We start from the raw sequence: 115,343 nt of genomic DNA, 5'->3' as shown, positions 1-115,343 counted from the left end.
CCTATCAAGGCATAACCGGTAATATCGGTACACGCTTTGATAGGGTGGTTAGCAAAGATTTTTGCGGCTGCGCTGTTGAGCATTTTCATACTTTGTGTTGATGCATCAATGCTAGATTCAGACGCTTTATTTCGTTTTGCTGCAGTTGAAATAATGCCGGTTCCGATTGGTTTGGTAAGAACAAGAACATCGCCCGCTTCAACATTACCTTTGGTTTGCACTTTTGATGGGTGAATAATCCCCATCACAGAGAGTCCAAATTTAGGTTCCGAATCTTCAACGGTATGTCCACCTACCAACACCGCACCCGCTTCTCTGACTTTATCTGCACCGCCTTTTAAGATTTGCTCCACAATGTCTTGGGGTAAATCAGGTGGGACACAGAAGATATTCATTGCCAATGTGGCTTGACCACCCATGGCGTAAACATCACTAAGAGAGTTGGCTGCTGCAATTGCACCAAAGTCGTATGGGTCATCTACAATGGGAGTAAAGAAATCCAAGGTTTGAATCACCGCAACATCATCGTTTACTTTGTAAACGGCGGCATCATCACTGCCTGCTAAACCAACCATCAAATTCGGATAATCAGCTTCAGGAAATAGAGGGGTAATAGTGCGCAAAACTTGCGCCATGGCCTTAGGGCCAATTTTAGCGGCTCAGCCTGCTTTTTTAGTCATTTGCGTTAAACGCACTTTATCGCTCATCTTCGACTCCTAGTGTTTGAAATTGGGCGAGAGTATTCCCGCCCCCCTTACAACGTAATATGTTACAAGTACTCTGCTGCTTTAAGGTGCGCTGTCGCTTTCTCTTTATCTTCATTAGCAATCAAGATAATTGGTCCAGTACAACCCATGCCTGTACTTGCATAGATTCCAACAGCCCATAGAGATTGACACGCATCCTCAATTTCCAGAATATCGATGCCACTAATATCAGCATCAGTGATTTTTTCTGGTGGCGCAGTCACTTCAGGTTTCTCTTCTACTGGCGCTTTTGGTTTTTTCAAACCCGTCAGTATCTGATCAAGGCCCGCTTTGTTGGCTTGTTTCATCTCTTCACTGCAGATGTCCAATACACGCCCTTTCGCCGCATCAGCACATAAGCGCATCGCACCAGCAATTACAGGAGCACCAGAAGCTCTGGAGATGATAGTGACCAGTTTGTCACTGCCTTCACCTAAACCTGGTCCGTAACCATAACCAAACGCTTCGTAGCTGCCGCCAGTGGTAAATGATGAGAAGACTTTCATCATGATATTACCGGTTAAGCTGTCCGTTACCATGACGTCTGGTGTACCTTTAAGCAGGTCATTACCACGCATCGTCACGCCGCCATCGGCACGTGAAGATTCAGTAAAACGGATGCCGTAGCCTTGCTCTTGAAGCTTTCTAAGGTGGCGCTCTACTTGAGAGGCCCCATCGATGTTCAAGATACCAACGGTTGGTTCTGCAATCCCAGTTGACTTAGCTAATGCAATACCGTTAATGGCATTTTTAACCATAGCGGCGATACGATTGGTGTCAGTCGTGCCTGTGGTGGATGCGATGATCATATCGCGCCCAGTCGCAGGAGTGCTGACCTTACCAAAGGTACTGATACCAAATGGGAAGGTGTAATGCAGTGTTACACAGCCTTGGATTTCTCCTTCAGCAAGAAGACGCTCCATGATCTCATGGCTCTGAAGCTGATCGTCTGCTTGATGCAGTTCAAAATCAGTCTCCATCTGCTGGCCAATCAGTACAGGTTCAATGTCGCTGTATTGAGCAACAACAAGCTGTGCAGCACGGTGCAGCTCTTCAGGACCAAGTTCACTGCCGATGAGAGTCAGACCAATTCGTGTTTTACCACCGAATTGTCCACTTAGCATGCCATCTGCCATGTCATTGAAGGCTTTGGAAAGCTGTTTATTGATGTTTTCCATATCCGCTCTCCTGATTACTTAGACTCAGACTCGTCAAGTTCCAACATGGTTGTAGCGACATCTTTCATTGCTTGAGCGATCAACTGTTTAGCGCGATCTTCATTGAAGCCACTGTCCGTTTCCAGCCCAGGGTTTTTCTCAACAACAAAACTCAAACCATCAAACAAGTTGGTCATGCGGCCTAAGAACAGGCTGCCTTTGCCCACTGCCATGAAGTTTTCAATCTCGCCATTCAAAATCATATCGCGACCAAAGCCAACGAATGGAACACCTGATGGGATATGTCCTTGAGTCGGAGCCCAGCCAACCATGCCGTGTTTGGCAACAAATGCTGGTAGCTCTTTACGCTCAATCAACCCTTCTTTAACTGCCAGTGCTGCAATCATCTTGTAGTTGGACTCAGGAACGTTGCCTGCGCCAGCTGGTTTAGTGATTTCAGGGTTATGCATCTCAACAGAGTACTTATCGATTTTGGTCATATCGCGACCGTTATCAACCAGTGGTTTGTGGATTAAGCTTGTGATGACGGCTTGTGGAGAAGAGCCAGTTCCGATTGTGTGACGGCCGATGACATCCGTATTGATGATTGGGTTTACACCATCATTTTCACTGACTAGACATGCAAAGCCTGCAAGTACGTCTTCGAGAATTGGCATCTCTTTGGCTACATGGTCTTTACCGTTCATGCCCAGTTTTGCTACTGCGCCACCAGCAACCACTAAGACGTTTTTAAATACGCCGGCTTTAACAAGTGCTGCTGCAGTCGTAAAGGCGTGTGCGGGTGCTGCACAGAATCCACGGAGGTCAGATCCTGTTGCATTAGTACAACCAATCACTTCACCGATGGCTTTTGCAAAGTTGCCGCCACCACGTTGGTTAACGTCACCACACGCTTCTTCTGAACACTCAATGATGTAATCAATAGACTCAAGGTCAACACCTTGTAGTTCCAAGTTTTGCGCAGCGATAGCACCTGATGCTTTGGCACATAGGTTTTCAAGCATAATGTGAGCAGAGAGGTTCTCATCTTCATCATGTGCTTGTTTAACACAACCTACTAGCTCACCATTTAACATGAGTGGCTCAGCTTGGTGCTTATCAATTTGAGCCTGCATATCTTGTGCAGACTCAGTAAATGCTTCTTTTAATAAATTCAGTTTACCCAATACTGGGTGATCGTCTGTGGTTCCTTGAAAGGCTTCAACAAACTCAGGAGTCAGAGAAACTAATTGGAAAACATCAACATGCTGTAATAATGCGTAAAACTCTTCTTGGCGGATAATATCGCCAAACTTACCTAAACGTTCTGCTTTTTCAGTACGTTTGTACCAAGGAAGCTCAATAGTATCTAACTCATCTGGAGTGATATTACCGATATAACACTGGTTCGCAGGGTAAGAAACAACTTCATCATACGGACGTAAGAAATCGGTTATATTTTGTAAATAAGCGTCTTGCGGATTTAACTTACGAGTCGCAGCTTGAACTGCGCCGTGTTGAATCAATATATCTGGCGTGTGAGCCAGAATATAGCTGATGCGGTTTATTACTGCATATCCCATTTGATGCTCCTAACAATCAAGAGACGAGTCCGGGGGGTTTCCGGACTCGTTTATTACTGTGCTATGGTATTAAAGGTATTTACCAAATTGTTTGCGGTAAGAACTTACCTCTTCAACAATCTCGTCTACTTCTAGTACCATTTCCATCATGCCAATCTGCTCGTCATAGACGTCTGGATCAACTAGACTTTTTAATTCCGACTCAACCATGTGGTAACAAGAAAGTCCTAACTGGACTCCTGCTAGTGGACCTGCAAAAGTTGGATCACCGCTGGTAACGGTTTCACAAGCTAGGCCAGAAGCTTCAGCTTCTGCGCCGCCTAGAACAACAACCACGTTTTGTGGTCCGTGCTCTTCAGCTAGTGATTTGATTCGCTTTTGGTTTTCTAGGTCCATAGCACCTGCGCTGGTTCAGACGAAGCATTCTGTGGTCGAAAAGAGAACAGGAATTCCAGCAGATTGCATGCAAGCTTCAATAGCTTGGCCTGGTATTCCGTCTCTATCTCCCAAGATCACGACTTTTTTGTCTGTGAACATTTTCATCTCCAAGGGGTTATAGATAGTTTTTAATGGTGGAAGTGATATCTTCAACTTCCAATTCTTCTCCAGAGAGGTGTTCTAATCTCTCTCCGTTTTTGTAGAAGACGATAGAAGGAAGTCCCATCACTTTTTGTGCCATTGCTAAGCGGCGACTTCCTTTAATATTCAGTTTGCAAAATTTAATCTGCTCACCATACTCTTCAGATAACTTGATCACGTCAGGCATGATTTCGATGCAACGTTCGCAACTTTCGCTCCAGTAATCGACCATGACAACACCGTCGATATTGACTTCTTCTTCAAAGTTATCTTTTGTTAATTCAATCATTTAACTTTCTCCTTAAAAGAGTGTATCTAAATCTTGTGTGGTATTAACCGCAACACGTTTTACCTCTTTACCCGCTTCGAAACGGATAACAACAGGCAGTTCTTCAACGTTGAAGCGATTAGAAATAATCTGACTCTTGTAGGTATCGATTGTCACAATGCGCGTCTCTTCACCTTCACGGCAACGTGCTTCTAATGCACTGATTGTTTCGATACTTTTCTCATTCGTTGGGGTCCAAAACGCCACCATCACCGTACCATCGTAATGTGACACTTTTTCTAACCAGTTCTCTTCTTCTTCGATGTAACGGTCAGCAGCAACAGCAGCAACAGCACCGTCACTCGCAGCCGTAATTACTTGGCGTAAGTAAGTATCGGTCACGTCACCGACAGCAAAGATGCCCGGAATGCTGGTCTCTTGCTTGCTATTTACTTTGATGTAGCCTTGTGGACTTAAATCGATCAGCTCTTTTACAAAGTCTGTTCTTGGCACTGTGCCAACAAACATGAATACGCCGTCACAAGCTAAATCTCTTTTCTCGCCTGTTTTCAAATGCTTCAGTGTGACGCCATTTACAAGGTCATCACCGTTGATTTCATCAACCACTGAGTTCCAAACAAAGTTAATTTTTTCATTACTGAACGCTTGCTCTTGCGCGGTTCTATCTGCATCTAAGATACCTTCATCGTGCAGTACGATCATGGTCACTTTATTCACAAACTTGGTCAAAAATACAGACTCTTCAACCGCTGTATTACCACTACCAACTACAACAACATCTAAATCTTCGTAGAAATCGGCATCACACGTGGCGCAGTACGATACACCTTGACCACGAAACTCACCTTCACCAGGAATGCCGAGTATTCTTGGCGCAGCCCCTGTACCTATGATGACGCTTTTCGCTTTTAAAATTTCGCCTTTAGTGGTGGTGATTGTTTTGAAGAACCCATCGTCAGAAACGTCAATTTTTTCAACCACCCCTTTCATGAACTCAACACCGAACTTCTCACAGTGAGCTCTGAATTGATCCATCAACGCTGGACCTGTTGTTTCTAGGATGCCAGGCCAATTCTCAATTTCGTTAGTCGTCGCCGCTTGGCCACCCACTTTACGTTTCTCTTCAAGAATTAATGTTTTCATTTTACCGCGAGCAGCGTAAACACCCGCTGACATACCGCCAGCTCCAGCACCAATGATGATGACGTCATACAGATCAGACATAATATTTCCCATCTCTTTGAAACAGTTGAAATAACAAAGTATTAAAGTAAATGCCGCCACCAGATGATTGCACAAATTTGCACAATGCTTGGGGCCACACAGCAAAAAATGACATGACGATGACGCCAACATAAGTGGCGAAATCTGCAAATAAAGAAACTAAATTGAAAGGAGTAAACTTGACGGCTGAAGTGATGACTTCAGCAGAATCATTTAAAGAAATGACATTTTGACTTAGCTCAACCGTACAGGCGAGAGAAGTAAGAACTCAGCGATGTGGCTTAGTGATAAATGTCATAATAAAGGTCTTCTTCGTTAAACAATCTTGATGTGAGAGATTGTAAATAATTAACGATAAATTTATGTGATTTAACGCTGGTTTTTATGCGTTTTATTCCTCGATTTCGATGCTTTGTTACCATAGTGCAACTCAGATCACCTTGTTAAAATCATTTAACAAAACTAATCCCATTCCTTGTTTATAAATCATCAAGGTCAATTGAATCAATGCTATTAGATAATATACAATAATCCATTCATTAGCTTTGCTAATGAATGGATTAGTTTTTTTTAGTTTGGATTAACCCACTGTTCATTGGTTAAAGAAGTAAGCACATGGTCCTGCCATTTATCGTCAATAAAGAGGTAGTTTTTAGCGTAGCCCTCCTTCTCAAAACCCAAGCTTGATAGCACATTACCACTTCGATTATTCGTCGGAATATAGGCAGCCATCACTCGATGAATGTCTTGATGGTCAAATAGCCACTGATTAGTCTGTTGTAACGCTCTTCGCATCACCCCCTTCCCCTGCGCAGACTCTGCCAGTGAATAACCCACATGACAGGCATAAAATGGAAATTTGACGATATTACTGTAACTGATGGTGCCAATCACCTCGTCACTCCCTCTCCACTGAATAACAAAGTAATAGGCTAGGTTATGTTTATGCAGTTCATTCAGCTGGATAAGCCGCTTAGCCCAACCTTGAGCAGTAAAGAACGCCTCATCTCTTTTGGGCTCCCAAGGTTTTAAGTGCTGTCGGTTATCGATAAAGTATTGGCTTAGGCGTTTATCATCCTCTGGAGTAGCAGCTCTAATAACAAGTTCGTCAATATTCAGGCTGTGTTTCACATCACTCATTGTTGCATTTATCCTCTCATCGCTTGGTAATACCATACTCACGTAATTTATTGGCAATGGCAGTATGCGAGACCTCCAGTCGCTTAGCGAGCTTTCTGGTCGACGGGTGCTCTTGATATAAACTCTCTAAAATTCCAGCTTCATAACGCTTCATTATTTCATCCAGTGAGCCATTAACATCAATATCGTTAGTGATCGTCGGTGTTTCCGCTCTTGGGAGGTCTAACAACTTCACTTCAATCGAACTTCCCTCTAACTGAGTCATCACTCTAAGGGCCGTGTTTTTTAACTGTCTAACGTTTCCTGGCCAGATATATTTGGTCAGCTTATCCAATGTGGGTTGTGACACGTTCGGTTTTGGTATTTTTAACTCTTGTGAAAATTGAGCGATAAACAGATCAAACAGGACCGCTATGTCGCTGGTTCTCTCTCTCAGTGGCGGAATATCTAAAGTCAGTACATTCATCCGGTAATAAAGATCTTCTCTAAACTCGCCGCTGTGAAGCAGATCCGCAAGTTGCTTTTTGCTCGCACCAATCACGCGAACATCGACATGTACCTCTTGCTCTTCACCTACTCGTCTGAATGTGCCATCTTGCAAGAACCTCAATACTTTAATCTGTAAATGGCTACTCATTTCGCCAATTTCATCAAAAAAGACCGTACCGCCATCTGCTTGCTCGAAAATTCCTCGTTTCCCAGCTTCATCCTTTTTAAAAGCACCCGGTGCATAACCAAACAGTTCAGTTTCCACTACATCATCTGGCATAGAGGCACAATTAACCACTAAGAAAGGTTCTCCACTGCGGTGTGATCGATTGTGACAAGCGAGGGCTAGCATCTCTTTCCCCGTGCCTGTCTCACCAATGATCAACAGAGGCTGCTCTAACATAGACAGTTTTTTGGCTTGGGTAATTAGCAATTTATGTTTGGTTGAGTTACCCACGTAATGTTCGAAACCAATATTGGATTCTGCAGGTAACACCGGTGCTAAAGCTTTGGCTTCAGACACCGATTTTAAGATCACTACGGCACTGGCGAGAATCGACGAATTACTGTCATCAGTAATGTACACGGGCATCACTTCCATCTGGTAATCGAGGCCACTGATCACGACGCTGAGTTTCTGTCGTGACGTGTTTTTCTCAAGCCAGTGGGAGAAGTTTAGCTGTGGAAGAAACGCATGAGACGGCTCACCAATAATGTCACTGCTGTCTCGGTTGAGTAGAGAAATAGCGGCATTATTGACCATCTCTATAGTGCCATTTAAATTTAGAGAAAAGACGGGATCTGGCAGTGTACTTAAAAGGGAGCGAAGCTCGGTGTGCTCTCGTTCACTGGGCATAAACTGAATTTTTCGAACGTCAGTCACGCCGGGAATACGTCGAATTTGAGCCATCAACTGGCTAAATTGCTCAAATTCAATTTCAGGGCAGTTTAAATAAATGATCCCTGCTTTATCAATTTCGATGTCTCTGAGATCGATATTCTGAGTAGCAAGGATATCAAGTAGCTCTCTTGTTAAACCTAAGCGGTCTTCACAGGTTACTTCTAAACGCACGACATCTTCCTTAAATTATGACTTCAATTTCACAATGAATAAGTGTCAGGAATAGTTGACACTTTGTTAGTGTGCGTTAGTCGTCATAGCCAGTCAAGAATTGACGCTAATTAAGGGGGGAATTAAGTGTGTCTGGGTGTGTTAGTTATCTATCTTAATGCTGCGTGCGATTAATAGTTGTTCGGCAACAGCGTAGGGTACTGGTTTGTTGAAGTAATAGCCCTGAGCAAAATGACACCCTGTTGATCTCAGTAATGTTAGCTGTTCCACTTTTTCTATTCCCTCTGCCAGTACTTGTAATCCAAATAACTCCCCTAATTTGACAATATGTTTAATAAATTCCAACTCAGTCTCATTGGTTTCTATATTCATAATAAGCGCTCTATCAATTTTCAACTTACTGAATGAGGGGTGAAATTCACGAATCAAGTTCAGTGACGAATAGCCTGTACCAAAATCGTCCACAGCGATGCTGATACCCAAATCACTAAGATTACAAATATTGGTTCTAAACTGAGAAATATTGCTGATAGAGCCTGTTTCCGTCATCTCAATCTCAATCAGGTGCAGTGGGAAATCAAACTCTGACAACAACGATTGTAGTCTCGGAATAAAACTGTCCATTTCCAACGATTTCAATGACACATTTACTGCTATTTTGACAGGAATAATAGCGTGACTTAACCAGCTAGAAATTTGCGTGCAGACTTGAGAAAACACCCAAAAATCAAAATCATAATGCAGCCCAATTTTTTCAGCGATACCGACGAAAAGATCTGGTGCAATCGGGCCTAACTCAGGTAGTGCCCATCGTGACAGGGCTTCGAAAGCAGTTAACTCACCACTTTCTATGTCATATTGAGGTTGATAAAAAATTTGGATAGAGTTAGTTTCAATCGCTTTAGGAAGCTCTTCGATAATAAGCTTCTCATTCACCATCTGCACACTTGCTTCAGACTTTGAGTAAACAATTGAGGTATTGCACACTTTTTTAGCTTCAAGCATCGCCGTTTCAGCGGCTAGTTCCATTTCGTGATAACTGCCATATCGGCTTAATGGTTGGCTCACTCCAATGCTGAAGTGCTTTTGAACAGTGACCCCATCTCCCACATCAATAGCTCTCTTCGATGCTTTAATAATAAGGTCGCTGACATATTTAATCCGTTGATAAAATATCTCTTCAGTGATCTCATTATCAGCCTCAATAAGCACACCATATTTAGCGTTACTGAATCTAACAGCAAAACCATGATATGAAATCGATTGTTGTAAAACGGCCCCTACTCGTTCAAGGTAATGATCCCCTGCCTTAAAGCTATATCGATAGTTCAGTGATGAGAAGTTATCAATATCGATCACCAGTAATGCGATATTATTCATCTTCTTTTTAATTGGCGCATCCGCTAACAAATAGTCAACTCGAGATCGCAATGCCCAGCCATTAGGCATATTAGCGATGACATCATGCGATTTGTTATTAATCAGATGAAAACCGACTAAAAGATCGTGCGGGTTTTCTGCCGATTTTACTTGAATTTTAACGGGAAGTGAAAAGTGGTTATAATCAAAGATCTTGGTTGATGCTGTATTATTGGTTATGTGTAATTGTAAGAGAAACTCTTCCACATTTTCCAGTTCAGAAAATAGATTTTCTGCAGCACAGCCTATCAGTTCGTCTTTGTTATAACCTGTCATCTCAAGAAATGCAGGATTACAATAAAAGATATGCTGATCTTTTATAATAAGCTGTGGGAATAAAGATTGACTCAATTCACTGTTGTACAATACTTTTGCATCCTCAAAAGTGACGTGTAGGCCTATATGTATCAATAATAGACTTTATCTCTGACTCGATCACTCTTTTTTAGGACCTAGCTGTAATAGCAGGTTTTTTCTTAATTCACTCAATTTTGGAGCATCACCTTCTCTCCATGGTAGTGGCCGCATCAACGCCATCGCTTTGAGTCCCAATCTCGCCGTTAATAAGCCTACTCCGACACCTTGTGCTGCCCGCGTAGACAGCCTTGCAGTAAGATCCATGGATAACACATCCATGCCCACATCAGCCACAACCTCAGAGGCTCCTACAATCGCCATATTAGTGATAACCAGCTTAAACAGTTTAATACGAGAAAAATATCCCAGCTCCACACCATAAATTCGTGATACTTTTTCGACAAGCGTAAAGCTCCTCCATGCCACCAATAGCATATCAACAACCGCTAACGGACTGACGGCAACCATCAGTGCCGCTTCACTGGCGTATTTAGAGACTAATTTTTTCGCCTGTTTATCTTGCTGGGATACCACCATATTGTCGTACAACTGCAAAACTTCCGCATCATTGTGTGTTGCTGCGAGTGCATTTAGCCAACTATCATAACCACTGTTTTCACTCGTAATATTGCTGCTGTTCGCTAACGCAGTACAAAACTGACGCCCTTTGCCTATTCCATTAGCTTCAATCAATTGGCTTGCCACTTGCTGTTCAGTCATACGGTTCTTTAACTTGCGCAAAATCAACCACTCTCTACCGAGGGCGGAAATACCTAGGCTTGCGACCAACACCAACAACCCAGACCAACCCAACGCCAGCCAATCTTGAGTCACCCACGCTTGATAAACTTGATCGATGGATTGCCATGCTGTTAAACCAATAAAGCCTCCAATCAGCGTTTTAATGCCTTTACTGCTTTTTTTTGATGTGGCCGCAAGCGCTTCGCTTAAGCTTTTTTCTGCATCACTTTCAGGTTCTGCCACACTCTCTTTGGGTAAAAAAACCTCTTTCTCATCAAACAACCGTTGAGGATTAAGCGCCTCTTTGGGTTGTTCTTCTTCCAAATACTCTGACTCAATGGCTTGTTCTGAAAACACCTTTTTCTTTTTCAACTCACTCATTGAAACTTGTCTCCCAATAAAAATTCAAGTGCTTTATCCATCCTGATATGGGGCAGTGGTACATCGGCTTCATTAGGTAGAGGCCTAAAGTTAACAAAGTCAAAATGACCTTCTTGCCAAAAATCTCCTGTCGGCAGGCGCTTAGGCACCTCTCCGGGGAACATGGTCATACTTTGGCCATTAACATCATGTCCCGTTAACGCTGGTACGCTCTCCCCATCGGAAGAGACAAAACCAGGTGTAGTGGCTTGAATGGAAGCGATACTCATGCACTCCATCGCTACCCCTTCATACGCAGCCGATTGCCATGCTTCATGAATAAGCTGCTGCAGTAGAGACACCATATTAGGGTGTTGTTCTGGGGTAACATGATCCGCTTTGGTCGCCGCGAACAGAACTCGGTCAATATGTGGAGCAAACAGACGCTTCAACATAGAGTTACTGCCATATTTAAAGCTCTGCATTAACTGCTCGACTGCTTGTCGCATATCATTAAAGGATTCCGGCCCCGCGTTTAATGGTTGCAAGCAGTCGATAAGAACGATTTGACGATCAAATTTTGAAAAGTGCTCTTTGAAGAACTTCTTAACCACATGCTGTTGATAATACTCATAGCGCTTTTGCAACATTGCTATGTTTGAATCGGGGCGGGCTTTTTTAAGATCCTCTTCACTGTATTTCTCAAACCACATAAAGGGGAAGAATTGCAGAACCGGTGCCCCTGCCAATTCACCAGGTAGTACAAATCGTCCTGGTTGTACCCAGTGGAGTCCTTGTTGCTCTTTGCATTGGTGCAAAAAATCAGTAAATTTGTTGGCTATTTTCGCTAATTGATTCTCATCAGCCAGAGCAAACGGGTCAAACTCTTCAGCAAGAGCCATCCACTCTTTCGCTAATTGCTCTCTTTTACCATGAATCATCTTAGTCTGCTGTCGTGACCAACTGAGATAGTCGAGCTCAAGCAGAGGCAAATCAAGCAACCACTCTCCTGGGTAATCGACAATATCTAGGTAAGTGGTCGCCGACTCTTTCAGTAATCGTAACGGCCCTTTTTTCTGCTTATGGCGCAGTGCTAAACGAATAACACTGACATCTTCGGTAGGCTCCGGCCATTGAGGTGGAGTTGAAAGCAATGATGACATGCCATCATCATAGGCAAACCTTGGGATTGATAAATTGGTTTGAGGGACACGTTTTGCACCATACAAACGCCCATCCCTCACCACAGAGAGCAATGGCAATCTAGGGTTGGTTGCAGAGTGAAGCAGTTGATTCACCAATGAGGTAATAAACGCAGTTTTACCAGCACGCGATAGACCAGTAACCGCCAATCGTATATGACGGTCCATTCCTCGGTGGACCCACTTATTTACTTCACTCTTAATATCGCTCATAGACTTCCTATTACTTGTTTTTTAACTCTTTATTATACGTAAAGCGTAGCTTATGGCTCACTGTTTGTATTAAAGGTTCTTAAACTCTCGATTCACCTTAAATGAACTTGAGGTGACATACGCCTCCATCTTTCTCAATTTTGACTCCATCTGATCAAACTCATTATTTAATTGTTTGGTCAAGTTGCTCGGTGATTGCCCTGCTTGCCAGGGTTTGTTTTTCACTTTATGGTCACTAAAATGATGCTGGCTTCTCTTCTCGTAGGGCATTTTATCTAAAAAGAGATACGCGGCCATATAAGCCATCACAACCAATAACCCACCACCTAATAAAAAGGCTGATACGACGAGAATTCTCACCACCCATATTTCAGCACCAAAAAAGGTGGCAATTCCGGCACAAACACCACCGATTTTTCCGTTGTCAGGATCTCGATACAGTTCTCTGCTCATTTAAGACCGCCTCCAATCTGGAGCTTCTGCATCGAGAATTCTTTCTAATGTTTCTACTCTCGACTGCATCTGCTCTGCTTTATTTGCCAACGCTTGTAAACGTTCAATATCTTCGCTATTTAAACCTTGACCTGTTTGACGCTTACTTCGGTAATGAAGAAATAACCAAAGCGGAGCCACTAACCCCATAAATATGATCAGTGGAATGCCAATGAATACTGTGCCCATTTAGGACTCCTTTTATCAATCAGTTATTGAGGTTTGTTGTCCATAGACTGCTTCATTTTCTCAAGCTCTTGCTCAATTTCATCTTGCGCTTTAAGTTCAGCAAACTCTTGATCTAAGCTTTTTGATTTCCCAACAGAGAAGCTGTCTGCTTTGGCGTCCAGTTCATCAATGCGGCGCTCATATTGTTCAAATTTTGCTAACGCTTCTTCTGTTTTCCCTGAGTGCAGCTGACGCTGAACATCATGACGATTACCCGCCGCCTGACGACGGATCACCAGCGCTTGTTGACGAGCTCTAGTTTCATTTAATTTAGTTTCTAATTCCGTGACCTCGGTAGTCAATTTCTCAATGGTATCATCTACTAAGGTATACTCAGCATTTAGGCTACCCAAAACATCCGTTAATTTTTGCTTCTCTATCAATGCTGATCGAGCCAAGTCTTCACGCTGTTTAGTTAGGGCTAAACTGGCTTTCTGTTGCCAATCTTCACACTGTGACTGCATCGCATTAATTCTACGAGCAAGCTCTTTTTTGTCTGCAATCGCTTTGGCAGATGATGTTCTCACTTCAACCAATGTATCTTCCATCTCTTGAATGATTAGGCGAATCATTTTTTCTGGATCTTCTGCTTTGTCTAACAGTGAAGTGACGTTTGCGTTAACGATATCTGCAAATCTTGAAAATATACCCATAATAAGTCCTGCCTCTATTACTTACACCTGAATGATGTAATTCTTATTGTGTCTATTACACCTTTCATGCCAACTTTTTCATTGTTAAAATTCAACAAGTTAGATATACATGAGCAAAATCATTAATTGTGATATGATATATTTCACTAACTATTGGCGAAAATTACCAACTGCAGAGAGTGACATCAATGAGAAAACCAGAAGCACTAATTGGCGAATCAGAATCATTTCTTTCTGTATTAGATCAAACCTCGCGATTGGCTGCAATTGACCGTCCTATCTTAATCTTAGGGGAGCGCGGTACAGGTAAAGAGCTTATCGCAAAACGTTTACACTATCTGTCAAAAAGATGGAATCAGTCGCTGATTTCTCTTAATTGTGCCGCACTGGGTGAAGGGGTCATTGATTCCGAACTGTTTGGTCATGAGTCCGGGTCATTTACCGGCGCCAAGAATAGGCACCAAGGCCGCTTTGAACGTGCTGAAGGTGGAACGCTATTTTTGGACGAGTTAGCCACTGCCCCCGTCGGCGTTCAAGAAAAACTGCTTCGAGTTATTGAGTATGGTGAGTATGAACGAGTGGGTGGCTCTAAAACTCAAACGTCTGATGTTCGCTTGATTTGCGCCACAAATACCGACCTCCACCAGCTGATTGAACAAGGTAAATTCAGAGCCGATCTATTGGATCGCCTCGCGTTTGATGTGATTCATCTTCCTCCACTCCGTCATCGAGAGGGAGATATCCTGCTACTGGCAGAGCACTACGCTATCAAAATGTGTCAAGAGATCGGTTTAACGTACTTTCCCGGTTTTTCTGTGCATGCAAAAGCGGTGTTAGCCAGTTACGCTTGGCCAGGTAACATCCGTGAGTTAAAAAATGTCATTGAACGTTCTGTATTTCATCATGGTGTTGAAGATATGGAAGTAGATACTATTTATCTTGACCCTTTTGCCACAGCTTGGACTGATACGCCAAAAGAAGAGAAAGACGAACAAATCAGTAATAAAACTGAACTTCCTACCCTACCGATGAATTTCAAAACTTGGCAACATGAGCAGGAGAAATCTTTGTTGGAATTAGCAATGAAAACGTCGCAATTTAACCAGAGAAAAGCCGCAGACTCACTCGGGTTAAGTTACCACCAACTGCGCGGCATGCTGCGTAAACATGCCTTTGAGGGTGACTTAGAAAAGTGATAGTGGTAGCAATTGAGGAATAGTGTTAAAATTAAAAGACTTGTTTTCATTCATAAGCCACTGTTATGCATACTATGACACGTTTACTTGCTATCTTTTTTAGCATTTTAACTCTCTTCGGTTGCAATGACACAGTAGAGAACGCCCAAGTAAAACAGCACGGTTTTATTTATTGCGGTTTAGGTAGTCCAACCTCTTTTAATCCCCAGCTTAGTCAAGGTGGTTTGATTGTGGATACCATTGGTCCACAAATTTTCGATCGCCTGCTTGAATTCGATCCATTAGTCCATGTGCCCAGACCTAGCTTGGTTCGACGTTGGTCTGTAGATAAAGAGGGCACCACGTTTACCTTTACTCTACGTCCCAACATCGCCTTTCAGACCACAGAATGGTTCACACCAACACGGACTTTGAACGCTGACGATGTGGCGTTTAGTTTTCAACGATTGATTGATCCCAACCACCCTTACCACCAAGTCAACAATGGTTACTACCCGTGGTTTACCGGCATCAACTTTTTTAACTTGGTCAAATCAGTCACTGCAATCTCCGAGATGGAGGTTGAATTTAAGCTCTATCACTCAGACATCACTTTTCTATCCTCTTTAGCGACCGGTTTTTCCGTTATTCACTCCGCCGAATATGGTCAACAACTCCTCGACAATAACACCCCTGAGCTCATTGATTCTCAGCCTGTAGGCACGGGCGCTTTTTATCTTGATGATTATCAACCAGATGATCTTATTCGATTGAAAAAGCACACTGCCTATTGGAAAGGCGAACCAAAAATGGACCAAGTGGTGTTTGATATATCAGCACGAGGTACAGGATCGCTCGCGAAGCTTCTGCGCGATGAGTGTGATGTAATGTCCTCTCCAGCCGCCAGTCAAATTCCAGCGTTAACTCAAGCGAAACACATTACTTTGCATGTTCAAACTGCCATGAACATCTCCTATATAGCAGTCAATCACTCCAATCCTTCTCTGGCAGATTTGCGTGTTCGTCAAGCCATTAACTTTGCTATTGATCGTAACAATATTCTGCATACCGTCTATTACAAAACGGGCGTTGAAGCAAAAACCATTCTGCCGCCAACCTCATGGGCATACAGTGAAGAGAGTATCCAGATAGCGTTCAATCGCCAGCAAGCACAATCGCTGTTAAATGATGCTGGGTATCAAGATGGATTGAGCTTGACGTTATGGGTGCCATCCATTTCAAAACCGTATAACCCTAGTCCAAGAAAAACCGCTGAGCTAATTCAAAGTGATCTTGCCAAAATAGGAATTAAGGTTCAATTGGTTACTGCTGAGACCTATGCACGTCTAGGGGTACAACAAACCAAAGCCATTGACCTATTTCTAACTGGCTGGGTGGCGAATACTGGCGACCCCGATAGCTTTTTACGCCCAATTTTATCTTGTGATGCCAAACAAGCCGCATTGAATTCGGCTATGTGGTGTAACCCTGAATTTGATAAATTGCTTGATCTTGCGAGGGAAGCGAATAACATGCGAAACCGAAAAGAGATCTATACTGAAGCTCAGCAGTTGCTTAACGATATCATGCCCATTGTCCCAATTGCCCATAGTGCACAATATCAAGCCAATGATCACTCACTGCAGGGGTTTACTATTAGCCCATTTGGCTCAAATTCATTCTACCAAGTATCTAGGACTGAATAGCGGATGTTTATATATACTATTCGAAGGCTCAATCTATTTATCATCACGTTAACCATCTTGACCTTAATTGGTTATGGTTTGGTGCGTTTAGAGCCAACAACGACTTGGGCTCATATGGATTTTTGGTCCGGTTGGTTACAATACCTAGCGCAGATTATTAACGGTAACTTTGGCGTCAATCACCAAGGCTTATCCGTTATTGATGAGGTTGCCAAAGTCTTCCCAGCCACTCTAGAACTCTGTTTTTTCGCTTCTATATTGTCCTTAATAATTGGCATCCCCCTTGGCACTATTGCAGGAATGAAGCGTGGCCGCCCAATTGATACCATCATCTCGTCAACCGCTTTAATGGGTTACTCAATGCCGCTGTTTTGGATTGCGCTACTTTCCATTATGTTCTTCTCTTTACGTTTAGGCTGGTTACCGGTTTCTGGTCAATACAGTTTGTTGTATGAAGTTGAAGCAAAAACAGGCTTTACCATTATCGATACACTTCTACTTAACGATCCTAATCGAGGTTACATCTTAGTCGATGTGGTCAACCACCTTATTTTACCTACCGTAGTGCTTGCGTTAGCACCAATGACTGAAGTCATCAGACAGATGCGAGTTTCAGTGGCAAATGTCATTACTCAGAACTACATCAAAGCAGCACAGACACGAGGATTGTCAAAATATGAGATCATTGTCCGTCATGTGATCAGGAACTCTCTACCTCCTATTATTCCTAAATTAGGTATTCAAATGTCTGGCATGTTAACAGCAGCGATGATGACAGAGTCAATCTTTAACTGGCCAGGAATTGGACGCTGGTTGCTCAATGCCATCGGCAATCAAGATTATGTCTCTATTCAAGCGGGTGTACTTGCCGTGGCGAGCTTTGTATTAACCGCCAATATTATTACTGATTTAATTGGGGCGATCGCAAACCCTCTCGTAAGGAAGCAGTGGAATGCTATCTAATAACGTCTACCAAGAAGAGCATATCCCGACGCCACGAGAGCGCTTTTTAAGCAGCTATCGTGCTAACTCGATCGCTGTTTTTGGTTTTTGGTGCCTCTCCCTCTTATTGTTCGTGACGCTTCTTGCTCCATGGATTGCCCCTTATGATGCACAGTGGAAATCAGGTGTCCTTCTGCAGCCTCCCTCATGGAATAATTTAGGTACCATTGAATACTTTTTAGGTACCGATGACCTTGGTCGAGATATCCTTTCTCGTTTGATTGCGGGCTCTAGACTCACCTTTGGGTATGCCATTGTTGTCGCACTGTTATCCGCGATTATTGGCACCATAATTGGTGTCTTCGCAGGAATGACCAAAGGGCTACTCTCTAGCGTTCTCAATCACCTTTTAGATACCGTCATGTCAATACCATCTATGTTATTGGCTATCATTTTTGTGGCGTTTTTAGGTACTGGTGAATTTAATATCCTTCTGGCTATCTGGTTTTCATTAATCCCCCGTTTTATTCGCTCTGTCTATACGGCAGTGCATAACGAAGTAGAGAAAGATTACATCATTGCTGCCCGATTGGATGGTGAGAATAATTTCTACTTATTGTGGTATTCCATATTACCCAACATCATGGCTGGTATAGTCGCGGAGCTCACCTTAGCTATCTCCGTGGCCATTTTAGATATCACCGCCTTAGGCTTTTTAGGCTTAGGAGCTCAAGCACCAAGCCCTGAGTGGGGAGCGTTACTCGGTGATTCAATAGAACTTATCTACATTGCCCCGTGGACGGTGACACTTCCGGGGTTGTTCATCACGTTTACCGTGGTGGTGGTTAATTTAGTGGGCGATGGAATTCGTCACGCAATCGAAGCTGGAACTGAATAATGCCTTTACTTGATATTCGCCACCTAACGATTGAGTTAGATACCCCTCATGGGATGGTTAAAGCTGTCGATCGTGTCAGTTTGACTCTAAATGAAGGAGAAATACGTGGTTTAGTCGGTGAGTCTGGCTCAGGAAAAAGTCTGATTGCCAAAGCGATTATTGGCATCACCAAAGAGAACTGGCGCATTACAGCTGATAGGATGAGACTCGGTAATATCGATCTGCTCACCCTAACTACACGACAAAGAAGAAAAGTCATCGGCCGTGAGTTAGCCATGGTATTTCAAGAGGCTTCATCCTGTTTAGACCCTTCCGAGGAAGTTGGACACCAACTTGAAGAATCAATTCCATCTGACAGCTTTGAAGGACGTTGGTGGCAGCGAGTTCAATGGCGACGAAAACAGGCGATCGCTTTACTGCATAAAGTGGGTATCAAAAACCATAAAAGCTTTATGAAATGCTACCCGTATGAGTTAACCGACGGCGAATGTCAAAAACTGATGATCGCTATGGCCATCGCTAAAAAGCCAAGGTTATTGATTGCCGATGAACCAACCAACGATCTCGATCCCATTACGCAGTCACAAATATTCCGGTTATTAAGCCGTCTTAATCAGCTCAGTGACACCACCATACTTCTGATCAGTCACGATTTGGTGACTGTCACTCAGTGGGTGGATCGCATCACCGTGATGTACTGCGGTCAATCGGTAGAGTCTGGTAGCCGTACACAGATATTAGAGTCTCCGAAACACCCCTATACCGTGGCTCTACTTCGAGCAATGCCCGACTTTAGCCAAGAGACAATTCCACACAAATCCATCTTAGAGTCGCTTCCTGGTTCGATTCCACCACTGCAGCATCTACCCATAGGTTGTCGCCTCGGACCACGTTGTCCGCAAGCTCAACGTACCTGTGTTCAGATGCCAAAACGTCGCCGTTTGAAAGATCACAAATTTAGCTGCCACTTCCCGCTTAATTACGTTGAGAAGTGTCCATCGGATAAGAAGAAAGGTGAGAAACAACCTAAGCGGTGTGGAGAGGAATTATGAGTGCGCTTTTAGAAGTCACCGACCTACAAAAAGATTACAAATTTAGAACAGGGTTGTTTAAAAAACGGCATATTAAAGCCGTTAAGCCCGTATCTTTCTCACTGGAAGCAGGACAAACACTCGGTTTTATCGGTCAAAATGGTTCTGGGAAATCGACCCTCGCTAGAATGCTTGCAGGGGTAGTGAAGCCGTCCGCCGGAATCATTACGGTCAACGGGGAAGAGCTAAAACACAAAGATTACCAGACACGTAGCGGTCTGATTCGGATGATTTTTCAAGATCCTAACACCTCACTTAACCCTCGCTTACAGATTGGTCGCATTCTTGAGGGGCCGTTAAAGAGAAACACGCACATGAGTCCTCAAGCGCGTGAAAAACGTATCTTCGCCACTCTAAAACGGGTCGGTCTACTTCCAGAGCATGCCTACTTTTACCCTCAAATGCTTGCTACTGGGCAGAAGCAAAGAGTATCACTAGCTCGAGCGTTGATCCTTCAGCCCAGTATTATCGTGGCTGATGAAGCACTCAATGGTTTAGACATGGCGATGCGCTCGCAAATCATTAATCTCTTCTTAGAGCTGCAAGAGGAGATGGCGATCTCATTCATCTACGTGTCGCAACATATTGGCGTAGTCAAACACATCACAGACAAAGTCATGGTAATGCACCATGGTGAAGTGGTTGAGAAAGGGCCGACCCAAGAGGTGTTTGCCAATCCGCAACATAAGATCACTAAAAAACTTATTCAGAGCCACTTTGATGCACCAACCCATGATCGGAAATTGAGATCAAACAGTGTTACTCCAAAACTGGTGGTGTAAAGCTGTAACATACTGGATACTGAGCTGGAAGAGGTCACTTAATCATTGAGAGTTAAGATTACTTGACCTGTCTACAGGTATCGACTTTAGAATGGTTCGCTTTGTATACTTAAGCAAAGAGGCACCTTTCCTTGTATCAGTTACCAGAATTAAGACAATCAACGATATTTCGGCTCTTTGACAACCTACCACCAACAATGAAAGGGATCACTCTTGCCCTTTTATCTACCGCACTGTTTACGATAGTTGGAGTATTTGTTCGACAACTCAGTACTGACTATGACACCTTTCAGATCCTATTTTTTCGTCAGTCAATCTTTATGCTTTTGCTTATCCCTTCTATGAGTAAAAATATGAGTGTGCTACTTAAGCCCAACAAAGTACCCCTTCACTTACTAAGAATTGTAGGGGCTTTTACAGCGCTGTACTTTGGCTTTATAACAGTGAGTAATATTCCTTTTGCTGATGCGACAGCACTCGGTTTCTTACAGGTACTCTTCGTGGCTTTGATCGCACGCTTTGTATTAGCAGAACAGATCACCAACAGTCGCATTTTTACTATTGTAGGTGGATTTATCGGAGTAATGGCTGTGATTCGACCTACTTTCACGGAAAGTCACACTCTGTATGTTTCATCTGGCATGATCGCGGCACTAGGGGCAGCAATAGCTGTCGTATGCGTTAGAAAAGTGGCGCAAAGTGAACCCAAGATCACTTTAATGGCATACCAAGCACTGGCTATTGGCTGCATAGCACTCATACCAACCCTTTACCTATGGCGAACGCCTACCATTGAAGATGTAGTATTACTCTTACTCGTTGGCATCATCTCTTCACTTGCACAGTATGTGGGCATATCTGCTTATAAATGGGCGCAAGCCAACATCATTGCCAACGTTGAGTATGTAAAGATAATCTATTCTCTAATTATTGGGTTCGTTGTCTTTGCCGAAACTCCTGATTTATGGTCAATAGTTGGAGCAATGATTATTCTCACAAGCGCATTGCTTCCATTGTTGTGGTCTTATTATCAAACAACTAAAGAAGGTTGACCTACATGTTGAGCATCAAACAATTTTGTGAGCAGCTTGAAGTGTCTCGTACAACGGTTCTCTATTACGAGCGAAAGGGGTTACTCACTCCAGCAGCTAGAACGTCTAGTGGTTATCGCCAATATGGAGAGCGAGAACTTGAAAAGTTTAAAACTATTCTTGCTTATCGTTCCTATGGCATACCCGTCAGTGAGATTGAGAGTCTACTACAGCAATCACAAGATAAAGATCGAGATAGAGTACTGAGGCAACAGTTTTCTGCCCTCGATTTAGAAATTCAGAAGTTGCGTCAGCAGCAGCACTCCATTATGGCCTTGCTTAAAGAGCCTGAACTGATTAATCAAGGTTTACTCACCAAGGAGCGCTGGACAGAAATATTGAGGGAATCTGGGATGGATGATCAAGATATGATCAATTGGCACAAGCGTTTTGAGCAGATGGAGCCGCTTGGACACCTAAAATTCCTACAATCTTTGCATATTGATGACGATGAAATTGAGCAAATAAGAGAGTGGTCACGAAAGTCTTAGAGTAAACAAAGCTTTTGCCCCAAAGTGAGTTTGTGCAATAAACTAGAGAATAATCTGGTCGGAGAATTTCCCTACTGTTCCTAATGGTATTAGTATCTATTGATACATGACAATAGTGGAGTCACCCGATGAGATCACCATTTCAGGTACTAATATTTCCATATAAATTGGAAATCTCAGAACCCATATTTTTGATTGCTTGCCGAACAGACAATGGGGAATGGCAGGCGATTTCTGGCGGTGGTGAAGATCAAGAGTCGCTGTGCGATGCCGCAAAAAGAGAGCTATATGAAGAGGCGTCGTTAATAGGTAGTGATTGGGTTCAATTAGATTCTATGTGTATGTTACCTAGAGTTTTTTATTCTGGTCACGAAAAATGGGTCGATCATCCTTATGTGATACCAGAATATTCATTCTCAGTGCAAGTTTCGGGAGAACCAAAGTTATCTTCAGAACACACGGAATTTCGTTGGTGTAAGGCTTCTGAAGCGAATGAACTTCTTAAGTATGATTCAAATCGAACAGCTTTATGGGAGTTATGCGAACGACTCAAAGCCCATCACATGTAGATTGAAAATCGAATCTATCCAGAGATGTATCAGCGGGACAATAGCTAGAACGTTTATGCCCCAAGACGAGTTACAATTGTGTATTGTACTAGATTGGTAGTCAGTGATCGTTTCATATCAAGGATATGTAACGGTGTCGTTTTGAATGATTAAGTATTGTTATATGATTATGTTATCTACTTCATTTCTAATAAGTTCAGATGGATTTCAAACTTTATAAGTATATGCCTTTACGGCCAGATTTTTTTACAAATAGATGGCTTCGTGCATCAACTCGTACTGCTTTAAATGATCCATTTGAAATCATCGCAAGTGATGAGTATCTGATTGATATGGTTATGTCTTTATCTATTTTCAAAGAAAAAGGAAGAAGTAAAACTAGGGATGAAGCAATCGAATTTTTGGGAAGTTCTGAGTCTGAAGGGGCGGATGATGTTTTTTTCTTGAATCATGGTGTCATCAGCTTTACAGAGACTAGAGATAACTTATTGATGTGGGCGCACTATGCAGAACAGCACCAAGGTATGGTAATCGAGTTTGATAGCAAGCATGAGTTTTTTTCATCTAAGTATGTTACGAAGAATAACTCTCATGAAGGGCGGTTAAGTAGGGTTTTATATAGAAAGGAGCGTTTAGCATCGGTTAATAATTATTTGATGGAGTTATATCTACATAAGTCTGATGAGTGGGCTTATGAGAAAGAGCATCGATTAATATTAGATTTGGTAACCGCAGATAAGAAACTAATTCACAAGAATAAAGTAGACTCCTTTTCAGTAGTTCTAAATATGGATTTTCAGGCAGAAAAACAGCGACATAGTGACCTCATAGCCATCCCAGAGCATCAAGCTCGAAGCCATTATCTACTACGTCATAAAGACGTATTATGTATGTATGAAGTTCCCAAAGAAGCCATAAAGTCAGTAACCTTTGGATGTAACGCAGATGAATCTCTGATCAATACGGCGCGAGACTATTTATCTGATTATGATATCCAGTTGCAAAAAGCACGGATCGATAGCGTTGACTATCGGCTACGGTTCGAAGATTTGTAACTTTTTTTTTGGTAAGAAACTGACTTGTATATTTAACCGTCTGTTTTGCGTCTAATTCAATTGCAAAAAATAGATAATGAACCTTTTACAAGCACTAATTAGTGCAGTGGTATTTTTCGCTATTAATGATACGAGCAGTTATCTGGTGGTGGGATCTACACCAAATAAGGCTAACTTACTTCTGTCCAAATATGTTTCAGCGTGATCATTGTATTTATTACCGTGGCTCGTTAGTATCGGGGGATATTAACTGAATGATTGAACTCGTGATGGGACCAAATAGATGAGAAATTGGATATTTTTAGTGGCGTGTGTTGCCAGCGCGGTGTGGATGGTCTTCGATTCAGGAAAGTCTGATCAAGTATTGTCGATGTTTCAGGGCATCACATTACCCAATGCCAACGAACTGATGGAGTATGTTGGGCAAGGGTTCTACTATGTGGCATTGCTTATCGGTCTCGTATATTTGGGCCGTAAGTTTAAGAGACAACGCCAAAATAGTGATCAATGAGTTGCTTTTTAGGCTTTGATAGCCATCGATGCGCTTTTATTGGGTCGCCAAATACGGCTTCAGCTTGTGCGGTAAGTCGAGCAGCACGAATTGCCTTTGCGCTTTCATCACAAGTGAGTTGTTCATTCTTGGCAAGTCGATGGCTGAGTGTTCTCGATGCGATGACCCACTGCAGCTCTGCACGAGAAAAACCGTGATCTTGTAATCGTGTTAATACTCTCGGATCAACCCCCTTTCGTGCCAATGTAGAGTAGTCCATCTCGTTCAATACCTCCCAACCAAACCATTGTGTGAGCATTGAACTTACTCGGCTGGAAATAGGTATGTCTGATGGTTTGGTTGTAATGTGCACTACGACAACTCACTATCCAAACTCACCGGATATAACACTGCGCTCTCGCTCTTCATCAATGGTCTCCTGTAGTAGCGTTTGTAGCCAATTAAGGTCTTGTTGCTGCAGGTTATCACTGATGACATAGGCGAAGGCCATGCGTTTAGAGGTAACATTTGCGTAGCGGTAGGTTGACTCTCTGTCGGGTTGCTTTGCTTCATAGCTCAGCGCTTTTCCAGACTCAATTGGACACAGTGCTGACAGAGCGATCATCAACTCAAGTGGTGTACGGGTACTTGCAATACGATACAGATAACCCTGTTCCACCTTCTGCTTTACCCAGTAGCCAAATTGATTGAGATCGAGTAGCTCTCGGGAAAGCAGCTGCGCATCACTTTTAAAAGCCCATTTACTCAGTTTAACTGGGGTGTATTTAAACTCAGGTTGCCCAGAGTTCAGATCGATATTTGGACTAATTAACGCTGAGACTTTGGCACTACTGGCAGTGTTGTCACTCCAATGGATTGGAACAAAAAGCTGATGACGTTTTATCGCTTGAGTGAGATTGACCCTAACCTTAACCTCTCCCAAACGGCTGCTGATAATCACAATATCACCGCTAGATAGCCCATGCTCTGCGGCTAATTGTGGATTCACCTCTACATAGGGTTCTGGCGTATGAGCACCGAGACGGGCGGTAAGACCTGTGCGGGTCATGGTGTGCCAATGGTCGCGCACTCGGCCGCTATTGAGTATCAGAGGGAACGCCTCACAACTCCTGCTTTTAGGTTGTTGATGTGATACCGCGATAAAATTGGCTTTGCCATTAGGGGTATAAAATCGGCCATTACTGAACATTCGTTGATGAGTCACCTGTTTTTGTAGCACTGCTACTGGCCACTGTTGTGGGGTCAGCCTGTTATATCCTTCATCAGACAGATCCGCTAAACCAATCAAATTTAAATCTCGTTGATAGCCATCTCGATTATCTAACGCCGTCATTTTCACATATTCATCAAAAATCTCACCTTCATGAACGTAATCGAATGCCTCTCCAAACCCCATCTTTTGAGCAAGCTGTGAAATGATCCACCAGTCGGGCTTCCCCTCTCCCGGAGTTGGCAGAATGCGTCGCTGCCTTGAAATACGTCGCTCAGAGTTAGTCACCGTTCCCGATTTTTCACTCCACCCTTGCGCGGGCAGCAGTACATTGGCAAGGCGCGTGGTATCCGTATCTGCTATACAATCTGAAACAACCACCAGCGGACATTTGGCGAGGGCTTGTTTTATCTTATTACTGTCAGGCATACTCACCACTGGATTAGTCGCCATGATCCATACCGCTTTTATACTGCCGTCGTTAATGGCATCAAACAGCTCTACCGCCTTCAGACCGGGTTGCTTGGCCAGTGTGGTCGTTTGCCAGTAGTTACTGACCATTTGATGATGAGTTGAGTTACCAAAGTCCATATGTGCGGCCAATGTATTCGCCAGTCCGCCCACCTCACGGCCCCCCATCGCATTGGGCTGTCCCGTGACGGAAAACGGCCCCATCCCTACGCGCCCTATCCTACCCGTCGCTAGATGACAATTGATGATGCTGTTAACTTTATCGGTGCCGTGCGACGATTGGTTCACTCCTTGTGAATAGATGGTTACCACTTTTTCTGTGTGACAAAACGCCTGATAAAACTGTTTAAGCCCCTCCTCCTTGACGCCTAATGTTTCAGCCAACTGCTCATCGTTTTCGGAATCCATCAGAGCTGAATGGAGCGCCTTATCAAACCCTTGGCTGTGCTTCTCAACGTAGGTTGTGTCGATTTGTCCAGACATAGCCAACGCATTGAGTAATCCATTGAACAGAGCGACGTCTGTCCCTGGATGAATGGCCAAGTGCAGGTCCGCGATATCGCAGGTCACGGTTTCACGAGGATCGATCACCACAATAAACAGATTCGGTCTCTTCTCTTTCTCTGCTCGCAATCGCTGCATCAGAACAGGGTGACACCAAGCCAGGTTAGAACCGGTAATCACCACCATATCGGCCATCTCTAGATCTTGATAACAGACCGGCATAGTGTCAGAACCAAATGCACGTTTGTGCCCGGCCACTGTTGATGACATACACAGGCGTGAGTTAGTGTCTATGTTTCCGCTGCCTATAAATCCTTTCATCAGCTTATTGGCAACATAGTAATCTTCCGTTAACAGCTGACCTGACACATAAAAAGCGACCGAATCTGGCCCATGCTTTTCTATCGTATCAATAAACTGTTGAGCGACATGATCCAGCGCTTGATCCCAATTGCTTTCAATGCCCTCTATGGATGGGTGAAGCATGCGCCCTTGGTGAGTCACCGTTTCACCCAGCGCCATGCCTTTCGAGCAGAGTCGTCCATAGTTAGAAGGGTGGTCTTGATCGCCTCGTACATCAAGCTGGCCTTCTGCATTGGGTTTTACTTCAACCCCGCAGCCTACTCCACAATAAGCACACGTGGTTTTTACCCAAGGACTCTTCGTTAACATCATGCTTCCTCATATCAATAGATTGGTTTCTTCAAAACCTGTTTCTCTTAAAACTATTGAGCAAGGAGCACACCAAGATTCAATTTTTTATGTGTACATTTTAGAAAACAATATAAATATCACTAATAAACAAAGTGTTAATGATGAAGTTCTTTTTATTACAACCCTTTTTAAGGCTCATATTCGCAAATTTTGAGTGAAGATATCGACCTCCATGCTTCATTTTGGTGTGTCTCGCACCACAAAAGAACAACTTAACGCGCTTTGAATGCACTTTCTCCATATCGTTTATCGGTCACTCCCTTCAAAAAACAACCATAACCACCTGATTAATAGCAAGTAATTAAATTAATCAACGCCTAATCTCATTAATTGGCATCTTCTTTGCTCTAAGCTCATTAACGCAATGTTTACTGTATTAAGGATTGATTGATGATTTATGAAAAGAGCCACAATGGTGTTATTACCTTTACAGGGACTGATTTCAAATCCGACAATGTTGCTGCTATCACTTATGGTACCGTGCATTTAGTTGGCGCAGGTCCCGGTGACCCCGAGCTGCTGACTATCAAAGCGCTGAATCAAATTCAAAACTCGGACGTGATTATCTATGACAATTTAGTCAGCGAAGAGATCCGCGCTTTGATGCCAAGCTCAGCGGAGTCAATATATGTTGGTAAAGCCAAAGGGTGTCACAGCTCGACACAGGATGAGATAAACCAGCTGATTATTTACAAAGCCAAACAGGGCCTCAGTGTCTGTCGTTTAAAAGGTGGAGATGCCTTTGTCTTTGGCCGTGGCGCCGAAGAGATGTTGGCTTTAAAAAAACAGAATATTGACGTTATGATCACCCCCGGGATCACTGCAGCAGCAGGTTGCAGTAGCTATGCAGGGATCCCCCTCACACATCGTGGGCTGTCACAAGGCTGTACCTTTGTCACAGCCCATGCCGAAAAAGAGCTCGATATTAATTGGCAAGCACTCGCTAATCTTCAGCACACCTTAGTTTTTTACATGGGATTAAGTAAATCCAACATGATAGAGACTCGGTTAATGGCTGAGGGATTGGCTAGCAGTACGCCAGTTGCTCTTATTGAAAATGGTTGCTGTCCACAACAGCGGGTAATCACTGGAACTCTCTCTCAACTATCAAGCTTAGTAAGTCGTCACCAGGTGAAATCACCCGCACTGATCATGGTAGGCGAGGTCGTTTCACTGGCCGACCAACTTCAATGGTTTAGCACCTATTCGGACGCAAACGCTGAACTACTCCCGAAACAGTTTGAAAAGTACATGCAGCTAACTGCCTAAAATAACTATAAATCTAATAAATTATCTATGGAAAGGAAGCCTTAATGAGTAATGCAGCGAAAAACAGAGAACGCATTGTTGTGGTCGGAAATGGTATGGTCGGCCATAAATTTATCGACACCTTAATTAACGATCACAGAGACCAGTATGAAATTATTACTTTTTCAGAAGAGTCCCGTCTCGCCTATGACAGGGTGCAGCTTAGTGGTTACTTTTCCGGAAAATCTGCCGATGACTTAGCACTGACTGATGCCTCTTATTATCAAGAGAATGGCATTCACTTTGTGCTCAATGACAAAGTTACCCAACTAGACCATGTCAATAATCAGGTCGTGACTGCCAGTGGCCGCGTTGAACCCTATGATAAGTTAGTACTTGCTACTGGTTCTTTCCCTTTTGTTCCCCCGATTCCTGGTAACGACAAAGCACACTGCCATGTCTATCGTACTATTGATGATCTTGAGAAAATCACCGCTTCAGGCGCGCAAAGCAGAGTCGGAGTCGTGATTGGTGGTGGTCTGCTTGGACTTGAAGCGGCTAATGCCCTAACCCACTTAGGTTTAGAGACACACGTGGTTGAGTTTGCGCCTCGATTGATGGCGGTACAACTTGATGAAGGTGGCGGTAAATTACTGCGTCGTAAGATAGAAGCGCTCGGCGTTCAGGTACACACTGAGAAGGCAACCACTGAGATTATTGATGGAGAGACGTGTCGATACCGCATGAATTTTGCTGATGGCAGCTTTTTAGAAACAGATACCATCGTTTTCTCAGCAGGCATACGACCTCAAGATGAATTGGCACGACAGTTTGGCCTGACCATCGGTGAACGAGGTGGGATTGTCATCAACAATCAATGCCAAACGAGTGTTGAGAACATCTATGCTATTGGTGAATGTGCACTGTGGGATAATAAGATATTTGGCTTAGTTGCACCTGGGTATCAAATGGCAAAGGTGACAGCATCACACATTAGTGGTGGCGATGCCTGCTTCACTGGTGCTGATATGAGTACTAAATTGAAACTGCTTGGGGTTGATGTGGCCAGTATTGGTGATGTTCACGGTAATACTCCCGGCGCCCAGTCATACACGTATAACGATGAGATAGAGCAAATCTATAAACGTTTGATCGTCTCTGCTGATGGTAAGAAGATTGTCGGCGCAGTGCTTGTGGGTGATGCTGAGGCGTATGGCACGTTACTTCAAACCCTATTGAATGACATGACGCTGCCTGAAAACCCATCCGTACTGATTCTACCTAACCATGGGGATGAAAGTGCCGGCAGCGGCTTAGGCATTGATGCGCTGCCTGATAGCGCCTCTATCTGTTCATGTTTTGATGTGACCAAAGGCGATATTAAGCAAGCCGTCGCGGCGGGTTGCACCACAATGTCTGATCTTAAAACGTCTACAAAAGCTTCTACTGGTTGTGGAGGCTGTTCTGCATTAGCAAAACAGGTACTGGAATCGGAATTGTCCAATTTAGGTTTTGAAGTAAACAATGACCTCTGTGAGCACTTTTCTTATTCACGCCAACAACTGGCCGATATTGTTCGCGTCAAAAAGATCACTCATTTTGATCAGCTCCTTGAGAGTCATGGGCAGGGGTTAGGCTGTGAAATCTGTAAACCTACTGTGGGTTCAATCCTCGCCTCTTATTGGAATGACTATGTGTTGGATGACCAACATATGGAACTGCAAGACACCAACGATATCTACCTAGGGAACATGCAAAAAGATGGAACATATTCTGTAGTTCCAAGAATTGCCGGCGGAGAGATTACCCCAGATAAACTGATTGTATTAGGGCAGGTAGCAAAAGAGTTTGACCTTTATACCAAGATTACCGGCGGACAACGGGTTGATTTATTTGGGGCACAGCTGCACGAGTTACCCATTATCTGGAAAAAGCTTATCGATGCAGGTTTTGAAACTGGCCACGCCTATGGTAAGTCCGTTCGAACCGTCAAGTCTTGTGTCGGCAGTACCTGGTGTCGATATGGCGTTAAAGACAGTGTCGGATTCGCGATCGATATAGAGAATCGCTACAAAGGGTTACGCTCACCACATAAGTTGAAGTTTGCGGTATCTGGTTGCACTCGAGAGTGCGCTGAAGCTCAAACCAAAGATGTCGGTATTATTGCCACTGACAAAGGTTGGAATCTCTATGTGTGCGGTAATGGAGGAATGCGCCCTCGTCACGGTGATCTCTTTGCCACTGATCTTAATGACCAACAGCTGCAGCAAACCATAGACCGTTTTCTAATGTTCTACATCCGTACCGCTGACCGATTGCAACGCACCTCAGTCTGGCTTGAAAATTTGGATGGTGGTTTGGATTACCTGAAATCCGTCATTATTGAAGATAGCCTCGGCATTGCCAGTGAGCTTGAAAACGAAATGGCACACAACGTTAAACAGTATCAATGTGAATGGAAAACCACCATTGAAAATCCAGAAAAACTGAAACGATTCCAGCACTTTATTAATAGTAAAGCCATCGATGATCATTTGGAGTTTACGACTGAACGCGAACAGCGTTTTCCTCACAGTAAATTAAACAATAATCAGATCGACGTTGTCGAACTTACCGAGATATAGGGGAATATTATGAGCCAATGGACTGACATTTGTAAGCAAAGTCACCTTACACCCAACACGGGAATTTGCGCACAATTCAATCAACAACAAGTTGCAATTTTTTTCTGCCAACGACAACAGAGCCTCTACGCCGTATCCAATTATGATCCTATTGGGGATGCCAATGTTATATCCAGAGGCATGATGGGCTCTATAGAGAGTGATCTCTATGTCTCTTCACCACTGTATAAGCAGCATTTCCACCTAGAAACTGGTCTCTGTCTTGAAAATCCAGAACACCGTTTAAAAACCTATTTAGTACGTGTCAGCAACGATATGGTTCAGCTTAGAGAGGCTTCATCTATCTAAACACGTGCAAACAGTGGCATTCACTGCGACACGGTGAATTATAAATTCGATTTTAAGGAAATTCTCATGAGTACACCCTCATTCAATCTTTTTGCTTTTACCGGCAAAATGAAGATTCTTCACCTCAGTTGGATGGCATTTTTTATCACCTTTATGGTGTGGTTCAATTTTGCACCATTACTTCAAGCGGTAAAAGAGACGCTAGGACTGACCACAGAACAAGTAAAAACCTTACTGATTCTTAACGTTGCTATCACCATCCCTGCCCGAGTCATCGTGGGATCACTCACCGATAAATTTGGCCCAAAGCTAGTTTATTCGGCACTATTAATTTTTTGCTCGATCCCTTGTTTTGTTTTCGCCTTTTCTGAAAGCTTCATTCAAGCTGCCATTGCACGTTTTGCCCTTGGTTTTATTGGCGCTGGCTTTGTCATCGGTATTCGACTTGTATCAGAATGGTTTCCACACAATGAACTTGGTACGGCAGAAGGTATCTATGGTGGATGGGGTAACTTTGGCTCAGCGGCAGCAGCATTCACGCTTCCAACCGTTGCTTTGCTATTTGGAGGTGAAGACGGTTGGCGATACGCAATGGCATTAACAGGTCTGTTTAGCTTACTTTTTGGAGTGATCTTCTATTTTAATGTTTCCGATACACCGAAGGGCTCTACCTACTTTAGACCCGCTAATCTCACCGCTATGGAAGTGACGTCAAAAAGCGATTTCTGTTTACTGCTCATTATGAAAGTACCAATGTATGCAGCGCTTGCTCTTCTTGCTTGGAAGCTTTCTCCATCAAATATCGCGATGATTTCTGCCGTGGCAACCTACTCTATTTATGCCAGTTTAGTCGTTCTTTACCTGTACGAGTTTTCACAAGTATGGAAGGTGAATAAATCCATATTTAATCAGCCAGTGGCAGAAATTCACCAATATAAGTTCAAACAAGTTGCTGTTCTAAATGTGCTCTATTTTGCCACCTTTGGCTCTGAGTTGGCGGTGGTCTCTATGTTGCCTCTCTTCTTTTCAGAAACATTTGCATTAACCCCTGTGGTAGCGGGAATGGTCGCTGCATCTTACGCCTTTATGAACCTTATTTCTCGACCAGGAGGGGGCTGGATTTCTGATAAGTTTGGCCGCAAACCAACTCTGCTTATTTTAACGGCAGGTTTGGCTCTGGGTTATCTGCTCATGGCACAAATAACCACAGAGTGGACGTTATGGCTTGCGGTTGCTGCCGCAATGATCTGTTCCTTTTTCGTACAAGCAGGAGAAGGAGCAGTCTTTGCTACGGTCCCGTTAATCAAACGTCGTATGACAGGCCAAATCGCGGGGATGACAGGTGCATATGGCAACGTGGGGGCAGTGGTTTATCTCACCGTGTTGTCATTCGTCAGTTATCAAACCTTTTTCTATGTGATCGCAGCTACTGCATTAGTAGGTTTTGCTACCCTAATCTTAATGGAAGAGCCTCAAGGGCAGATGGCAGAGGTGAACGAAGATGGTAGCGTCACCTTGATTGATGTGGCAAACCAGTAACCTGACAGGGAAGCAAATGACAATGACAACTGAAGCAAGTGATAACCTGATGGTTAAAGTGGGGGGATACTCTGAGGCAGGAATAAGAGAGAGTAATCAAGATGCATTTTCGAGTAAAAATCCAACACTTGCTTCAGAGCTCAAATATAAAGGCATCGTCGCTTGTATTGCTGATGGTGTAAGTTGCAGCAGTAACGCCCAACAAGCTAGCCACACCAGTGTGACCGAGTTTGTTCAAGACTATTATTGTACCCCAGATAGCTGGAGTGTAAAAAAATCTGCAGGACAAGTTCTACACTCGCTCAATCGCTGGCTCTATCAGCATGGCAGTCAACAGGATCTGCGACATAATGGTTCAGTGACTACGTTCAGCTCAGTTATTTTCAAATCCACTGCCGCTTACCTCTTTCATGTGGGTGATAGCCGAATATATCGTCTTCGTGACGGTGAATTAACACAGCTGACGCGTGATCATATTCAAGGACAATATGGCAAGCGCCACTTCTTAGTTCGAGCCCTTGGCATGGATATTAATCTCGACATCGATTATCAAAAAGAGGATCTGCAAAAAGGCGATCTCTTTTTACTCACAAGTGACGGTATTCATGACTGGTTAAGCCATTCGGAACTCACTCAATCACTCCTACCATTAACACACTTAGGTAAATTGAATAGCGCACAATTAGAAGCATCAACACAACAGCTGGCAGACAAGGCTATCACTGCTGGCAGCAACGATAATCTTAGTGCTTTAGCAATCTATATTGATCACGTTCCACAAGAAGATGTCACTGCACTTTTTAAACAATTGACTCAGTTTACCATTCCTCCAGCTTTGGGAGTTGGCAATGAACTTGACCACTACACCATTACCAAAGTGTTATACAGCGGCCCACGTAGCCACATCTATTTAGCAACCAATCAGCATGATAAACAGGACTATGTGTTAAAAGTCCCCTCCTTAAATTTTAGCGAGGATATCGCCTATTTAGAAGGGTTTGCCAAAGAGCAGTGGGTAGGAAGAAAGCTCAAACATCGCGCGATAATGAACGTATTCCCCCGCCCTGAAAATAGCCATTTTCTCTATCATGTTTGTGAGGCCATTGATGGGTACACATTGAGACAGTGGATGTACGATAATCCAGCGCCTTCGTTAGAAAGAGTCCGAGATATCGTCAAAAACATATTGATCGCGGTTAGAGTATTTCAACGCGCTGGGATGGTTCATCGAGATTTAAAGCCTGAAAATATCATGATCACGCAGGACAACCACATTAAAATAATCGATTTCGGAACGGTTCAGATTGATGGTATTGATGAAATCCGCTCACCATTAAACCAACATAATCCTCTTGGTGCAGTGAACTACATTGCACCAGAATATTTACATGGTGAACAAGCAAGTACCAGATCGGATCTGTTTTCAGTCGCTGTCATCACCTATGAAATGCTCACTGGAGAGCTACCTTATAAAACATTAACTACCCAATCCATAACCCAAGCACGTCATATAAAATGGAAATACCGCTCTGCGATAACCTACCGAAATGATCTCCCTCTCTGGATAGACTCCACCCTGAGGAAAGCTTGTCATCCTTTGCCCCAGCGAAGGTATGAAGCTAAGAGTGAGTTTATCGCAGACCTCTACACCCCCAATAATTCATTAATTACTGAAGGTGAAAGTGGTCCACTGATTAGTCGTAACCCAGTACGATTTTGGCAGTACATTACTCTATTTTTTGTCTTTATGGCTCTGGTTGAGTTCTATATTATTTTCAATTTATAACAAAAGAATCAATTAATAAGTACCCATGCATTTTATATGCATATTGTAATAAAGTGACTTGATGCCCATAATAGACTTAACAAAAAATTATCATAATTGAAACAGTGGTGCTCATGAATTTTACTTTTCCGACATTTAATAGCATTCGCTCAAGGCTGAGTATCATTGCTACCGTTCCCATACTGTTAGCAGCACTCTTTTTAAGTACCTTACTTGACCAAGTAAAAAGTGAGTATGACGATACGTTTAGCTCGCAAGAAGCGGTCACTCTATTTTCGTTACTGGATCATGTCGCCCATAATTTTGCGGTAGAAAGAGGGTTAACCGCAGGATTCCTGGCAACAAAAGGGAAAAATGGCAACAGCAAACTTATCGCTCAAAGAGAAAAAGCTGACAGTGCCCAACAAGCCCTTTTATCATTTAGTGCCGAGCACCTTGATTCAACGTTAATCGCAACCCTCATTATCGATATAAAACAACAACTTAAATCAAAAGACACAATACGCCAACAGGTTGACTCGCTTAAACCCGCGCTCTCCCCATTTCAATTTTACACTCACCTTAATCAGCTCTCTTTAGACAGCATTAATATTCTTCTCTCTCAAACTAACTCAAAGCAGCTAAAGCGAGACATGCAAGGATTACACTCACTGTTACAAATGAAAGAGGAAGCCGGGAAAGCTAGGGGGGCTCTTAATGGAGTCTTTGCTGGCAAAAAAGCGTCTCTTGAGAGTTATACAAATATCAATAGCTATATAAACTCTGAAAAAATGGCACTTAGACAAGCGAAACTAACACTTAACCCAACAAGTATTCAATCGCTGAAACGTGCCTCGTCATCAGAAGATTGGAAACTGGTTGAACAGATTCAAAGTGATTTTTTACAACAAAAACAGAGTTTAGGCTCGATCAAAGGCCCTGAATCATCACAATGGTTTCCATTAGCAACCAAACGAATTGGACAAATAAAATCAATCAGTGATGCGTTATCTCTACAGATTACCTCACAGTCTATACAAACGATGGCTAAAGCAAAACAGACTATCTATCTCTATGTGGCTATTGCTCTGTTCCTTATGGTTCCCATCGTGATTATTTCGATATTGAGTGTTCGAGGCATCAATCGTCGAGTCAAACTCTTTAGTATTGATATTGAAAAGATTGCATCCACAAAAGATCTCTCATTAACGCTGTCGGATAATAACAATGATGAATTTAGTGAGATTGCCAAGCATGTTGACCATTTAATCGAGAGCATGGCTAACCCTCTCGCTTCTGCAGTTAAGGCAGCAACCCAAACTCAAGCTGAACTGGTTGAGCTGACCCAATTAATGAACAAAGCTTTTCAGGCCTCTACAGAGAGTTACTCTCGCTGTGACAGTATTGCCACCGCGATGACTGAGATGGCGCAAACCAGCGCAGAAATATCAGGGGTGACTAACCAAGCACAAACTTCAACCGAAACAGCAGGGTCCAACGCCCAAGATTGTCTGCAGCAATCTCACTCATCAGCCGAAGCAACTATTAAGCTGCATACGAGTATCGAAGAGACTTTCACCCAAGTTTCTGAGCTTGACCGCCAAACCCTCAATGTTTCCTCGATCCTAGATACCATTACTGCCGTCTCAGAGCAGACAAACTTACTCGCCCTTAACGCTGCGATTGAAGCCGCTCGAGCTGGGGATCAAGGTCGTGGTTTTGCTGTGGTTGCAGACGAAGTCCGACAATTAGCTCAGCGAAGCCAACAAGCCTCTGAAGATATAAGGATACTGCTCAGTGGCATTCAATCTAATGCCAAAGCCTCTTTTGAACATATGCAAGAGAGTCGAGGTATCAGTGATCAAACTAAAAACTCGGTTTCAGATGCGATTGAATATATCGACTCATTAAACAGTGCCGTTGATGAAATCTCACAATTCAATACCAGTATTGCTGCCGCAACGTTCGAGCAATCAGAAACCGCAAACTCTGTTAACTCAGACCTTGAAAACTTAACCGTCCAGATGAACGATACCAATCAATTAATCACCTCGATGAATGACGAGATCGCGTTAGTACAACGACGTATGATTGAATTAAATCAACAGATCAGTCAATTCACTCTACCTGTATAAAAAAAATGGCCTCTCTCATAGATAGGCCATTAGTCTCTAAGTTATGGGTTGTTTTACCCCACTCTATTTTGCCAATGCTCGTTAAATCGTAGTATTTTTTCTGCTGCTGTTTTCCACTGCGTTGATGATGTTAAATTGAGGTAATTGTAACTGTCTCGCTTCACCAATGCGGCAGCTTTAGGTACGATGCTCACGGACAAATTATCCAATACCTGTTCACTTGAGGCTCGGTTATTACACAACAACAACATATCACAGCCTGCTTCAAGTGCCTGGACTGAACGTTCTGTCGGAGACCCCATGATCGTTGCCCCTTCCATATTAAGATCATCAGAAAAGATAATGCCTTGAAAACCCAACTGCTGACGTAAAATCTGTTTTAACCAATAACTCGAACCACTTGCCGGACAATCATCATAGTGAGGGTAAATCACATGGGCAGGCATCATTGCATCAAGCAGCCCTGCATCAATCTGAGCTTTAAATATTGCCATGTCTAACTCAAATATCGAGTCACGCTCATCATAAGGGGTTTCGAGATGCGAATCCGCAATCACCCCTCCATGCCCTGGAAAATGTTTACCTGTTGTCGCCATGCCCGCTTGCTTCATCCCTTGCATGAATGCCGCACTATAGGTGATGACTTCTTGCATCGTCTCACCAAACGCGCGGCTCCCTATCGCTTTACAATCGAAGCCACTATCAAGAACCGGAGCAAACGTTAAATCAATATCATGAGCGATTAATTCAGCAGCCAGTAACCAGCCCGCCGTTGTCGCCATATCTTTACCATCATTACACATTGCATAAGACTGCGCGGGCGGAATAATCGTGAACTCATCTCTGAAACGTTGTACACGCCCACCTTCTTGATCAACCCCAATCAAAATTGGTCGTTTGGCCGCTTTTCGTATCGCTGCCGTTAAAGCCGCTAGTTGTTTGCTGTCATGAAAATTGCGGGCAAACAGAATCACCCCGCCAGCGGTTGGGTGTTCTAACATCTCGCGCTCTTGCGCATCTAACTCATAACTGTCTACATCTAACCACAACGGACCCATCGTTAACTCCAATTGATTTTGCTTTGGGTCAAATTACCATTTAGCCGCAAGATTTAACATCCATGCATAGAAAAAACAGCGTTTTATGATAATAAATGGCAATATAAGCAAAACAATAGTTCAGAGAAAAGTGATGCAACGTTATATTGGAATTATGTCTGGCACCAGTATGGATGGTATCGATACCGTACTCATTGAAACAGACGGGCAACAGATATCACTGCTACATAGTGACGACTATCCAATGCCGTCAGAGATTAAACAGCAGCTACTCAATGTATGCACTGGCCAAGCCACTACATTGTCTGCTATCGGTGAGTTAGACAACCGACTTGGCTACCTGTTTGCTGATGCCGTTTTGCAGTTAATACAACGTTTTACTATCGATGTCAGCAGTATTACTGCTATTGGTAGTCATGGCCAAACGGTATTTCACTCACCGGATAGCCTCTGCCCTTTCACCATGCAATTAGGTGATGCAAACATTATCGCAGCTCGCACCCAAATCACCACCATAGCCGATTTTAGGCGTAAAGATATGGCCTATGGGGGACAAGGGGCTCCTCTGGTTCCTGCTTTTCACCGCACTTTATTTGGCCAACAAGACTCCAGTTGTGTTGTGCTCAATATAGGTGGCATGGCGAATCTCTCTGTATTGAGAAAAGGTCACCCTGTATTGGGTTACGATACTGGGCCTGGCAACGTTCTGATGGATTTGTGGATCTCAAAGAATCAAAATCAAAGCTATGATAAAAATGCTCAATGGGCAAAATCAGGAAACGTGGATATATCATTATTACAGCATTTACTGCAAGAACCCTATTTGCATCGCTCTGCACCAAAAAGCACTGGGCGCGAGCTATTTAATATCGAATGGCTAGAGCTGATGATCAAAGGCTTCACTTTATCGGCACAAGATATTCAAGCTACACTGCTCGAATTCAGCGCGATAACCATTGCCAATGAAGTCAGTGGCTACGCGCAAGGAGAGCAACCAACACTGCTGTTATGTGGAGGAGGGGCAAAAAACCCGCTACTTCACCAACGTTTATCCGACCTTTTACCACTATGGCAGGTCACAACCACTCAAGAGTATGGCGTGAATACCGATTACATGGAAGCCATGGCTTTTGGTTGGTTGGCCCACCAAGCGATTCATCAACTTCCCAGTAATGTTCCCGAAGTAACAGGAGCATCCAAAGCAGTCAGCCTTGGTGTTATCTACCGCGCTTAAAACCGCCACCCATAAAAAAGGCCAGCACATTCGTGCTGGCCTTTTCTTCAATTAATGCCGGCTTATTTGCGTTTCTGTCTTCTAGAGAAAGCAAAACCAATCAAGCCAAGACCAATAACTGCTAACGAGCTAGGCTCTGGAACAGCGGTAACTTCAGCGCCTTTACCTATACGAGTTGTTTCCTCATATTTTCCCCATAGAGTAGTTCCATCAGAAAAATTGACCGTTAGTAATGAGCCAATATAATCAGCACCATAAACACGATCATTTTGTTCATTTAAGCCAAAGAAATCGGTATCTACACCAAATGTAAATGTTTCACCCGCATCAAAGTGGTCAAAACTGATAGTCAATACACTTTCTCCATCAAGTGAAGTGCTAGTTGGGAAATGATGACCAGTTAAGAATCGATCAATAGTAACAAGTGGATATTTGTAAACTCCAGGTAATACATTTAGTGTATCAAAAAACAAATTTGCTGAAGATAGATCCATAGAGATACTGTCAATTTTTTCTCCACCAGTCGATAGATTTGATAACGAGTAGTAATCTATTTTTGCATAACTATCACTTTCTAGTACATCACCTGTCAAAAGTGGTGTTGCACTGACCTGCGCACTCAACGCTAATACACATGTTGCTACAAGTCCTAAAAACTTAGACTTCATAAATTGTCCCTATCTATCTCAAGTTAAAATATAATCAACTCAGTATATGCAATCAATGTGCCATGAAAATATTTTAAGTTATTACAATGAGTTAGCACTATCATTAGTAGTGAGCGTTTTGAGTTGTAAAGAAATCTGACACGAATGACTCAATTTTTAGAAAGACTATGATAATTAAGAAAGTGTTTCAAAAAGTTCTTCAGCAATTTTACCTTCTCGCCAAGTCAAAGTGTGCTTGCCCATAAAATCGATCTTCTTGAAATTATTCGTCACCATTTTATAGCGAAAAATCAAAACGGATACATTATCATTAATACTTTTAGATACGAAAGTGATGTTGTAGCTTTTAATATCATCAACAAAGACTTTCTGCTTGTTATATGCTTCTTCCTTGGACGAAGCAAAAATAACACCATTGCTGTACATCAACACATTCTCAGCATAGTGTTTTTGGCAAAGGTTTAAAATTTCACCATTTTTATTCATCGTAATAAAATCTTTGACCTGCTCTTCTAGCTCTCTGTTCATATCTACTCAGTCGATCAATTTATGTCCATTACCATTAAGACTAACTCACTCCAGTCATCCACCCACTCCTTAATGTAGAAAAACTGGGGCTACCACCAGTAATGGCACTGTTTCACCAAAGATTGACCACACGCTGTCATATTAATGGAATATTGCGGTTTATTTTGGTAATAAAAAACCCAGAGCATCTGCTCTGGGTCTGAGTTCCAAAGAACCTTGTTACAAAAAACTTATTGATTCCTAAAGCAATCAGTAAGCCAGCTATGCGTAACGCCAAACGATATTGTAGCGCTGAACACTCATTAGATCGGCGACCAAACCAATAATGAGCTCTTGACGCTGTGGATCAGGGCTGCCTAAGTGAAAAGCGTGGCCCGTTCTTATTATAATAAACTGGTTATTATCTATTGATTGCAACTATAGATTGTCTTATAAATCTATAACTTATAATATAACAATAGCTGCATACGTAAATTCATTGTATAAGAGTTTTCTCGAGAATGAAATAACTCCTCATTCTTATTGCCACACCAAACAGAGCCGCCGCTCACATTATAAGCCTTGTTTATTTCGACTTTTTTGCTAACTGTTTCATTTTCTAGGGTAGACTCACATGCTCAAATTTTTTGAAAAACTCACCAACGCTTTTCCTAATGAAGAGCCACAACAGCCACCTCAAGGTATATTCGCCTTCTGTTTGCACTATACAAAAGGGTTTAAAGTACCACTTATTGGTATGTCGATACTCAGCGCGATCATCGCCGTTATTGAAGTCTCTCTGTTTGGTTTCATGGGGCAATTAGTCGACTGGCTCTCTACCCATGAAAAAGAGACGTTTCTGGCTCAAGAAGGGGACAACCTACTGCTAATGGGTGGCGTGGTACTGTTAGGTGTACCAATACTTATACTGGTTCACTCTCTTTTAACCCACCAAACCTTATTAGGCAACTACCCGATGTCCATTCGTTGGAATGCCCATCGATACCTACTAAAACAGAGTGTCTCCTTCTATCAAGATGATTTTGCTGGTCGAATTGCGACAAAAGTAATGCAAACGTCTTTAGCGGTGCGTGAAACCATCATGAAACTGCTCGATGTTCTGGTTTATGTCTCCGTCTATTTCACCGCCATGGTGGTGATGATAGGTCAAGCGGACAGTCGCTTGATGATTCCGCTTCTGTTGTGGTTTATCGCTTATGTTTCGATCCAATTATATTTCGTACCAAAACTGAAAAAAGTGTCTGCTGAGCAGGCTGATGCACGTTCCACGATGACAGGACGCATTGTCGATAGCTACACCAATATTTCAACGGTAAAGCTCTTTTCTCATAGTCAAAGAGAAACCGAGTATGCCGAAGAGGGTATGGAGGGTTTTCTTGATACGGTGCATCGTCAAATGAGGCTAGTGACCGGTATTAATATCTGCGTTGAAATCATTAACTACCTGCTGGTGTTTGCCATTGCAGGCCTCTCCATCTGGTTATGGATCGACTCAGCCATTACTGTGGGGGCGATTGCAATTGCGGTGAGCTTAGCGCTGCGTATTAATGGCATGTCCCATTGGATCATGTGGGAGATCAGTGCACTATTTGAAAATATAGGAACGGTGGTTGATGGTATGAAAACACTATCAAAACCTGTCGACATCACCGATAAAGAAGATGCGCCTGACCTTAAAGTGACTCAAGGTGCCATAAAATTTGAAGATGTCAGCTTCCATTATGGTGAAAACAAAGGGGTGATTGAGAAACTGAACTTAGAGATTAAACCCGGCGAAAAAGTTGGTTTAGTGGGTCGTTCAGGTGCCGGGAAGTCAACGTTAGTTAATTTGTTATTGCGCTTTCATGATGTGGAGTCTGGTCATATCACCATCGATGGCCATAATATCACGGAGGTGACTCAAGAGTCACTGCGAAGTCAGATCGGAATGGTCAGCCAAGATACATCACTGCTGCACCGCTCCATCAGCGAGAATATTAAATATGGCAGACCCGATGCTTCAGATGAAGATCTACTCGCCGCCACCAAACAAGCTCAAGCACATGAGTTCATCGAAACGTTAACCGACTCCTTTGGAAACAAAGCGTATGATGCTCAAGTAGGTGAACGTGGGGTCAAATTATCCGGTGGGCAACGTCAACGTATCGCCATCTCGCGGGTGCTTTTAAAAGATGCACCTCTTCTGATCCTCGATGAAGCAACATCAGCATTGGACTCAGAGGTTGAAGCGGCTATTCAAGAGAGCTTAAATCAATTAATGGAAGGGAAAACGGTCATTGCCATCGCACACCGTCTCTCAACTATTGCAGCAATGGATCGACTCATCGTCTTAGACCAAGGACAGGTGATCGAACAAGGTACACATCAAGAACTGATCCAAAGTGGTGGTATTTACGCTCAACTTTGGAGCCACCAAACTGGGGGGTTCTTGAGCGAACCACAATAACAGCACCAAAAAGTGGCGAACAGAGCTCGCCACTTTTAACTTTTAATTTTTAATTTTACTGCCCCTTACACCCACTCTTTAACAATTAAGAAATCGGTGTAAAGTTTATCCTCTTCTGATCCCGGCTCGGGTTGGTAGTTATAATCCCAGTGGGTCACTGGCGGCAGTGACATCAATATGGACTCCGTTCGTCCCCCACTTTGCAGCCCAAAAATAGTTCCTCTATCGAATACGAGGTTAAACTCAACATAGCGGCCGCGACGATAACATTGAAATTTCCGCTCACGCTCACCGTATTCAGTCTCTTTGCGTTTTTCCAAAATAGGGCAATAAGCAGTAATAAAGTTATCCCCCACCGATTTCATGAACTCAAACGATTTATCAAAATTCAGTTCCATCTCGCCTTCATCATCAAACCACTCATTAAGATCATCAAAAAACAGACCGCCGACCCCTCTTGGTTCATTACGGTGCTTAAGATAAAAGTAGTCATCACACCAACTTTTGTATGCTGAAAAGACTTTGTCTCCAAATGGCTGGCAAAGATCTTTACCCGTTTGATGCCAATAGATAACATCCTCTTCAAAGGCATAATAAGGCGTTAAATCAAAACCACCACCAAACCACCAGACATCTGGCTGCCCCTCTTTATGAGCAACAAAAAACCGTACATTCGCATGGGTAGTCGGTACATAAGGGTTATGTGGATGAATAACCAAAGAGACACCCATGGCTTGAAAACTGCAACCTGCTAACTCAGGTCGCTTACTAGACGCCGCCGCTGGTAAGTTTACTCCTTTAACATGAGAGAAGTTCACACCGCCTTTTTCAATGACTGTTGAGTCCGCAATCACTCTCGTGCGTCCAGTTCCCATCTCACTGGTCCAAGAGTCTTCGACAAACTTTCCTCCATCCTGTTGCTCCAAGGCCGCGCAGATTCTATCTTGTAGATCCAACAAAAACGCTTTTACATCATCAATGTTTTGGTTATTCATTTCACTTCCTGCTCTATGATTACGCAACTGTATATTATCCTGACACTATCGAACGATTGAAACAAGCCGTCCAATCATCAGAAGAGCGACATGCAACAACACGACCGCCAAAAAACACGATATCAGAATAGACAATGCCCCCCACACAACATGCGCAGACCAAGATAGCCATTCACTGTTCAACCCATATATGCCTGCCGTGATTATCGTAATGAAGAGAGCCCCATAAGTAGCGCCTTCCAAATCTGATTTTGACGGAGTAATGTGTGACAATATCGATGCTGTTGCAAATAACCATATAGCATACTTCAGATGATCTTGTTGCCACATTTGCTGATGAAACGACAACATATCGCTCATGGCTCGCGTGTCATAAAGAAGAGGCGGTTTTAAAAGCTGGCTCGTATCAATGGAGGGAAAAAGAAAAACAGTCAGTATTAGTACCGAAGACAACCCTCCAACAACCGGAGCGATGCCGATAAAAAACCGACCACATTGATGATAGAGATTGCGCGAATTGTAGCGATGACCTACATAACCTAAAGTATCGGTGCCATCAAATTGCAACAGCGATATAGACGTGATTTTATGTCCAAATACCAGGCAAAAAAAGGCGTGGCTCAGCTCATGGATAGGGACACCGATAAAGGCCGATAGATAGATCAATCGCGGTGTACCAAACCGTTGCAATTGATTCAGTGTCCCTCTTTTCATCCACTGCAAAACAATAAGTAACACAACCAATACGGCAACCGCGATCAATAGGGTCATAGAGTGTGTAACGATCAACGTTCCAACAGTGCATCAAATGCTTGTAACGTTTCGCTGCACTGCATCACACGCCCATGCCCCTGCCCATTTGTGGTCACTAATACGACTCTATCACCTTCTTGCGCCGCTTTATCTGAGACTAAATAGGGTGAGAACTTATCATCAGGATCATGCACTATGGTGGTCGGTTTCTCTTTCTGTTGTAAACGCTGATAGGGATTAATAGTTTCAATCGGGTATTGATATCGATGCTCAATCTCTCCGACAACCTCTTGAAACAGTTTTACCGAATAACCCGATTTAATCACGCTATGAAATAGATTTTCGGTATAGTTTAAAACCGGAGCAACCAGCAGAAAAGGAACACTTTCCAGTTTGTTATGACGACACTCTAACAGCGAAGCCGTGCCCATACTGTGTGCAACCACGCCAGCAATATCATCGACGCTATCAAGCAGCTCATCCAACACATTCACAAAACCTGGAATATGACCATATTTCCCTTCACTGGCACCGTGTCCTGGGTGATCATAGGCAAGAGCGGTAAAGCCCCGTTGAGCAACGTGCTCCATTAACGGATAAAATTGACTGGAGGTGCCAGACCAACCATGGCTGAAAATCCATACTGGTCCAGAGCCCAATTGATAAGTTTTAATCATCCCTTCACTGGTCGATAAAGCCCCCTCTATCAAACCTTGAGGCTGACTATTTTTCGGTTTAGTACGCACAGGGGTAAGCAGAATTTTACGAGCCACCTTTTTAGCATGCTTAGGCGCTATAGTGTGGTGCAATCGCGTGCCTACGTTGATCAATGTGCGTCTCACACTGAATTTTCCTGCTTTGCTAAAATAGATTTTATCACTCATGGTGAACCTGCTTTACTCTCATCCGACCTCATTGTCAGACGAACAGGTTAGCATAAACTTTACGCTGTCACATCTGTCTCAGCTAACGCCTCATGTAACCACAATTGAATCGGCGGAAATTGCAACATGGTTTGCATATGCCAATAGTTAATTGAGTATCAAAAAGAAGCGTTTATCACGTTCTATTTAGACCTGCTTAAAGATCTTATTACACGTTTCGGTGAGGTACTCCGCCAATATTTTAGTTTGATTCGATTGTTGCTGACCTAGATGCAGTATCAACTCAAGTGGTGCCACCTTAGGTAAACCCTCATTATCCCCTAATACTCGATGGGCTTGGCTCACTAATCGCTCCGGCAGTAGTGATATCCCCATCCCAGCCTCCACTGCACAGCTCACCCCTAATAGGCTGGTGGTAATGTATGCCATCCTCCAGTTCTTACCGAGTAGATCAAAGGCATGCGCCATTTCACTTCGATATAAACCCGTACTGGGTAACCCAACTAATGGAATAGTGCTTTGGAGTAAACTGTCACTCTGTTTACCATCAATCCAACACAGCGGTTCCGGCCAACTCTCTACGCCTTGTGCGCTGCCTAAACGATGTTTTACCAGCGCTAAATCCAAACCACTGTTTTCAAACTGAGACCAGATATCACTGCACATTCCACTTTTTACCTCTAAACGCACATCTGGGAAGGTCTTGGCAAAGCGGTTTAAAGTCGGCATTAACTCATGAGTGGCAAAGTCCTCAGGTACCCCTAGACGAATAGGCCTCTGCTCAGCGCTTAATACCGTCTGTTCGATGGCATCTTCCATCATGGCTAAAATGCGACGCGCGTAAGTCACAATACGCTCGCCTTCAACCGTTGCCGTGGTGTAGCGTTTTTTTCGTAGCAACAATTCACAGCCTAATTGTGCTTCTAATTTACGTATTTGCTGGCTAATGGTCGATTGAGTTAAGTGAGTGCTCTCTGCTGCGCGAGTGAAACTGCCCGTATCAATAACGGCGACCAAACTGCGCAATAAAACGGGATCTAAGGTGTGTTGCATGCCATCGCCTTAACTAGTGGAATATCCACTGATAATAATTTAATTATTTAATTTATCAATCATTAATAATTAGTACATACTGGCTACATAAGAATTTATAAACAATGCACTCCCTATCGAAAAGAAGGATCACAAGATATGGCAGGTAAACACAGCTACTACTCACCTCAAGGCGGACTGCCGCCTCAAACGCAATTGCTTTCAGATCGTGCGGTGCTTACCGACGCATACGCGATTATCCCTAAGCGTGTAATGACCGATATTGTCACCAGCTTCCTGCCTTTTTGGCAAAACATGCGTATGTGGGTGATTGCTCGCCCATTAAGTGGATTTTCGGAAACGTTTTCTCAATACATTGTTGAGTTGGAACCGGAAGGCGGATCAGACAAACCAGAGCTGGATCCTAATGCAGAAGGCGTGCTCTTTGTCGTTGCGGGTGAAATGGATATAACGATTGAGGGACAAGCCCACCATATGACCGAAGGAGGCTATGCCTTTATTCCACCCGGTTGTCATTGGACCGTACATAACAACAGCCAACAAGCCACGCGTTTTCATTGGGTTCGCAAAGCGTATCAATTTGTAGATGGTTTAGAAGTTCCTGAAGCTTTTGTCACTAATGAGAATGATCTCGACCCGATTTCAATGCCCGATACCAATGACGGTTGGGCCACGACACGCTTCGCTGACCCAACGGATATGCGCCACGATATGCATGTTAATATTGTCACCTTTCAACCAGGTACAGTTATTCCTTTTGATGAAACCCACGTAATGGAGCATGGACTGTACGTCTTAGAGGGCAAAGCCGTCTATCACTTAAACCAAGATTGGGTAGAAGTTGAGGCCGGCGACTTTATGTGGTTGCGCGCGTTCTGCCCACAATCATGTTATGCCGGAGGCCCTGGACCATTCCGTTACCTTCTGTATAAAGATGTGAATCGCCACATGCCATTTATTCGTCCAAAGAACTGATTTTAAGGAAAAAAATAACACCACTCATTACGAGTGGTGTTTTTATTTCATCTTCCGATGACTATATCAACAAACTGCTTTGTCTTTTTTCAACATGGCTTGAGCCCACTTCTTCTCAATGACACCGCCGAACGTATTGAGTAGAGTTGCAATGATAATCAAACCTAACCCAAACACTTTCTGCGCTTCTAATACCTCATTAAAGAACAGCTGTTGCCACAAAAAGACAAATAGAAGATTGGTAAAAATCAATGGCGACAACATAGCGCCAGACTCAACCAATTTATACGCTTTCACTCTGAAGATTTGAGTACTGATCGCTGTAATTGAGATACAGAATAGTGAGAGTAATACAACCCAAGTAAACTCTTGATGAAGCAGTGAGCTTAGCTCTGATAAACCGGCACCACCAGATGATAACCAAAATAGTGGCATCGACAAAATGGCGGCAAAAGACATGCACCAGGTATTAATCCCAAGCGCTGAAAGATGGCTTTTGGTTGAACGAAACATGCATACTTGCGCAGAGGCATTACCCAATCCCGCCATAAGACCAATCAACAATTCAGGTCTCCAGTCTATACTCCCCCCTAACCCAGCCTGTATCGCGACCCCAATAAAGGCTAAGCATAACGCCACAACTGTCACTGTTTTTACCTTAGTGCCAAACATCAGTTTTTCTAACAAAGGAATAAACATAGGTCCTGTGCTAAACAGCACCACCGTTTCAACCAGAGATAAAGTCGTGAGAGCGTAGATAAAGCAGAGTTGAGTAAGTGTGATAAACAGTGCTCTCATCATCAAAGCGGGTAAATCTTTCCGTTTTGGCACCTCCCAGCTGGTCATCATCATCAGCCAAACCATCAACATAGCTGGAAGAATAAATCTCAGAAGATTCAATAACTCAGTCGACATGTATCCGGTTAACAGTTTAGCTATTAAGCTGGTTAATGATAAGCTACAGGTGGATGCCAACATGAATCCAACAGGTTTTATAGAGAACGACATACTTGCTCCTTAATTCAGGCTGTAGTCTATTCCTATTGTAAAGAGATAAAAAGCGAGTAATATTGACCAAACCTGTTAGATAAACTTACAGATATTAGTATCTTTATGTCCAAAAGTGCCCCACCATTGAAATCGTTATATACTTTTGTTGCCGTCGCAGACTGTGGAAGTATGACCGCTGCTGCTAAAACGCTGAATGTCAGTCACTCAGCGGTAAGTCAATCCATCAAAACCCTTGAAAGTCAGTTGAACACTCAATTGTTTAAACGCATTGGACGTCAGGTGGAATTAAATCGAGAGGGTCACCAATATTATAAAAAAATCGCTCCTGCTATTGCACAGATTTTACAGGCTTCGGAGGCGCTATCCGCTCCGAAAAATAGTAATAGAATCATGCTGAATATGGTGAACTCGCTCGCCCTTCATTGGTGGATTCCCAAAGTGGACCAATTTCAAAAAGATGCACCACATATTGATATCCGCATTTCAAGTCTACCGTTTGTTTTTGATCTTGATAATGAAGGCATTGATGTCGCACTGATCCATGGCAATAAAGAGGAGTGGAACAACTACTACTTTGAACACCTAGCGGATGATGAACTCATTCTAGTCTGTAGTCCGGCTTTATTAGAACGCGCCAATACCAGAGACCCCTTAAAACTGATAGAGCAGTTTTCAGCCATTTATGTCACCAACCCCCGACGAAAAGATGATTGGGAGATCTGGGCAAAGGCGATGAAAGTAATGCCGCCAAAGAGAAAACCCAACCTCAGCTTTGACGCAACGATACAGTCAATGCAAGCGGCTAGAAATGGCCTAGGTATATTAGTGACCCATAAAGAATTTGCGTTAAACGATTTAAACGCTGGGGTATTAATGCAGATCAGCAGTGAAGTTCTTCACCCTAGCAAGGCATTTTATTTCGCCTGTAATCCAGAACAACTCAACAAAGAATCTGTCATTACATTAAAAGATTGGCTAACCAAGATGTTTAATCACAACCAATAAAAAAACGCGCTGATTAGGCGCGTTTCAATGTACTTATTTTTTCTTCTTCTGCTGTCTTCGCTTCATATCAATGTAGAGACTTTCTACTTTATCTCTTGCCCATTGCGTTTTACGCAGAAACTTCAAGCTTGATTTAATGCTTGGATCACTATTAAAACAGCGAATATCGATTCTTGAACCTAAACCTTCCCAGCCAAAATAGTCGACCATTTCAATCAAAATGTTCTCTAATGTCATGCCATGAAGCGGGTTGTTCTCTTGGGTCATTATCAACTCTCTAACCGTTAAAAAGCTTGTGGTGCGTAACCAGTCATCTCTTTAATTCCAATCTCACGCCCTAATGCAGTCATAGGGTGAACCACAATCAGTCCACGAACCGATTTTTTCAGCTTGCCCATATCGGCTTGTTCTGCTTTCGTTAATACGCGTTTAAACGGCATTTTTAAAACTTCAGAACCTTGATTACCAACATTATGCTGCTGACGACCTTTCATCTTTGAGATTTTCTTGTTGATGGTTTCAATCTCAAATGTAAACTGTTTAACGATCGGTTGATCACCGCGTTTTTTTGCTGCTTCTAGACGATGCTTGCAACGATCTAATCGATTATTCAGCTTCTGAAGTTCTTCTTTTACGTTTTCGCTCATTTTTTTACCTTTCTATCTATTTCTAAGCGCAACGAACCCGACAAACCATCTAGATACTGCGCTAATCTGCAGGTATTATAACGGACTTGAGTCACATCACCACCGATCATTCACCCTTATCGTCTAACAGGTACTTTTACTATGCTTAAAATCTCCAACGGTGTCGAACTAGCTAGCTGGGAAATCGAACTGACGGCGATTCGGGCTCAAGGGGCAGGTGGACAAAACGTTAACAAAGTATCCAGCGCTATCCATCTTAAATTCGATGTAAATCGTTCTACCCTACCGCAATTTTATAAAGACCGATTGTTAAAGCTCTCCGATCACCGCATCACTAAAGATGGCGTGATCATCATTAAAGCACAACAACATAGAACTCAGGAGAAAAATCGTGAAGATGCTTTAGTCAGATTAAAGGAGATGATATTAGCAGCCGTTGTGGTGCAAAAAACCCGGCGAGCAACGAAACCGACAAAAGGCTCTCAGCGCCGAAGAATGGATAAAAAAACGCAGAGAGGTCAAACCAAATCTCTGCGTAATAAAGTGTCACATTAACCCATTATAGGGTTACTTTGATTTTGCCGACTGTTTTTTCAATTCAAAATCAAGCTCTTGTGAAGAGATAATTAAACCCTCTTCATTTTGATCTGGAAAAATAACGACGCCTAAATCATCATCTTCTAATCCATGAGTCCAACGGCTATGCCACTTATTTAGTGATATTGACTCCGCTTCGCACGCTTTCCAATCACCAGTAGCCCAACTCTCAGCGAATTCGCGATTAGGCCATACTGGCACCGCATCTTCCTCTTCAGTGTTAAGCATCACGCAACCATGCTCATCTTTTAGAATCCAAATTTGTCGATTGGCAACGACCTCTTTGACTAAATATTGAAAGCGCTGCTCAGCATCTCTGTTTTGAATGGCGTTGATTGTTGCTTCATCTAATGACACGGTCATACTGTTGTCCTGCAATAACACTACATTTAATTAGCTATAGGATAATGTAAAATCCAAACAAGCGTTAATTTTTTCTGGCTTTATCTGATGTCAAGCTAACCACCGATAACACAACAAGTGCCATACCCACGGCATGAAACAGGGTGAAAGCTTCGTCAAGTAGAATCACCGCAAATCCCGCTGTAATAGCAGGACCTACATTACTGGTTAAACTTAGCGTTGAAGGCGTTAAACGGGCCATAGCTGCCGCAACAAGAAATGAGGGTAACACAGTACAAAACACCGCCATTATCAAGCCGATCGCTACAAACTCAATACTCATGGATACCACCTCTACCTGCTCTGTAAGGGCATGAATCAAAATCACAACAGCAGCACAGCCCATACCAATACAGGTAAACAGTTGACTGCCTAAACGCTGTATCTGTTTTTTACTCAACACCAGGTAACAGGCGAATATCAGTGCTGAGCAAATAGCCAAAGAGGAGCCTAACCAGACTTCAGCTCCAAATTCAGTAAGGTCATGTGCCACAATGAGACCAATCCCCAAATAACCAAGAAAGATAGAAATAAAAGTACTCTTTTGTGGTTTCTGTTTAAGAAAGATCCAACTAATTAATACGACAAAAGAGGGAAACAGAAAGATCAATAAACGTTCAAGTTGGGCTGAAATATAGTTTAGTGACAATATATCAAGGTATGAAGCAAGGTAATAACCCAATACACCGACTAAAGCCGCTTGCCAGCCATAACGAGTTACTTTTTCTCTCGCTTCTTCTTTACGGCAGATCCAGAGCAACATGAACAGGTAAAAAGGGAGAGAAAAAGCGGCTCGTATGGCCATAATCGAAACGGCATCGCCACCAAATTGATAAGCTAATTTGATTAAAATAGGTTTTATCGAAAACATCAACGTTGCGGTTACCGCAAAAGCGATACCACTATTGATATTCTGTTGATGAGTGTTCGTTATTGCAGAAGTTTCAGTCATTATATTATTCTCACAAGGTCAGGGTTAAAGTTGTGAGTTAATACGTATCATGTAACGACTGGCTGCGTATTACTCACAACCAGATAGAAAAAATCTTACCAGTCGAAAGACAGTAATAAGAGGAGGAGCCAAGAGGTGAAACCAATAGTATTCATCCATTAAACCTACGCAATTAACACCTTCTTTACAAGCGCTTTATGGAAACAATTTCACTTTATTTACTCTCCTCATAATATCTTGATTTCATTTTATTAATTTGAGATTCTCATAAACGGAAATGCTATTTTACTAGCAACGGTAACACTTAAGGAGAAACCATGGGGCTGATCATTAGACATTCTGAACTCAAAGACGTCGCTGGGTTACAACAGCTTTATTCGCTGCCTAATGCCTATTCAGGTACCCTACAGCTGCCTAATCCATCTTTGGAATCTTGGCATAAACGTATCTCCGCCATCTCTGAGGGAGTCTATTCCTATGTCGCTGAAGTTGATGATGTTATTGCAGGAAACTTAGGTCTACGAGTAGAAGCCAACCCGAGGCGTCGACATGTCGCATCGCTAGGAATGGCGGTCCATGATGACTTTCTAAGAAAGGGAATTGGTAGTCAACTCTTGTGTACTGCACTGGATCTTGCCGATAACTGGCTGAATATCCATCGCATTGAGCTTACTGTATACATTGATAACGTGAGTGCTATTGCTCTGTACAAAAAGTTTGGCTTCATTCTCGAGGGTCAATCCAAAGACTATGCTTTTCGGGATGGTGAATTTGTAGACGTATACCAAATGAGTCGAATCAAGAGCAAAATCTAACATTAACTATTTGTAATGTTCCATCCACCTTTTGGAAATGGTGAATAGAGTAAAGTTACTTCATCAACGAATCAGAAGGAGAAACACAATGAAACTAACAAAACGTATTTGCACTACTGCCGCAGCTCTAATTACTCTAACCTCTGGCCTTGCAATGGCTAATGATGATTTTTTAAGTGCTCTAGCTCTTGAGCGTGCTCAATTCACACCTCAACAAGCGATAGAAAAAATCAATACCAACTTCACAGGTAATATCGTGGAGTTTGAACTTGATGACCATAAAGGCAAACCAGTCTATGAATTTGAAGTGATTGATTTTTCACAAGAACAGATCAACAAACTTAAGATCAGCTCTGACGATGGCACCATCGTGAAAAATGAGAGTAAATCGATGACGATTTTAGGCGTAAATCGTTTAGATGAAGAGGATCGTCAAGCACTAACAGCCTTAAACGATTCAGAGTTTGATTTGAATAAGAGCATCCTTGAACTTTCAGAAAAATTTAACGCTCAAGTGGTTGAATTTGAACTTGAAAATGAAAAAGGCATCACTTTCTACAAATTCAAATTAATTGGAGATACTGGTACTCAAAAAGTAATTGTCGATGTGCAAACTGGCAAAGTAATTCCTATTATGAAACACAACTAAACCCAACTCGCTCTCTGCTCACGTAGAGGGCGTTTTTTTACTGAGGACTGTTTGTGCGCATTTTAATTGTGGAAGATGATTCCACGACCCGACAATATTTAATAAAAGCCCTTCGTGAGCAAGGCTACGAAGTGGATCACGCAGATAACGGCCAAGACGGGCTATTTCTCGCCTTAGAACATGATTACCAGTTGATCGTTTTGGATAGAATGTTACCCAAGCTTGATGGTTTATCCGTGCTATCAACGCTTAGAAATGCATCAAAACAGACCCCGGTTCTGATTTTAAGTGCCCTAGACAGCGTAACAGAAAGAGTAAAAGGGTTACGAGAAGGTGGCGACGATTATATGATTAAACCGTTTGCTCTCTCCGAACTGTTAATCAGAATTGAAATCTTAATTAATCGAAAAAGTAACCAATCTGAACCACAAACCAGTATGCTGCAAATAGCCGATCTGAAAATGGATCTACTCTCTCATCGAGTATTCCGTGGTGAGACAGAACTAAAATTACAACCTAAAGAATTCAAACTACTTCGTTACTTGATGGAGCATGCTGGTCAGGTTGTTTCTCGCTCTCTATTATTTGAATCAGTATGGGAATATCATTTTGATCCACAAACCAACGTTATTGATGTGCATGTGGCACGTTTACGCAAAAAGGTAGAATTAGATGGACATGCCCCCTTACTTGAAACCGTTCGTGGCGTGGGCTACCGAATGGCGGGGAAATAACCCAACAACCAGTTCAATTTTGCGGATCACTCGCATCTATACAGGCCTATTGCTTTTCGTCGTAGGCATTTTGCTGTGGATGCTCTACCAACTCAGTGTCGGTCAATTCAGTCGCGACCTGACCAACCAAATGAGTGAAAGCCTGAATCAACAAGTGCAATTAGCCAAACAGTTAGACAGTTCCGATTTTGTCCAGCAATTTACCTCCTATGCCGACAGTTCTCGCCAATTCATACTAGCAGCAGCGACAAAAGATCGCGTGTATGGTCAGCTCGGCAGCTTTCCAAAAAACATGCAGCTTTGTCCGTCATTAACACGCTTTCCCATCTGGTTAGAAAAATACAATGAGATCCAACTTGTCTCTGGATGCACCACAGAATCGAGCCAAGGTACTCTGTTAATTGCCACCGATGATGAATCTCTGCATGAATTAAAAGGGAGTTTTACCCGAGCCTCTATTGCCGCTTTAATCGTAACGCTCGCATTCGGTTTGATCACTGGCCATTTCTTTTCGCGTCAAATTTTACGTCGTATCAATACCTTCAACGCCATTGCTCATAAAGTGGAACTGGGAGAGCTGACTGCTCGTGTACCCATCTCAGCGAGAAATGATGAATATGATGATATGGCGCAACACATCAATACCATGTTATCGCAGCTCGAAGACTCCTTTCACGCCATATCAGGGGTGACAGACGCCATTGCTCATGACTTGCGAACCCCTCTCGGCCACTTAAGACAACAGATAGAACACGTCTACTTACACGCCCAACAAGCTCAGGTTGATCCTGAAGACTTAGCCGACATGCTGATAAAGTTAGATGAAATCCTCACCACATTTACTGCTATGCTAGAGTTGACCCGGCTGGAGAACAATCAACTCTCCGTTAATTTTGTTGAGGTTGATCTGCGTATACTCTCCCAGGATGCACTGGAGTTAGTCGAACCCATCGCCGAAGAGAATCATCAACAGTTAATCAATATTGGGGAACTGAATCCGGTCATTTCTGGTGATCCAACCCTTTTATTTAGGGTCATGTATAACCTACTAGAAAACGCCACCAAATACGCCGGAGATTCCGCAAGTATAAGCCTAGAGCTCACTCAAACAGGTTTTATGATTAGTGATAATGGTGTCGGTATTTCAGACCAAGATAAAGAGAAGGTTTTCCAACGCTTATTCCGTGTTGAAAAAAGCCGTAATATCGCAGGCTATGGCATCGGGCTCTCCATTGTCCGAGCCATTGTGCGGCTACATGGTGGAGAAGTAACCCTGCAAGATAATAACCCAGGGCTTAAGGTTATCATTGATTTTAAAGATTAATTTAATTGTATTTACAAAATAAAAGCGCCTACAAAGGCGCTTTATTTTCATATTAAAACAATAACTAAGAGTCAATTGAGTCTTCTAATTCTTCAGCAAATGTTTCTGCGTACTCTCTCACTTTGTCATAGTAAGCATTTTCAGCCACGTCCTGTAATTGTGTTAAATACTGAGCATCTCCAGACAAACCAAGCACTCTACAAACCCACGCATGGTAATCTTGAGACAGTTTAGCTCGGAAAACATATTGGCTCGACCCATCTAAACTCTTACTTAATACTTCTAGCAACGCGGCATTTTTAGGATAGTGTTTATAAATCAATCTAACCGCTTTTGCCTGCAAATTAATATCGTCCGAGGCAACCATTGCATATAGTTGACGCTCTTTCCAGTCAAGATCAATACCTTTAGGTGGCGCTCTATGAATATATACGGCAGTCGCTGCTCTCTCCTTTAAAAACTCAATATTTTTAGAAGCGTATTCTCTCATTTTTTCTGTTTTAGATTCGTTAGACAGCTCTTCCAAATAATCGAGATAATTCATGTTTCCTGAAGAGGCTAGCGCCTTAATAGCCAGCTCTACTTCTCGCTTGCCTTTCTTATCTAATAAAATACTTTTGTTAGCAGTTATTTTTGATTTGATTTGATTGAACAGTCTTTCGCTATTTAACCAATTCTTGGTTATTTCTTTATATGTATCGGTTCGTACATCATATGAATCATTGTTTATTCCTAACAAGAAATCATTAATGATGGCTGTTGGTATATAATCGGAAGACAAAAAGTCTGTATTCATATTACTGGCATAGATCTCATCTACTCTCTTAAACAGATCTTTTTTATATTCAAGTGAGAGGGTATGAACGTTACTATCCGCTTGGTAGCCTGGAGTTTTGCGTTCTACATTTTTAATCAAATGATTAACCACTGATAGTGAATAATTAACATCATGCTCCACATTTTGAGGCGACTGAACATCAGTCATATCACCTTTAAAACTAAAGCTTGCTGTTAAATGTTTTGAATTAAATGTTGCCGCTAATAGAGTATCTTTGTATACCTTAAAATAATAATGAACCCTAGGGTTTGCTAACCGTCCCATAGCAAAAGGGGTATCATCACCAACGTACATTCTACGATAGCTCATCGTAATATCTAATTTAGCAACATTTTTATCTGAAGGCGTTGCCAGTAACCCTCTTTTATCTAAAGAGTATTTAAGATGGTCAGTCATGATCTGTTGCATCTGTTTGGTCGTGAACATCCCAATTCGATTATATCTTTGAACTATATCCAAATTAATATCAGATACCTCATACTTAACACCTTTATCTAATGACGCTTCAAGCACCACTTTAGGTGCCGAAGAGCACCCAAACATTAGAATCGAAGCCAACAACAGCAAAACTGACCTAAACATAATTATCCTTTATTTTTTGGTTATTAATTATTTTGCAAACATATAATCATAAATTAACAGGTATACCCATAGTTGAGACTTTCTTACATTTTGTTTCATTAATAAATGAGATGCATCATGGTTCATTCAACTTAATTAATGAAAATTAATAGGGAGATATACCACTGATAGAACACTTTTCTATATATAAATCTATCAACAGTGTGGAAGGCGGAGGGGGGGGGAGATGAGACTCGTTAAACTGGAACCTAAAGATAACCATAGATTCCAGTATATTGGGGAGCGATTAAAATTTATAATTCAAACCCAGTGACAGTGAGTGTTCACTATTTTCGTAAAACGTTATATTTGATGATTGTTCGCTGATTGAAACAAATGAAATAAGAGATAAGTCATCGTATGAGAATAGGTTTTTATATTCATAGGCAACGAACAGACTCAATAGATCATCGGATCGGGTTTTGTTGAATAATGGATTCAATGCATCATAATCTTCATTTGCGTAACTAGCTGTTACTACAAACTGATGATTATTAAGGATTTTAAATACACTCAGTTCAGCGCCAATAGAGGAGAAAGACATCGCATCACCCTCAGCCGAAACCTCTTTATACAGCAATGAGGGTACTAAAAACGAAGAACGTGAAAGTGCTAGTTTATAACTCGCTTTCGAGTAAACAGTCGTTGCATCACGTTCAAGTACTTTCAGATCAGACCCAGAGTGTTCCTGCTCATACTCACTATCCCCAAAAGCGACATCAATCGAAAGAGCTGAGCCGGCGATCTCTTTAAATTGCAGACGATATGCGTTGCCTTCAACATCTGTTTTCTCACGTTTAGCCCCTGTAAGATATGGATCCTGCCAAGCATCTCCAGAAAGTACCGTTGGTAAATATGAAAACGAAACCACCGTTTCATTCGATAGTTTTTGTCGATACCCCATCTCTAAAGCTAACGTTCCGACCGCCACATCTTCACGGGTTGTACCAATAAATAGCTGTTTATCCAACTGAGTACCAAACGTAAAGGCAAGATTCCCAAGCGGGGCAAGATAGACGTTAGATTCCCCATTACCCCTTTTATCTAACCCGGTTAATATCTCATCACTGTCTGTATTTAGATTAGAATCACTTTCACTGTAACCCGTAACTATCGATACTTCGCCACTAAATCCTGGTTGTTCACTCAAACTAGCCGTCGCGGAAATACTAAAAAACGATGATACAACCGCCGTAGCAATTGCTGTGATTCTAATCCGACACATTTTCATTTGGATATCCCTTATGAATGGCATAATACACGCCAATTTTTCCATCATTAATTCTATGAATCCAAATAAAAGCAAACTAATCGTTCATTCGCAAGGCATTCTTTTTATGAATAGTCATCAAATCTAGTTTTGTACACGAATAGCGCTCAATTTAGCCCGAAATACAAAACGAAAAGATAAAATAAAATTACATACCATGCCCAAAAGAACCCCAGGGACAATAGCCACTATGTGCCAGCTTTCGACCATAATCGTATTCTGAAATGGCCAGTTAGTCATCGGGTTGTCGATACCCATTAGCCACCAATAACATAACCAATTAGGAACAAATCCTATCGATGAAACAACCAAAAAGTGAAACCACTCTTTATAAGCACGATTCTCACTTTTAAAAGTGACTTTTCTATTGATCCACCAACTGGAAGACGCGGCAACCAAAACAGCAATACTTCGTGAAAGAGGTAGTGATAAAAAAAGGGAAAGTAGGCTCATCATCAACACATCAATCGTAAAGGCAATACAACCTGATATTCCAAAAAATCCTATCTTTCGTACTATAGTATTCATCCTTATAGGCCACAATAGACCAAAGTACGTTTTTTAGATTGTCCCACTTCCCGACACTGGGTAAACCAATTTGTCTGATATCTACTGTGATTCTGAGTCTCGTAGACCACATAACTTGGTCGTTGGATCTCCTCAAGGTTTTTTACATCAATAGCCACTCCTTGAGAGTAGTATTGACCAGAGAATGGACGTTTATCTAAATAGAATAAGCTGACATCTTGATAGTTATCCTGCTGCTTCCATATGTTTAATAAGTCTTTTTCCGCTTGTTTACTGGTTAAGCCAAATGACAACAAGATGGCGACTACAGAAATGATCAGACACGTTAGCAGTCCAGCATATTTAACATATTTCTTTGTTCTAACACTTTCAAGGTCGATATTGCACGCTATCAATATTGCCATAGGCGGAATGGCAGGCATAACGTAACTCGGAAGTACATTACCCGCTAAAGTAAATAAAATCAGCGGCGATAACATCCACGACCAAAGGAAGGTTCTAAAGGCACTGTCTCCGACCGAGTTTATTCGAGAATGGATAAATCCTTTTACCGTTTGCCAAATAATTAATGGCGACCATGGGAAAGCAGCCAGCAACCAGAACAACCAAATCGTTCCTCGGGTTTCTTTATGAGCATTACCATAAAGATCGCCTTGCCACCCACTCACAACAAATCGTTTAAAATGCTCACCAACAATAAAATAATCGAGAAAACCTGGTGTTTTCATTTCAGCCATAACATACCAAGGCAAAGTAAATAGAAGAAAAATACCGATTGCCTTACGCCATGGGAAAGCCCGTACTAAGCTCCAACGGCCTGCTAAGGTTAACCATGCAATTAACGACATGCCCACCAAGACTAAGGTTAATGGCCCTTTTGATAACATCCCTAACGCTAAACCTATCGAAAATATCAGCGCCCATTTCGTTGCATTAGTGGATTCAGACTCCACTTTTGAAAATTGCCAAAACCCTAACATGGTTAATGTAATGGAGAATGTTAGAGCGGTATCGGTCATTACGGACCCACCGACAACAATAAATACAGCACTGGTAGCAGTGATAAGCACCGACAGTGCACTAACTGCCTTCACTTTAGTCTCACTGCTTGCTAAATATCCAACCAAAGCGAGCGTCATCAACGCCACAAATAAATGCGGGATCCGAACACTAAACTCACTCAACCCAAACAGGTTAATACCCGTTGCACTCATCCACGTAAACAGCGGTGGTTTTCCCCAAAATGGCACATTATAATCAAACATTGGGGTGACCCAATTCCCTGTTTCGGCCATGATTCTCGCCATTTCACCATAGCGTGCTTCGGTCGTATCCATTAATGGAATAGCAGCTAAGCTAATCAAACGAATGACTAGGATTAACGCCGTAATAACTACAGCAAGAGTAACCCACTCCCTCTCATTAATGGATTGAGTATTGTTCGTTAAATCACGCTTCATGCAACTGCTCTCTTACTCGTTTTTCTGATTCAATTTTTTTCTTTTTTTCATCCATCACTAAATAGAGTGGCCTATTTTTGGTTTCAATAAAGATTCGTCCCACATACTCACCCAGCAACCCTATCGACAATAATTGAACGCCGCCTAACATTAGTAAGGCGCACATCAGCGAAGGATACCCGGCAACCGGATCGCCAAACATAAGCGTTTTTGCCATTAAGATAACCATAAAGGTCAAAGCCACAAAAGAGAGCATGCCCCCTGTAACAGTTGCGAGGCGAAGTGGTTTAGTACTAAAAGACGTAATCCCATCAACGGCAAGATGTATAAGGGAAAAATAATTCCACTTTGTGCTTCCAGCAGCTCGTTCTAAGCGGTCAAACTCAAGCGTTGTTCGTTTAAAGCCAGGCCACGCAAATAAACCTTTCATAAAACGTGTTCGTTCAGGAAGAGCATTAATGTGTTTAACCACTTTGCTATCCAATAATCTAAAATCACCAACATTCTGAGGAATTGGCGTATCAGATAACTGCTTCATGACCTGATAAAACAGTGAAGCAGTAGCTCGCTTTACCCATCCCTCTCCCGCTCTGCTGCTCCTTTTCATATCAACAACGTCATACCCCTTCTTCCATTCCGACACCATTTGGGGAATCAGCTCAGGGGGATCTTGTAGATCGGCATCCAGTAAAATGACCGCTTGTCCTCGAGATTTTTGCAACCCCGCACTCATCGCGGGCTCTTTTCCAAAGTTTCTGGACAACCTTACACACACAACTTCGATGTTTTCATTAGGAGGCGTTAATTCGCAGATTCGTTGCCATGAGCTATCATCACTTCCATCATCGATGTAAATGATCTCAGCAGCTATTCCCATGTTAACAAGGGTTTCGCACACTCTATTGTGGCAACGCTGAATCACTTCTTGTTCATTGAACAGTGGAATTATGAGCGAAATTTCTCGCGCTGAGTTTGGTGGATTCGTGCTATTTCGATGTTCAGATAAAACCGTCAGCATTTCTATCTCACTTATAGAATTATTTAATGCCCAAATTCTATTCCACACCGTGTCAAAAAATTGTTTTCTACGTTTTTTTCACACTCACCTAGGTTATTATGGCGTCATAAGAGGGGGGGAAAATGAAGTTACTATTAATTGAAGATCATAAAGATATTGCTGGGGTTATTTTTGATTTTTTCGAAATTAAAGGCCATACCTTAGATTATGCTAGCGATGGTCTTCAAGGCTATAATCTGGCTCGAGCACAATTCTTTGACCTTATTATTCTTGATATCATGCTCCCAAAAATGGATGGTTTTACTGTTTGTGAAAAGCTTCGTCAAGATGGCGTCACTACCCCTATTTTGATGCTGACAGCTCGGGATACGAAAGAAGATACCCTTTCAGGCTTTAGCCACGGTGCGGATGATTATTTAGTCAAACCTTTTGATTTAGATATTCTCGAAGCACGAATTCTCGCTTTAGTAAAAAGACAAAGTGGATTTCAATCATCGTCAGAGATCCATTATGAACAGCTCTCCTTAGATTTGTCATCCCGAACGTTAACCCGTCAAGGGTTGAAATTTGTACTCAACCCGACTCAATTTTCAATCATTCAACAATTGATGAAAGTCGCCCCTAATATCGTCACTAAACAAGAGATATTGCACCTATTATGGGGAGATAATGAACCAGAATCTGACATATTACGCAGTCATATCTATCAGCTAAGAAACTTAATCGATAAACCATTCCCGCACTCTTACATTAAAACCGTACCCAAGATTGGCTATCAATTAATAAGTGAACAGCATGACGACTAAAAAACGCAGTGCCAAACAACTTACCTTTATCTACTTTTCTATTGTAGCTTGCTCCATCATTCTTATTCATGCCACTGTGTTTAACTCCACCATGGATGGGCTTGAAGAGTTGGTGGCTAACAATCGATTGGATTATGTCAAAGAGAATGCGGTAAAAATGCTGGAGAATAGTGGCCAAAACAGCATAAATTACAGTGACGATATCGATCTTTACTACTATAGCCAGGCGCTCAATGCTCGCATCAAACTTCCAAGTGACGTTCCTCTACATCAGACCTTCGAAGTATACGAGAATAGTAGTTTACTGCTAAAGACAGAAGCATTTATACAAAGAACAATAGACAGCCAAGGACGTGATGTATACATGATCATTGTCGATAGTTCATTTGAACTGAGTGAAAATCAGATGGTGCAAAAACAGACCACTGTTATTTTGTTCTCATTTACACTGTTAATGATCAGCTTTTTCGCAATTTTAAAAATTTCAAGCATCCTCACTGCCCCTTTATCAAAATTGACTAAAGAACTCAATGAACGATCGAGCCATGATATGTCGCTGATCAATAGCGATACACACAGTAACACCTTAGAGATGGATCTGTTGATCAATACCATCAACAACCATTATGAACGTATTGAGCAGTTATTAGCCCGTGAAAGAGATTTTACTCGCTATGCCAGTCATGAACTTCGCTCTCCGTTAATGGTGATTAAAGGCGCGACAAATCTATTAGGGCAATCGGATGATATTGACTTTAACCATCGACAAAAACAGCGTATACGGAAATCAACGGAAGAGATGTCCGACTTTGTTGAAACTCTTCTTTCATTAACCAGAAGTGAAAGCGAAGAGACAAAAATAGCACGCGATATTTGCCAGCAAGAACTCATTAACATTGCTGCCTCTCACGCCCACCTCATAGCAGACCGACCAATACACTGGACAGTAGAAGTTGATCAAGACACCTGCAGTTATATTCCTGAGAAGGTACTCAGTATTTTACTTGGGAATATTATTAAAAATGCTTTCGCCTGCACTGAAGCTGGTGATGTTTTCATTACGGCTGATAACAGAGGGTTTACAGTAAGTGACTCAGGCATTGGTCTTGAAAACCAAACCAGAGGAGTTGAAGGTTACGGATTAGGGTTAGTCATCGTTCGAGATATTTGCCATCGTTATCAAGCGGAATTTACCCTAAAGAACCAAACCGATTCCTCAGGGTGTATTGCTACCATACGTTATCGGCATTGAGAATTGCTTACTTAACCAATAACTCTTTCAGTTCAATCAAAGAAGAGACTTGATAGTGAGGATTGATACCAACGGGTTTATCGCTGCCATCAACGTTAAGCCAGCAGGTATCAATACCCGCATTCAACCCGCCTAATACGTCTGAATGAGGGTTATCACCGACCATCAATACACGATCTTTGTTTGGTGTGCCCATTCTCGCTAATGCGTGTTCAAAAATGCCCACGTCTGGCTTGGCAATGCCTACCTCTTCAGAAATCACAACATGAGAGAAATAATCACTCATCCCAGTTCTTTCAAGGCGAATGGCTTGCAGTTCCGTAAAGCCGTTAGTGATGATGCCCATCTGAGCTTTACCACTGATCGCTTCCATAAGCTCTTTCGCTCCAGGCAGTAAAGTACAAATGTCAGCCATCGCTTCAAGGAAACCACTATTAAGGGCTTGAGTCGTGGTCTCTAGCTTATCTGCCCATGTTTGAAAACGCGTATGCTTCAGCTGAGCAGCGGTAATATCACCATTTTGATAATCGACCCAAAGTGGTTTATTCACGAGCTGATAGTAACTGAAGTCATCTAATGAAAAATTAACTCCTAAGCGAGAAAACATCAGCTGCATCCCTTTAAAAGCATCAAAATGAAACAGGGTTTCGTCAGCATCAAATAAAATCCAATCGTACTTCATCATCTATTCACCTTTATAAAAACGTGCTTAGTGTAACCCTATTTTAAATGATTGCCTAAACAGGTTCAGATGTTTATTCTCTAGCTAGCATTCACACCACACTCTCCACCAGACAGTTAAAGGCGCATTTATGACAGATACACACGCTTACCCTATCGGCACACCCACCAAAGCATGGGGCCAAGCTGAACGCACACAATGGCTAGAAACCATGACCATAAAGCGCTCTTATTTAGATGAAGTTGTGACTAAATTGCAGCAATTAAGCCAACGTTTTGAACTGATTCAGTACGGCGCCCTCTCTTATAATATTGAGAAGTACCCTCTATTTGCTTTAAAATCACACAATTGGGATGCAAATAAACCCACTCTCCTGGTCACTGGTGGTGTTCACGGTTATGAAACCAGCGGTGTTCATGGCGCTATCCAATTTTTAGATACCAAAGCAGAGAGTTACCACGAACATTTCAATATTGTTGTCGCTCCTTGTGTCAGCCCGTGGGGTTATGAAGTGATTAATCGCTGGAACCCTAATGCGGTTGATCCGAATCGCTCTTTTTACGCTGAAAGTCCCTCAGAAGAAGCGGCGTCATTGATGGCATTTATTGATAGCCTCACCTGTCCAATCACAGTTCATATCGACCTTCATGAAACCACCGACACCGATAACAGTGAGTTTCGTCCTGCTCTGGCTGCTCGTGATGGTATCGACATTCCGTTCAGTGAAATACCGGATGGATTCTACCTAGTAGGCGACACCAATAACCCACAACCCGCCTTTCAAAAAGCGATGATAGCCTCGGTGAAAAAAATCACTCACATTGCGTTGCCTGATAGCGATGGAAACATCATTGGTTCGGTATTGGAGCAAGAGGGAGTGATTAACTACCCGATGAAGAAGCTCGGGTTGTGTGGCGGTTTTACCGATTGTGATTACAGCAGCACCACGGAAGTCTATCCAGACAGTCCAAAAGTATCAGAGCAGGAGTGTAATGATGCTCAGGTCGCTGCGATAACTGGAGCGTTAGATTTCTTAATCCAGTAAATAAAAAAGCCACTAGTCTCGCTAGTGGCTCTCTTCTCTATTCACTCTTTTTAATCATTACTTCCAAGCATTCAGTGGTAACCAATCCACTTTTACCCCAGCTTGTTTGAACATATCTTCACTGATTTTTATTTTGTCTCCCCAGCGAGATAAGAAGTCTTGACTCTGCTCGGGACAATGCACTTCGGAAATGCCAGTTTGAATAATCTTAGCGGCACAATTTGGACAAGGAAAATGTGTCACCCAGATATCACAACCGTCTAAATCACGCTTAGCAAAAAGAATCGCGTTCTCTTCGGCGTGTAACGTTTTCAGCAATTTCATGTCTCTGTCATCGGTATCAGCACTGTCAGAAATCCCATGTGGGTAGCCGTTAAAACCCACCGACACGATACGGATATGTTCTGTAATCACAGCACCCACTTGCGTCGAAGGATCTTTACTCCATGAACCGACAAGCTCTGCCATCTGAAAAAAACGTTTTGCCCACTTAGAGTCCATTGTTCATCCTTTTTCAATTTACACAATTACCAGTTAACTGCCTGGTATAATACCCTCTAAGATAGATAAAATTGAACAGTAAAAATAGTTATATTTAAAACAGCTTCAAACCAAAAGCATGTTTAACTTGATTGAGCAGTTGATTGGCCTCTTCTTGAGAACGTTCACTGCCCTCCTTGATGATGGAGATCAACTGCGCTTTATCGTCCATATAGGCGGCTCTTCTCTCTCGAATCGGTTCCAAGAACTGCTGTAAACACGCTTCTAAGATCTTCTTCGTCGCTCCATCCCCTAATCCACCTTGCTGGTAGTGCTGTTTTAACTCCTCAACATACTGTGCATCTGGATGAAAAGCATCCAGATAGGTAAACACCACATTCCCTTCTACTCTACCTGGATCGTTTACATTTATGTGTAAGGGGTCGGTATACATTGCCTTAACTGCTTTTGAAATCTCTTTATCGGTTGCGTTTAAAAGAATGCAGTTACCCATGGATTTAGACATTTTACTTTTACCATCCGGAGCGGGAAGTCTCGAAATTTTACTCAGAAGCGGTTTGCACTCAACCAAAATCTCCTGATCAGCGATATTATTAAGCTTTCTCACTATTTCATTTGTCTGCTCAATCATGGGTAATTGATCATCACCAACAGGCACTAGTGTTGCTTTAAATGCGGTAATATCTGCTGCTTGGCTTATTGGGTAGGTTAAAAATCCAGCCGGAATAGAGGCGCCAAACTTTTTATTCGCTATCTCACTTTTTACCGTCGGGTTTCTCTGTAATCGAGCTACTGAGACTAGGTTAGAGTAGTACATGGTCAATTCAGCTAATGCCGGAATTGCCGATTGCAAACAGATGGTGGTTTTACTCGGATCAATGCCGACAGCCAGATAATCTGCGACTACATTAAGAATGTTCGATGAGACTTTTTGAGGGGTATTACCATTATCGGTTAACCCCTGAAGATCGGCGACGAGAATGGTTTGTTGATATCGATGTTGAAGTTCGACTCGATGCTGCAAAGAACCGATATAGTGGCCGAGGTGAAGTTGTCCAGTTGCACGGTCACCAGTAAGAATTTTTTCGTTGTTCATAATGTTACTCCTAAGTGAGACCACCGGAGACATTATTGCGTTTCTATTCAAAATACTGTCATCCGACGGCTTTTGAATATGTGTGATTCAGCGCCGCTCTATAAAATAGAACGCCACCAACTGTTGCTAATTAATTGAAAAATAATCACTGTTTTCATTTTTTCACCCTATCAAATGTTACCTCACTATTCAAGAGAGCAAATAACGCACGCTACCGACAGTCATAAGGTGATAATTCAGTAGCTACAGGGTAAAATGACCCCAATTCCACTTTGTAGAAACCATTATGCACTCCCAGCCAACCTGTTTTACTCCTTTTAAAAAGTCGATTGATTCCTACTCACTGCCAGAGCGTTTTACGTTTCCTTTTTTCTATCAGCCTCATCCTCTGTGTGAATTGGCTGCGGAAGAGTTACAGCATCACTTAATGCATCAGCAGACTTGGCAGCATGACTTTGGACTCGCTGAGGATAATCGTACTGGCACTGGAAAAATGTTTGGGGTGCTACTGGTACAGACTCAACACGGTGAGATCGGTTATCTTTCTGCATTTTCTGGCAAAGTGGCCGATTCCAATCATTTGCCCGGCTTTGTTCCTCCAGTGTTTGACATGCTCACCAAAGAGGGATTTTTTCGCATTGGCCAAGAGGAGCTAAAACAGTTCTCTAACCGTATTCAAATCCTCAGCGCTAACCCTGAGATTGCACGCTATCAACAGGCGGTAAGTGATACACACGCAAGCAGTCATGTACAGATAGAGAACCATAGAGCCGACATGATCGAGGGACGAAAACGTCGAAAAGTCCTCAGAGCAGAAGCCGAAGCGCATCAAGCGAATAATTCAGAACTCACCGCGTTAATGGCGCAACTGGGTAAAGAGAGCGTCAAAGAGAAGAATCAACTCAAAGCGCTCAAAAGCTATTGGGATGAACAACTGGCTGCTGCTGAAAATAACTTGAAGCCGCTTCTTGATGAGATCAATCAATTAACCATGCAAAGAGCGGCTTTATCAGCCACTTTGCAACAGAAGTTATTTCAACAATATCAGTTTCTAAACAGCCATGGAGAGTTGAAAAGTCTGCAAGCCATTTTTAAAGAGACACCCATGCGAACTCCCCCCGCAGGCTCCGGAGAGTGTGCAGCACCTAAACTGCTGCATTATGCCTTTAACCACCAACTAAAACCTTTGGCATTAGCGGAATTTTGGTGGGGCGTCTCTCCAAAATCGGAAGTGAGACAGCATAAAAACATCTACCCGGCATGCCTAGGTAAATGTCATCCCATTTTAGGTCATATGCTCGTAGGAGTAGAACAGGATGAGAATCCACTACTGAGCAACCCTGCCATCGGAAAGTCCATCGAGGTTCTCTATCAAGATGAGGTGATGTTGGTGATCAATAAACCTGCTGGTTTTCTCTCGGTACCGGGTAAGAGCATAGAGGATTCAGTACAGCACCGCATGGAACAGCTATTTCCTCACGCCAAAGGTTTCCTGATTGTGCATCGACTTGATATGGCGACATCCGGTTTGATGGTGATCGCTTTAAGTAAGCGTGCCCATAAAAGCCTACAGAAGCAGTTTATCTCACGCTCGATCACCAAACGTTACGTGGCCCTTATTGATGGCGAGTTAGAGCAGACACATGGCGAAATCACGCTACCACTACGTGGTGACCTCATTGACCGGCCTCGTCAACTGGTCTGTTTTGAACATGGAAAACCCGCCCACACGAAATGGCAGGTCATTGACGTCAAAAACGGCAGAACGCGCGTCTATCTGTCACCAAAAACTGGACGTACTCACCAACTTCGTGTTCATTGCGCCCATTCGCTTGGGTTTGCTATGCCAATAGTTGGCGATGATCTGTATGGCAAGCCAGCTAAGCGTTTACACCTTCACGCCGAATCCTTAAGCCTGCATCACCCCATCACTCACGAGGAGATGCAGTTTCAAGTTGACCCTGACTTTTAACTCAGCTCTGAGGGTGCTCGTTGCGGTAAAACCAGCGAGCACGAGCATGGTCATACACCCAATTAAACACAATGGCGTAGCCAAAAAAGAACACCAGAAAAACAGCTTCCAAAGCCAATGCCGACAGCAGAGATATCTGCAAGAACCACGCGACCACTGGCACCGTCACAAATATCAACCCCCCTTCAAAACCCACCGTATGTTTAAGACGAGTGTTGAAACTGCGCGTCTCTCTATCGCCGCCAAACTGCTTATCATACCAAAGGTTATAAAAGTAGTTCCATACCACGGTATAAAGGCTCAAACCCACACCGACTACCACCATCGAACTGGCTTCTTTCCCTGTTGCCATTGAAGCTAGCGGAATCACTAAAGCCAAAGCGATCAGCTCAAACAGTACCGCGTGAATAATACGTTCAGTTGTTGTCATCAGTTTCTCTCTTTTATGAAAATGTTTAACTTGTGGCTATTATCATTTCAAACTAAGATAGATAAAAGTTACTTACCATCACAAAAACTGATATGCCATCACTCGACCAACTTTATGCATTTGTCACCACTGTTCAAACAGGTTCATTTTCTGCGGCTGCTCGCCGGTTAGGAAAAGTACAGTCTGCCATCAGTCAAAATATTATGAATATGGAGATAGATACCAATCAAATTCTGTTTGACCGCAGTGGTCGCTACCCGATATTAACAGCGGCAGGAGAGGCTCTGCTCCCACAAGCCGAAGCGGTCATAGCTCAACACCAACGGCTTAACTTCCAGTTAGAAGCGATTAACAATCACGAGACGCTTAAAATCACGCTAGCGATTGATGAAGGAATTCCCTACCTTGGATTAACCGAACTGCTGCCCACTTTGGTGGATCAATACCCCCAATTACAGTTGGAATTTCTCAGTGCATCAAGTCAAGATGTACTGCAATTGGTGAGTGAACAACGTGCTGATACCGGGTTAATATTCAGTGAGCTAAACTACCCTAAAGCGATCGATTTTGAGACGATTGGCGCCATTGCTTTTGATGTGTTCGTCAGTACTCAACACCCACTCGCACAACAACCAACCGCGCACCTCGACATTCTCAAGCTACACCGTCAACTCGTTATTGGATCAAAAGGAGAGTCTCATTCATGGCTTAATCAAGCCCACTCGCCAGACGTGTGGTATTCAGATAACTACTATGTGCTCCTCGAATTGACAAAATCGGGGTTTGGTTGGGCGCTGCTTCCCGAGCACTTGGCACAAGATGCGGTCCTCTCAAAGCAGCTGTGTCATCTGCCATTTGAGCATGAGCAACTGGCCTGGCAGACCAACATTGATCTCATTCATCGAACTGGGATTGAGACAGAGGTCAGTAATCAACTGAGAAAACGATTAAGGTCGTTAATAAAAAAACAGTAAACTTTTAATTGGATATCAACTCTCCAAGTGTAACCTCTGCCGTTACTTTTATTCTATTATCTGCATTTTTCTCGACCAAGAATGCACCGCCTCGTTCAGACAGCTGCCTTACCGACAATATAGGTTTATTCAAAACGTCAAACCAATAGGCGGCCAGTGAACACTGTGCAGACCCTGTTGCGGGGTCTTCATTAATTCCAATCTTTGGCGGAAAGTAGCGCAGAACATAATCGCACTGCTCACCTTTCGCTGTCACGATTAAAGCATGATAATCTTTCATCGTGGTTAACAGAGATAAATCTGGTTGAAATTCCCGTACTTGTTGCTCATCTTTCAGCACCACAACCAAATCTCGAGTTTTAAACATGGATAATGGTTCAATAGCGAGTGATCTAACGATATCGCAATCTGCGGCCACAGCTTGCCCCTGCCAAGAAGGTAATGACAAAGAGAAATCTTTCCCTTTTTTTGCAACGCTCAAATTACCAAATGGGCTGTTAAATACCACCGGCTGATCGCTAAACGGATAGCGCTTAAAAACCAGTGCTGCTGCCGCTAGCGTGCCATGACCACACAGGTTAATCTCAGTGACAAGGGAGAACCAACGAATATGATAGTCATCCCCGTCTTTAACGACAAAAGCGGTGACTGGCTGAGCATATTGTTGGGATATCGCCAACAACTCGTCATCGGCTATCCACGATGACAGTTCCACTGCCGCTGCAGGGTTGCCTCTACTGTGTTGGTCAGTAAATACATTGAAAATCTGTACTTGTCTCATTGAGGTCCCTGTTACTGCTTACTATGAAAATCTAGCAATTTGCACACTTGTTTGTATACAAAATCAATTAAAAGATGCTAAATATTTCATTATCAATTACCCTATACACATTACCTTTATTTATTAATATCAACCAGCTGATTATTAACCAAGCGGAGCGTTCCTCTTATTATGTCTGACAAAAAAAAGATAGGGCAAAAGAAGCCCAAGTCTGTGGCAGTTACTCAGACCCAAGATGATGTGGTTTATGGACACATTTTTGATGCCATTCTAGAACAACGCCTGCCACCAAATACCAAGCTGAATGAAGAAGCTCTTGGTGAGATATTTGGCGTGAGCCGAACTATTATCCGACGCGCCTTACTCCGACTCTCTGTTGAGCAAGTTGTCGATATTCGTCCGAATCGAGGTGCGATTGTTGCGGCACCTAGTGTTGAAGAGGCGAAACAAGTTCTTAAAGCTCGTGAGGTTCTGGAACTCTCTATTACTGAGCTGGCGGTCGAAAATGCCACCGCTGAAAAAATCAAAGAGCTGCGGGAGTTGGTTGCGAAAGAGAACGAAGCTCACGCTCAAGGTGATGTAGGTCGTGGCATCCGTATTTCTGGCGAGTTCCACATTCAACTTGCCCATATGGCGGACAATACCCCTCTTCTCTCTTTCCAACGCAGTATTGTGTCGCAAACCTCTCTGATCATCTCACTGTATGAGACTGGTAATCAGAGCCAGGGTCAGTGCTCACTTGATGAACATACTATTTTGTTAGACGCTATAGAAGCAGGCGACAAGAAAAAAGCAATGAGTTTAATGCAGACCCATTTGGACCACATTAAATCAAAATTATCGCTAGATGATGAAGCGATACAAGAGGATCTGCATCTTGTATTCTCTGATGTGATTAAGAAAAAATTAAAAGTCTGATTCTCTACCTTGTATTGGTCAAAAAGGGGATACTTTATGTAGTACCCCTTTTTTATGTCAAACCGACAACATTGACGATTATGGTCGTTGTAATACCACCAAGTCACTCTCATCAAAATAGTGCTCATCACAATTATTTCCTGGACCTGCTCGATCGACAATCAAATGCTGATCGCTCTCAACCAAAGCAAGTATCGGATGATGCCACACCCCTTTATGATAATTAACCCCTTGCTTACCATTGCTGATAAACGCTTTTAAACTCTCACTTTTGGGGTGTTCTCCCTTCTCGGCAACCACGATTAAGTATGGATTACCCAACAATGGAATAAAGGCTTGTGAGCCTAATGGGTGACGCTCAACCATCTTAATCGTTAGTGGATATTCAAGGGGAGTGGCCTCAAAAATACTGATGATAGTTTTTCCCCCTTGCTCTTCCACATCAACATTTGCCAGTTCATGATAACGGCGTGTGGAGCCATTATTAATCAAAAAGAAATCACTGCCATCTCTTTCAATCACATCACCAAACTGAGAAAACGCTTGGGAAGTAAGTGGCTCAGCGGTGAGGATCAATGTATCAATCTGTCGTTGCATGCTCTCTCCAATAACCTAATCATTATTGCTGATCTCATAGTAAAGATTACAATTAACGCCTTAAGTTGTACACGATAATGAAACGAATAAGTGACAATATTTTCGTCTACTCACTCTTTGGTAAAATTAATATTGCGCGAAAGTCATTCACATTGGTCAATGTTGGGCCAGTAATCAACAAGCTATCAAGCTGTTTAAAAAAGGTATAACCATCATTATTAGCCAGATAGTGTCTTGTGTTCAGGCCCAATGAAAGACTCTGAGCATAATGATTCGGTAGCAACACCGCTCCTGCATTATCTTCAATACCATCTATGCCATCGGTATCTGCCGCAATAGCATGAATTTGCGGATGCCCTTGCAACTCTTGGCATAAACTTAATAAGAACTCACTGTTGCGACCTCCTCGACCATTCCCCTTGACCGTTACTGTGGTTTCACCTCCTGACAAAATCACACAAGGAAGCGTAAATGGTTGTTCTTTATCAGCGATTTGCTTGGCCAGAGCAGCATGCACTTTGGCCACATCACGCGATTCACCTTCAATACAATCACTCAGAATATAACTAGGAATATCCCAATTTAACGCCTCTGCCGCCGCAGCCTCTAATGACGCTTGTGGGCTTGATATAATGTGAAACTCACTGTTCGTTAAGCACTCGTCGCCCGGTTTTACTGTTTCTGACACTGGGTTACTCAACCAGTCACTTACTGAGGTTGGGATCTCAATATCGTAGCGCTGTAGAATCTCTCTTGCTTGATCACTAGTAGTTGGATCAGCCACTGTCGGACCTGATGCTATGACAGTATCTTCATCACCCGGCACATCAGAGATAGCCAACGTAATTAACCTTGCAGGTGCCGTGGCCTTTGCTAATCGACCTCCTTTAATTGCAGAGAGGTGTTTACGAACACAATTAATTTCGTCAATGGCAGCCCCTGACTTTAACAGCGCTCGATTAATCTGCTGTTTATCTTCCAGCGCTATCCCTGGTGCAGGTAGGCTAAGCAGCGCAGAGCCTCCACCGGATAATAAGCAGATCACCACATCCTCTTCATTCAACGATGAGACTAATGAGAAGATTTTCTCTGCTACCTCACGGCCCGCGCTATCAGGCACAGGGTGAGCAGCTTCAATCACCTCTATCCGCTTGCAAGGAGCAGTGTGACCATATCGCGTGACAACCAGTCCGGAAAGCTCACCGCTCCAAACCGTTTCAAGCTCTTGTGCCATTGAAGCAGCTGCTTTCCCTGCACCAATTACCACGGCTTTACCGGAACGATCTTTTGGAAGATAGGGGGCAATATGACCCGCAGGAAGTGCTTGGTTAACCGCTTGATTAAAAAGAGAGGTTAAAAACTGACGTGTATCAATGTTCATATTAATGCCCCCTATCACTTATCCACGAATCTCGTGATTACCCAGATCTTCAATCGCTCGGATCATTGCTGAATGGTCCCAGTTCTCGCCACCCATAGTGACACATTGGTCAAACAGCACTTGAGCCATCACCGTATTTGGTAGGCTCAGACCCAGCTCTTTGGCGCCAGAGATAGCAAGATTCAGATCTTTTTGGTGTAAAGCGATTTTAAATCCAGGGTCGAATGTCCCTTTCACCATACGCTCACCGTGAACTTCAAGAATCTTCGAGTTGGCAAATCCACCCATTAATGCTTGACGTACGCGAGATGGATCCGCCCCCGCTTTTGAAGCGAAGACTAAGGCTTCAGCGACGGCTTCAATGTTCAGTGCAACAATGATCTGGTTGGCTACTTTACAAATTTGGCCCGCACCATTTTCACCCACTAACGTGATGTTCTTACCTAAGACTTCAAACAGTGGCTTGGCTTTCTCAAACGTTGATTCGCTGCCACCAACCATGATAGTCAGTGCTGCGTTGATAGCACCCACTTCACCGCCAGATACTGGTGCATCGAGAAATTCAGCACCACTCTCTTTCACTCTTTCGGCAATTTTTTTGGTTTCGATTGGACAGATAGAGCTCATATCGATCACGGTTTTGCCCGCTTTCAGTGACTGCTCTACCCCATTATCGCCAAACAATACCTCTTCAACTTGTGGGGTATTTGGCACCATAAGAATGATGACGTCTGCGGCAGCCGCTGCCTCTTTTGCGTTCGGATAGGCAACCCCACCTTTAGCAAGAAGGTCAGCTGGTGCGGCACTGCGTGATTCAGAAAAGACCAGTTGATGCCCCGCATTTTGCAGGTTCAACGCCATTGGTTTTCCCATGATACCGGTTCCGATAAATGCAATCGTACTCATTGTTCTCTCCTTAAATTTGGTTAAAATCTTTTAGCCAATGCAAACCCGCTTTAGTAGTTGTCGCTGGTTTGTATTCACAACCAACCCACCCCTCATAACCGATCTCATCGAGATGTTTAAACATAAATTGATAGTTAATCTCACCGGTTCCAGGTTCATGGCGACCTGGGTTATCTGCTAGCTGAACGTGCTGAATCTGCTGTTGATGAGTCGACAACGTTGTAGCGATATCACCTTCCATGATCTGCATGTGATAGATATCGTATTGAAGGCGTAGGTTACTGCTGCCTACTTCTTTGACAATATCAAGCGCTTGCTGAGTAGTGTTCAAGAAAAATCCCGGGATATCGCGCGTATTAATCGCTTCGATGATCAAACTTAGTCCCGCTTTTTCTAACTCTTCCGCTGCGAATGCTAAGTTATCAACAAACGTCTGTTGCGCCTCTTGCTGAGACACGCCTTCAGGCACAATACCCGCCAAACAGTTAAGCTGAGAGCAGTTAAGTGCCTTGGCATACTCTATGGCCAAGTGCACACCCGCACGAAACTCTTCAGTACGTTTTGGGTTAACCGCGATACCGCGATCCCCAGACTCCCAATCACCTGCAGGAAGGTTAAACAGTACTTGTGTTAAGTTGTTTGACTCTAAACGTTGCTTGATCTCTTTCGCATCAAAATCATAAGGGAACAGATATTCCACCCCATGAAATCCGGCGTCTGCCGCCGCTGAAAAGCGATCTAAAAAAGTCTCTTCAGTAAACAACATGGATAGATTTGCCGCTAACTTTGGCATCGTAAACTCCTTTTAACTGGATAAATGTAATTACTGATTAAACGTAATCGCAGTCGGTGCATCCGCTTCATTTTCTGCTAAAGCTTCAAACTCGTTTACACCATCAATTTCAACACCCATTGAGATGTTCGTTACACGTTCAAGGATGATCTCTACTACAACAGGTACTTTATGTTTATTCATTAACACTTTAGCTTGCTCTAAAGCGGCAGCAATATCTTCTGGTTTACGGACACGGATCGCTTTACAGCCTAGTCCTTCAACCACAGCCACATGGTCCACCCCATAGCCTTCTAATTCTGGTGCATTTTGGTTATCAAACGCCAACTGAACACAGTAGTCGATATCAAACTGGCGCTGAGCTTGACGGATTAATCCAAGGTAGGAGTTGTTCACTACAACGTGAATGTAAGGCAAGTTAAATTGCGCACCTACTGCTAACTCTTCAATCATGAACTGGAAGTCGTAGTCTCCTGAAATCGCAACAATTGGGCGTTTCGGATCGGCGGCACGTACGCCCAATGCCGCAGGAATAGTCCATCCCAGAGGGCCAGCTTGACCACAGTTGATCCAGTGGCGTGGTTTGTAAACATGTAGGAATTGAGTGGCGGCAATTTGAGACAGACCGATGGTGCTGACGTAACACGTATCTTCCCCAAACACTTTGTTCATCTCTTCATAAACACGCATTGGTTTAACAGGAACGTCGTCATAATGCGTTTTACGAAGCATGGTCGCTTTACGTTGCTGACATTCAGATACCCAAGCAGAACGATCTGCTAACTCTCCGGCTGCTTTCATCTCTTTCGCGACAGAAACCAGTTCAATCAACGCCTCTTTGGCATCTGAAACAATACCAAGATCTGGGCAAAAAACTCGTCCAATTTGCGTCGGTTCGATATCGATATGAACGAATTTACGTCCTTTGGTATAGACCTCGACAGAACCCGTATGGCGGTTTGCCCAGCGGTTACCAATACCAAAAACAAAATCAGACGCCAACATGTTGGCGTTGCCGTATTTGTGCGACGTTTGCAGTCCAACCATCCCCGCCATTAGTTCATGGTTATCTGGAATTGATCCCCAGCCCATTAGTGTTGGAATCACAGGAATACCGGTAATCTCAGCAAACTGTTGCAACAAGGCATCTGCACCCGCGTTAATGACTCCACCACCGGTAACAATCAGTGGTTTTTCAGACTCATTTAGCATAGAGAGTGCTTTAATGATCTGCGCACGACTCGCGGTTGGTTTATACGCCGCTAATGGCTCATAACTGTCAATATCAAACTCTATTTCTGCCAACTGCACATCAATAGGCAGATCGATCAATACTGGACCAGGTCGACCTGAACGCATCAAGTGGAACGCTTTTTGGAAGGCACGAGGAACTTGAGCGGGTTCTAAAACCGTCGTTGCCCACTTAGTCACAGGCTTAGCGATACTCTCAATGTCTACCGCTTGGAAATCTTCTTTATGCAGGCGCGCACGTGGGGCTTGACCCGTAATACATAAAATTGGAATCGAATCTGCAGAGGCTGAGTATAAGCCGGTGATCATATCCGTGCCCGCTGGTCCTGACGTACCAATACAAACACCAATATTACCAGTATGTGTGCGGGTGTAACCTTCAGCCATGTGGGAAGCTCCCTCAACATGACGCCCTAACACATGGTCAATACCACCAATCTTTTTCATCGCCGCGTACATTGGGTTGATAGCAGCGCCAGGAACACCAAATGCAATGTCTACCCCTTCCAACTTCAATACTTCAATCGCTGCTTCTATTGCTTTCATTTTAGCCATTTCAATCCCCTTATCTATGATTGTATACAATCGAAACTATAATTGTATTCTAAACAGGAATAATTAAAACAATCAAGAAATGTTTTACAAATAAATAACAATTATGGGTGCGCATTCAACAACTGGGATCTTGTAATTACTAGAATTTCAAATAGATAGACGTACAATAAATGTTTTGCATTTATTAGCATTAAAATAAATTCGATTAACAATATGTGGAAAATGGTTTACTAATCGGATACAACTGCGGTATATATAGCTTAAATCCAATACAATCATGTACACAATATACGAGACTTTTGTTTTTATAAAGAGGCTAATATGTTTCAAGAATGCACTTCACACCCTACAAACTTGGCAGAGAGTAAACTGTCCAAGCTTCAGATTTTAGGAAGCTTACAAGAGACAGGCTATCAGGCCATCCTATCTGACGACGCCCTAAGTTTCTTACATCAGCTGGTCGATCAATTTGGTGATCGTCGTAATGAACTGCTCGCACATCGTAAAAATCAACAACAACAATACGATGACGGCGCACTTCCTGACTTCCGCGACGATACACGCTCAATTAGAGAAGATAAAAGTTGGTCCGTTGCGCCTATTCCTGAAGCTCTTCAAGATCGTCGTGTTGAAATTACAGGACCTGTCGATAGAAAAATGGTCATTAATGCACTCAATTCTGGAGCGAAAGTCTTCATGTGCTGCTTTGAAGATGCCACCGCTCCTTCATGGAAGAACATGGTCGAGGGGCAGATCAACTTAAGGGATGCCAACGATCGAACCATTCACTATGTTGATTCACAAAAGAATAAGCAATATCACTTAAATGACGATCCCGCTCTGCTTATCGCTCGTCCTCGTGGGCTACATCTTCCAGAAGATCACATCCACTTTAATGGTCAACCTATTGCCGGTTGTTTAATGGATTTCGCCCTTTACTTCTTCCATAACTATCAAACTCGTGCTGTTCAAGGCCTCGGCGTCTATTACTACATTCCAAAACTGGAATCGATGGAAGAAGCACAGTGGTGGGATGATGTGTTCAGCTTTACTGAAGCTTATTTTAATGTTGATAAAGGCACCATCCGTGCCACCGTGTTGATTGAAACCCTACCGGCTGTTTTTCAAATGGATGAGATGCTCTATGTGATGAAAGATCATATTGTTGCCATGAATTGCGGTCGCTGGGACTATATTTTCAGCTACATCAAAACATTGAAAAATCATCAAGACAAAATATTGCCAGACCGTCATGGCATCAGTATGGATAAGGCGTTTCTAAATGCATACAGTCAACTGTTGATCGATACTTGCCATCAGCGCGGCGCACTCGCAATGGGTGGGATGTCCGCGTTTATACCTGGCAAAAACCCAGAAACCATGAAACAGGTTCACAGCAAGGTCACCGAAGATAAGCAGCGTGAATCAAAAAATGGCCATGATGGTACCTGGGTTGCTCATCCCGGTTTGGTCTCATTAGCCATGGACATCTTTGATAAGCACCTTGATGGCAAAAAGAACCAACTTGATGTTCGCTCAAAGAGCCAAACAGCGATCACTGCCCAGACTCTGCTAACCCCTTGTGACGGTGTAAAAAATGAAGCAGGAGTGAGAAAGAATATTCGAATAGCACTTTACTACATGGAAGCGTGGAGCCGAGGTTATGGTTGTGTACCAATCTACGGGTTAATGGAAGATGCGGCCACCGCAGAGATCTCTCGTGCCAGTATTTGGCAGTGGATACATCACGCTGTTAAGTTAGATGATGGCCAAATCTTTACCGCCACTCTATTTAAAACATGGCTTGCTGAAGAGGTAGATACCATTCGTACAGAAATAGGGGATGAGACATTCTCAAATCGACGATTTGAGCAGACCGCTCAGTTATTCGATGAGATCTCAACCGCCGACGATTTTGCCTCTTTTTTAACGCTTCCTAGTTACCCTCTTTTAACCGAATAGATTTGTTAGACCAACTCAGTACTCTCTAGAATTACAATTTGGTCTGATGTTAAACGACTTGTGCTCATCACCTCACGTTAACGCTGTGTACTACAGAATTAACGTGACGGTTTCGTGCACCCTAAATTTACATTCCAACTATTTTATCGGGAGATAACCATGACGTTAACACTGCAAGATGCACTTAAAATCACTGATGGGGCATTTCAAGCCAGTAACGATCAAAAAGCAGCACCATTGACTATCGCTATTTTAGATACGGGCGGTCGCTTAATCTCACTGCAACGCCAAGATGGTGCCAGCATGATGAGGCCCGACATTGCCATTGCCAAAGCATGGGGAGCATTAGCAATGGGCTGCTCATCCCGAACCTTAGCCACCACCGCTGAACAACGACCCGCTTTTATGTCTGCGGTGACATCACTGGCAGAAGGTAACATCCTGCCCGTACCTGGAGGCGTATTAATCAAAGATCATCAGCAGCAATTAATTGGTGCCGTCGGCATCAGTGGCGATCTCTCAGAAATAGATGAACAGTGTGCGATATTGGGTATCGAAACGGCAAATTTACTCACTGATGCCATCTGATTTTTTCTTGCACTACCCTTGACCCCTTGCGATTAACAACTTCGCAACATATCAGAAAAAAGTCCTTATTACAGTAAACTTAATGAGTCTATGTACGCAACTAATGGATTATAAATACAAATCATTCTTCACCTAACTTACTGATAATAAACATGCGGAGCACAACTTTCCGCGCGATGTTGCGAAGCTGTTAAATAAAAATTGACTCTGGAGTCAAGATCGATAAAAATTGACTAATAAGTCAGGAATAAATTCACACCTAGGAGGTCTCTTGATTACGTTCTTACTCAACCAGGAAGTTAGAGAAGAAACTCAGCTTTCACCCAACATGACAGTATTGAATTATCTTCGTACTACCATCAATAAAACAGGCACCAAAGAGGGATGTGGTTCTGGCGACTGTGGCGCCTGTACTGTCGTGCTTGGAGAGCTGGTCAATGGCCAACTGCAATACCGTTCTGTTAACTCATGCCTTACTTTTGTCTCTGCCCTTCATGGCAAACAGTTAATCACTGTTGAAGACCTACAAGAGAAAGATAAAACGTTACACCCGGTACAAAAAGCCTTGGTTGATTTTCACGCTTCTCAGTGCGGTTACTGCACCCCTGGTTTTATCATGTCGATGTTCGCCTTAAGTAAAAACAAACCTAATGCCAATAAAGAAGAGATATTCGAATCGTTAGCAGGCAACTTGTGCCGCTGTACAGGTTACCGGCCTATCGTTGATGCCGCGATGTCTGTCAGCCAAGAGAAGCCAATCTTGGATCAGTTTGCCACTCTTGAGCAGCAAACCATTGCTAAATTGCAATCCATCAGCGAGCAACCGGGGTCTCTTGAACACAACAATCTAACCAGTTACTCCCCTACTTCGACAGCTCAGCTGGCCCAACTGTTACTGGATAATCCAAAAGCACGTTTGGTGGCTGGCGGAACGGATCTCGCTCTTGAAGTCACTCAATTCCACCGTGAAATTGAAGATTTGATCAGTGTCAATCTGGTCGAAGATATGAAGATTTCAGAAGAGACCGATAACGACATTATTTTAGGCGCTAACCTGCCGATCAGCGACTGCTACACCGCCATCAGCAAGCACTATCCTGATTTTGGCGAGCTACTGCACCGCTTCGCTTCTTTGCAAGTGCGTAACCAAGGAACATTAGGGGGCAACGTTGCTAACGCCTCACCGATCGGAGATGCCCCTCCCTTACTGATTGCCTTAGATGCCAAGGTCACCTTACGCTTAGGCAATGAGACCCGCACTATACCCGTTGAAGAGTACTTCATCAGTTATAAAGTGACAGCTCAGCAACCTTCAGAATTTATTGAAAAAATCATCATCCCTAAACCACAACCGGGCAAAGAGTTCCGTGCTTATAAGCTGTCAAAACGTCTTGATGACGACATTTCAGCAGTGTGTGGTGCGTTTTTAATAGAACTTGAAAAAGGACACGTAACATCCGCGCGTATCGCATTTGGCGGTATGGCTGCAACACCAAAACGAGCCAGCGCTTGTGAGCTAAACTTAGTAGGTAAAGCATGGAACGCCTCCAATATTAAAGAGGCGATGACCGCATTAGAATCTGACTTCGAGCCACTTTCAGACTTCCGTGCCAGTAAAGAGTATCGCAGTCAAACGGCCGCCAATATGCTTTACCGATTCTTTATTGAACAGCAAAACACCAACAATGCAATTACTACAAGGGTAACGTCGTATGTCTAATCACCATGTTAAAATGAGTCACGATGAGATGGTGGCTCTGACAAAAAAAGACCTTACCACTGGCGTAGGGAAGAGCGTTAAACACGATAGTGCAGCTAAGCAGGTTACTGGGGAAGCCATCTATATTGATGATCGTTTAGAGTTTCCGAATCAACTTCATCTATATGCCCGATTAAGCACATTTGCACACGCTAAAATCACCAAAATCGATCTCACTCCCTGTTATCAATTTGAAGGGGTCGCGATTGCAATCACCAGCAAAGACGTACCTGGACAACTGGATATTGGTGCTATTTTACCTGGCGATCCCCTACTGGCTGATGGCGTGGTTGAGTATTATGGGCAACCCGTTATTGCGGTTGCTGCCAATGATTTAGAGACCGCCAGGAAAGCGGCTCACGCTGCGATTATTGAATATGAAGAACTTCCCGCGATTTTAGATGTTAAAGAGGCGTTGGCTAAAAATCATTTTGTGACGGAAAGCCACCAGCAAAAACGTGGCGACTCTGATGCGGCACTTAAACGCGCCAAACACGTACTTAAAGGCGATTTAGAGATTGGAGGTCAAGAGCACTTCTATCTTGAAACTCAGGTCAGTAGCGTTATGCCAACCGAAGATGGCGGTATGATCGTTTATACCTCAACTCAGAACCCAACAGAAGTTCAGAAGTTAGTCTCCGAAGTGCTTGGCGTCTCAATGCACAAAGTAGTGATTGATATGCGCCGCATGGGCGGTGGTTTTGGGGGCAAAGAGACTCAAGCTGCAGGTCCTGCTTGTATGGCTGCCGTGGTCGCACACCTGACCGGCCGACCAACTAAAATGCGTCTGCTGCGAAGTGAAGATATGCAGACCACCGGTAAACGCCACCCATTCTACAACCAATATACGGTTGGATTTAATGACGATGGTCGTATTGAGGGCATCGACATTATCGTTGCGGGTAACTGTGGATACTCTCCCGATCTGTCGAGCTCAATCGTTGACCGTGCCATGTTCCACTCGGACAATGCTTATTACCTTGGAGATGCCACGGTAACTGGGCACCGCTGTAAAACCAATACCGCCTCAAACACTGCTTATCGTGGGTTTGGTGGACCGCAAGGCATGATGACCATTGAACACATCATGGATGAAATCGCGGGGTATTTGAAAAAAGATCCGTTGGAGGTTCGCAAAACAAACTATTACGGTGAAGAGGGACGTGATGTCACTCACTACTACCAAAAAGTCGAAGATAATTTCATTCACGATATTACTCAGCAACTAGAAGAGAGTAGTGAATATCATGCTCGACGCAAAGCGATCACCGAGTTTAACCAAAGCAGTCCTATCCTAAAGAAAGGGATTGCGATCACCCCAGTTAAATTTGGCATCTCCTTTACCGCGACCTTCTTAAACCAAGCTGGGGCACTGATCCACATCTATACCGATGGCAGTATTCACCTAAACCATGGTGGTACAGAGATGGGACAAGGGCTGAACATTAAAGTGGCACAAATTGTGGCCCAAGAGTTTCAAGTTGATATTGACCAAGTTCAGATCACCGCAACCAACACGGATAAAGTGCCTAATACCTCGCCAACTGCCGCTTCATCAGGAGCAGATTTAAACGGTAAGGCAGCACAAAATGCCGCGCAGACCATAAAACGTCGTTTGGTCGACTTCGCCAGTTCCCACTTTAAAGTGAGTGAGGAGGAGGTGATATTCAAAAATGGCATTATTCAAATTCGCGAAAAATACATGCCGTTTGTTGAGTTGGTTCAATTGGCCTACTTCAATCAAGTGTCACTCTCAAGTACTGGATTCTATCGTACGCCGAAGATCTACTATGATCATCAGAAGGCCAGCGGTCGTCCATTCTACTACTACGCTTACGGTGCTTCTTGCTCGGAAGTGGTGATTGATACTTTAACTGGCGAATACAAAATTCTACGTGCAGATATCTTGCATGACGTAGGCGCCTCTCTCAATCCGGCTATTGATATTGGTCAGATAGAGGGTGGATTCATTCAAGGCGTCGGATGGTTAACCACTGAAGAGTTAGTATGGAATGAACAAGGTAAGTTGATGACCAATGGGCCGGCAAGTTACAAAATTCCAGCCATTGCCGATATGCCGATTGATTTTCGCACCCATCTGCTTGAGAACCGCAGTAATCCTGAAGATACGGTATTTAACTCTAAAGCGGTTGGTGAGCCTCCCTTCATGCTAGGCATGTCAGTGTGGAGTGCTATCAAAGATGCAGTTGCTTCAGTCGCGGTCGATGGAGCCATTGCAAAACTGGATACTCCAGCGACACCTGAGCGAGTTCTTTGGGCAGTTAAAAATGTACAGCATGTTGATGTTCCTACTAAGGCAGCAGCCAAGGCAGTGAATGTAGAGAGCTAAACAGAAACCGGCAAGTAAGGTACTTATACGTTTAAGCGCCTTACTTTTTACCTATTTGTAGTCGTAATATGGTAGGAGTTTTACAATGTTCAATGATAATTGGATTCATGAGTTAACCAAACTGGAAGAGCAAGGAAAACCTTGTGTCATGGTAACGGTACTTGAGGATAAGGGGTCAGTCCCACGCGACGCAGGCACAAAAATGCTGGTCACGCGTGACGATCTTATCGCAACTATCGGCGGAGGTCATCTTGAGCACCTCGCGACCAAAATGGCGCGAGAGATGCTTCTAATCGGTGATAAGCACTTAAAAGTTGAACGCTTTAATCTTGGCGCTAGGCTAGGACAGTGCTGTGGTGGTATGGCGACACTCAGTTTCGAACCCATTGGACAGCAGATGAACCACCTCGTGTTATTAGGGGCAGGCCATGTTGCTAAAGCTCTGATTCACATTATTGCTACGCTGCCATTTAAAGTGACTTGGATTGATGAACGTGCCAATGAGTTTCCAGAACAACTACCAACGGGTGTAACCAAACTGGTCAGTGACGATCCAGTTTCAGAAATTAAAAACATGCCCGCTAATAGTTACTATTTGGTCATGACCCACAATCACCAACTCGATTTTGATCTCGCTAAAGCTATTTTGAAGCGTAATGATTCTGCCTACTTTGGCATGATCGGCTCAGAAACCAAACGTAAGAAATTTGATTTTCGTTTAACTGAACGTGGATTTGACCAACAGACGATTGAACGCATGACTTGCCCAATCGGAATAGCGGCAGTTAAAGGCAAGCATCCCGCTGAAATTGCGGTTTCTGTCACCGGTGAGTTGATTGCTCACTATCAAGGTATACCTCTTGAGCAGAAACGCCCAAACAGCACCACCTCTGCGGATGCTTTGCAAACAGTTAACGATCCAGAGCGATAATCACGCTGGCACAACCTAATAAGAAAGGATGTAAAATGACATCACAACTACGCGCATATCGTTCAGCAATTTTACACAGTATTGCTGACCCTAAGGATGTCGGCAACGATGATTCATACCAATACTTTGAAGATGGGATCTTAGTCGTAGACAATGGACACGTGGTTGATGTTGGCCCTGCCGATGAGGTGCTTGCCAGACAACCAAGCACACTGAATATTAAGCAGTATCAAGATAAAATTATCACCTCTGGATTTATCGATACGCATATTCACTACCCGCAAACGGGAATGATAGCCTCTTATGGCGAACAGCTTCTTGATTGGTTAGAGAACTACACCTTTCCTGAAGAGATGCGTTTTAAAAATCCAATCTACGCACAAAAAGTAGCCAAACTGTTTCTTGATGAGCTTGCCAGTAACGGCACCACCACAGCATTAGTGTTTGGCACCGTACACAAAGAGTCCATCGACGTTTTCTTTGAGGAAGCCGATAAGCGTAACCTGAGAATGATTGCAGGCAAGGTATTGATGGACAGAAATGCACCAGATGTACTCACCGACACCCCTCAGTCAGGTTATGATGACTCAAAAGAGTTGATTGAGCGTTGGCACAATAAAGGACGCCTGCTCTACGCAGTAACACCTCGTTTTGCCCCAACTAGCACACCGCAGCAACTAGAGAGCGTGGGTAAGTTATTAAAAGAGTACCCTGATGTCTTTATGCATACTCACCTTTCAGAAAATAAGAAAGAAATTGAGTGGGTCATGGATCTGTTCCCAGAGCGTGATAGCTATCTTGATGTTTATGATCACTTTGGGTTATTGCATAAGCGCTCTGTCTTCGCTCATGGCATTCATTTGTCAGATTGCGAATGCCAGCGTCTCGCTGATACTGACTCCTCCATCGCCTTCTGCCCTACATCAAATCTATTTTTAGGATCGGGATTATTTAACTTACCTAAGATGGAGAAGTTCAACATCAATGTTGGCATGGGAACCGATGTCGGGGCAGGAACCAGCTTTTCTATCTTACAAACCATGAGTGAAGCCTACAAAATTATGCAGCTACAACAAGAGAAGTTGCACCCAGCAAAATCACTGTTCTTAGCGACTTTAGGAGGGGCGAAAAGCCTTCATTTAGACGATAAAATTGGCAATTTAGCCATTGGGAAAGAAGCGGATTTTGTGGTTCTCGACCTGCATGCCACACAATTAATGCGCTTTAGAATGAATCAAACCAAAAACTTAGAAGAGAAGCTGTTTGTTTTGATGAGTTTAGGTGACGACCGAACCGTTTGTGAAACTTACATCTATGGCGAAAAATCTTATGACATCAATGGCGAAGAGCAAAAAATAAAAGCGGCTATGTAATCTTTTATTTTTCCACGCTTTACAGGAGCAGAATGCATCATGACAACAGAAAATAAACCGCAACTTCGTTTAACCACCGTACTGCAACGCATGAGTGAATTGGTTGCTAAAGATGAGAAGTATGTCGATCTCTTTTTAGATCCTTTAGAGACACTGCTTGAAGAGATTAAAGAGAAGCAAGGATTTGGGGTTCAAGGGCAGTTCGACCCTAGAGGAAATGCTACTCAAGGTGATTTTTCGCTCCAACATGTTTCTGGTGTTGACGACGAATGCCCACACGGCGAGTTCACCACTCGAGATTGCGAGCTTCGTATTCAACACGGAGTTTGCGGTGGCTGTGGTCGACAACAAGTGTATCCAAAATAACACTTTCCATAAATAAAAAAGGGGTGCTGATTTTCAGCACCCTTTCTATTCCCTTCACATACCTTTGCACTAACAGCCCAGTCGATTCCAATCTAAACATTTCACCGGACTGATACTAATAAAGCTTGGCGCAGTCAGATCTTCAATCGTAATCGAGTCCGCCAGATTTCCGGTTGCCGTATCAATCACCATGATCTCCCCCATTTTCCGATAAGGCATATATATCGCGCTGCCATCAGGGTGAATAGTCAGCCTCGTATCCTCACCGCTACTGGTGGAGTGTGGTGCTTCGGCAAGCCAGTTCGGCCTTGTCACTAATTGTGCAGTCGAACGGTTAAAACTGAATTTTTCTAACCAACCTTGAGGGTAGTAGTAACCTAGCGTAGAGAATCGAACATAAAGGTCACGTCCATTGGGGCTAAAAGCCAATGACTGAGAGATCAGTGGGTTACTGCCCGCATGCTCTTTATCAATGGGGCCATTGACAATGCCTGCGGTAAATTCCACCTGCGTTAAACCAACCGCATCGTCGAATATGAAGCTGAGAAGATGGTTGCCTGCGATCGCGGCACCACTCGCTGACGACGGATTACACACCACATCTTTTACCACCTCAAGCGTGGTGATCTCTTGCGCAGGATTGGCAATAAACCCAGCTTCATTAAGGGTGAAGCGAGAGAGGTAATATCGATAGGAAAAGTCATGACTGACAACCAGCAAGGTTTCATCATCTGCGCACATCGCCATATCTTTAATTGAACGGTTGGTAAAGTGATACTCACTGATTCGCTTTGAGTTTAACGCACCAAAGACGGAAATATCACTGCTGTCAGATTGAGCGGTCAGCACCATCAACCCATTATCCGTAAACTGAACCATGCTTTTCAGTGGGATCGCATTTACAGCAATCACCTCACCAGAGTTAAGGTTGAGTTTATAGCTCTCCCCCCCAGGTAATTTGGCAAAACCGATATTCCCCCAAGGATGCACATCGATTTTTACACTCTTAAAAGCCGATACCGACTCTTTAAACGGCAAATTGACTTTGGTCCCCCTATCAGTACCCGTCTCTAGATCGACAATCGCCACCTCTTCAGAGCCTTGTTCAGAGACAACCATCCGAGTTAATTGGGATGAACACCCACTCATTAGGATAATAAATACAACAACACTAATACAACGAAATGGAATCATTATAACTCTCCATTAAATCAATAACTTCACTGCAATGGTTTTATTCTTTTTATGTTAATAAGCATAGACCAATTTAACGATTTTCAGAGAATTGCATGGCGTAAATCAGTGTAAAACGTATAATATTTCCTACTCTTGTATTTGGTTGAACTCTATCTGTATGTTAAAAAAACTCACTATCGTTGACATTGCACGCCTCTCTGGCGTGGGTAAATCAACCGTGTCACGAGTGCTCACTAACGATCCTAAAGTAAAACCAGAAACTCGAGAAAAGGTTGAAAAAGTCATTGCTGAAAATGGTTTCGTGCCCTCCAAATCGGCTCAGCTAATGCGTGGCGGGAGTCAAAAAGTGATCGGCGTAATTATTTCACGCTTAGATTCACCGTCTGAAAACAAAGTGGTCGGCAGCATTCTCAATACCCTCTATGCGGCAGGATACGACGTGGTGGTGATGGAGAGCCAATTTAATAAAGAGAAAACCAACGAACATTTAGACGTACTGAAAAAGCGTAACGTTGATGGGGTTATTGTGTTTGGTTTTACGGATTGTGATCTCAAAAAAATTGAAGAGTGGCAGCACAAAGCCATCGTCATCGCGCTCGATACCCAGAATACCTCCTCCATCAATTATGACAACCATGGCATTATTCAACTCGCTTTTGACCATCTGCGACAACAAGGAGTAAACAACATTGCGTATCTTGGTGTTGATCCTAAAGATAAAACCACCGGAGAGATGCGTCTCAATGCCTATTTAATTCAGTGTCAATTGCACGGGGTGACCCCTTGCTATCAAACTGGCCAACTCAATCATGAGAGTGCCTATCAATTGATTGATGAACTAGTCACTCCAGACACTCATGCGATTATCTGTGCCAGTGATACCATTGCTTTTGGTGCCATTAAACGTCTGCAAGAGATCAACCGCGAAGAGATCGCCATTACTGGAGTGGGTGGCAACGCGCTGCTCTCTTTCCTCTTTCCAAATATTTATAGCATTAACCCTGGGTACGCTGAAGCAGGAGAGTCCGCAGCCAAGCAGTTGATCGCTCAACTCAGCGGAGAGTCCACTGTGACACACTTAATTCAAGCGCCATTGCTGTCATCTTAAGCGTCCATGCTCTGTCACACCACGTCTATCTGAAATAAAAAATGCTCACCTTTAAGAAAATACGCACAGTTTCGGTGATGAGATGACTTATCCTTCCTAAGCAGGTTAGAGTACGCCTTACTCAGTCTATTTTGTGATCTCACTCAATTAATGGGACTGTTCCCATTTCATTAAATAATAAAGAGTGCATTATTGGCTTTCGCGATGGGAATGTTCCCATAAATAGTTTAGGGCGCATGGATAGCCCGGCCAAATACTTACACGGCTATTATTCCAATAATATGATGGAGTGAATGATGAGTAAGATAGCAAAAGCTGACGTTGCAACTCTTATCGAACTTGTGGGTGGAAGTGACAACATTGCAACGGTTAGTCACTGCCTCACACGATTGAGATTTGTGTTAAATAACAATGATCTTGCTGATGTAAAAGCATTAGAAGAGCATCCTTTAGTAAAAGGTTGTTTTACTAATGCAGGGCAATTTCAAGTGGTTATTGGAATCGAAGTGGATGATGTATATGCCATTTTAATCAAGATGACAGGCGCAGATGCCTCTTCTAAAGATGATTCGAAACTGGCCGCACGTCAGAACATGAACTTTCTAGAACGTGGCATTTCACATCTTGCTGAGATATTTGTTCCCCTACTGCCTGCGATCATTACTGGCGGCCTAATTTTAGGTTTCCGTAATGTGATTGGTGACATTCGGATGTTTGATGGCCAGACTCTGACAGAAATCAGTCAGTTTTGGGCCACCGTACACTCCTTTTTATGGTTGATCGGCGAAGCTATCTTTTTCTTCCTGCCTGTTGGTGTTTGCTGGTCTACCGTCAAAAAGCTCGGAGGAACGCCAATACTTGGTATCACTTTAGGTATTACCTTGGTCTCACCTCAATTAATGAACGCTTACCTGATTGGGAAAGAAGTTCCGCAGATTTGGGACTTTGGTCTGTTTACCATTGAGAAAGTCGGCTATCAAGCTCAGGTGATTCCGGCAATGTTGGCGGGTATCGCTCTGGCATTTATTGAAACCAACTTGAAACGCATTACCCCCTCATACCTCTATTTAGTTGTCGTTCCTTTTGTTTCGATTATCGTCTCCGTTATCCTCGCACACGCATTTATTGGTCCATTTGGTCGAGTCATTGGTAACGGTGTCGCGTTTGCCGCCAAATCAGCCATGACCGGTGATTTTGCCATTATCGGCTCGATGATTTTTGCTTTTTTCTATGCACCACTTGTGATCACTGGTATTCACCACACAACCAATGCCGTTGATCTTCAGCTAATGCAAGAGTTGGGGGGAACCCCTATCTGGCCATTAATTGCGCTATCCAATATTGCTCAGGCCTCTGCAGTGGTTGGCATTATTATTATTAGCCGCAAACATGGAGAAAGAGACATCTCAGTTCCCGCCGCCATTTCCGCCTATCTAGGGGTAACTGAACCGGCTATGTATGGCATTAACTTGAAATACAAATTCCCTATGCTCAGTGCCATGGTCGGCAGTGCTCTCGCAGCAGCGGTTTGCGGAAGCGCAGGTGTCATGGCGAATGGCATCGGCGTAGGCGGATTACCAGGCATTCTGTCCATCCAGCCGCAATACTGGTCTATATACCTTGTGGCGATGTTGGTTGCCATCGCCGTGCCTATTTTGCTCACCCTGTTTTTCTATAAACGAGCCCAAACGAAAGGCGAGCTAGAAACAGTAAGCGCATAATTTTCACCTGTACCCAAGGAGCAAGTTGATTGCTCCTTTATTCTCTCCTCTTTTTCTCTATGCGAGTTTTACATGACTTCAATTCAATATGACTGGTGGCGCACCGCAACGATCTATCAAATATACCCGAAAAGTTTTTGTGACAGTGGCAACAAAGGTACTGGGGATATTAAAGGTATTATCTCTAAACTTGACTACTTCAAAGCCTTAGGGATTGATGCGTTATGGTTAACACCCATCTATCAATCCCCGATGGTGGATAACGGTTATGACATCTCAGATTACTACGCGGTTAACTCGCAATTTGGCAACATGGATGACTTTGATCAGCTACTGAATCAAGCGCATCAAATGGGCATTCGCATCATCATGGATATTGTAATTAATCACACCTCGACTCAACATCATTGGTTTCAATCTGCCATTAATGATATCAACAGCCCCTACCGCGATTACTACATCTGGCGAGATGCCAACGTAGACTCTAATAACAAACCGCAAGTGCCAAATAACTGGCAATCAAAATTTGGTGGGAGTGCGTGGCAACTTGATGAGGCTTCAGACCAATACTACCTGCACCTGTTTGCTAAAGAGCAGGCTGATCTTAATTGGGAAAACCCAGCTGTGCGTAAAGAGGTGGAGCAAGTTATTCACTTTTGGGCAGAAAAAGGGGTAGATGGTTTTCGCTTAGACGTCATTAATCTAATTTCCAAACAACAAGATTTTCCTGATGATCAGCAAGGAGATGGTCGTCGATTTTATACCGATGGCCCACGTGTTCATGAATATTTACAACAGATCAGTCGTGATGTATTTCAGGCTTATGGCTCAGTAACCGTCGGAGAGATGTCCTCAACGACTCTCGAACATTGTCAGAAATATTCACGACTTGATGGGAAAGAGTTATCCATGGTGTTCAACTTTCATCATTTGAAAGCGGATTACTTAAATGGCGAAAAATGGAGCTTAACCCCTTTTGATTTCATTGGATTAAAGAAAATCTTCAATCATTGGCAAAGTGGACTTAACGGTCAAGGTTGGGGAGCACTGTTCTGGTGTAATCATGACCAACCTCGCATCGTCAGTCGATTGGGCAATGACAAAAAGTTCCGTAATGAATCAGCCAAAATGCTGGCAACGTCTATTCATATGATGCAAGGCACGCCATACATCTATCAAGGAGAAGAGATCGGGATGACCAACCCGAATTTCACTGACATCAATCAGTACCGTGATGTAGAAAGCACCAATATGTATGACATTATGGTCAATCAAGGTGGATTTGAATCAGACAAAATGATGGCCATTTTGGCGCAAAAGTCCCGAGATAATTCTCGTACTCCAATGCAATGGAATGCTGAACCAAACGCTGGATTTACCGCGGGAGAACCATGGATTGATGTTGCTAATAATTATCAAGAGATCAATGCTGAACAAGCTCAAAGCGATAGTCATTCGGTGTTTCATTTCTATAAGCAGCTTATCGCATTGAGAAAACATCTAACGGTAATTACCGATGGTAACTACCTAGATTTACTGCCCGATCACCCTTCTGTATTCGCTTATCAACGCCAGAATAGCCACCAAACGCTCATCTGTCTGAATAACTATTATGGTGAACACGTCGAGATTTCACTCCCATCAGATCTTGATGTAGAGAGTGGCCAGTGCTTACTTAATAACTACTCAAATGAGAGCCAACAAGGTCTCACTCATCAACTGACATTAAAGCCCTATGAAACTAAAGTCATTCTGTTGCAGCGATAACTGTCATTACTACTTTTCATCGGTGAAATAGTCCACCGCATCGTCCATTTTACTGATATGTCGAAACGTTCGATTGCCAGGTTCACCGGACATGGAGAGTACTTTATTAGAATCGGGGTATTCGCAGATATCCACGGGTTCATTGGTACTAAGACAAAAATACTTAAGTTCCTTTTGACTGGTATTAATGATTTGATGCGCCACTTCTCTACCACCGGGTGGGCAAGCGATCACATCTTGAGCTTGGATGGGGTACTCTTGCTCGCCAAATCTCAGTGTTCCCTCCCCTTCAAGGATCAGAAACATCTCTTCATTGACGTGATGGTTATGAAAAGGGCACACCTTCTTGCCCGGTGGCACAATCGTGATGCTATAACCCAGTTTTTGTGCCCCTATTTTATCGCTCACTCCAGCATAGCGCTCTTGAAATGGGCCGTCATCACTGACTTCAAAATCATCAATTTCATTAAGATTTATTATTGGTTTCACTTAGTTATATCCCTATTTTTAAATGATTACTGTCACCTATTTAAGCTCATGACAAGCTCAAGCGCATATGAAGTAAGGGCCATGGCTTATCCATAAATTCAGGTTGATACTGCTCTGTTTTTTCACTTATAAAGCCTAATGACTGATAACAACCCACAGCAGATTGATTATGCTCAAACACAGCTAAAGAGACTGATTTTGCCGCAAAGTGCTCACGGATATAATCAACAGATCGTTGCACTAACTGTTTCCCATATCCTTTACCTCGACTGTTTTTATCCACGACAAGTACTCGGCACAATCGATATTCATCATCTGACACTCTAAATAGCTCAATATAGCCAACCATTGTGTCATCGCGTGTTAGCACCATTGGCCTCACGTCGTCGTTACTGAGAAACGACGAGATCTGCTCAAGGGTCAGTGGATATTGATACTTAGGACCACCCCATAGCAGGTTACATTCGGCACTATCGATCCAATCAATTAATAACGAGTAGTCCTTTGGTTGAAATGTTAAAAATTGCACTGCGTATTGCTCCCTATTTTGCTGTTGCTTATTTGTACCATCTACAAATCGGAGATACAACCGCGAGTAAGTACCATAAAAAAAGCCACACACTTCTTAGTATGTGGCTTTAAGCAACAGTACTTTTTGATTAACTCTGCTCAATCGGTTGCTGAGTCATAACGATAACTCGGCTAGCTTTTTTCTTTAACTGAATATGGCAAGCTTCTAAAATCAAACCAAACATCATCGCAAAATAGACGTATCCTTTATTCACATGAATTGCAAAACCTTCCGCCATTAACAGACCACCAAGTAGAATTAAAAACAATAAAGCAAGTGTCTTAAGCCCTTGGTGCCTGTTTACATAGCGGTTAATCGTTTCGGCGCAGGTGATCATCACCACCGCCGAAGCTAAAATTGCAGCAATCATGATAGGCACTTCATCTGTCATACCGACCGCAGTAATCACTGAATCCATTGAGAACACAGCATCTACCGCAACAATTTGCAGTAATATGAGCGCAATACCTACTCTTACTTTACTTGCTTCGTTATGCTCATCTTCACTTAGCCATACGTATAACTCTTTCGCACTCTTGGCCAATAAGAATGCACCACCACCAATCATGATGAGATCACGCCCGGTAAATGCCACAGACGCCAATGTTATTAGCGGTGCGGTAAGGGACATTAACCATGTGATAGAGAATACTAATCCAATTCGCGCTACGACGGCCAAACAGATACCCATGTTTCGGGCAAATTTCTGCTGTGCTTTTGGCAGGCGTTCACAAAGGACGGAGATAAACACGATGTTATCGATACCTAATACCACCTCTAAAGCAAAGAGAGTCGCAAAGATAATTAACGTTTCAGGTTGAAGAAATAGTTCTAGCATGTCGAACACTCCACGAACATGGAATGAGAAAAGCGGTGTCGACTCAGGGAGTCGTTCATACAGGTATAACCTCTTGTTAGAATGAGATCGCAGTTAACCAATAAACAAGTAGATTATCAAATGAAAAAATATAAAAAATCATAAAAAATGAGGGTGAGGGGGCGCACCTGAAAAGACAGACACTTTACAGTCCCCACTCCTGTGAGAGCACTGACATTTGTACTTTATCAATGAATTTCCCGTCACGAAAACCTGACTCTCTCTTAACACCTTCGTGTTGATAACCTGCCTTTTCGTAAGCTCTTATCGCAGCGGGGTTTATCGCATAGGCAGTAAGTTCAATCCGGTGCAAGCCCAGAGTATTAAAACCATATTCGGTTATGAGTTTTGTCACCTCTGTGCCAATCCCTTTTCCCCAATACGCTTTGTCACCGATAAGGATAAAATACTCACCACAACGATTTAATTGGCTAATAGAGGCAATTCCCGCATACCCAATAAGCTTTCCAGTTTTTTGGCAACAAATGCCAAACGATACGGTTTTAGTTGAATCATTTATTACTAAAAGCCACTTTGAGATATCCGCTTTTGACTGCGGATAAGCGTATGAAGAGAGGCTAAATTGGGTGACTTCTTTATCGCACGACCATGTATAGAATTCAGTAGAGTCTTCAACTTCTAGTGCTCTGATTTTTATCCTATTTGATACCATTGATTGAAGCCCTTTTCATATGTATGAATTTTTCATCTTGCTCTGTGACTGTAAAAGCATGACGCTTGTATAGATAATGTACTTTATTGCCTTGTAAATGACACAACTGAATGGGTTTATTCCCGACTTTTTCAATACAACGTTTAAGTACAGCAGTACCAATGCCTGCACCTTGAAATCTAGGAAGTATAAAAAACCGACCAAAATAATAGTAATCTAAACGAGGTTCCAACAAGTAACTTCCTACTCTTTTCCCCTCAACCTCAATAACAGTTGGCCTTGCCTCATTCCATTCATTTTTGTGTAAACGTTGTTGCAGCAATTCATCCCAGCCAAAAACTCGGCTCACCGCATCATACTCAGAGGCTTTCTTGAGTTCGTACAAAAACTGATAATCATCATCGTTTGCTGTTCGTTCGGTATATTTCATTGGTGTTCACACGTTAAATTATGAGATGCGATATTAACCGCTGATAACCATTTCTTTGGTTTTTAGAGCCTTCTCAAATTGTTCTGAAAATTTTATAGCAACCACGATAACTGGGAAGTCTGAAGGGACAGAGACAGGGATATAGTTTTACCTCTCTCTTTAAGGCCCCCTGTCGCTTCCGGTTGCTCAATCTCAAACGTGGTGCTAACATTTGTACACACAGAATAAATGGAGCATATCATGGATACAAGAATTCAGTTCCGTATTGATGACAAAACTAAACGCTTAGCTCAGCAAATGGCGGAAAGCCAAGGCCGCACACTTAGCGATGCTTGTCGTGAGCTTACTGAGACAATGGCAGAGCAACAACGAAAAGCATTATCACATGGCTCTTGGTTAACGGAACAAGTAAACCTAGCATTTGAGAATCTTGACTCAGGAAAAGTGTCATTTGTTGATCACAACTCAGCAAAAGCACGAATGGCTGAGCGAAAAGCTAAGATTCGTAATCGAGCTTAACTATGATTTTATGGGAAGAAGAATCTCTCAACGATCGTGAAAAAATATTTGAGCTTCTTTACGATTTTAACCCAGATGTCGCTGAGAAAACGGACATAGTTATTGAGGAAAAAGTAGAAAAGCTATTAGAGCAACCGCTCATGGGCGTACAACGCGGTGCTATTCGAGGACGACTTCTTATTATCCCTGAAGTCTCAATGATCGTCTCATACTGGGTAGAAGGCGATACCATTCACATTATGCGTGTACTCCACCAAAAGCAAAAATTCCCCGAGCAAGATGCCTAAGTCGTAGCGTTTTGCGGCTGACGCATGTACCTCAACCTAATCGGCAAACTAACCGCAACATATCTTTGTGCTGTATACCATTTTCAATGATTTTTTCATCGTAGTTATCCAGAAAGAAATCTTTTTTCACTGAATCTACTCTAAAACCATGACGTTGATAGAAGGACAATTGATAACCAAACGTCCCCGTTCCAAGCTCAACGTTATTGTAACCACTGGTTGCAAGCTCTTTTATTGCAAATTGAAGCAGTGTCGAGCCAATGTTTTTTTTCTGATAACTAGGGTATACCGCGATATTGTAAATCTCGGCTGTGGATGCACTCTGTTGTTTGCTCACACAAATACCCGCTAGTTCATTATCCACAAATGCACCGAAGCACTCTGACCCCTTTAAATACCCTTTGATACAATCTTCTGATGGATCCGCTTCAAGTAACAACCTCATTGGCACAGAATCTGGCGATACTTTGTTACACTCAATCAAGTTGTTTTCCTTTTAAATTCCTCTCTAATAGGGCAGCTCAATGATTCGCGATAGCTAATTTACTTTATTACAATGGTGATACATCACTTTCAGTTAAGATTTGACGACAGCTACGAACGGTTAAAATACGAACTTCAAAACCTAAGCTGTAAACAATGCGATAATTACCAAACAAGATTTCGCGATACTGTGTATGGCTCAACTCAGGAACCTTCCTCCCCATTTCAGGTGTAGTTCCGAGTAAGTCAGTTTTATCGAAAACCTCATTCACCCAGTTTTTCGCAGCCACGGGATCATCTAAAGCAATGAATTCGGCTGCATCACCAAGCTTTTCGAGAGCTAATGGAGACCAGACAACGTTCATTACTTGATACGGCCAAGTACTTGAGCACGAGCATCATCATTAGAGACACCTAAATCAGCAGCGATTTGAGCTTCTGCTGTGCGCATCTCTTCAAGTAACTCGATTTTTTCCTGCATTGCTTCATATTCGGCAACATCAAGCACAACCGCAACCCCCTTGCCACGTTGGGTAATAACTAGAGGACGACGAGTCTCATTGATTTGTTTAATAAACGAAGTGACACCTGCACGAAACTCAGAAAGAGGCTGAATATCTTTATCGAAATGAATACGACTCATATTTGAACACCTAATAGTACAAAATAACGTACAAATTATAGTCCAATTTCAATTGTGCTGCAAGATATCATGGTCTCAAGTGTTACGACCCCTGGCTGCGTTCAACTGTGAGGTCATGATTAAAGGAGATGGACTGAAAGGACAGACACTTTTATATACCGTTTTAGGCCAATCACAACTGCCGCAAAACCATCTGACATAGCCCTATCGCATACAAAAAACTATTCGTATAAGTACATATCGTCAAGATCCGTCGTCCAATATTCCGTCAACTCCCATTCAAGTCCTGCACTGTCAAAGAAATTAGCTCGTTTTCTGTATCTCTCTTCTGGTGCGACAATACCCCGCTTATACCCTTTAGAAACCAAACGTTCTTCGACTACTTTGATATCATCAACAACTAAACCAATGTGGTTAATTCCATAGTTTTTATACGTATTCTGAGGATCGCTTGGAGATGTCGAATCTAAGTGAGGTTCTTGCAATGCGAAGTAACATTGCTCATTTCCTACATGTACCCAGCGATGCTTATTCGGTGCCTTTACATCCTTTCGCACTTTGAAGTCTGGAGCGACAACGGACAAAAATTCTAAAGCGGCGTCAACATCTGGTACCGTTATATTAAGGTGTTCAACTCTGGTCATTTTTCGCTCCCTTTTTATAATCAAGCCTTTAGATAAACAGCCTAAAACCTCAACTACAGTTTAGGCCAAGAGAAAAAAGGGGATGGGTAGAAAATAGGGGTGGTTGAGGAATTTATGACCCTGAAGGGACAGTCACTTCAATATGCAATATGTTCACACGTTAAATTGCGAGAGGTGATATTAACCGCTGTTAACCATTTTTTTGATTTTTAACGCCTTCTCAAAATGATCTAACTTGTGGGTCATAATCCACCATTCTGCAGCTTCCATTAGTAGCTCTGGATCATCATTTTTATTGGCGAAGAAAGCATAAAATGACAAGCCAACATTGGTTCCTTTTTTCTCAATTTTATCATCACATACTTTGATGATTTTTAATCTAAGGCTCTCTCTCATACAACTCTTCTATTGTTCCGAAAATATTATGGCAACCACGATAACTGGGAAGCCTGAAAGGACAGACACTTCAATACTCGGAATGCCATTCCAGTGTTTGTTTCCGATTTAAGCGTATTTCCAATTGATCGCTTTAACTTCGTGCTCTTTAATAAAAGCATCTTTATACCGACAATAGAGATCAATATCATTATTGCAAATTGATACACCTTCCCTCTTTATTGAGGCGTATTCTGATGCAATAGTTGGAAACGAAATTAAGTAATCTCTAAAGGCAAGATGCCTTTCTGCTTCCTTCGAGCCCGCTAAGAATGCATGAACCTGATGGCTTCTTTGCACAGTGCCTTTTTGAAAATATCGTCTGCCTGTAATGCCAAATTCACCTTTTACAAGATAACCTAAAGATTCCATGAGGTGACTCTCTTGATCGAGTTTTTTGAGACAATCGACTTCAATAAGGATGTCGATGACAGGTTTAGCACACAGGCCATTTACTGAAGTACTCCCAATATGATGAATTTCAACCACATTACTTGCACTCAAAGCAGACTGGATCGCCTTTTTCTCTTGGCTAAAGTCAACAGCCCATGATTGTCGAAATTCTACGACTTCAATGATTCTTGAACTCAATGCGGTCTCCTTGGATACCTAACGCCTTACACTCACGAATTTGCCACACCGTATCATACATCCCTAGAATAATTAGTGTTTTACAGCAAGCTTACAAATTCCAGTGATAGAAAAAAGATTCAATTGTGACTGCGTAGTTTAAAACAGGGGAGAGTGCGTACTAAAGGAGGAGAAATCGCTCGCCCAGACAGGCGAGCAATGTTGTTACGAGGAGGTGTTTTTACAGCCCTTGACGGTACTGCGCGTTTGTAGAGATTGTCACCAACTGATTAAGTTCTGTTTTTGACGCTTCAACGCCTAACAGCAACGCTTCGAAGTGTTTCACCAGCAAGCTCTTGTCTTGCTCCTCTTTCGAGCCTGCACCAATGTTGGTTAGGTCAATAAAGAACTCATCAAACAGGCCAGAGAAGTCATCCACAGCATCAAAGTTTAGGAACTGCTCATCGTTATAGATGCTCGGGTAGCCGCCTTTCTGTTTATCGACGGCAWACGAGATGCCCTTAACGTTGGTAATGGTGGTCGCTTTTTCACATTTCAGCATACAGCCATCTTCAATACTCGGTTTCTTACAGCCAACGGTTTGTTGGAAGAAACACTGTCTGCTGGTCATCATCAAGATTGGGTGATAGATGCTGTACAACATCTTAAAGTTCTCAGGGCGACGAATGTGTTTGATTTGGCCACGATTGATCTCATTCGAAATAAAGGCACCTGAGCAGTTAAGCTCCTCTTGCATGGTCAATAACGCATGAGAGTTAGTGGTGTTTAAGAATGGTCCCGCAATCCAATCGATATTCAGCTCAAATGCTTTATAAGCAATCCCGGTATTGTTAGTGACAATACGTGCTGGCTTAACTTGTTCAAGGATCTTCACTGCTTCAAGGTAATCTTTGCCAATTAACACAGCAGGGAACCAAGGGATCAGGCGCGGATTGGCCAATAATAGATCGATGTATTTGGTGCAGTTCTTTTTAAAGCTTTCAGGCAGTTTAAAATAGACATCCGCCTCGGTTTCATCACACAGATGCAGATCTTTAAGGTCGGCAATCATGATAGAGAGTTTCGGTTTCTCTTCTACTTTGGCATGTACTGGAAGTTTAGGCACCTCTACATGTTTAACCACTTCAACCGAACCGTTAAGTAAGAAAGCCAACTCATTTTTAATGTTGGTTAGCTCTTTAAACGGCACGGTTAAGTTGTCTTCGTAATGCTCAAAATCAAATCGATCTAACGTAAACTCAGCATTGTTAAAGCCTCTCAGACGCTTCTCAATGGTGTGCTGAGTCATCGCAAGTTCATCAGCTGCCGCTAATAGGGAGCTAGATGTCACGACATGCGTATTGGTTTCACCTTTATTGCTCGTGGTGATGGCAGTTACCGTTAGCGGCTCGCCTACTTTTCCAGATACATCTAAAGTTAAACTGCTTTTGGCGATGCTTAAGAACTTCACTTTGTCTTCTAACGTCGCGCCAATAGCATTTTTGGAGTCATACAGATCTTTTTTCACATCTTCAATCTGCACCACAGAAATCGCATTGTTCTGCTCAAGGGCATAGTTCACACTGTTATCACGTGGATTGTCGATGAACATATCTTTGGTGAGGTTACCTTTCAAAAATGAGTTGGTAAAATCACGGTTAAACACTTTATGCAGGTTTGAGTCGTCTTCTAACAGCTCGCCAGTCTCAACAAATTTATTGATTTGCTTACGCCAGCTATCCACCACGGTATACACGTAGTGCGCGCCTTTAATACGACCTTCGATTTTAAGTGAATCGACTTTAGCGTCCACCAGCTCAGGCAGATCAAAGTAAGCCGAATTATCTTTAAGGTTGAGCGGGAATTTGTTACCTGCTGCGGTGATTTCATACTCATCACGACACGCCTGGCTACAACGACCACGGTTACCTGAATTACCTACACTGACTGAGCTTGAGTAGCATTGACCAGAGAAAGCGATACACAGTGAACCGTGTACAAACACTTCCGTTAATACGTCGTGGTCATGTGCAACCGCCGTTAAGGTTTTAATCTCACCAAGGTTAAGTTCGCGTGACAAGTTAACTCGAGTAGCGCCAATTTTATGCAGGAACTGAATTTGGCCTTCGTTATGAGTCGTTAACTGAGTGGAAGCGTGGATATCCAGCGTTGGGAAATGCTTTTTAACTAGGTTAAAGACACCAAGATCTTGCACGATGATGCCATCAAGACCGCTGTTCACCAGCTTGTTCAGTAATTTAACCAGAGATGGGATCTCTTGTTCTAAAATCACCACGTTCAGCGTGAGAAAAACTTCGCAATCGTATTCATGAGCTAAGCGCAGAATGCCTGTCAGCTCATCAAATGAAAGATTGGATGCTCGGTTTCGGGCATTAAAGATATCTAAGCCACAGTAGACTGCATTCGCGCCAGCAACAATCGCTGCTTTTATCGCTTCTACATCACCACCGGGAGCCAATAATTCAATTTTTCTACTCATAACGACAGAACTCACTTTATGCTTTTTGTGATATTTTTTTGAGGGGGCATTCTACGCGGATCCGCTAAGCATTGCCATTACTACGCCTTTTATTGATGCAGATCATTTCATCTAACTCATACTATCTTGATCCCATTCATTAGCAGCAGAAAACGCAACGGTTTGTTTAGGCGTAAAAAAAGAGAGTAAATGCACTTACTCTCTTCTTGATAGTCAAACGACTATTTTTAGCCTCTTTTAACGCTTCGCCAACTCTGCTTCCATGAGCTTAACAATCTCTGTATACCCTTTATTTTTAGCCCAAGCGATCGCGGAGTCTCCCGCATAGCTCTCTGCTAATGGATCGGCACCAAATTCAAGTAACAACTTAACACTCTCGGTAAAACCATCCTTTGCCGCTCTGATCAACGGAGTGTTTAAGTTTTGATAGTGACGAGAATCCACTTCTGCGCCTTGCTCTAAGAGGTAACGAGCACACTGATGATGATTATTTTTAATCGCACTATAAAGAGGAGAGACATTTCGGCTTCGGAGTGTCATATCTGCACCCGCATCAACAAGCACTTTCAACATTTCACACTGACCATCTTGAGCCGCTTGGTTTAACGCACTCCAGCTTTTGTAGATGGCATTAGGGTCTTCGCCATCAGCCAATAGCGATTTAAGCTTAGCCATATCATTATCATTAACAGCGACAGCAAGTGGTGAGTAATCGTCTAACAAGGTATATTTTGCGTTCTGTTGTTCAATTTTTGCGGTAATCACCTCTCGAAGTTTTTCATTCACCTCTTCTGTTTTCGCCTGATTAATGCTTTTTTTGATTTCGCGAACAATCGCATCAGGATCAGTGGTTAACGTGGTATGCAGGTCTTTAAAATCAGCCATGAACATCTCGTCACCATACTGCTCAAAATATTGATTGAGAAAACGAGATAATTGCTTGGTAATACGTGCCTGATCTTTTTTATATTGAGATAAACCATTCAGATTTTTTTCAGCAACGAGAGTCTTTACTTCATCGGTAAACGCCATCATATCTTCACGAACTTCAATACGACGGGTAAAAAAAGCATTGAAGCGCTCATGTTCAGCGTCAGAGAGGTAGTGATAACTTCTAGCAGACATTGGAATAGGGCCCTTTCTACTCTCCTTTTTCCATCCGACGACTCTTTTCATTAACGCAATGAGATCGCTTTTGGAACTATTGAGAACCAATACCTTGTCCGTCTCATTCACATAAACTTGCTCAGAGATATCCATGATCATTCCCATACTAGACAGCAGCACTTCTGGAGGTGTTCCTATGGTTAACACTCCCCCTGAGTGATGGAGCACTTCCACACGATAGTCATAGTCATCAAAGGCTGAAGTCTCCGAAATTAACATCGCATATTCACTATTTAATGGAACCACTTTCGCTGGGCTGCCAAATATACCTTCTGAAAATCGGTGTGTCTCTGATGAGTAATAGAGCCGAGTTCGATCCACCGTTTCACTATCTTGCTTATAGGCAAACCTAAACTCATGAAGGTAAGGGGGCATTGTAGATTGGAAGCTCTCTGCCAACGATTCACTCATTACCATAGGCAACACTCTTATTGAATCTGATGCCGTTGCACTGCCTGTCATTAAAACTAGGAGGCCAAACAAGCTCGCTTGTATCATTTTTCTCATCAATAATTCCTTTTAATTCTCTGTTGTCGAACTGTGAACATCATTTGCTTCGCTAATGATCAAACGAGTTATTTCATACACTTTCATTTTTTCTTCTAATTCCAGTTCGCAGCTACGTTCAAGTGCTCGCCATAAAATCTCAACATCATGGTAACTCTTTTGAACCCGTGTTTTATCTATCATCGGATTTAGCCCAAACGTTTGAGTCCAATAGAGTTTCCGCGCACTATTTAAAGCAACTAAAGCTGAGTAGCCTAGTTGAACATCACACTGACCAAATGTTCCTTGCTCAGATAGCGCTGACTTTAATAGCGCATAATCCGCATGTTCGGGTTTGATTTTTTTAGAAATAATATTGGGCTGCGTATCAATAAAAATCACTGCGGCATTAGCAAATTCCTCATAGGTACTTCTCAAGCTGCCCAGGACATAGCCATCTGCCGTACTCGCACCATAAGTCACGTGAATGCGGTTCTCATTAATAGCGTGACCCACCATCAAAAAACTGGCTTGAATTTCGGAAATGGAGGACAGAGCAAAAGAACCATCTTTATCAGTTAATACGGGCTCTTCATCACTCTCTACGTAGCTCACTTTTGCTTCTGCAACTGGATTCAAGGTATTGAGGTCGATCACAGTCCCTATCACTGCCGGAGCAAAATAGAAGCGTTGTATCGTAGGGATACAAGCAGTGAGCATTAAAATGGATAGAAATGTGGTAAACGCAAAAAATGGGAACTTGAATTGCTTTATACTCAAAACCATAATCCTTTATTGGCTGGAACAGACCTATAGGCTTAACTATAGGTAATAAACTTGTTTAATGCGTATTTTATCAACTATAAACCTTATCGCATATGCCCCTATTTGGGTATGAGGGTTCCCTTATCGCTCTACTTATTTGAAATGGCGGTGTATATAGCTTCAATATGTTGCTGGTTGGTTCCACAACAGCCCCCTACAATATTCATATTAGGTAAAAGGCTTTTCAAGATCTGGTATTGTTTTGCCAAGGCTTGAGGATCGCCACTGTCTATTTCACAGCAAGCTTCTAGCTCAGTATGGCTCTTAATAGATGCATTTGCTCGAATGGCTTGAATGCGTAACTTCCAGCGCTCTTGCCCCATCAATTGAGAGGTAAAGTGAGTGGGATGGGAGCAGTTTATCATGAAATAACTGGCATACAGATTAGTGGCTGCATCTACGGCAAGTATTGCGTCTTTCAGTGAACTACCCGAAGGCAAATTACCATCTGTTTCTAACGTGAAACCAATCACTATCGGCATGTTCACCTCTTGGGCCGCAAGCACCGCACCAATAGCCTCTTCAATGTATGAAAGTGTGTAGACAGTGATAAGGTCAGCATCGGTATGACTTAATGAAGTGAATTGATGCAGGTGATACGCTTTCGCCTGTTCAACCGTCATGGTTTCATCAATGAGGTAACCATCTCCTTTGGGGCCCGTGCAGCCACTGAGGATAATGGTTGTATCGTGCGGCTTCTGTTCAGTTCTCAACGTATTGATCAACTCAACAGCCTTGTGGTTGATGGTATCAATATCTTGCTTTGAATAGCCAAGCAACTCTCCCCACTTAGCACTCGCTCGCCATGTTGGGCTCTCTAGAATAAACCCCACATTATGGGCATGTGCTATGGATAAATACTGTTGATAATAACTCTTGAGACAGCGACGTCCTGCTTCATCATGCAGTAAAGTAAACGCGGCAAACTGGGGAAGCGTGAATCCATGTTCATAAATAAGTGTTGTCTCTAACCCCCCATCAGAAATGAAAAGGCTACCATCAAACAGTGGCAGGTTATGCCGATATTTAGCCATGCAGTTACCACTCTATTTTGGAGTTCGAGGGCAACCAAGCATCTTCGAAATTGAACGGTTCTTTTTGCGCTTTGAGTTGATATCCTTGCAGTTTAAAAACCGCTGCCACTTTCTGATATTTATCGCTATCTATCTCTGCCGTGGTTAGCATATCAATACAATTTTCAATACTGCTTTTATCACAGAAAGGCAGCAATAACTCAACCATCTCTAGTGAGCCTTGAGTGCAGATATCTCTTAATGCAGAAGGGGCTACTGTGCCTCCTAATGTGCCGAGTAATATGACATTATCTTTATGATCTAATGTAGCAAAGTACTCCAACGCCGTCTGACCAATATTGTTCGTGGCGACTAAATAGTCAGGATCATTTTTCACCATCTCAGCCACTTTGGACTTATCAGTGAGTAATTGTTTATGGATCACTTCATACTTATATTCATCGGCATACTCCATCGCCCCCCCCTTTTTTTAGGTATCATTAAAAAACTCACTATAGCACTCCTTATAAAAAAGGCAGCCTAAGCTGCCTATAGGGTGAATGCGCTTGATGCCTATTACTGTTTAGACAGTTTACAACCCGTCTCACTCTCTGAGTTGATGTAGGTAATGTCCCCTACTACAGGTGTAAATTCATCACCTATAATGTTCCCCTTCTCTTTAAGGTAGCCATACAATACTTCAGCGTCGGAGTAACCACTGTCTACGGGGTTAAGTTTTGGATAGCCATCTCCGCCAGATGCACTGTAGCTTGGTACGGTGAACGTGTAGCTCTCATCTGCATTAAACCCTTTACCATTAATATCATGAATTGCCACTTGCGCCGCTTTACAATCGACGGTCATCTTAATCCCTGACAGTTGCGCGTAACCCCCTGAACCCACCTGCTTGGTTGCTACGACGGACAAATACTCGACAACTTGAGACCCTGTCATGTTGCTCAAGGTGATCATATTGCCAAAAGGTTGTACCGTCAGCACATCACGATACGTTACATCGCCCGCTTCAATTGAGGCGCGAATGCCGCCAGAGTTCATCACGGCAAAATCAGCACCGAGTTTACTGCGATTTGATTGCGCAAGTAGATGACCTAACTTGGTTTGTTCAGTGCTGTCTCCTCTTTCCCATTGAGCATCAGTCACCGCAATTTTTTCATCTAACTTGCCTTCGCCCTTCTCTTTAAACGGTTTTAATGCAGCAAGTACCTCTTGATCAGGCGTGATTGCGCCAGCTACTAACACCCGGTTACCGTCTGCATCTTTGCGCTTTAAATTCACAGGAATAAGTTGGTAGCTCGCTAGATGAAGTTCATCACCATAATATTCAAAATCAGCTCGACCGACGTATTTCCCCCACTCATAGGCTTGCATGATGTAGCTGCCATTTTGTTTATCTGGGACGCACTCACCACCGGGTTTGAACTCTGCATACTGGTTACTGCCAGCTTCCATACAGACTGGATTTTGCGAGTGTCCCCCAAAGATAGCTTGCAGCGACCCTTGTTCTAAACCACGAGCCATCATGACATCACCCGGAGCATTGCTACCACTTTCGCCATCTTGATAGTGTCCCATGTGCGTAGTGGCAAAAATGACATCTGCGCTTTTAGCCGCATTAATTTCTGCGATGACTTTTACCATCTCGGCCGTTGGATCGGTAAAGGTTAAGTCACTGACAATATCTGGGTTACCAATGGTTGCGGTGTCCTCTGTGGTCAACCCTACCACGGCCACTTTTAATCCATTTACATCGAAAATTTTGTAGGGTTCAAAATAGCGCACTAGCTGCTCTGTAGCATCATCAGCTTTTACCGTTTTGTAGATATTCGCGGCTAGCATCGGAAATTCGGCCCATTTTCGCTGCATATCCAATACCGACAGAGGATTATCAAACTCATGATTGCCCACAGCCATAGCATCATAACCCAGCATATTCATGCCAATAAAATCTGGCTCCGCGTCTTGTAAATCCGACTCTGGCACACCGGTATTAATATCACCACCGGAGAGTAGAAGTGTCTGTCCCCCTAACTCTTCAACTTCAGATCGAATTTGATCCACTAACGCTTTACGTGCCGCCATTCCATACTCACCATGGCGGTTCTCCCAAAATCGTCCATGGTTATCATTGGTGTGTAACACGGTGAACTTGGTGCAGTTATCTATGCCGCACTCTGTGTCAATGCTCTGCTCTTCTTTAGTAGCACACCCTGTTAATCCAGCCACAACAGCAGCGGCAACTAATCCAAATCCTATTTTCATTTATTTACTCCTTTAATGCGGTTTCTAAGGCTAATGTCATCATTTGATGAAAACTGTTTTGTCTCTCTTCAGTCGAAATCTTTTGCGCTGAAACGACGTGATCAGAAACGGTCAATATGCTCAGAGCTTGTACTCGATGTTGTGCGGCGATAGTAAACAGTGCTGAAGATTCCATATCCAACGCAAGAATGTTCATTTTAAGCAGCGCTGGCAGCAAGGTATCGGGGTCTTCATAGAAGAAATCATTGGTAAAAATATTGCCGTAACGAACGGGGATCTTTAGCTCTTCTGCAGTTTGCCAACAGCCACGTAGCATCTCGAAATCAGGAATTGCCGCATAATCATACCCCGCAAAACGAGCTCGATTCATAGCGTTCGCAGTGCCTGCACCAGTGGCAACAATGATGTCTCTAAGGCCAATATCTTCCGCAACTCCGCCACAGCTACCCACTCGGATCATTTTTTTAGCGCCAAAATCATTAATCAATTCATTGGCATAAATAGACATGGAAGGGGTTCCCATTCCATGTCCCATCACAGACATTCGTGTTCCTTTGTAGTACCCTGTGTAACCCAACATGTTACGAACATCCGTAATCTGCTCAGCATTGTCGAAATAATTGTCAGCAATAAATTTTGCGCGCAATGGGTCACCAGGCATCAGAACGATCTCTGCAAAGTCACCGCGAGTGGCATTAATGTGTGGAGTCATGGTTATTACCTTTATTATCAGTTTTTCACCATGTTATCGGGCGTGTAGTCATTCATTCAGGACATATGTCAGGCTCACCCCTATATCGATCGCAAATTCTATAAAAGGCAAAAAATGAATAAGATCACTGCATTAGTACAACAAGGTTTTGAACAGTTTTGCCAAGTGATTGCCGAACAACCTTTGAAGACAAAGCAGTTTGCTGCTGGTGATTTTCTGTTGTGCCAGGGCCAAGAAATTCGTGAGCTCTATTGGGTTGAAATGGGGCAATTTTCCATTGAGTATACAGCGAACAATAGTCGCCGATTCAGTCTAGGGCTGAACTTTGTTGATAATCACCTGTTCGGTGAAGATGAGTTTCTAACGGATAGTCCTTGCCAGTTTGACGTCTGTGCCAGTGAACCCATTGAAGCGAAAATCATTCCCGTCTCGCTGATGACTGACATCTTGCAACAAGATGCTCGTATCGCTATCTGGTTGAGTCAATCGATGTCAGAGCGCTATCAAACCGGCATGGCATTAACCATGAATCGCTTCCTTCATCCTCTTATTCATAACGTGGCCTGGGATATTCACCAGCGTTACATTGGCACTAAACCTGCCGTAAACTTTTCACAAGTGTATAAAGAGGCCGCCAGATTTGGCAGCTCAGAGCGTGTCTATCGCCGAGTGGTGAAGCAGTTGGTTGAGATGGGCCTCATTGAAAAGGTCGATAACCAACTGAAGGTTATCGACCTAGATAAACTGTCCGACTTTTTAAGCCTTAAGCCATCACAATCTCAGTAACAACCTCTGTGTTAACTGAGTTCGCAATAAAACACTCTTTGTGAGATTGATGGTGCATCTTCTCTAATTGAGCAAACGTCGGCTGTTTATCCCCTGAGAACACAATATTTGGCCTTAGCGTCACTTTGGTGATCGCTACCCGCCCATCAGCGTCAGCTTCCATGATGCCTACCGCTTTATCTTCATAGCTGTCGATAACATAACGACGCTTGGCAGCAATGGCTAAAAATACCAACATATGGCAACTGGACAGCGCAGCAATAAACGCCTCCTCTGGATCCACATTCGCTTCAACTGAATAGGGCAGTGGCACCACATGAGGTGATGATGAAGCAGGGAGCGTCACACCGCCATCAAACGTCCAGTGATGACCACGACTATATTGATTATCAGAGTAGATTTCGTGTGGTGCACGTTTCCAATGAATAGTCGCGTAATGCTCAGACATAGTATCTCCGTTTGTGATATTTACTCTATGATATTGCTGCTTGAACAGCAGCCAAAGCGTGTATTTCCGTTGTGTCGTACAGAGGTACATCGGTATGTTCATTGTTGACCAATAAGGCAATTTCAGTGCACCCTAGGATCACCGCTTGAGCACCCTGTTCAAATAGCTTTTGGATAATAGCCAGATACTTGTCACGAGACACATCTCGAATCTCACCTAAGCAGAGCTCTTGGTAAATAATATCGTGAACCACCGTGCGATCGTCCTCGTCGGGTACGATGACCTCAATACCAAAACGCTCAGTTAACCGCTGTTTATAAAAGTCTTGCTCCATGGTAAATCGAGTACCCAGCAGACCCACTCGAGTAATCTTATCTTGTTGCAGTTGCTGTGCAGTGGCGTCTGCAATATGTAAGATTGGGATGGAAATATGGGACTCAATATCGGGAGCCACTTTATGCATGGTATTGGTACAAATGAGTAAAAAATCAGCCCCTGCCGCTTCCACTGACTGCGCCGCTTTGGATAAAATGTTGGCGGTTGCCTGCCAATCCCCTTGATGCTGTAACTTCTCTATCTCTTCAAAATTAACACTATAAAGCGCAATTTTTGCTGAATGGAGCCCACCCAGTTGCTGTTTTACTCCTTCGTTGATCGCTTTATAATAACTGGCGGTGGACTCCCAACTCATGCCACCTAACATTCCTACTGTTTTCATCCCTTTCTCCATATTCGGTTAACGTGTCAGATTTGAATGCCCTTTCCACTCGGTTAGATTACACTGAATAACAACAAACCTAAAATTCCAGATCGAATCTGTAACGAGTATTACTATGAAAAGAGTCAAAATCCGTATCTACAATCAACGGGGGAAATTAAGAAAAATCTTCACCCCTAAAAAAATGAGTGACCTCTACTACATGCATGAGATGTTTACGGAAAATCGCAGCTTTGATTTCTCTGAGCAGTTTACAGATTTCATTCGTGCTACCGATAAAAAAGAGAGCAAACAGACTTACTCTCTGTACAACACCTTTGTAAAATTTGGCTCAGTTCATCAAGAACAGGCTGATTTCGTAGTGATAATACGCACAAAATAAGCCCTAGCTATGAGTCAGCTTTAATCGCACTCTGATGCTCTGCTTTCCAAGTTAGGTGCGCTTGAAAGCCGGGCCTATCTCTAATCTGTTGCTCAGTGCTCTCCAGCAACGCTTGGTCTGATAACGTCAAATCGATGTCGAACTTACAAGGTTGATTCACATGCCACGGGGTATCGGTAAAAATCTCCAGACGATTCCCTTCAGGGTCTCGAAAATAGATCGACCATGTTGACCCATGTGAAACTGTTTGAGGCGTCACTTGCGGCGTGCCCAACAAGGCCAGATAGTAACCTCGAAGATCCGATAACGAAGCCACTCGAAATGAGATGTGATCCAGTGGGCTTTCGACTGTTTGGTGAGATTGCCGCGGGTTAAGCACCAGTTGATGGTGCTCATTGGGACTTCGGCTTAAAAAAACCATTCCCGCTTTGCCCTCCCCCCTATCTGTCTCTACAAACCCCAAATGACGGGTATAAAACGCCGACATTTTCGCAATATCTTGAACATACAATTCAAAATGACTCAATTGCATATCAGTAAAGCCTACAGTGTTATTATCATCCATGATTCACTCCGTTTACTCTTTTATTTAAAGATAGTTAAGTCTATCCCCTCTTTATCACACACTGCTACCACGGTTGGGTGCTGTGCCATCTGATGTAGGTAACCCCCCAAATGCGTATAAGAGAGAGGAGAAGGCGTGATCTTCATTGACCACTCCGCCAACATAAACAAAAAGAAATCGCAGGCCGAAATATCATCGCCTAACAGATATTGCTTACCCGCTAATTGATTATCTAAAATGGTTAACGCTTCTGCAATTCTTTGTTCTTGTGCCGCCATCACTTCTGGTATTGCAGCTTGATTCGTTGTATGTCGCTGAGGGTAATAATAAACCATCAACTCTGCTTGAAGGGTATTGTTTAAAAAGGCTAACCATTGATAAAAAGTCGCTCTCTCTGCCGTGCCTGCCTCTGGCATCATTCCACTCTCTGGATGCTGTTCACACAAGTACATACAAATGGCTGGGCTTTCAAACAGCACCAATTCACCATCCACCAGTGTCGGGATCCGTCCAGCAGGATTAAGCGCTAAATACTCATCACTGCGCTGAAAGTTTGACGCTCTATCTACCAGAAGCAGTTCATGTTCTACTTCCATCTCATGAAGCAAAAAATGTGGCGCTAAACTAGCATTATTCGGGTAGTAATAGAGTTGGTACATTTATCGATTCCTTGAACTGTACTGTTGATGAATTTCGGGATGCTCTTCAATAAACGATCTCCATCCCTTCTCTAGCTCCGTAGATGGCGCGATTTCCCCTTTGGCCACTTGGATAAATTGACGTTGCAAAGGGTGAACGGGTTCTAGCTCTCCATTCACTAAAGCAAACACATATTTCCCCATGTTCTCAATAACATACTTAGTGATAGGGTCATACTTATCGCCTAAGTCGACATCGACACCACCTAGATTTAGCACTTGCAAATGCGCTTCAGGGTAGAAGTTATCTACCAGGCCTATTTGCTGCTGAATATAGCTGACCACCTCATCATTGTTAAGCACGCCCGTATGGGTATTATTAAAACCAAACTGCGCACGAGACTGTTGTTGCGCACTCACATGAAGCTGGCTCTCTAAGGTAACAACTCCATCGCTGTTCTCACCAAATTTCAGCGAACTACTGTTTCTATAGGCATAAAGAAGTTGGTGATTCAGGTTTGATGGCAATGGTTTATCGTAAAGATCTCTAATAAAGTCATTGTTCGGATTTAAATCACGCCATGCTGGCAACACAATCAAACCACTCTCCTCCCCCTCAGCGGCAGCTTTATGACCACCAAAAGGAGAAGCAATAGAGACAAACAGTTCGACTCGATTCTCACTCTCTTCATCTTGATAAAGGTTTAAAGCTTTTCGTGCTACCAAACCTCCCATACTGTGAGCGACAATAATTAATGGCTGCTCGGTATGCTCCATCACTTTTCCAGAGAGAAAAATACGATAAAAAAGCTCAGCAGACAGATCTAAATCCCCCCCTGATGGGTAGTAGTAGAACCACGCTTTGTATCGACTGCGATCCATTGAATCAACTATTTTCCTAAAATCTCGCGGGCTCCCATCAATACCGTGTATAAAGATAACTGGTATTTTATAGGAGTATTCCTCTTCCAAGGCGTAAAACATCGTGGGTGCATATTCGGAAAAAGAAGCGGGATCGTACATTCCTAAGGTCACCACTCCGTTATCAAATATTGAGTCATCTAATGATCGTATCGTGCCACCAGGAAAGAAGATCGATTGCTGCAACTCTTCACGTTTTGGCAAACGAATCTCGTCTACCCACTCTACTGTCTCTACTGTCTCTGGTAACCCTAGATCAATATCTACGTGAGTAAGAACCCCATTTGGTGCAGTAGCGCTATTAAGCTCAATCTGAGTTTGTCCTACTACCTCCCCTTTTTCCAAGCGCTCATTTCCATTTAGATCGGCAAACACCAATAACTCATATTGTCCCTCTGGCATTGTTAACCCGTAATGCGTATTCATATTAACGAAATTGATACTATCCACACGTTCATGTTGTTTAAAACGACTCGAATAAGCGACAACACTCAATGACGATTCCGAGCAGTCACAATCCTTCTCAAGTACTGAGCCAACCACATAGAATTTATCAACGTCTATCATATGCTTTAAGTTTAATTGCGCAGGTTCTGCGTTTTGAATTCGTGCGTAGTCAGATTGTACAGAGGCGTATTTAAGGTAAGTGCATGACGATAAACTAAACATAACCAAAGAGGCTAAGAGGTAGGTTTTCAACTTACAACTCCATTTGTTAAATCTCATGTTATTTAAACAGCGATAACAACCGATATAAAAAGCTAGAGGTACTTTGCTTTTGTTTGGCTGGCGGTTTGGGACGGGGGTTATCTAATCTGTCTTGTAAACCGGTAGCAACTAACCGTAAAAACTCTCGAAATTGTTGTTCGTCGGGATAAAGATAATCATGAATTTCAATGAGCTTCTGCTTGGGATTGTTTAATTCTTCATGAATATCATTAATAATTGGCTCTACAAAACGCCTTTTACTTCGGCTAATTTGATTCACAACGTTATTAACAATCTTAAGTGGTTCTTTTTCATATATTAAACTGTAGAGGGGAATAGTAATCGGCATTTGCCATCGATCATGCAACTGCTGCCCTGCTTTTTTTGCGTAACATGCACCACAACCTTCACAAGCATAAAATAAGATATTGCCACTCTCAGCAGGGGTCGTTTCTGTTAGCTCAAGTTTACAACGATAGCAATGTTCCAAATCTCCCTCTCTTACAATCACTCTTCATATGCAATTCATTACAATATCATATGTATTACCGATAATTCATTGCCTTCATCAAATTATCGAAACAACGGCTCTTTGTCTTCATCTATCATCTATTATTATTTTCACTCTCCATCTTCAGTTTAGCTTCCGCTTCGAGCTTTTTACGCTTCTCTAGTTTTTTTAGATCGCTACCAGTAGGTGGAAGGTGTCGAGAGATGACTCTCTTTCTACACTGCTCATAATCGCGCTTAGATTGCTGCCAACACTGGCTATTTTTGACATTTTTTTCAAGATCTAAGCAGCCTTGTAAAGAGAAAACAGCAAGCCGTTCGCACGCCTCAAACTCATTGCTGGTTGGAGATGCAACAACGGAGCCTAGGAAAAACAGTAACGAAACTGTTAAGAAGCGTACGATAGTAGCCACCTTACATTTAAAGAAGTAGGCCTATTACTTAGCAACGAGTGCCGTTCCAAAGTATTGAATCCCGTCCCATCCTAACTCCATAAAATTTCGGATATTTTGGTGATCACTCCCCGCGGGATTTTTCAGTACATCTTCGCGATAAAATCGGCCGAAGCAGGCCAATGTTGACTCAACATCTAGCGAATTCAATTTAGCAAAAGCAAATATTTTACAAGAACCATTATTTGCACCAGCGGCATTCAGTTCAGAGCCATTACGAAACTCTGTTGCCGTAAATTCATAATGGGTATCAATCACTGCCATCGTCTGTTCAAAATCAACGGATGAAGGTTGGGCGGTTACTTGTTGAAGAAATGATGTTACATCCATTTAGTATTACTCTCCATTTATTATTAATAGGGATAAGTCTACTTGAGATGTACTTTTATGGCTAGTAATTAGGGGCTTAAGCGTGCCGCAGTCATTGTGATCGATGAAGCTTCTTTATTGTTACAATATTTATAAACAAATAAAAAGATGAGTTAATCTCTTAATAGCAACATTAATCATTATTAGATATATTACAATCCCAATTAAAAACAGGCGTATCATTATTAAAAACCATGTTCACATAATTATCTAAGACTTTGTCAATGGCACCTTCAAAGATATTCTCATCATTAATACCATCGTAATAAACTCGATACAAACAACCATCCTTCCCATCTCTTTTATTTATATAATAGTCATCCTTACTTTCATGCATACATATACCAACAGGGATATAGCCGTAATTTGACAGTAACCTTGCTGGAAAGTGATTAATGGAAATATGTAAACTCTCATTTAATGAAAGCAATCTCATCTTTATGCCAACCTCTGAAAGGTCGTCATCATGATGAATGGTTAGCACTTTATCCATACATTTATTATATTCTAAAAAATTATACCAATAGCCCGGAATCATCCAACCTCCTTGTGCTAGATATTTTTTCCATAAAAACAATTAATTACTTAAAACCCTGCGTATGGAAATTTCAGTGCACAGCTCGGTTTAATGAGGTAAATACGTACACATATGGAATCAATATAACTATCAATACCCAAAAAAACAAGCCGACATCCATAATTATGTAATACATAAAATGAACAAAAGCATAAGTACACACAATTATTGTCAGGTTATTTTACAACATGACAATTTTATTGTAGGAAGGTTATTTATTATAATAAATTAATCAACCATTTATTAATATGGTTCCAATATTGCATATATGAAACCCTATTGATATTGAGTTCACCATACCATTAACTCTCTATTGATATAATAA

Annotated in this window: 117 protein-coding genes (1 of these 117 running past the window's edge); 46 read left to right on the top strand and 71 right to left on the bottom strand. The window is 42.8% G+C overall.

What is annotated here, in order from left to right; translation table 11 throughout:
- From selD to pspA, 14 genes are all read right to left on the bottom strand, one after another.
- Positions 1-707, bottom strand: partial view of a selenide, water dikinase SelD gene (selD, locus tag L4C32_RS00620; RefSeq protein ID WP_428194908.1) — the 5' portion only. 337 nt of this gene lie to the left of the window's left edge; only the first 707 of its 1,044 coding nucleotides appear in the window; the start codon lies at positions 705-707; the stop codon falls past the left edge of the window.
- A gap of 62 nt (positions 708-769) precedes the next feature.
- Positions 770-1,924, bottom strand: coding sequence for a glycine/sarcosine/betaine reductase complex component C subunit alpha (grdD, locus tag L4C32_RS00615; RefSeq protein WP_428194907.1), 1,155 nt, complete (start codon positions 1,922-1,924; stop codon positions 770-772).
- A gap of 14 nt (positions 1,925-1,938) precedes the next feature.
- Positions 1,939-3,486, bottom strand: coding sequence for a glycine/sarcosine/betaine reductase complex component C subunit beta (gene grdC / locus L4C32_RS00610; RefSeq protein WP_428194906.1), 1,548 nt, complete (start codon positions 3,484-3,486; stop codon positions 1,939-1,941).
- Between the two features lie 69 nt (positions 3,487-3,555).
- Positions 3,556-4,023 carry a glycine/sarcosine/betaine reductase complex selenoprotein A gene (grdA, locus tag L4C32_RS00605; RefSeq protein WP_428194905.1) on the bottom strand — a complete coding sequence of 156 codons (468 nt, stop codon included), beginning with the start codon at positions 4,021-4,023 and terminating at the stop codon, positions 3,556-3,558.
- 16 nt (positions 4,024-4,039) lie between these two features.
- Positions 4,040-4,354: a thioredoxin TrxA gene (gene trxA, locus L4C32_RS00600; protein WP_428194904.1), complete on the bottom strand. Its 315-nt coding sequence runs from the start codon at positions 4,352-4,354 to the stop codon at positions 4,040-4,042.
- 12 nt (positions 4,355-4,366) lie between these two features.
- A complete protein-coding gene (gene trxB / locus L4C32_RS00595) occupies positions 4,367-5,578 on the bottom strand; it encodes a thioredoxin-disulfide reductase (RefSeq protein WP_428194903.1) in 1,212 nt (403 codons plus the stop codon).
- 570 nt (positions 5,579-6,148) lie between these two features.
- Positions 6,149-6,718: a ribosomal protein S5-alanine N-acetyltransferase gene (gene rimJ / locus L4C32_RS00590; protein WP_428194902.1), complete on the bottom strand. Its 570-nt coding sequence runs from the start codon at positions 6,716-6,718 to the stop codon at positions 6,149-6,151.
- Positions 6,719-6,734: 16 nt separating this feature from the next.
- Positions 6,735-8,279: a transcriptional regulator TyrR gene (gene tyrR, locus L4C32_RS00585; RefSeq protein WP_428194901.1), complete on the bottom strand. Its 1,545-nt coding sequence runs from the start codon at positions 8,277-8,279 to the stop codon at positions 6,735-6,737.
- Between the two features lie 141 nt (positions 8,280-8,420).
- Complete coding sequence (locus tag L4C32_RS00580; protein WP_428194900.1) at positions 8,421-10,064, bottom strand: EAL domain-containing protein; 1,644 nt, start codon at positions 10,062-10,064, stop codon at positions 8,421-8,423.
- Between the two features lie 69 nt (positions 10,065-10,133).
- A complete protein-coding gene (locus tag L4C32_RS00575) occupies positions 10,134-11,177 on the bottom strand; it encodes a YcjF family protein (protein WP_428194899.1) in 1,044 nt (347 codons plus the stop codon).
- A complete protein-coding gene (locus L4C32_RS00570; protein ID WP_428194898.1) occupies positions 11,174-12,571 on the bottom strand; it encodes a YcjX family GTP-binding protein in 1,398 nt (465 codons plus the stop codon). The genes L4C32_RS00575 and L4C32_RS00570 overlap by 4 nt, the downstream gene beginning before the upstream one ends.
- 69 nt (positions 12,572-12,640) lie before the next feature.
- The gene (pspC, locus tag L4C32_RS00565) at positions 12,641-13,024 is read right to left on the bottom strand and encodes an envelope stress response membrane protein PspC (RefSeq protein WP_428194897.1); all 384 of its coding nucleotides are present in this window, start codon (positions 13,022-13,024) and stop codon (positions 12,641-12,643) included.
- The gene (pspB, locus tag L4C32_RS00560) at positions 13,025-13,252 is read right to left on the bottom strand and encodes an envelope stress response membrane protein PspB (protein ID WP_428194896.1); all 228 of its coding nucleotides are present in this window, start codon (positions 13,250-13,252) and stop codon (positions 13,025-13,027) included.
- A gap of 23 nt (positions 13,253-13,275) precedes the next feature.
- Complete coding sequence (gene pspA, locus L4C32_RS00555) at positions 13,276-13,944, bottom strand: phage shock protein PspA (RefSeq protein ID WP_428194895.1); 669 nt, start codon at positions 13,942-13,944, stop codon at positions 13,276-13,278.
- A 188-nt stretch (positions 13,945-14,132) separates the two neighbouring features.
- Between pspA and pspF the strand changes: the two genes are divergently transcribed.
- The 11 genes from pspF (at position 14,133) to L4C32_RS00500 (ending at position 24,255) form a co-directional block, all read left to right on the top strand.
- Positions 14,133-15,140 (top strand): phage shock protein operon transcriptional activator, encoded by a 1,008-nt coding sequence (gene pspF / locus L4C32_RS00550; RefSeq protein WP_428194894.1) that lies wholly within the window; start codon positions 14,133-14,135, stop codon positions 15,138-15,140.
- 74 nt (positions 15,141-15,214) lie between these two features.
- Entirely contained in the window at positions 15,215-16,825 is a 1,611-nt protein-coding gene (gene sapA, locus L4C32_RS00545) for an ABC transporter substrate-binding protein SapA (protein WP_428194960.1), read from the top strand.
- Positions 16,826-16,828: 3 nt separating this feature from the next.
- The gene (locus L4C32_RS00540; protein ID WP_428194893.1) at positions 16,829-17,788 is read left to right on the top strand and encodes an ABC transporter permease; all 960 of its coding nucleotides are present in this window, start codon (positions 16,829-16,831) and stop codon (positions 17,786-17,788) included.
- Positions 17,778-18,665 (top strand): putrescine export ABC transporter permease SapC, encoded by an 888-nt coding sequence (sapC, locus tag L4C32_RS00535; RefSeq protein ID WP_428194892.1) that lies wholly within the window; start codon positions 17,778-17,780, stop codon positions 18,663-18,665. The genes L4C32_RS00540 and sapC overlap by 11 nt, the downstream gene beginning before the upstream one ends.
- Positions 18,665-19,717: a peptide ABC transporter ATP-binding protein gene (locus tag L4C32_RS00530; protein ID WP_428194891.1), complete on the top strand. Its 1,053-nt coding sequence runs from the start codon at positions 18,665-18,667 to the stop codon at positions 19,715-19,717. Before sapC ends, L4C32_RS00530 begins: the two co-directional genes overlap by 1 nt.
- On the top strand, positions 19,714-20,538 hold the full coding sequence (locus L4C32_RS00525) for a peptide ABC transporter ATP-binding protein (protein ID WP_428194890.1): 825 nt from the start codon (positions 19,714-19,716) through the stop codon (positions 20,536-20,538). Before L4C32_RS00530 ends, L4C32_RS00525 begins: the two co-directional genes overlap by 4 nt.
- 197 nt (positions 20,539-20,735) lie before the next feature.
- On the top strand, positions 20,736-21,590 hold the full coding sequence (locus L4C32_RS00520; protein WP_428194959.1) for a DMT family transporter: 855 nt from the start codon (positions 20,736-20,738) through the stop codon (positions 21,588-21,590).
- A gap of 5 nt (positions 21,591-21,595) precedes the next feature.
- Complete coding sequence (locus L4C32_RS00515) at positions 21,596-22,120, top strand: MerR family transcriptional regulator (RefSeq protein WP_428194889.1); 525 nt, start codon at positions 21,596-21,598, stop codon at positions 22,118-22,120.
- Between the two features lie 128 nt (positions 22,121-22,248).
- Positions 22,249-22,689 carry an NUDIX hydrolase gene (locus L4C32_RS00510; protein WP_428194888.1) on the top strand — a complete coding sequence of 147 codons (441 nt, stop codon included), beginning with the start codon at positions 22,249-22,251 and terminating at the stop codon, positions 22,687-22,689.
- Positions 22,690-22,889: 200 nt separating this feature from the next.
- Positions 22,890-23,744 (top strand): DUF2971 domain-containing protein, encoded by an 855-nt coding sequence (locus L4C32_RS00505; RefSeq protein ID WP_428194887.1) that lies wholly within the window; start codon positions 22,890-22,892, stop codon positions 23,742-23,744.
- A gap of 283 nt (positions 23,745-24,027) precedes the next feature.
- Entirely contained in the window at positions 24,028-24,255 is a 228-nt protein-coding gene (locus L4C32_RS00500; RefSeq protein ID WP_428194886.1) for a hypothetical protein, read from the top strand.
- Here the strand turns inward: L4C32_RS00500 and L4C32_RS00495 are convergent.
- Complete coding sequence (locus L4C32_RS00495) at positions 24,224-24,607, bottom strand: antitoxin Xre-like helix-turn-helix domain-containing protein (protein ID WP_428194885.1); 384 nt, start codon at positions 24,605-24,607, stop codon at positions 24,224-24,226. The two genes, L4C32_RS00500 and L4C32_RS00495, sit on opposite strands and share 32 nt — an antisense overlap.
- Before the next feature lie 12 nt (positions 24,608-24,619).
- The gene (locus L4C32_RS00490) at positions 24,620-27,115 is read right to left on the bottom strand and encodes a molybdopterin oxidoreductase family protein (RefSeq protein ID WP_428194884.1); all 2,496 of its coding nucleotides are present in this window, start codon (positions 27,113-27,115) and stop codon (positions 24,620-24,622) included.
- Positions 27,116-27,544: 429 nt separating this feature from the next.
- On the opposite strand from L4C32_RS00490, the gene cobA reads away from it, so the two are divergent.
- The 6 genes from cobA to L4C32_RS00460 all read left to right on the top strand — a co-directional run bounded on the left by cobA (position 27,545) and on the right by L4C32_RS00460 (position 36,813).
- Positions 27,545-28,423, top strand: a complete 879-nt coding sequence (gene cobA / locus L4C32_RS00485; RefSeq protein ID WP_428194883.1) for a uroporphyrinogen-III C-methyltransferase — start codon at positions 27,545-27,547, stop codon at positions 28,421-28,423.
- Between the two features lie 44 nt (positions 28,424-28,467).
- Positions 28,468-31,026: a nitrite reductase large subunit NirB gene (gene nirB, locus L4C32_RS00480; protein WP_428194882.1), complete on the top strand. Its 2,559-nt coding sequence runs from the start codon at positions 28,468-28,470 to the stop codon at positions 31,024-31,026.
- A 9-nt stretch (positions 31,027-31,035) separates the two neighbouring features.
- Entirely contained in the window at positions 31,036-31,374 is a 339-nt protein-coding gene (nirD, locus tag L4C32_RS00475) for a nitrite reductase small subunit NirD (RefSeq protein ID WP_428194881.1), read from the top strand.
- Positions 31,375-31,440: 66 nt separating this feature from the next.
- The gene (locus L4C32_RS00470) at positions 31,441-32,913 is read left to right on the top strand and encodes a NarK family nitrate/nitrite MFS transporter (RefSeq protein ID WP_428194880.1); all 1,473 of its coding nucleotides are present in this window, start codon (positions 31,441-31,443) and stop codon (positions 32,911-32,913) included.
- A 16-nt stretch (positions 32,914-32,929) separates the two neighbouring features.
- The gene (locus L4C32_RS00465; RefSeq protein WP_428194879.1) at positions 32,930-34,699 is read left to right on the top strand and encodes a bifunctional protein-serine/threonine kinase/phosphatase; all 1,770 of its coding nucleotides are present in this window, start codon (positions 32,930-32,932) and stop codon (positions 34,697-34,699) included.
- 113 nt (positions 34,700-34,812) lie between these two features.
- Positions 34,813-36,813, top strand: a complete 2,001-nt coding sequence (locus L4C32_RS00460; RefSeq protein ID WP_428194878.1) for a methyl-accepting chemotaxis protein — start codon at positions 34,813-34,815, stop codon at positions 36,811-36,813.
- Between the two features lie 53 nt (positions 36,814-36,866).
- Here L4C32_RS00460 and nagZ read toward each other — a convergent pair whose 3' ends face one another.
- Positions 36,867-37,871, bottom strand: a complete 1,005-nt coding sequence (gene nagZ / locus L4C32_RS00455) for a beta-N-acetylhexosaminidase (RefSeq protein ID WP_428194877.1) — start codon at positions 37,869-37,871, stop codon at positions 36,867-36,869.
- Between the two features lie 133 nt (positions 37,872-38,004).
- On the opposite strand from nagZ, the gene L4C32_RS00450 reads away from it, so the two are divergent.
- The gene (locus tag L4C32_RS00450; RefSeq protein ID WP_428194876.1) at positions 38,005-39,105 is read left to right on the top strand and encodes an anhydro-N-acetylmuramic acid kinase; all 1,101 of its coding nucleotides are present in this window, start codon (positions 38,005-38,007) and stop codon (positions 39,103-39,105) included.
- A gap of 62 nt (positions 39,106-39,167) precedes the next feature.
- Here L4C32_RS00450 and L4C32_RS00445 read toward each other — a convergent pair whose 3' ends face one another.
- Both L4C32_RS00445 and L4C32_RS00440 read right to left on the bottom strand, forming a co-directional pair.
- Entirely contained in the window at positions 39,168-39,773 is a 606-nt protein-coding gene (locus tag L4C32_RS00445) for a PEP-CTERM sorting domain-containing protein (RefSeq protein ID WP_428194875.1), read from the bottom strand.
- Between the two features lie 174 nt (positions 39,774-39,947).
- Entirely contained in the window at positions 39,948-40,301 is a 354-nt protein-coding gene (locus L4C32_RS00440) for a hypothetical protein (RefSeq protein ID WP_428194874.1), read from the bottom strand.
- Between the two features lie 613 nt (positions 40,302-40,914).
- Between L4C32_RS00440 and L4C32_RS00435 the strand changes: the two genes are divergently transcribed.
- Entirely contained in the window at positions 40,915-42,747 is a 1,833-nt protein-coding gene (locus L4C32_RS00435) for an ABC transporter ATP-binding protein (RefSeq protein WP_428194873.1), read from the top strand.
- Positions 42,748-42,812: 65 nt separating this feature from the next.
- Here the strand turns inward: L4C32_RS00435 and hemF are convergent, their stop codons facing one another.
- The 4 genes from hemF to L4C32_RS00415 all read right to left on the bottom strand — a co-directional run bounded on the left by hemF (position 42,813) and on the right by L4C32_RS00415 (position 46,432).
- Positions 42,813-43,742 (bottom strand): oxygen-dependent coproporphyrinogen oxidase, encoded by a 930-nt coding sequence (hemF, locus tag L4C32_RS00430; RefSeq protein ID WP_428194872.1) that lies wholly within the window; start codon positions 43,740-43,742, stop codon positions 42,813-42,815.
- A gap of 45 nt (positions 43,743-43,787) precedes the next feature.
- A complete protein-coding gene (locus L4C32_RS00425) occupies positions 43,788-44,531 on the bottom strand; it encodes a hypothetical protein (RefSeq protein ID WP_428194871.1) in 744 nt (247 codons plus the stop codon).
- Positions 44,528-45,379 carry an alpha/beta hydrolase gene (locus L4C32_RS00420; protein ID WP_428194870.1) on the bottom strand — a complete coding sequence of 284 codons (852 nt, stop codon included), beginning with the start codon at positions 45,377-45,379 and terminating at the stop codon, positions 44,528-44,530. Before L4C32_RS00420 ends, L4C32_RS00425 begins: the two co-directional genes overlap by 4 nt.
- Before the next feature lie 186 nt (positions 45,380-45,565).
- Positions 45,566-46,432, bottom strand: a complete 867-nt coding sequence (locus L4C32_RS00415) for a LysR family transcriptional regulator (protein WP_428194869.1) — start codon at positions 46,430-46,432, stop codon at positions 45,566-45,568.
- Between the two features lie 138 nt (positions 46,433-46,570).
- On the opposite strand from L4C32_RS00415, the gene L4C32_RS00410 reads away from it, so the two are divergent.
- Positions 46,571-47,407, top strand: coding sequence for a bifunctional allantoicase/(S)-ureidoglycine aminohydrolase (locus tag L4C32_RS00410; RefSeq protein WP_428194868.1), 837 nt, complete (start codon positions 46,571-46,573; stop codon positions 47,405-47,407).
- Positions 47,408-47,473: 66 nt separating this feature from the next.
- On the opposite strand, the gene L4C32_RS00405 is transcribed toward L4C32_RS00410, so the two are convergent.
- On the bottom strand, positions 47,474-48,415 hold the full coding sequence (locus L4C32_RS00405; protein WP_428194867.1) for a DMT family transporter: 942 nt from the start codon (positions 48,413-48,415) through the stop codon (positions 47,474-47,476).
- A 105-nt stretch (positions 48,416-48,520) separates the two neighbouring features.
- Here L4C32_RS00405 and L4C32_RS00400 point away from each other — a divergent pair, with 105 nt between their 5' ends.
- Positions 48,521-49,423 (top strand): LysR family transcriptional regulator, encoded by a 903-nt coding sequence (locus L4C32_RS00400; RefSeq protein ID WP_428194866.1) that lies wholly within the window; start codon positions 48,521-48,523, stop codon positions 49,421-49,423.
- A 33-nt stretch (positions 49,424-49,456) separates the two neighbouring features.
- Here the strand turns inward: L4C32_RS00400 and L4C32_RS00395 are convergent, their stop codons facing one another.
- Together L4C32_RS00395 and L4C32_RS00390 are read right to left on the bottom strand one after the other, a co-directional pair.
- Positions 49,457-49,690, bottom strand: coding sequence for a VF530 family protein (locus tag L4C32_RS00395; protein ID WP_428194865.1), 234 nt, complete (start codon positions 49,688-49,690; stop codon positions 49,457-49,459).
- Positions 49,691-49,707: 17 nt separating this feature from the next.
- Positions 49,708-50,070: a YibL family ribosome-associated protein gene (locus L4C32_RS00390; RefSeq protein ID WP_428194864.1), complete on the bottom strand. Its 363-nt coding sequence runs from the start codon at positions 50,068-50,070 to the stop codon at positions 49,708-49,710.
- Between the two features lie 141 nt (positions 50,071-50,211).
- Between L4C32_RS00390 and arfB the strand changes: the two genes are divergently transcribed.
- On the top strand, positions 50,212-50,625 hold the full coding sequence (gene arfB, locus L4C32_RS00385; protein ID WP_428194863.1) for an alternative ribosome rescue aminoacyl-tRNA hydrolase ArfB: 414 nt from the start codon (positions 50,212-50,214) through the stop codon (positions 50,623-50,625).
- A gap of 12 nt (positions 50,626-50,637) precedes the next feature.
- Here arfB and L4C32_RS00380 read toward each other — a convergent pair whose 3' ends face one another.
- Together L4C32_RS00380 and L4C32_RS00375 are read right to left on the bottom strand one after the other, a co-directional pair.
- Positions 50,638-51,030 (bottom strand): DUF2750 domain-containing protein, encoded by a 393-nt coding sequence (locus tag L4C32_RS00380; RefSeq protein ID WP_428194862.1) that lies wholly within the window; start codon positions 51,028-51,030, stop codon positions 50,638-50,640.
- 64 nt (positions 51,031-51,094) lie between these two features.
- On the bottom strand, positions 51,095-52,021 hold the full coding sequence (locus L4C32_RS00375; protein WP_428194861.1) for a DMT family transporter: 927 nt from the start codon (positions 52,019-52,021) through the stop codon (positions 51,095-51,097).
- 317 nt (positions 52,022-52,338) lie between these two features.
- On the opposite strand from L4C32_RS00375, the gene L4C32_RS00370 reads away from it, so the two are divergent.
- From L4C32_RS00370 to L4C32_RS00355, 4 genes are all read left to right on the top strand, one after another.
- Entirely contained in the window at positions 52,339-52,836 is a 498-nt protein-coding gene (locus L4C32_RS00370) for a GNAT family N-acetyltransferase (protein ID WP_428194860.1), read from the top strand.
- Positions 52,837-52,924: 88 nt separating this feature from the next.
- Positions 52,925-53,485 carry a PepSY domain-containing protein gene (locus L4C32_RS00365; protein WP_428194859.1) on the top strand — a complete coding sequence of 187 codons (561 nt, stop codon included), beginning with the start codon at positions 52,925-52,927 and terminating at the stop codon, positions 53,483-53,485.
- 53 nt (positions 53,486-53,538) lie between these two features.
- Positions 53,539-54,219 (top strand): winged helix-turn-helix domain-containing protein, encoded by a 681-nt coding sequence (locus L4C32_RS00360; RefSeq protein WP_428194858.1) that lies wholly within the window; start codon positions 53,539-53,541, stop codon positions 54,217-54,219.
- Positions 54,158-55,543: a HAMP domain-containing sensor histidine kinase gene (locus L4C32_RS00355; RefSeq protein ID WP_428194857.1), complete on the top strand. Its 1,386-nt coding sequence runs from the start codon at positions 54,158-54,160 to the stop codon at positions 55,541-55,543. Before L4C32_RS00360 ends, L4C32_RS00355 begins: the two co-directional genes overlap by 62 nt.
- A 64-nt stretch (positions 55,544-55,607) precedes the next feature.
- Here L4C32_RS00355 and L4C32_RS00350 read toward each other — a convergent pair whose 3' ends face one another.
- The 5 genes from L4C32_RS00350 to L4C32_RS00330 all read right to left on the bottom strand — a co-directional run bounded on the left by L4C32_RS00350 (position 55,608) and on the right by L4C32_RS00330 (position 61,278).
- The gene (locus tag L4C32_RS00350; protein WP_428194856.1) at positions 55,608-56,963 is read right to left on the bottom strand and encodes a hypothetical protein; all 1,356 of its coding nucleotides are present in this window, start codon (positions 56,961-56,963) and stop codon (positions 55,608-55,610) included.
- A gap of 286 nt (positions 56,964-57,249) precedes the next feature.
- Positions 57,250-58,233: a DUF2860 domain-containing protein gene (locus L4C32_RS00345; protein WP_428194855.1), complete on the bottom strand. Its 984-nt coding sequence runs from the start codon at positions 58,231-58,233 to the stop codon at positions 57,250-57,252.
- A 123-nt stretch (positions 58,234-58,356) separates the two neighbouring features.
- On the bottom strand, positions 58,357-58,800 hold the full coding sequence (locus L4C32_RS00340; RefSeq protein ID WP_428194854.1) for a GtrA family protein: 444 nt from the start codon (positions 58,798-58,800) through the stop codon (positions 58,357-58,359).
- 2 nt (positions 58,801-58,802) lie between these two features.
- Positions 58,803-60,260 carry an ArnT family glycosyltransferase gene (locus L4C32_RS00335; protein WP_428194853.1) on the bottom strand — a complete coding sequence of 486 codons (1,458 nt, stop codon included), beginning with the start codon at positions 60,258-60,260 and terminating at the stop codon, positions 58,803-58,805.
- Entirely contained in the window at positions 60,250-61,278 is a 1,029-nt protein-coding gene (locus L4C32_RS00330; protein ID WP_428194852.1) for a glycosyltransferase family 2 protein, read from the bottom strand. Before L4C32_RS00330 ends, L4C32_RS00335 begins: the two co-directional genes overlap by 11 nt.
- A 122-nt stretch (positions 61,279-61,400) precedes the next feature.
- Between L4C32_RS00330 and L4C32_RS00325 the strand changes: the two genes are divergently transcribed.
- Together L4C32_RS00325 and L4C32_RS00320 are read left to right on the top strand one after the other, a co-directional pair.
- Positions 61,401-62,084, top strand: a complete 684-nt coding sequence (locus tag L4C32_RS00325; protein ID WP_428194851.1) for a response regulator transcription factor — start codon at positions 61,401-61,403, stop codon at positions 62,082-62,084.
- A complete protein-coding gene (locus tag L4C32_RS00320; RefSeq protein ID WP_428194850.1) occupies positions 62,074-63,336 on the top strand; it encodes a sensor histidine kinase in 1,263 nt (420 codons plus the stop codon). The genes L4C32_RS00325 and L4C32_RS00320 overlap by 11 nt, the downstream gene beginning before the upstream one ends.
- A gap of 7 nt (positions 63,337-63,343) precedes the next feature.
- Here L4C32_RS00320 and yjjG read toward each other — a convergent pair whose 3' ends face one another.
- Positions 63,344-64,018, bottom strand: a complete 675-nt coding sequence (gene yjjG, locus L4C32_RS00315) for a pyrimidine 5'-nucleotidase (protein ID WP_428194958.1) — start codon at positions 64,016-64,018, stop codon at positions 63,344-63,346.
- Between the two features lie 130 nt (positions 64,019-64,148).
- Here yjjG and L4C32_RS00310 point away from each other — a divergent pair, with 130 nt between their 5' ends.
- The gene (locus L4C32_RS00310) at positions 64,149-65,063 is read left to right on the top strand and encodes a M14 family metallopeptidase (RefSeq protein WP_428194849.1); all 915 of its coding nucleotides are present in this window, start codon (positions 64,149-64,151) and stop codon (positions 65,061-65,063) included.
- Between the two features lie 57 nt (positions 65,064-65,120).
- On the opposite strand, the gene L4C32_RS00305 is transcribed toward L4C32_RS00310, so the two are convergent.
- Complete coding sequence (locus L4C32_RS00305) at positions 65,121-65,564, bottom strand: dCMP deaminase family protein (protein ID WP_428194848.1); 444 nt, start codon at positions 65,562-65,564, stop codon at positions 65,121-65,123.
- Positions 65,565-65,658: 94 nt separating this feature from the next.
- Positions 65,659-66,660: a tryptophan--tRNA ligase gene (gene trpS / locus L4C32_RS00300; protein ID WP_428194847.1), complete on the bottom strand. Its 1,002-nt coding sequence runs from the start codon at positions 66,658-66,660 to the stop codon at positions 65,659-65,661.
- Between the two features lie 286 nt (positions 66,661-66,946).
- Here trpS and L4C32_RS00295 point away from each other — a divergent pair, with 286 nt between their 5' ends.
- Positions 66,947-68,632, top strand: coding sequence for an RluA family pseudouridine synthase (locus L4C32_RS00295; RefSeq protein WP_428194846.1), 1,686 nt, complete (start codon positions 66,947-66,949; stop codon positions 68,630-68,632).
- 1 nt (position 68,633) lies between these two features.
- Here L4C32_RS00295 and L4C32_RS00290 read toward each other — a convergent pair whose 3' ends face one another.
- Positions 68,634-69,062: a PACE efflux transporter gene (locus L4C32_RS00290; protein ID WP_428194845.1), complete on the bottom strand. Its 429-nt coding sequence runs from the start codon at positions 69,060-69,062 to the stop codon at positions 68,634-68,636.
- 92 nt (positions 69,063-69,154) lie between these two features.
- Between L4C32_RS00290 and L4C32_RS00285 the strand changes: the two genes are divergently transcribed.
- Positions 69,155-70,036, top strand: coding sequence for a LysR family transcriptional regulator (locus L4C32_RS00285; RefSeq protein ID WP_428194844.1), 882 nt, complete (start codon positions 69,155-69,157; stop codon positions 70,034-70,036).
- 4 nt (positions 70,037-70,040) lie between these two features.
- On the opposite strand, the gene L4C32_RS00280 is transcribed toward L4C32_RS00285, so the two are convergent.
- Complete coding sequence (locus L4C32_RS00280; RefSeq protein WP_428194843.1) at positions 70,041-70,817, bottom strand: PhzF family phenazine biosynthesis protein; 777 nt, start codon at positions 70,815-70,817, stop codon at positions 70,041-70,043.
- 171 nt (positions 70,818-70,988) lie between these two features.
- Here L4C32_RS00280 and L4C32_RS00275 point away from each other — a divergent pair, with 171 nt between their 5' ends.
- Complete coding sequence (locus tag L4C32_RS00275) at positions 70,989-71,735, top strand: GntR family transcriptional regulator (protein ID WP_428194842.1); 747 nt, start codon at positions 70,989-70,991, stop codon at positions 71,733-71,735.
- Positions 71,736-71,813: 78 nt separating this feature from the next.
- Here the strand turns inward: L4C32_RS00275 and L4C32_RS00270 are convergent, their stop codons facing one another.
- The 5 genes from L4C32_RS00270 to gcl all read right to left on the bottom strand — a co-directional run bounded on the left by L4C32_RS00270 (position 71,814) and on the right by gcl (position 77,218).
- On the bottom strand, positions 71,814-72,332 hold the full coding sequence (locus tag L4C32_RS00270) for an ureidoglycolate lyase (RefSeq protein WP_428194841.1): 519 nt from the start codon (positions 72,330-72,332) through the stop codon (positions 71,814-71,816).
- A gap of 106 nt (positions 72,333-72,438) precedes the next feature.
- Entirely contained in the window at positions 72,439-73,713 is a 1,275-nt protein-coding gene (locus L4C32_RS00265; protein ID WP_428194840.1) for a glycerate kinase type-2 family protein, read from the bottom strand.
- Between the two features lie 18 nt (positions 73,714-73,731).
- Positions 73,732-74,619 (bottom strand): 2-hydroxy-3-oxopropionate reductase, encoded by an 888-nt coding sequence (locus L4C32_RS00260; RefSeq protein WP_428194839.1) that lies wholly within the window; start codon positions 74,617-74,619, stop codon positions 73,732-73,734.
- A 10-nt stretch (positions 74,620-74,629) separates the two neighbouring features.
- Entirely contained in the window at positions 74,630-75,412 is a 783-nt protein-coding gene (hyi, locus tag L4C32_RS00255) for a hydroxypyruvate isomerase (RefSeq protein ID WP_428194838.1), read from the bottom strand.
- 30 nt (positions 75,413-75,442) lie between these two features.
- Positions 75,443-77,218, bottom strand: coding sequence for a glyoxylate carboligase (gcl, locus tag L4C32_RS00250; protein WP_428194837.1), 1,776 nt, complete (start codon positions 77,216-77,218; stop codon positions 75,443-75,445).
- A gap of 321 nt (positions 77,219-77,539) precedes the next feature.
- Between gcl and aceB the strand changes: the two genes are divergently transcribed.
- From aceB to L4C32_RS00215, 7 genes are all read left to right on the top strand, one after another.
- Entirely contained in the window at positions 77,540-79,180 is a 1,641-nt protein-coding gene (gene aceB, locus L4C32_RS00245; protein WP_428194836.1) for a malate synthase A, read from the top strand.
- A 159-nt stretch (positions 79,181-79,339) separates the two neighbouring features.
- Positions 79,340-79,768 carry a GlcG/HbpS family heme-binding protein gene (locus L4C32_RS00240; protein ID WP_428194835.1) on the top strand — a complete coding sequence of 143 codons (429 nt, stop codon included), beginning with the start codon at positions 79,340-79,342 and terminating at the stop codon, positions 79,766-79,768.
- A 271-nt stretch (positions 79,769-80,039) separates the two neighbouring features.
- Complete coding sequence (xdhA, locus tag L4C32_RS00235; protein ID WP_428194834.1) at positions 80,040-81,488, top strand: xanthine dehydrogenase small subunit; 1,449 nt, start codon at positions 80,040-80,042, stop codon at positions 81,486-81,488.
- Positions 81,481-83,877, top strand: coding sequence for a xanthine dehydrogenase molybdopterin binding subunit (gene xdhB / locus L4C32_RS00230; RefSeq protein ID WP_428194833.1), 2,397 nt, complete (start codon positions 81,481-81,483; stop codon positions 83,875-83,877). Before xdhA ends, xdhB begins: the two co-directional genes overlap by 8 nt.
- Before the next feature lie 85 nt (positions 83,878-83,962).
- A complete protein-coding gene (xdhC, locus tag L4C32_RS00225; RefSeq protein WP_428194832.1) occupies positions 83,963-84,808 on the top strand; it encodes a xanthine dehydrogenase accessory protein XdhC in 846 nt (281 codons plus the stop codon).
- Positions 84,809-84,843: 35 nt separating this feature from the next.
- On the top strand, positions 84,844-86,181 hold the full coding sequence (gene guaD, locus L4C32_RS00220) for a guanine deaminase (protein WP_428194831.1): 1,338 nt from the start codon (positions 84,844-84,846) through the stop codon (positions 86,179-86,181).
- 39 nt (positions 86,182-86,220) lie between these two features.
- A complete protein-coding gene (locus tag L4C32_RS00215) occupies positions 86,221-86,547 on the top strand; it encodes a hypothetical protein (protein WP_428194830.1) in 327 nt (108 codons plus the stop codon).
- A 69-nt stretch (positions 86,548-86,616) separates the two neighbouring features.
- On the opposite strand, the gene L4C32_RS00210 is transcribed toward L4C32_RS00215, so the two are convergent.
- Positions 86,617-87,741, bottom strand: a complete 1,125-nt coding sequence (locus L4C32_RS00210; RefSeq protein ID WP_428194829.1) for a hypothetical protein — start codon at positions 87,739-87,741, stop codon at positions 86,617-86,619.
- A 160-nt stretch (positions 87,742-87,901) separates the two neighbouring features.
- Between L4C32_RS00210 and treR the strand changes: the two genes are divergently transcribed.
- The 3 genes from treR (at position 87,902) to treC (ending at position 92,340) form a co-directional block, all read left to right on the top strand.
- Complete coding sequence (gene treR / locus L4C32_RS00205) at positions 87,902-88,852, top strand: trehalose operon repressor TreR (protein WP_428194828.1); 951 nt, start codon at positions 87,902-87,904, stop codon at positions 88,850-88,852.
- A 296-nt stretch (positions 88,853-89,148) separates the two neighbouring features.
- Positions 89,149-90,573: a PTS trehalose transporter subunit IIBC gene (gene treB / locus L4C32_RS00200; protein ID WP_428194827.1), complete on the top strand. Its 1,425-nt coding sequence runs from the start codon at positions 89,149-89,151 to the stop codon at positions 90,571-90,573.
- A 72-nt stretch (positions 90,574-90,645) separates the two neighbouring features.
- The gene (gene treC, locus L4C32_RS00195; RefSeq protein WP_428194826.1) at positions 90,646-92,340 is read left to right on the top strand and encodes an alpha,alpha-phosphotrehalase; all 1,695 of its coding nucleotides are present in this window, start codon (positions 90,646-90,648) and stop codon (positions 92,338-92,340) included.
- Positions 92,341-92,349: 9 nt separating this feature from the next.
- Here treC and L4C32_RS00190 read toward each other — a convergent pair whose 3' ends face one another.
- From L4C32_RS00190 to L4C32_RS00170, 5 genes are all read right to left on the bottom strand, one after another.
- Entirely contained in the window at positions 92,350-92,829 is a 480-nt protein-coding gene (locus tag L4C32_RS00190; protein WP_428194825.1) for a cupin domain-containing protein, read from the bottom strand.
- A 46-nt stretch (positions 92,830-92,875) separates the two neighbouring features.
- Complete coding sequence (locus L4C32_RS00185; RefSeq protein WP_428194824.1) at positions 92,876-93,358, bottom strand: GNAT family N-acetyltransferase; 483 nt, start codon at positions 93,356-93,358, stop codon at positions 92,876-92,878.
- A gap of 130 nt (positions 93,359-93,488) precedes the next feature.
- Positions 93,489-94,238, bottom strand: a complete 750-nt coding sequence (locus L4C32_RS00180; RefSeq protein WP_428194823.1) for a TerC family protein — start codon at positions 94,236-94,238, stop codon at positions 93,489-93,491.
- Positions 94,239-94,422: 184 nt separating this feature from the next.
- On the bottom strand, positions 94,423-94,950 hold the full coding sequence (locus L4C32_RS00175) for a GNAT family N-acetyltransferase (RefSeq protein ID WP_428194822.1): 528 nt from the start codon (positions 94,948-94,950) through the stop codon (positions 94,423-94,425).
- Complete coding sequence (locus L4C32_RS00170) at positions 94,937-95,380, bottom strand: GNAT family N-acetyltransferase (RefSeq protein ID WP_428194821.1); 444 nt, start codon at positions 95,378-95,380, stop codon at positions 94,937-94,939. Before L4C32_RS00170 ends, L4C32_RS00175 begins: the two co-directional genes overlap by 14 nt.
- Before the next feature lie 240 nt (positions 95,381-95,620).
- Between L4C32_RS00170 and L4C32_RS00165 the strand changes: the two genes are divergently transcribed.
- Together L4C32_RS00165 and L4C32_RS00160 are read left to right on the top strand one after the other, a co-directional pair.
- Positions 95,621-95,899 carry a damage-inducible protein J gene (locus tag L4C32_RS00165; RefSeq protein ID WP_428194820.1) on the top strand — a complete coding sequence of 93 codons (279 nt, stop codon included), beginning with the start codon at positions 95,621-95,623 and terminating at the stop codon, positions 95,897-95,899.
- Positions 95,900-95,901: 2 nt separating this feature from the next.
- Complete coding sequence (locus tag L4C32_RS00160) at positions 95,902-96,186, top strand: type II toxin-antitoxin system RelE/ParE family toxin (RefSeq protein ID WP_428194819.1); 285 nt, start codon at positions 95,902-95,904, stop codon at positions 96,184-96,186.
- A 31-nt stretch (positions 96,187-96,217) separates the two neighbouring features.
- On the opposite strand, the gene L4C32_RS00155 is transcribed toward L4C32_RS00160, so the two are convergent.
- The 13 genes from L4C32_RS00155 to deoD form a co-directional block, all read right to left on the bottom strand.
- On the bottom strand, positions 96,218-96,667 hold the full coding sequence (locus tag L4C32_RS00155) for a GNAT family N-acetyltransferase (protein WP_428194957.1): 450 nt from the start codon (positions 96,665-96,667) through the stop codon (positions 96,218-96,220).
- 70 nt (positions 96,668-96,737) lie between these two features.
- On the bottom strand, positions 96,738-97,034 hold the full coding sequence (locus tag L4C32_RS00150) for a type II toxin-antitoxin system RelE/ParE family toxin (protein ID WP_428194818.1): 297 nt from the start codon (positions 97,032-97,034) through the stop codon (positions 96,738-96,740).
- Positions 97,034-97,312, bottom strand: coding sequence for a type II toxin-antitoxin system Phd/YefM family antitoxin (locus L4C32_RS00145; protein WP_428194817.1), 279 nt, complete (start codon positions 97,310-97,312; stop codon positions 97,034-97,036). The genes L4C32_RS00150 and L4C32_RS00145 overlap by 1 nt, the downstream gene beginning before the upstream one ends.
- 221 nt (positions 97,313-97,533) lie before the next feature.
- Positions 97,534-97,956, bottom strand: coding sequence for a VOC family protein (locus L4C32_RS00140; RefSeq protein ID WP_428194816.1), 423 nt, complete (start codon positions 97,954-97,956; stop codon positions 97,534-97,536).
- A 180-nt stretch (positions 97,957-98,136) separates the two neighbouring features.
- Positions 98,137-98,352, bottom strand: a complete 216-nt coding sequence (locus tag L4C32_RS00135) for a DUF6500 family protein (RefSeq protein ID WP_428194815.1) — start codon at positions 98,350-98,352, stop codon at positions 98,137-98,139.
- A gap of 108 nt (positions 98,353-98,460) precedes the next feature.
- On the bottom strand, positions 98,461-98,982 hold the full coding sequence (locus L4C32_RS00130; protein ID WP_428194814.1) for a GrpB family protein: 522 nt from the start codon (positions 98,980-98,982) through the stop codon (positions 98,461-98,463).
- A gap of 220 nt (positions 98,983-99,202) precedes the next feature.
- Positions 99,203-101,461, bottom strand: coding sequence for a peptidase U32 family protein (locus L4C32_RS00125; RefSeq protein ID WP_428194813.1), 2,259 nt, complete (start codon positions 101,459-101,461; stop codon positions 99,203-99,205).
- A 237-nt stretch (positions 101,462-101,698) separates the two neighbouring features.
- Positions 101,699-103,135: an ankyrin repeat domain-containing protein gene (locus L4C32_RS00120; protein WP_428194812.1), complete on the bottom strand. Its 1,437-nt coding sequence runs from the start codon at positions 103,133-103,135 to the stop codon at positions 101,699-101,701.
- A 12-nt stretch (positions 103,136-103,147) separates the two neighbouring features.
- Positions 103,148-103,894 (bottom strand): hypothetical protein, encoded by a 747-nt coding sequence (locus L4C32_RS00115; RefSeq protein WP_428194811.1) that lies wholly within the window; start codon positions 103,892-103,894, stop codon positions 103,148-103,150.
- 134 nt (positions 103,895-104,028) lie between these two features.
- Complete coding sequence (locus tag L4C32_RS00110; protein ID WP_428194810.1) at positions 104,029-104,973, bottom strand: homocysteine S-methyltransferase family protein; 945 nt, start codon at positions 104,971-104,973, stop codon at positions 104,029-104,031.
- A gap of 4 nt (positions 104,974-104,977) precedes the next feature.
- The gene (locus L4C32_RS00105; protein ID WP_428194809.1) at positions 104,978-105,427 is read right to left on the bottom strand and encodes a hypothetical protein; all 450 of its coding nucleotides are present in this window, start codon (positions 105,425-105,427) and stop codon (positions 104,978-104,980) included.
- A gap of 101 nt (positions 105,428-105,528) precedes the next feature.
- On the bottom strand, positions 105,529-107,232 hold the full coding sequence (ushA, locus tag L4C32_RS00100; protein WP_428194808.1) for a bifunctional UDP-sugar hydrolase/5'-nucleotidase UshA: 1,704 nt from the start codon (positions 107,230-107,232) through the stop codon (positions 105,529-105,531).
- A 4-nt stretch (positions 107,233-107,236) separates the two neighbouring features.
- Positions 107,237-107,944 carry a purine-nucleoside phosphorylase gene (gene deoD / locus L4C32_RS00095; RefSeq protein WP_428194807.1) on the bottom strand — a complete coding sequence of 236 codons (708 nt, stop codon included), beginning with the start codon at positions 107,942-107,944 and terminating at the stop codon, positions 107,237-107,239.
- A gap of 114 nt (positions 107,945-108,058) precedes the next feature.
- Here deoD and L4C32_RS00090 point away from each other — a divergent pair, with 114 nt between their 5' ends.
- Positions 108,059-108,730 (top strand): Crp/Fnr family transcriptional regulator, encoded by a 672-nt coding sequence (locus L4C32_RS00090; RefSeq protein WP_428194806.1) that lies wholly within the window; start codon positions 108,059-108,061, stop codon positions 108,728-108,730.
- On the opposite strand, the gene L4C32_RS00085 is transcribed toward L4C32_RS00090, so the two are convergent.
- Together L4C32_RS00085 and L4C32_RS00080 are read right to left on the bottom strand one after the other, a co-directional pair.
- Positions 108,708-109,178 carry an OsmC family protein gene (locus L4C32_RS00085; RefSeq protein WP_428194805.1) on the bottom strand — a complete coding sequence of 157 codons (471 nt, stop codon included), beginning with the start codon at positions 109,176-109,178 and terminating at the stop codon, positions 108,708-108,710. The two genes, L4C32_RS00090 and L4C32_RS00085, sit on opposite strands and share 23 nt — an antisense overlap.
- A 25-nt stretch (positions 109,179-109,203) precedes the next feature.
- Complete coding sequence (locus tag L4C32_RS00080) at positions 109,204-109,896, bottom strand: aspartate/glutamate racemase family protein (RefSeq protein WP_428194804.1); 693 nt, start codon at positions 109,894-109,896, stop codon at positions 109,204-109,206.
- A gap of 115 nt (positions 109,897-110,011) precedes the next feature.
- Between L4C32_RS00080 and L4C32_RS00075 the strand changes: the two genes are divergently transcribed.
- A complete protein-coding gene (locus L4C32_RS00075; protein ID WP_428194803.1) occupies positions 110,012-110,278 on the top strand; it encodes a hypothetical protein in 267 nt (88 codons plus the stop codon).
- 7 nt (positions 110,279-110,285) lie between these two features.
- On the opposite strand, the gene L4C32_RS00070 is transcribed toward L4C32_RS00075, so the two are convergent.
- The 7 genes from L4C32_RS00070 to L4C32_RS00040 form a co-directional block, all read right to left on the bottom strand.
- Positions 110,286-110,843, bottom strand: coding sequence for a VOC family protein (locus tag L4C32_RS00070; RefSeq protein WP_428194802.1), 558 nt, complete (start codon positions 110,841-110,843; stop codon positions 110,286-110,288).
- A gap of 20 nt (positions 110,844-110,863) precedes the next feature.
- Complete coding sequence (locus L4C32_RS00065; RefSeq protein ID WP_428194801.1) at positions 110,864-111,502, bottom strand: glutathione S-transferase family protein; 639 nt, start codon at positions 111,500-111,502, stop codon at positions 110,864-110,866.
- Positions 111,503-113,101, bottom strand: a complete 1,599-nt coding sequence (maoP, locus tag L4C32_RS00060) for a DUF413 domain-containing protein (protein ID WP_428194800.1) — start codon at positions 113,099-113,101, stop codon at positions 111,503-111,505.
- Positions 113,102-113,129: 28 nt separating this feature from the next.
- Complete coding sequence (locus tag L4C32_RS00055; protein ID WP_428194799.1) at positions 113,130-113,600, bottom strand: hypothetical protein; 471 nt, start codon at positions 113,598-113,600, stop codon at positions 113,130-113,132.
- A gap of 115 nt (positions 113,601-113,715) precedes the next feature.
- Positions 113,716-114,033 carry a hypothetical protein gene (locus L4C32_RS00050; RefSeq protein ID WP_428194798.1) on the bottom strand — a complete coding sequence of 106 codons (318 nt, stop codon included), beginning with the start codon at positions 114,031-114,033 and terminating at the stop codon, positions 113,716-113,718.
- A gap of 24 nt (positions 114,034-114,057) precedes the next feature.
- Complete coding sequence (locus tag L4C32_RS00045; RefSeq protein ID WP_428194797.1) at positions 114,058-114,402, bottom strand: HopJ type III effector protein; 345 nt, start codon at positions 114,400-114,402, stop codon at positions 114,058-114,060.
- 172 nt (positions 114,403-114,574) lie between these two features.
- The gene (locus L4C32_RS00040; RefSeq protein WP_428194796.1) at positions 114,575-114,979 is read right to left on the bottom strand and encodes a hypothetical protein; all 405 of its coding nucleotides are present in this window, start codon (positions 114,977-114,979) and stop codon (positions 114,575-114,577) included.
- Positions 114,980-115,343 lie beyond the last annotated feature (364 nt).

It is taken from the genome of Aliivibrio kagoshimensis (genome assembly GCF_050337105.1).
Taxonomy (GTDB): domain Bacteria; phylum Pseudomonadota; class Gammaproteobacteria; order Enterobacterales; family Vibrionaceae; genus Aliivibrio_A; species Aliivibrio_A kagoshimensis.
Note: the sequence above shows the minus strand (reverse complement) of the source record. Positions and strands in the feature narration are given on the sequence as shown.

Coding starts and splice junctions, on each gene's coding strand:
- grdD (WP_428194907.1), bottom strand. CDS start 1,924: ATGGAAAACATCAATAAACAGCTTTCCAAAGCCTTCAATGACATGGCA.
- grdC (WP_428194906.1), bottom strand. CDS start 3,486: ATGGGATATGCAGTAATAAACCGCATCAGCTATATTCTGGCTCACACG.
- trxA (WP_428194904.1), bottom strand. CDS start 4,354: ATGATTGAATTAACAAAAGATAACTTTGAAGAAGAAGTCAATATCGAC.
- trxB (WP_428194903.1), bottom strand. CDS start 5,578: ATGTCTGATCTGTATGACGTCATCATCATTGGTGCTGGAGCTGGCGGT.
- rimJ (WP_428194902.1), bottom strand. CDS start 6,718: ATGAGTGATGTGAAACACAGCCTGAATATTGACGAACTTGTTATTAGA.
- L4C32_RS00575 (WP_428194899.1), bottom strand. CDS start 11,177: ATGAGTGAGTTGAAAAAGAAAAAGGTGTTTTCAGAACAAGCCATTGAG.
- L4C32_RS00570 (WP_428194898.1), bottom strand. CDS start 12,571: ATGAGCGATATTAAGAGTGAAGTAAATAAGTGGGTCCACCGAGGAATG.
- pspC (WP_428194897.1), bottom strand. CDS start 13,024: ATGAGCAGAGAACTGTATCGAGATCCTGACAACGGAAAAATCGGTGGT.
- pspB (WP_428194896.1), bottom strand. CDS start 13,252: ATGGGCACAGTATTCATTGGCATTCCACTGATCATATTTATGGGGTTA.
- pspA (WP_428194895.1), bottom strand. CDS start 13,944: ATGGGTATATTTTCAAGATTTGCAGATATCGTTAACGCAAACGTCACT.
- pspF (WP_428194894.1), top strand. CDS start 14,133: ATGAGAAAACCAGAAGCACTAATTGGCGAATCAGAATCATTTCTTTCT.
- sapA (WP_428194960.1), top strand. CDS start 15,215: ATGACACGTTTACTTGCTATCTTTTTTAGCATTTTAACTCTCTTCGGT.
- L4C32_RS00540 (WP_428194893.1), top strand. CDS start 16,829: ATGTTTATATATACTATTCGAAGGCTCAATCTATTTATCATCACGTTA.
- sapC (WP_428194892.1), top strand. CDS start 17,778: ATGCTATCTAATAACGTCTACCAAGAAGAGCATATCCCGACGCCACGA.
- L4C32_RS00530 (WP_428194891.1), top strand. CDS start 18,665: ATGCCTTTACTTGATATTCGCCACCTAACGATTGAGTTAGATACCCCT.
- L4C32_RS00525 (WP_428194890.1), top strand. CDS start 19,714: ATGAGTGCGCTTTTAGAAGTCACCGACCTACAAAAAGATTACAAATTT.
- L4C32_RS00520 (WP_428194959.1), top strand. CDS start 20,736: ATGAAAGGGATCACTCTTGCCCTTTTATCTACCGCACTGTTTACGATA.
- L4C32_RS00515 (WP_428194889.1), top strand. CDS start 21,596: ATGTTGAGCATCAAACAATTTTGTGAGCAGCTTGAAGTGTCTCGTACA.
- L4C32_RS00510 (WP_428194888.1), top strand. CDS start 22,249: ATGAGATCACCATTTCAGGTACTAATATTTCCATATAAATTGGAAATC.
- L4C32_RS00505 (WP_428194887.1), top strand. CDS start 22,890: ATGGATTTCAAACTTTATAAGTATATGCCTTTACGGCCAGATTTTTTT.
- L4C32_RS00500 (WP_428194886.1), top strand. CDS start 24,028: ATGAGAAATTGGATATTTTTAGTGGCGTGTGTTGCCAGCGCGGTGTGG.
- L4C32_RS00490 (WP_428194884.1), bottom strand. CDS start 27,115: ATGATGTTAACGAAGAGTCCTTGGGTAAAAACCACGTGTGCTTATTGT.
- cobA (WP_428194883.1), top strand. CDS start 27,545: ATGATTTATGAAAAGAGCCACAATGGTGTTATTACCTTTACAGGGACT.
- nirB (WP_428194882.1), top strand. CDS start 28,468: ATGAGTAATGCAGCGAAAAACAGAGAACGCATTGTTGTGGTCGGAAAT.
- nirD (WP_428194881.1), top strand. CDS start 31,036: ATGAGCCAATGGACTGACATTTGTAAGCAAAGTCACCTTACACCCAAC.
- L4C32_RS00470 (WP_428194880.1), top strand. CDS start 31,441: ATGAGTACACCCTCATTCAATCTTTTTGCTTTTACCGGCAAAATGAAG.
- L4C32_RS00465 (WP_428194879.1), top strand. CDS start 32,930: ATGACAATGACAACTGAAGCAAGTGATAACCTGATGGTTAAAGTGGGG.
- L4C32_RS00460 (WP_428194878.1), top strand. CDS start 34,813: ATGAATTTTACTTTTCCGACATTTAATAGCATTCGCTCAAGGCTGAGT.
- nagZ (WP_428194877.1), bottom strand. CDS start 37,871: ATGGGTCCGTTGTGGTTAGATGTAGACAGTTATGAGTTAGATGCGCAA.
- L4C32_RS00450 (WP_428194876.1), top strand. CDS start 38,005: ATGCAACGTTATATTGGAATTATGTCTGGCACCAGTATGGATGGTATC.
- L4C32_RS00445 (WP_428194875.1), bottom strand. CDS start 39,773: ATGAAGTCTAAGTTTTTAGGACTTGTAGCAACATGTGTATTAGCGTTG.
- L4C32_RS00440 (WP_428194874.1), bottom strand. CDS start 40,301: ATGAACAGAGAGCTAGAAGAGCAGGTCAAAGATTTTATTACGATGAAT.
- L4C32_RS00435 (WP_428194873.1), top strand. CDS start 40,915: ATGCTCAAATTTTTTGAAAAACTCACCAACGCTTTTCCTAATGAAGAG.
- hemF (WP_428194872.1), bottom strand. CDS start 43,742: ATGAATAACCAAAACATTGATGATGTAAAAGCGTTTTTGTTGGATCTA.
- L4C32_RS00420 (WP_428194870.1), bottom strand. CDS start 45,379: ATGAGTGATAAAATCTATTTTAGCAAAGCAGGAAAATTCAGTGTGAGA.
- L4C32_RS00415 (WP_428194869.1), bottom strand. CDS start 46,432: ATGCAACACACCTTAGATCCCGTTTTATTGCGCAGTTTGGTCGCCGTT.
- L4C32_RS00410 (WP_428194868.1), top strand. CDS start 46,571: ATGGCAGGTAAACACAGCTACTACTCACCTCAAGGCGGACTGCCGCCT.
- L4C32_RS00405 (WP_428194867.1), bottom strand. CDS start 48,415: ATGTCGTTCTCTATAAAACCTGTTGGATTCATGTTGGCATCCACCTGT.
- L4C32_RS00400 (WP_428194866.1), top strand. CDS start 48,521: ATGTCCAAAAGTGCCCCACCATTGAAATCGTTATATACTTTTGTTGCC.
- L4C32_RS00395 (WP_428194865.1), bottom strand. CDS start 49,690: ATGACCCAAGAGAACAACCCGCTTCATGGCATGACATTAGAGAACATT.
- L4C32_RS00390 (WP_428194864.1), bottom strand. CDS start 50,070: ATGAGCGAAAACGTAAAAGAAGAACTTCAGAAGCTGAATAATCGATTA.
- arfB (WP_428194863.1), top strand. CDS start 50,212: ATGCTTAAAATCTCCAACGGTGTCGAACTAGCTAGCTGGGAAATCGAA.
- L4C32_RS00380 (WP_428194862.1), bottom strand. CDS start 51,030: ATGACCGTGTCATTAGATGAAGCAACAATCAACGCCATTCAAAACAGA.
- L4C32_RS00375 (WP_428194861.1), bottom strand. CDS start 52,021: ATGACTGAAACTTCTGCAATAACGAACACTCATCAACAGAATATCAAT.
- L4C32_RS00370 (WP_428194860.1), top strand. CDS start 52,339: ATGGGGCTGATCATTAGACATTCTGAACTCAAAGACGTCGCTGGGTTA.
- L4C32_RS00365 (WP_428194859.1), top strand. CDS start 52,925: ATGAAACTAACAAAACGTATTTGCACTACTGCCGCAGCTCTAATTACT.
- L4C32_RS00355 (WP_428194857.1), top strand. CDS start 54,158: ATGGACATGCCCCCTTACTTGAAACCGTTCGTGGCGTGGGCTACCGAA.
- L4C32_RS00350 (WP_428194856.1), bottom strand. CDS start 56,963: ATGTTTAGGTCAGTTTTGCTGTTGTTGGCTTCGATTCTAATGTTTGGG.
- L4C32_RS00345 (WP_428194855.1), bottom strand. CDS start 58,233: ATGAAAATGTGTCGGATTAGAATCACAGCAATTGCTACGGCGGTTGTA.
- L4C32_RS00340 (WP_428194854.1), bottom strand. CDS start 58,800: ATGAATACTATAGTACGAAAGATAGGATTTTTTGGAATATCAGGTTGT.
- L4C32_RS00335 (WP_428194853.1), bottom strand. CDS start 60,260: ATGAAGCGTGATTTAACGAACAATACTCAATCCATTAATGAGAGGGAG.
- L4C32_RS00330 (WP_428194852.1), bottom strand. CDS start 61,278: ATGCTGACGGTTTTATCTGAACATCGAAATAGCACGAATCCACCAAAC.
- L4C32_RS00325 (WP_428194851.1), top strand. CDS start 61,401: ATGAAGTTACTATTAATTGAAGATCATAAAGATATTGCTGGGGTTATT.
- L4C32_RS00320 (WP_428194850.1), top strand. CDS start 62,074: ATGACGACTAAAAAACGCAGTGCCAAACAACTTACCTTTATCTACTTT.
- yjjG (WP_428194958.1), bottom strand. CDS start 64,018: ATGAAGTACGATTGGATTTTATTTGATGCTGACGAAACCCTGTTTCAT.
- L4C32_RS00310 (WP_428194849.1), top strand. CDS start 64,149: ATGACAGATACACACGCTTACCCTATCGGCACACCCACCAAAGCATGG.
- L4C32_RS00305 (WP_428194848.1), bottom strand. CDS start 65,564: ATGGACTCTAAGTGGGCAAAACGTTTTTTTCAGATGGCAGAGCTTGTC.
- trpS (WP_428194847.1), bottom strand. CDS start 66,660: ATGAACAACGAAAAAATTCTTACTGGTGACCGTGCAACTGGACAACTT.
- L4C32_RS00295 (WP_428194846.1), top strand. CDS start 66,947: ATGCACTCCCAGCCAACCTGTTTTACTCCTTTTAAAAAGTCGATTGAT.
- L4C32_RS00290 (WP_428194845.1), bottom strand. CDS start 69,062: ATGACAACAACTGAACGTATTATTCACGCGGTACTGTTTGAGCTGATC.
- L4C32_RS00285 (WP_428194844.1), top strand. CDS start 69,155: ATGCCATCACTCGACCAACTTTATGCATTTGTCACCACTGTTCAAACA.
- L4C32_RS00280 (WP_428194843.1), bottom strand. CDS start 70,817: ATGAGACAAGTACAGATTTTCAATGTATTTACTGACCAACACAGTAGA.
- L4C32_RS00275 (WP_428194842.1), top strand. CDS start 70,989: ATGTCTGACAAAAAAAAGATAGGGCAAAAGAAGCCCAAGTCTGTGGCA.
- L4C32_RS00270 (WP_428194841.1), bottom strand. CDS start 72,332: ATGCAACGACAGATTGATACATTGATCCTCACCGCTGAGCCACTTACT.
- L4C32_RS00265 (WP_428194840.1), bottom strand. CDS start 73,713: ATGAACATTGATACACGTCAGTTTTTAACCTCTCTTTTTAATCAAGCG.
- L4C32_RS00260 (WP_428194839.1), bottom strand. CDS start 74,619: ATGAGTACGATTGCATTTATCGGAACCGGTATCATGGGAAAACCAATG.
- hyi (WP_428194838.1), bottom strand. CDS start 75,412: ATGCCAAAGTTAGCGGCAAATCTATCCATGTTGTTTACTGAAGAGACT.
- gcl (WP_428194837.1), bottom strand. CDS start 77,218: ATGGCTAAAATGAAAGCAATAGAAGCAGCGATTGAAGTATTGAAGTTG.
- aceB (WP_428194836.1), top strand. CDS start 77,540: ATGTTTCAAGAATGCACTTCACACCCTACAAACTTGGCAGAGAGTAAA.
- L4C32_RS00240 (WP_428194835.1), top strand. CDS start 79,340: ATGACGTTAACACTGCAAGATGCACTTAAAATCACTGATGGGGCATTT.
- xdhB (WP_428194833.1), top strand. CDS start 81,481: ATGTCTAATCACCATGTTAAAATGAGTCACGATGAGATGGTGGCTCTG.
- xdhC (WP_428194832.1), top strand. CDS start 83,963: ATGTTCAATGATAATTGGATTCATGAGTTAACCAAACTGGAAGAGCAA.
- guaD (WP_428194831.1), top strand. CDS start 84,844: ATGACATCACAACTACGCGCATATCGTTCAGCAATTTTACACAGTATT.
- L4C32_RS00215 (WP_428194830.1), top strand. CDS start 86,221: ATGACAACAGAAAATAAACCGCAACTTCGTTTAACCACCGTACTGCAA.
- L4C32_RS00210 (WP_428194829.1), bottom strand. CDS start 87,741: ATGATTCCATTTCGTTGTATTAGTGTTGTTGTATTTATTATCCTAATG.
- treR (WP_428194828.1), top strand. CDS start 87,902: ATGTTAAAAAAACTCACTATCGTTGACATTGCACGCCTCTCTGGCGTG.
- treB (WP_428194827.1), top strand. CDS start 89,149: ATGAGTAAGATAGCAAAAGCTGACGTTGCAACTCTTATCGAACTTGTG.
- treC (WP_428194826.1), top strand. CDS start 90,646: ATGACTTCAATTCAATATGACTGGTGGCGCACCGCAACGATCTATCAA.
- L4C32_RS00180 (WP_428194823.1), bottom strand. CDS start 94,238: ATGCTAGAACTATTTCTTCAACCTGAAACGTTAATTATCTTTGCGACT.
- L4C32_RS00175 (WP_428194822.1), bottom strand. CDS start 94,950: ATGGTATCAAATAGGATAAAAATCAGAGCACTAGAAGTTGAAGACTCT.
- L4C32_RS00170 (WP_428194821.1), bottom strand. CDS start 95,380: ATGAAATATACCGAACGAACAGCAAACGATGATGATTATCAGTTTTTG.
- L4C32_RS00165 (WP_428194820.1), top strand. CDS start 95,621: ATGGATACAAGAATTCAGTTCCGTATTGATGACAAAACTAAACGCTTA.
- L4C32_RS00160 (WP_428194819.1), top strand. CDS start 95,902: ATGATTTTATGGGAAGAAGAATCTCTCAACGATCGTGAAAAAATATTT.
- L4C32_RS00150 (WP_428194818.1), bottom strand. CDS start 97,034: ATGAACGTTGTCTGGTCTCCATTAGCTCTCGAAAAGCTTGGTGATGCA.
- L4C32_RS00145 (WP_428194817.1), bottom strand. CDS start 97,312: ATGAGTCGTATTCATTTCGATAAAGATATTCAGCCTCTTTCTGAGTTT.
- L4C32_RS00140 (WP_428194816.1), bottom strand. CDS start 97,956: ATGACCAGAGTTGAACACCTTAATATAACGGTACCAGATGTTGACGCC.
- L4C32_RS00135 (WP_428194815.1), bottom strand. CDS start 98,352: ATGAGAGAGAGCCTTAGATTAAAAATCATCAAAGTATGTGATGATAAA.
- L4C32_RS00120 (WP_428194812.1), bottom strand. CDS start 103,135: ATGAGAAAAATGATACAAGCGAGCTTGTTTGGCCTCCTAGTTTTAATG.
- L4C32_RS00110 (WP_428194810.1), bottom strand. CDS start 104,973: ATGGCTAAATATCGGCATAACCTGCCACTGTTTGATGGTAGCCTTTTC.
- L4C32_RS00105 (WP_428194809.1), bottom strand. CDS start 105,427: ATGGAGTATGCCGATGAATATAAGTATGAAGTGATCCATAAACAATTA.
- ushA (WP_428194808.1), bottom strand. CDS start 107,232: ATGAAAATAGGATTTGGATTAGTTGCCGCTGCTGTTGTGGCTGGATTA.
- deoD (WP_428194807.1), bottom strand. CDS start 107,944: ATGACTCCACACATTAATGCCACTCGCGGTGACTTTGCAGAGATCGTT.
- L4C32_RS00090 (WP_428194806.1), top strand. CDS start 108,059: ATGAATAAGATCACTGCATTAGTACAACAAGGTTTTGAACAGTTTTGC.
- L4C32_RS00085 (WP_428194805.1), bottom strand. CDS start 109,178: ATGTCTGAGCATTACGCGACTATTCATTGGAAACGTGCACCACACGAA.
- L4C32_RS00080 (WP_428194804.1), bottom strand. CDS start 109,896: ATGAAAACAGTAGGAATGTTAGGTGGCATGAGTTGGGAGTCCACCGCC.
- L4C32_RS00075 (WP_428194803.1), top strand. CDS start 110,012: ATGAAAAGAGTCAAAATCCGTATCTACAATCAACGGGGGAAATTAAGA.
- L4C32_RS00070 (WP_428194802.1), bottom strand. CDS start 110,843: ATGGATGATAATAACACTGTAGGCTTTACTGATATGCAATTGAGTCAT.
- L4C32_RS00065 (WP_428194801.1), bottom strand. CDS start 111,502: ATGTACCAACTCTATTACTACCCGAATAATGCTAGTTTAGCGCCACAT.
- L4C32_RS00045 (WP_428194797.1), bottom strand. CDS start 114,402: ATGGATGTAACATCATTTCTTCAACAAGTAACCGCCCAACCTTCATCC.
- L4C32_RS00040 (WP_428194796.1), bottom strand. CDS start 114,979: ATGATTCCGGGCTATTGGTATAATTTTTTAGAATATAATAAATGTATG.